This window comes from Flavobacterium sp. 38, assembly GCF_057799715.1.
Map to the genome: position 1 here is coordinate 57672 of NZ_JBYNWZ010000001.1, position 115343 is coordinate 173014.

Consider the following 115343-nt stretch of genomic DNA (forward strand, 5'->3'; position numbering starts at 1 on the left):
GGAGGAGTATCAGGAATGTCTTGTGCTCTTGTCTTAGGATCCGCAAAAAACAAAACTTTTGTTACTGACAAAAAAATCGGAATTTTTACGCATCAGAAAAATTCTTCTTTACAAGAGGCTATATTTTATAACGCTTACGGAATTACTCCAGGAAAATTGGGTTCTGAACTTTTAACTGAAAGCACAGAAGACTTAGCGGCAACTTATCCGCACATTACTCAGATTCCTAATGAAAAAGTGATGAAAATTGAGGGCAGTTACCCTGAATTTACCGTAGTGACCAACAAAAATTCATACAAAACAAGAAATATTGTAGTGGGAATTGGTTCTGCCAATACTTTCGACATCGAAGGTTTGATGCAATTTGTTGAACCTCACAAAAAAGCGCTTCCAGAAAAACAGCGCATTCAGCTTAAAAACGAAGATCATAAAATTGCTGATGGTATTTATGTAATCGGAACTTTAGCAGGCTGGAGAAGCCAATTGGCAATTGCTGCCGGAAGTGGCGCTGCTGTTGCAACAGATATTCTTACATTATGGAATAATGGCACGCAAACTCATGCTCACGATAGTATTCGATAAAATCTCATAAAATTTATTAAACCATATAAGTCATATAAGTTCATATTATACTTTGCGTATAAATTAAATGAACTTATATGACTTACATGGTTTATTTTTTTAGTTTTTTACTTAACCGAAACGATTTGGGTTACTTTTATATGGTTTTCATCTTCTGTTTTCCATTTTTCTCCTTTTACAGAGATTACATCGCCGATTTTTACTTGTTTGTAGTTTTGAGGTCCTCCAACGTTTACAATACTGATAGTTGCAAAATAGACTTCTTTACTGTCTGTTGTAATTTTTGCTGTATAACCGTCTTTTCCTCCTTCAATTGATTCTACTTTTCCTGTAACTGGATTATTTGCATCATTTTTCATAGAAGTACAAGAGATTACAAAAGCCATCAAAATTGCTAACAGACTTATTCTTTTTAAATTTTTCATATCATTTAGTTTAGACCGCAAATTAAACACTGATTTATGTTTAGATTTCGGAATTACGCTTTAAGTTAATATTATTTTTCCTGCTTCAAACTTTATGCCAGCTGAACGCAACTTCCTGCAATAACTTTTAAATTTTTACCCGATTTTTTCCAAACTCTAATGTATTTGAAAACGCCATTTATTGCAGTAGTATCGTAAGTTCCTTTTAATGAAACAGTAACAGCGACTACAGCGGTATTCTCAATTATATTTACAATTTGATCTGAGGCTTCTAGCGAATCGATTTTCATTTTTCCAGAACGATAGGCTTGCAAATCAAATTCTTTGGTTATCGTTTGTCCGTCGGGCATGTTGAACAATAAATCATCATGAAGGATGGTATCCAAAGCCATAACATCCGATTTTTTAATTGCAGTTAAAAGTTCGATTTCTGCATCAACAACGGTTTCTATTTTCATGATATAAAGATTGAAGTTACTATTAGATCAAATCTCAAAGGCTTACTAAATCATTTAAAATCTGCTAAATCTGCAAGCTTAAAATACTTCTCGCAGATTTAGCAGATTTGCTGATTATTATTTATTGATTTTTTAAACCTTTATCTTATTTCTTCGGAGTCAGAATTGTTTTAATCATGGCATCATCTTTCAGAATCACATCATAAAAATACAATTCTCCATACAGCTGACGCGCAAATTCGGCCGTGATATGACGATTTACAAGCGCTTTGGTTTTATCCAATTTTAAATCTAAACCTGTCATCAGAATGTAATTCTTGAATTTTTTGAAATATACATCTGAGTTTTTCATTTTAGCTAAAAATTCAGCGAAGCTATCACCTGCAAAAGCATTTCTATTTTTATCCAATTCTTCAAAAACAAAATGTCCCACAATTCCAGTTTGCAACAAGTAAGCTACATTTTCATTTCCGTGCTCTGCTTCCATTGGCACAAAAACATCAGGAACAATTCCGCCACCGCCGTAAACGATTTTTCCTTTCGGAGTTTTGAATTTTAAAGAATCAGCTACTTTTATACTGTCTTTTGCGTACAATTCTCCTGTTGCAATTCTAGATTCAGATTCTTTAAAATAGGCTTCGTTTCCTTTTTTATACGGTTTTTGAATCGATCTTCCTGTCGGAGTATAATAACGCGCAACAGTTAATCGAACTGCCGATCCGTCATTAAAATCCATTTCTCTTTGAACCAAACCTTTTCCGAAGGAACGTCTTCCAACAATAGTTCCTCGATCATTATCCTGAATAGCTCCCGCTAAAATTTCACTGGCAGAAGCACTATTTTCATTAATCAAGACATATACTTTTCCGCTTTCAAAACTTCCTGCTTTTGTTGCGTATGTTTTTTCAGTCGAACCGTTTTTACTTTTCGTGAAAACTATTAATTGCTTGTCTTTTAAAAATTCGTCAGCAATAGCAATCGCTTCTTCCATATAACCGCCACCATTATCGCGAAGGTCAATTACAAGAGACTCAATTCCTTTTTGTTTTAATCGTGCTAAACCCGTTTTGAATTCGTTAAAAGTGGTTTCAGCAAAACGGTTAATTTTAATATAACCCGTTTTATTTCCAATCATAATCGATGCATCGACACTTTTGATCGGAATAATATCTCTTTTGACTTTAAATTTAAGTTTCTTTTGTTCTGATTTTCTAAAAACCGTCAATTCGATTTCAGAACCTTGAAGGCCTTTTAATTTTGAGAACAAACTGTCTGAAGGCAGTTTTCGTCCGTATAATTTGCTTTTTCCAGCGAATAAAATACGGTCGCCAGATTTTAATCCTGCTTTTGCTGAAGGACCATTTTCAATCGGTTTTATAATCGCAACCGAATCTTTATACATGTAGAAATTGATTCCGATTCCGACAAAATCACCTTTCATGCTCTCGGCAACCTCAGCTTGTTCGCTTGGCGGAATATAAACAGAATGCGGATCTAATTTGGAAAGAATATTATCGACCGTAAGGTTTACGATCGAATCGGTATTGACACTATCTACATATTCTGTATTGATAAAATCAATGAGTTTATTAAGTTTGGTTTTAGAGTAATTTTTAGCCAAAAGCTGGTCACTAGCTGGAGCGTTCATTAAGCTTCCCACTATTGTTCCGAGAGCAAAAGTAGCTCCGATAACTATTGGCAGATATTTTGAATTAAATTTCATTACTCTTCTAAAACGGGAATATGTTCAACCTCTACGCCTGCTTTTATTAAAAATTGAATTCCGGAATCGTCTCGATATCCATCTTTATACACCACTCTTTTTATTCCAGACTGATGTATTAATTTGCTGCATTCTTTGCAAGGCGAAAGCGTGATATACAAAGTCGCTCCTTCGCAAGACTGTGTTGATCTTGCTACTTTCAGGATTGCATTTGCTTCGGCGTGTAAAACGTCCCAGCGTGTTAATCCTTCTTCGTCTTCGCAGCAATTGTCAAATCCAGACGGTGTTCCGTTGTAACCGTCAGAAATGATCATTCTGTCTTTTACGATAATCGCGCCAACTTGTTTACGTTTACAGTAAGAAAGCAGGCTCCACTCTTTTGCAATTCGCAGATAAGCCCTATCGTATTTATTCCGTTTTTTTACTTCCATTTAATTTTATCTGTTCCAAATTGGACTTTCAATAATCATCGGAATTACAACTCCAATAATGAAAGCCGACATTACAAGTGCCCAGTCGCGTTTTGAAAAACGGAAAACCGTCTGCACTATATATGAAATTACCAGAACAACAAAAACCACTACTAACTGTGCAGCTTCGATTCCTAAGGCAAACTCTCCCAAAGGTAACAATTTTGAGGTTGCAGAACCTCCTAAAATTGTTTTGAAATAATTTGAAAAACCTAGTCCGTGAATAATTCCAAAGAATAAAGTTATGAAAAATACCAGATTTACGCCATCATTTTTTGAGGTCTTTCCAGCCGTAAACAAATGATAAAGAGCGGTTACTAAAATTGTTATCGGAATCAGGAATTCTACAAGATCTACTTTTATAGTTATAATTCCATAAACAGAAAGAATTAAAGCCAAAGTATGACCAATTGTAAAAAGAGAAACCAATAAGAAAATTCTTTTCCAGTCTTTAAATAAATACGGAACGGTTAAGGCGATTAAAAAAAGAACGTGATCGTAAGCATTGATATCTAAAACGTGTTTTAATCCTATTTGAAAATAAATCCAAAATTGTGACATAGGTATTTGTAATTAAATAATTAGGGGCTGTAAACTTACGATTAATTTTCAAAATTAAAGATTTAGGCCAGCAAATCCTTCAATAAAAATAAGTTAAATTTTATGAGAATTTTAAAATCAATAATTTAAAATTTGGGCTATATTTGTTTGATATAAAATTAACTAATTATGCCATTTTCAGAATTATTTGATAACGAATTTAAACAAAGAAACAGAGGTCATTTCTCTGCAATTGTGCGCGTTGCTTTTGCTGACGGAAAAATAAGTACAGAAGAACAAGAGTTCTTGGATAAAATTGCTTCGACTTTACAAATCTCTGAAGAAGAATACAAAGAGATTCTTGCAGATCCTTGGAAACACCCAATAAATCCTCCTTATTTATACACGCAGCGTTTAGAGCGTCTGTATGACTTAGCAAGAATGGTTCACGTTGACCACCATTTAGGAGATTTGCAGGAAGTAATGTTAACCCGTATGGGACTTGCATTAGGTTTTACTCCAGGAAACGTAAACTATATTGTTTCTAAAGCACTTTCTCTTGTAGACAAAAAAGTAGATTTGGATACTTTCCTTTTCGAAATGGAGAATATGAATAAGTAGTCTTCAGTCCCGAAGTTTCGGGATAGTTTTCAGTTTACCTTGACACCTGAAAATTGAAATACATTTAAATTTAGAACCCCGACAGATTTTTAAAATTTTGTCGGGGTTTCATTTTATAGTCAAATTGGACAATTATAATATTAAAAAAAGACAGTTTTTTTAATACAAATATTTATTATTCCATTAGGAATATTTGGTTGGTAATTAGCAGCATTATGATTTCACATGTGTCCTGTAGGGACACCTGATTTTTTTGGAAAAATGTATTGATCAAACGTTCCTACGGAACGTATAACTCCAATTTAATTTGTTTTTCTACCAATGAAACATTCCTAACGGAATGACAAAATGAAAGAAACCCGACAGGTTTTAAAACCTGTCGGGTTTGCTATCTATTGTCCAAAGTAAACTTGAAACCTGAAACTTGAAACAAAAAAATTAATTCGCTTCAGCCATAAACTCCTCAGCTTTTTCGACCATATTATAACTTCCACAGAAAAAAGGTACTCTTTGGTGCAGTTCTGTCGGTTGGATTTCCATAATTCTTCCAAAACCGTCAGTTGCTTTTCCGCCCGCTTGTTCTGCTAAAAATGCCATCGGATTACATTCGTAAAGCAAACGTAATTTCCCTTTTGGCGCTTTTGAACTTGTCGGATAAATGTAGATACCGCCTTTGATCATATTTCGATGAAAATCGGCTACCAAACTTCCAATATATCTAGAAGTATACGGTCTGTCTCCTTCTTCGCGCTGGCAATATTTAATGTAATTTTTTACTCCTTGCGGAAAATGAACATAATTACCCTCGTTTACCGAGTAGATATTTCCATTTTTTGGAAATTTCATGTTTGGATGCGAAAGGTAAAATGTACCTATCGCCGGATTTAGTGTAAAACCATTCACCCCATGTCCAGTAGTATACACAAGCATAGTTGAAGTTCCATAAATTACATAGCCTGCTGCAACTTGATTGATTCCCGGCTGTAAAAAATCCTCGCTAGTTACCGGGGTTCCTATTGGGGTCACTCTTCTGAAAACAGAAAAGATAGTTCCCACAGAAACATTTACATCAATGTTTGAAGATCCGTCTAGCGGATCCATTAAGATCACGTACTTATTATTATGACAGTTGTCGCTCCCCTGAACTGTTATAAAATCGTCGTTTTCTTCTGAAGCAATACCACAGACAATCTCACGGTTTATTAACGTCTGGATAAATACTTCGTTTGCATAGACATCTAATTTTTGCTGGTCTTCTCCTTGGATATTCTGTTCGCCAGCGGCGCCAACAATATCTACTAAACCTGCTTGATTAACTTTATGATTAACAACCTTGGCAGCCAATCGAATAGAGTTAATAATTCGCGAGAGTTCTCCCGACGAATACTGAAATGCTTTTTGGTTCTCAATAATAAACTCTCCCAGTGTTTTATTGCGTTCTTCCATTTCTAAATCGTTATAGTTTTATTTTTAAGTCACAAATATCGTCTATTTTGTGAGAATGATTTAAAAATTATTTTGTTAGTTTGCTACTATTGTATATTTGCTAATTATCTGCAAAAAGCAATGGATAAAACGGCGCTTTTTTAGATAATAAATAATTAAAAATACGAATACATGAATATTAGAAAAGGAAATCCTGAAGACATGAAATCGGTGTTAGGGCTTATTCAGGAGCTGGCAATATTCGAAAAAGAACCTGATGCAGTCGTTATTACTGAAGAAGATTTAATACGTGACGGTTTTGGAGAAAAACCATTGTTTCACGTTTTTGTGGCAGAGATTGAAAACGAAGAAAAACAGAAGGAAATTGTTGGAATAGCTTTGTATTATTATCGCTATTCTACTTGGAAAGGAAAAACAATTCACCTTGAAGATTTGATTGTAAAAGAGAAAATGCGCGGTACTGGATTAGGTTCTGCTCTTTACGCTGAAATCATGAAGCAAGGAAAAAGAGATAACGTAAGAAGAGTTGAATGGAATGTGCTGGCTTGGAATACACCAGCAGTGAATTTCTACAAAAATTCTGGCGCCAAAATCTTAGACGACTGGCAAGTTGTTCAAATGGATGAAGCAGGAGTTAATGCGTTCTTAGAAAAATTATAAAAAAAATGTTCGCCACGAATTCACGAATTTTTATTCGCAAAGATTTAAAAAGATAATTCGTGAATTCGTGGCGAAAAAAATCATATGATTTCGCCCCAATCTGAAATCTAAAATCTAAAAATCTATAATTAAAAAATGAGAGTATTTAAATTTGGAGGAGCATCGGTAAAAGATGCAGATGGAATTAAAAACGTATACGACGTTTTACAAAAAGTAGGTTACGAAGACGTAATTCTTGTAGTTTCGGCTATGGGAAAAACAACAAATGCTCTTGAAGTTGTAATCAAGAATTATTTTGAAAAATCGACAGAACTAAATTCTTCTGTTCAAGAAATCAAAAAATACCACAATCAAATCTTATTGGATTTGTTTGAAGATGAAAAGCACGAAGTTTTCGCAGCTGTAAATGCACAGTTTGCTGAATTAGAATATTTTTTAGCGCATAATAAATCTCCAAATTACAACTTTGTTTACGATCAGGTGGTAAGTTTTGGTGAATTGATTTCGACTAATATCTTAAGTTATTTTATGAATTTCATGGGAATTCAGACGCAATGGCTTGACGTTCGCAACTTCATTAAAACTGATGCAAACTATAGAGACGCTGGAGTGGACTGGGAAGTTACGCAGCAAAACATCAGTAAAAATGTACCAAGAAAAGTTTTGAATATTACACAAGGTTTCTTGGGAGCAGACGAAAACAACTTTACAACAACTTTGGGCCGTGAAGGTTCAGATTATACTGCTGGTATATTTGCATATTGTTTAAATGCCGAAAGTGTAACAATTTGGAAAGACGTTCCTGGAGTTATGAATGCAGACCCGCGTTATTTTGAAAATGCAAGTCTTTTGAATCAGATTTCTTATCGTGAAGCAATCGAATTAGCTTTTTATGGAGCAACGGTTATTCACCCAAAAACATTGCAGCCTTTACAGAAAAAAGAAATTCCATTATACGTAAAATCGTTTATTAATCCGCTTTTAAAAGGAACTTGCGTTTCTAAAGGTGTCGATTTGGAGCCACAGTATCCATGTTTTATTGTAAAAAGAGAACAGCTTTTAATTTCGCTTTCTTCAATTGATTTCTCTTTCATTATGGAAGAAAACATCAGCGAGATCTTTGGATTATTTCACGAATTTAAAATCAAAGTAAATTTAATTCAGAACTCTGCAATTAGTTTCTCTGTTTGTGTGGAAGATAAATTTGGAAATTTCCCAGAATTGAATGCCATTCTTTCTAAAAAATTCAAAGTAGAATACAGCGAAAATGTGACCTTATATACAATCCGTCACTTTACAGAAGAAGCGGCAGAAACGGTTGAGAAAAACAAAGCAGTTTTATTGAAACAAGTTAGCCGTGAAACAATGCAGATTGTGACTAAAGAATTAAACTAATATTGCTTTATAAAAGGTAATTATTTAATTCACAAATTATTGGAAGGGCTTCGCTTAATAAAGTGGAGCCTTTTTTATTACGAAAGAATTTTCCTTACTTGTTTCTTTTTTAATTATATTTACTTTTCAATTTATGAAAAATCCTTTCCAAAAATCATTAATTATGAAACGATTACGATTTTTCATTCTACAATTATAATTCAAAATGACAAAAAAGGCTTTTTTACTCGTTTTTATTATTCTTGGTTTCTTATACATTGGTATATCCTTAAGTCCATTGCTTACAAGAGATAGACAAGACATTTCTTATTCAGATTTTAAATTGGTAATTGGTCCCTTTTTATCTACAGTTGGAATTCTTATAACTTATACACAATTAAAAAGAAGAAAAAATTAGTTTTTTCCTTTATTTAAGTGTTTTATAATTGTTTTCAGATCTTCAATTTCCAACTCATACTTTTTTATAATTTTCATATAAACACCCTGCAATGCGATTTGTGTTTGGCGCTCTGTATTTATTAAACTTTCACAGGCAGAATTTCCCAATCCTTTTCTAACCAATTCTTCTGGACTAATTTCGAAAATTTGGCAGATTTTCTTAAAATGAATAGTCCAAGAAGTACTTTCTCCTCGCTCCATTCTGGCATAAGTAGATTGTGAGATTTGTAAGTGATCAGCTGCCTCTTCTTGTGACATATTCTTTGATTTTCTTAAAACTTTTAGATTATCTCCTACAATTTTATTCATAATTAACATTTTTAAAAGCAAATGTAAATATAAGAATTGTTTTACAATTATTCGAATTTAGGTTTTTAATAACCGATATTCGACTTAGGGTTTTTCTTACATTTCATAAATTTGAAAAACAATAGGCCATAACTCCAAAATTTTAAATAATTATAAAAATACACAATTTAAAGATAATTGTCCACTGAATCCATTTAGTGGTAGATTGGATGATGCAAAGATTTTATCAAAATTCAATCACTTAATTCTCACCTTATTCAAGATATAATTCAAGAAAATCGTCTCTAAAATTGTTATTATGAAAAAAAACGAATAATCATAAATCATCATATAAGTTAAATAATTTGAATTTGTAGTCTAACAATTAGCAATGTCTTTTTTTAATGGGGCTATCGCGAATTTAAATTTTTAAAAATAAATACAGAATAAAAAAAAATGAATCAAAAGTTGAAAGGAAAAAGTATTACAATAAAACTCTTTATAATAATAGTAATGTTACCGATGACATCATTTTCGCAAATAAAAATCACAGGCAAAGTTATTGATTCAAATTCCACACCAATAGAATTTGCTGAAGCTATTGTTCTGACAAAAGATAGTACTGTTGAAAAAAGCTCGTTTTCCAATGAAAAGGGATATTTCCACATTGAAGTTAAGTCGGGCGATTATATTTTACAAATCAGGCAAATTGGGAAATTAGCTAATATCAGAAATTTAACAGTTGTTAAGAATATCGACTTAGGAAATATTCAGTTAATAGAAGAGGCAAAACAATTACAACAAGTCGTAGTAACTTCAAAGAAGAAACTTATAGAGAGAAAAGTTGACAGACTTGTTTTTAATGTTGAGAACAGTATTGCTGCATCAGGAGGAGATGCTTTAGATGCTTTAAAGGTTGCTCCAGGAATTCGTGTACAAAATGAGACCGTTTCTATGATCGGAAAAAGTGGTGTCGGATTAATGGTCGACGATAGGTTAGTTCAGCTTTCTGGAGAGGGTCTTATTAATTACCTAAAATCTATTTCATCAGATAATATAAAATCTATTGAAATCATAACAACACCTCCAGCAAAATATGATGCAGAAGGAAACAGCGGTTTGATTAATATTAAATTAAAAAAGCCTAAAAATGATAGCTGGAATGCGACTTTTAGAAATACAATGAAGCAAGCGACATATTTTTCAGATAATATAGGTGCAAATTTTTCATTTCAAAAGAAACAAATAAGCTTCTTAGCAGATTTAGGTTTTAATAAATCTAAAACAATTTATGAAAATGACATTAAATATGATTATCCTTTATCTTTCTGGAAAGTGTATTCGCACAATGTGAATAATACCGCATTAGTTATACCTACCCTTTCAGTAAACTATAAAGTTACTGACAAGACCACTCTTGGAGTACAGTATATTGCTACAATAAATAACCCAACAAACTACGATTATAGTAAATCTATTGTAACTAATAAGCAAACAGATACTCTTGAAAATAGTTATTTTTCAAATGGCAATTCTAAAGTAAACATTTACAGGTCTTCTTTAAATGTAAATGGAGTTACGAAATTAAATGAAAAAGAAAAGTTAATGTCATTTGACTTAGATTTTTTGAGTTATAAAAATAATAAAACAAATCCATTCAATTCAGCAGTCTTCGATCAGGATAATAATATCATTCTTGACAATAATGTTATTAATGAAAGTAATTTCAAAATAAAAAATTATACTGGCAAAATTGACTTTACTAATCCTAGTCTTTTTGCAAATTATGAATATGGAGGGAAGGTTAGTTTTATTAATACTGATAGTGATGTAAATGTTCTTTTTTATGATAATATCTTAAATGAGGATATTATGAATCAAAAAACTCAATTTAACTATCAGGAAAATACTCAGTCTGTTTATTTTTCAGCAAACAAAAAAATAAAAAAATGGGAATTTAAAATTGGTTTGCGTTTTGAAAACACTCAAACCAAAGGAACATTCATTACTGATAATCAAACTAATAAAACACATTATTCTAAATTTTTCCCAACTCTGTTTTCAACATACACCGTAAATGACAATAATTCATTCTCATTTTCTTTGAACAGAAGGATTAATCGTCCAGGATATGATTATGTAAATCCAGCCAGAAGATATAATTCTATAAATAATTATGTATTTGGTAATCCTTTTTTGCAACCATCCTTCGTATATAATACCGAAGTAAAACATAGTTATAAGGATATTTTTATAAGCTCTGCCAGCTATACAATTGGCAAAAATAACATTAGTCAAATTAACATTCCAGAACTAGATAATACACAAGTTTCCACATGGGAAAATTATGCCGATTATAATAGAATAAACCTAGATGAGTCTATAAATTTCGATTTTAATAAACGATGGTCTACAGTCTCTAGCATTTATTTTTATTATGTTGAATATAAAAGCCATATACCCATAATAGAGAGCGAAGGCTCAGGAATGGGTGGTGGCTTTGAAACTCGCCATACGTTTACTGTAAACAAAACGAAAACATTTTTTATAGAAGGATTTTATTGGTATGATATAAAATCAAAATCCCTTCAAGTTAAAAAAATCCCCTGCTTCAAGTCTAGATATATCATTAAAACATTTCTACTTAGATAAGAGATTGCAATTAGCATTATCATTCAATAATATTTTAAAATCTGATAGAGTAACTATGAGTTACACTGCAAATGGGGTTGATCAGAGTTTTAAGCAATATTATGACACCCAAAGCATAAGGTTTTCTGTGCTATATAAACTTGGATCTACTAAACTTGGTATAAAGCAAAGAAAACCTGGAAACCAAGATGAAATACAAAGAGCAAATTAATTTTTTAACTATTAGAATAAATAATCATGATTAACAATTTAAAAAAACAAATGTAAAAACAAGAATTGTTTTATAATTATTCGAATTTAGGTTTTTAATAACCGACTTTCGACTAAGACATTTTTCTGACGCTATATAAATTTGTAATCAATAATAAATCAAATATTAACCAATAAATTTTATGACTATGAAAAAATTAGAATTAACTCAGATGGAAAATTTACAAGGTGGTACAAAAGTAGCATATCATCCACCTCCACAAGAAGGTGATGGTGGTGGAGGTTTTTTAACAAGTTGTGCAGGAGCATCCGTTGGTCTGGCACTAGGATTTGCAGGTTTAGTAGCTGGTGGTGCTTCTGTTGTTGGAGCAGGAATCGGAGCAGCTGCCTTCATATATGCTTCTGCTCAGTGGGGGGCAAGTTGTCGTTAAAAATCAAACTAACCGCTAAAACACTAAAAGACAGTAATTTCAATTAGACTTCAAAAATCATGAAAATTAACAAAAACATACTGTTCATTTTACTTGTGATTTCCTTATTTTATTTAGGCTTAACCTTAAGTTGGCTATTTGAAAGAAAAAATTTTGATGATTTAAAATTTTCAGATTTCAGATATTCAATAGGACCATTTTTATCCTCAATAGCAATTTTTATAGGATACATAAATGCTCTAAAAAAGAATCACAAAGAAAAGTTATAACAGTTAGAAATAAAAACAATTTTAATGATACAAATAGAATAGCATTGTCCTTTAAAGGATAATGCTATCTACAAAAAATATATACTTAACTTTTCTTTTTATGTCAGTAAAAAGTACTTACAACTCCAAAACCTCTAATACAAAAAAAATATACAGTTCACTTTTTAAGTTTATAATTCTAGCTATAGCATTTGTGCTTATTAATAAAATAACAAACAGTCTACTAAACATAAAAGGATTACTTCAACATTTTCTGTCTGACTTTTTAACACAAAGAGAAATAAATAACATTTTAGAATATCAAGATAAATGGCATTGGCTAACTTATCTATATATCCCTTTGTTAATTCTAATCAAAACTATAATAATATCCACGATCTTATATACTGGTTTGTTCTTATCTGATAAGGAAACAAAATATACTCAATTATGGGACATAACTATAAAAGTTGAGTTCATTTTTGTATTAGTGCCTATTCTAAAAATTTTGTGGTTTTACTTTTTTCAAACCAATTACAATTTAAATGATATCCAAAATTTCTATCCGTTATCTGCACTTAACATTGTTGGCTATAAAGGATTAGAAACATGGTTTATTTACCCATTTCAGGTTTTAAACCTATTTGAGGTTTTCTACATAATTTATTTAGGATTTGAAATTGGAAAATTAACCCACACAAATACTGATTATGGTCTAAAAATCGTCGGAATAAGTTATATCCCTGCCTTGGTTTTATGGGTAGCAACAGTCATGTTTTTCACACTGAATTATAGTTAGTATGTCAACTTTAAAAAAATTTATTTTCGTATCAGCCTGCATCATGATTATATTATACATTTTCAATTACTTCTATTATGACACTGAATTACTTCAGACCTTTTTAGGAATTGTTCCTATGATCTTACTAATTATAATAGCACTTTTAAAAGAGAAGCAAGAAAAATGAGAAAATTGCTCAAAATTATATTTGCCTTATTATTCGCCAGCATTTTTATCTTTTTAGGTTATGAGATAATTTCTAAGATTACTCATAAAAAAGAAATTCAGCAGAAAATCAAAACTATTCCCAAATTCTCCTATCTAAATATTAATGGAGGGAATTTCTACAATAACAATTTAAAAAAGAATACTCCTGTAATTTTCATTTACTTCAATACCGACTGCGATTACTGCAATGAAGAAGCAAAGATGTTTAGTCAAAATATTAAAAAGTTTAGAGACATTCAAATCATCTTTGTATCATTTGAAAATCCAAATCGAATAAAAAAATTTGCACAACAATATAAATTGAATAATTATGATAACATTCATTTTCTACATGACGGCAAAGTTACTTTTGCTTCTACATTTGATGTAAACTCACTGCCTTGCTTTGTTCTTTATGATAAAAATCAAAAACTAATAGAAAAAATTAAAGGTCAGACAAAACCTGAATTTTTGATTAAAAAATTAAACGGAGAATAAAGCCCCATGTTAGACTTAAAACAAATTTCAAAAACGCACACCTTACAATTAGATCAATCTGATTGCGGTCCATCTTGCTTATTGTCTATTATAAAATTATATAATGGCAATAGTTCTTTAGAAAAAATAAGAGAATTAAGTGGCACGACAAAACAAGGCACAACAATGCTGGGTTTATTTCAAGCTGCTAATAAATTAGGTTTTACTGCAGAAGGTTGTGAAGCTGATATAAACTCCTTGATTGAACATAATAAACCTGTCATTCTCCATCTATTAATCGAAAATCAGTTAGAACATTATGTACTTTGCTATCAATACTCTAAGAAAGATGGCTTTTTAATTGGCGACTCCGCAGTAGGAATTTACAATTTATCAATAGAGCAATTAGAAAATTTTTGGATTTCTAAAACTTGTCTGACACTTGAACCAAACGAAAATTTTATTACTAAAAAAGAAGAACGAAATAAGCAACGAAAATGGTTTATAGATTTACTAAAAGAAGATTATAAACTAATTTGGATTTCTATTATACTGGGTGTTTTTGTTGCAGGTTTAGGATTGGCAATGGCACTCTTTTCTCAAAAATTAATTGATGATATTTTACCTTCAAACAATATCAACAAATTAGTTTCTGGTATTATTCTGTTAACTATCTTACTCACCGCTCGTGTTGGAATAGCTATTCTAAGACAGTATTTTTTACTTAGACAATCTAAAGATTTTAATACCAGGATAAATCTTTTTTTCTTTTCTTCATTGTTACACTTACCAAAACCTTTTTTTGACAATAGAAAAACAGGAGAACTCGTTTCAAGGTTAAATGATACGCAACGCATACAGAATGTGATCAAAATACTAACAAGTTCTTTAATAATCGATATATTAGTTACAATCATCTCGACGGTTTTCTTATTTTCTTACTCTTGGCAACTCGGAATAATTTGCCTCTTAAGCATTCCTGTATATTTTTTTATAATCTATAGAAACAATAAAAAAATCTTGCTGTCCCAAAAAGAGATTATGCAAAGTTCTGCAATAAACGAAAGTAATTTCATCAATACAATTCAAGGAATTGCTGCTGTTAAAATTGACAATAAAGAATCAGTTTTTGAAAAATTAAATCAGACCATTTTTTCTGTTTACCAAGAGAAAATTTTTAATCTTGGAAAAATCAATATTAGCTTATCTTGGCAATCTGGTTTAGCAAACGTTGCATTTATTATTGGCATTTTAATTTATACTTCTATTCAGGTTTTTAGCAAAGAAATTAAAATTGGTGAATTAATGGCTATTCTAGGAATTGTTGGCTCATTGCTTCCATCAATTGCAAACCTAGCTTTAATTTCAATTCCTATAAATGAAGCTAAAATTGCATTCAATAGGATGTATGAATTTGCCTCAATCGAAAAGGAAAGTGAACAAGGACAAGAAATTTTTGAGATTAACACCATTTGTATTCAAAATCTTTCATTCAGATTTGCTGGAAGAATCGAACTTTTTCGGAACATAAATATCGAAATTGAAAAAGGGAAATTTGTTGCCATTGTTGGTGAAAGCGGAAACGGAAAAAGTACGTTAGGGCAAATTTTACAGCGTTTTTACAATTTCGAAAATGGAAATATTATAGTTAACAATACATATAGGCTTCAAGATATCAGCCTTAAAAACTATAGAGATTTGTTAGCCGTAATTCCTCAAGAAATTACCATATTTAACGGGACTGTAATTGACAATATTCTTCTTGGAACTATAGATACATCTGAAAGCATTTTAGCTTTTATTCAAGAGTTTGGATTTGATTTTTACTTTAATCAACTGCCTCAAGGTCTACTAACAATTGTTGGAGAAGAAGGAATTAATTTAAGTGGCGGGCAAAAGCAAATTATTGCCTTAGCAAGGGTTTTATACAAAAAGCCACAGTTTATAATTCTTGACGAAGCAACTTCTGCAATGGACAGAAATACGGAAAACTTTACCATGCAATTGTTGAAAAAAATAAAAACAGATTGCGCCATATTATTTATTTCTCATCGTTTGAACAAACTCAAAAACATAGCCGATACTATTTATATAATAGAAAATAAAACTATATCTGAATTTGGCAATCATGAAAAGCTCATGAAATCCAATAATTTTTATAGTGAATATTGGAATGAACAACTATTAAATTAAATCTTATGATTACTCCTATAGTAAAATTAATTACAATCTATTTCTTTTTACTATTTACAATTCTTTTATGCATATTGTATTTCATAAAAAAAATTGATTTTAACCCATGGTTACCAACAACAATAGCTTTAATCAGTGCTATTTACCAAACAAACATATGTATTAAGTTGAAAAACACGAAAAACAATGATAGAAATTTTTAGAGGTTCTTATATTGAAACGATGAATATTAAAAATCTATTGGAAAACAATGGCATTTCAGCTTTTATTACTAATGAATACATGTCAAATATTCAACCTTGGTCTGTTTCTGCAGGAGGAAATAGTCCTGCAATTTTAAAAGTTTTAGAAAAAGATATGGCTAATAGCAAAAAAATAATTGAAAGCTACAACAATGGTGAATATAACTTAAGCGTATAACTTACCTCGCCCTATTATTCTCCGATTGCTCAATTTCAGATTTTTTATAAGTAGTCTTTTTCGAATCTCCAAAATTGTAGGTTGCTATCAGTTTAAAGTAATTACTCGTATACGTTCGGTGATAATAAATCTGGGTTTGTCCGACATTGTAATCTCCAGAAACCATAAACTTGTGAAAAATATCATTGGCAGAAAAATTAAGTCTTAAAGCATCTTTAAAAAAGTTTCTTTCTATTCCCAAAGTTACGGTCGAACGGCTGTTTTCGCTTCCCAATCCGTAGCTGCGATCTCCTAAGTACCAAGCCAAAAGCTGGAGTTTAAAAAATTTCGGAATCGTAAAGGTGTTATTCGAATACAAATAAAACTGAGGTTTTACGGGACTGAATTCAAATTCATAAAAATTGTCAACCGATTTGGTTAAGTTCATGCTTATGGTATTGGTAGAATTCCACCATTTGAGATTGAAGGATCTCGAAAGCGATGTAAAAAACACATGTCCTTTTTCTAGATTTAAAGCTCTCAGAATATAACTATTTGGCGTGTCGCCACGTAAAGCTGCCGCAGAAATCGGGTCAATTTTATAAGTATAGCCAATTTTAAAATCGAATTTTTTGTACATCGTGCCTATTTCAAAAGCATGCGTTTTTTCTGGAAGCAGATTCGGATTCCCTTCAATGGTCGTAAACGGATCTTGATAAATCACATACGGATTTAAAGCCTGATATCTCGGTCTGGTTATTCTGGACGCATAAGAGAAATGCCCTTTCCATTCTTCTGAAAAATTAAAATTTAAAAGCACGTTGGGAAAAAAGTTGCCGTACGCTTTTTCAAATTTCTGAATTCCGTTGGCGTTTGTAAACAGATTATAATTGGTTCGTTCTGCCCTTGCTCCAACTGAAAAATTGACTTTTTCTCCCCAAGATCCAACATAATTGAAATAAGCCGCTGTAATTTTTTCATTGTATTCAAAATCACTCGAAAGTTCGTCGTCCAATTCATAATCCATATCATCCGCATCGGCAATCAGGAAATCTGTTCCCGATTTTATTGTGGCATGACTGAACTTTGCTCCTATTTCTAGCTTTGTTTTTTCATTTATTTTCTTCGAATAATCCGTTTGAATCGCGATAATATTAATTCGACTTCCTACATTATTCTTCAAATATCTTTTATCTGCTGTTTCGTCTGCCCAACTATTTTCTTCAATAAAATCACCAATCGTTTGGTTGTAATTGGAATATTGCGAACCAATAAATAGTGTTGACCCTTTGGGATCGGTTTTCATATTATAATTTAAATTGACAAATTGGTTCAGTAAAACATCATTTCGGTCTACATCTGTTGCGTAAAAACTGCTTCCAGAATTATTCGTTATCGAATTTCGACTTTCTGTAATTCCGCCCAAATCATTTACGTTTCCGCTGTAGGCCAGCGAAATATAATTGTCTGGAGAAAAACTATACTGAAGTCCGAATCCGAAATTTGAGTAATTATTAAACCTTCTTTTCCAGTCGGTCGTCAATTCCGATTTCATATAATCTTCTGGATCTGGGCGCGTTCTCGTGGTGTACAATAATTCGCGGTTTCTTCCCAACTGCAAACCATAATTGGTTATAAAAGAGAATTTTCCTTTAGAATAACTAAAATCAATAAGCGTATTGTAGCTCGTTCCGCCAAATTTAGAAACCGATGTGTGCTGATTGGCAGTTCCCATCATGCCACTTTCTTTGTTTTGTTTGGTGATAATATTGATAACCGCTTTCCCTTCGGCATCGTACCTGGCAGAAGGATTCGAAATCACTTCGATTTTCTGAATCTGTGAAACGGGAATTGCAGCAAATCTTTCGTAATTAATCAAAATTCCGTTAAGATAAATAATCGCCTCGCCCTTTCCGAGTACGCTGATTTCTCCGTCGGCAACCACAACGTTTGGAACTCTAGACAATAATTCGTTTACCGAACTGCTCGTTGCCAGAACCGTTCCGTTTACATTGACATCAATATTTCCATTGGCTCCGTATTTTAATAATGAAGGCTGACTTTTTATAACAACTTCATTTAATTTATTGTGTTCTTGATCGTTGGGAATTATCGTATCGCGAACAGCTATTGGAACTGTTTTTATGATTAGATCCTTTTCTTTAACATAGGATTTGTCTGTAACTTTTTTTACAGCTTGTGCTTTTATTTCCATTGATGAAAAAATCAGGAAATAAATAAAAACGAAAATTAAAATTAAAAACCTCATAAAATTCTAGCGATTAAGTTTGACTTTGATGAAGCAAAAGTCAGTTCTAAATCGCGTTATAAGGTCATCGAAAGCGAAATCAGGAGTACGGATTTATAAATTAGGACTTTTTTTTTGAGATACAAAGATTCAAAGTGACAGAGTTACAAAGGTTTCTTTATAAAATACGAAATAATCGCGCAAAGGCGCTAAGACGCAAAGTTTTATTCTTGTTGTCTTTGTCTTTCTTTGAGTCAATAATATAATTCTTGTAAACTAAATTTATCTAAGTGATAATTCTTGTAGCTGATAATTTAAAGGAGTTGTTCCTGTATGTTTTTTGAACGCTGCGAAGAAAGTTGATTTCGAATTAAATCCAACATCATAGCCAACAGACTCTAAAGTCAGTTTATTGTTTGACGAAATAATTCTGCAAGCGGTTTCAATTCTAAATTCATTAACATAACTCGTAAAGTTCTTGCCTAAATTGTTGTTTAAAAACTGAGACAATTGATGGCTCGGCATATTAATTTCTTCCGATAAATCTTTTAAACTCAAATTCGGATTTCTGTACAATGCTTTTTCATTCATAATTTTCTCTAGTTTTTGAGAAATAACGACAGCATCTGCATCGCTTATTTTTTTGCTTTTCTGATTATTGATCAAGAACAAATCATCGGTTTTTTTTCGATGCAACAGAACCAAAATAATCAGATATAAAATAAAGGTGAAAGCTATTGCCCCTGTAATGCAGGAAACAAAAGGAACTCGTGAAAATCCTAAAAAGTAAGCAATGAATACGGCTGCATTACCAAAGAAAATAGCCGTAAACCATCTTTCTGCGGGAGAAGAACTTTCATAATTCCAGATTATTTTTTGAAGTAGTAAACGGCTTTCATAACCAGAAACAAAGAGGTACGAAAACCATTGGAAGAAAATAAAAGCCACAAAACAATAATTCCATAAAACAGGATAATTTTCATACGGAAGAAAAAATCCGATAGTCGAAACTGTCAAAAACCAAATTCCTAAATGCCATTTCCATTGTTTTGAAACTGTTTTATGAATCGCCGATTTTAAAACGTAATACAAAAACGGCCCAATTAGCAAACAAGCCGAAAGCCCAATCTGCAAATATGTTTTGGGAAGATCGTTATTAAAATATACGAAAACCGTAACCGCAATTCTGATGCTTAAAACCAATAAAAGTGCCCCAAGAAATAAATTAGAAACATATTTTTTCTTGGTAAAGAACAAAAAATACAGACTTAGAATAAATCCGTTAAAAGCGCCTAATGCTCCCAAAAAAAATATTATTTCTTTACCAATACTCATATCCAAATTTTATAAAGCTTGAAGCTGATAGTTTAGCGGTGTTGTTCCGGTATGTTTTTTAAAAGCGGCAAAAAAAGTGGATTTGGAATTAAATCCAACATCATAACCAACCGATTCTAAAGTCAGTTTGTTGTTTGAAGCTATGATTTTGCAAGCTTCGGCTACTCTAAATTCGTTTACAAAACTGGTAAAATTCTTCCCCAGATTATTGTTTAAAAACTGCGATAACTGATGGCTCGAAATATTAATTTCTTGAGACAAATCTTGAAGAGTTAGGTTTGGATTTTTATACAAACTCTTTTCGTGCATGGCATTTTCGAGTTTTTCAGACCACATTACAGCTTCTGCTGAGTCGATTTTTTTATTCGAAATCTTTCCATTCAACAAAAAGAGATCGTCTGTTTTTTTTCTGTACAAAAGAATCGAAATTCCCAAATACAAAATGAATGAAAAAACCACTGCTCCACTTATGTAAGTTGCTCCTGGCGCTCCAATAATGGATAAAAAATAAAATAGAAATAAAAGAAAATTTCCCAAAAAAAGCATCCCAAACCACATTTCGGCAGGGGATGTTTTTTCTTTTCTACTCAGGATTTTTTTCAAAACAGTACGAAGTTCAAAACCAGCAAATAGAATATAAACAAACCATTGCAAATAAATAATCCTTATAAAATAACCGCTCCAAAGTTTTGGATACAATTCATACGGATAAAAAACGCCGACTGTGACAATTAAAGTGCCCCAAAATGCTAATATCAATTTCCATGATTTGGGCATTATCTGAAATTCATCCACCGCCGATTTGATGAAATAATACAAACAAGGTCCGATGAAGAAACAAGCTGTCAAGCCAAACTGGAGATACATTTTTGGCAATTCTGGATGAAAATATACAAATACAGATTTCCCGATTCGGATACTCAGAGCAAACAAAAGCGCACCCAGAAAATAATTCGTCAGGTATTTTTTCTTAGTAAAAAAGAAGAAATAAACTCCGAGAATAATTCCGTTAAAAGCTCCCAAAGCACTAAAAAAGAATAAAAGTTCTTTGCTAGTATCCATAATTTAAGTTAGTTATATCGTAAACAAAGCTAAAAAAAAGATTGGCTTATCAGGAGAATTTTTCTGCAATTATTTTTTGTTTTACATTATAAAAGAGAGAAAATCATCACAAAATGGCTTCGTTTTTCAATAAATAAAAGCGTCGTAATTTCTTGATTATAAATACTACTTTTGGCTTTTTAGAGTTAAAGTATTTATGTTGAAAAAATTACTGTTTTTGACGGTTTTGTTCTGGTTTTCTGCGCTTCAGGCTCAGGAAACTGAATCGCTGTACAAAACCAAAAAAGTAATCGTTTCAAAAGATACCATCCGCCTTGAAAAAATGTCTATCAACTCTGGTTTTTTTCAAATTCTGAATACTAAAAACGAGCCAATCGATTCGACTTTTTACAATGTTAATTTCCAGAAAGGATATTTGCTTTTAAATGAAAAATTTCAATCGGTTTCAGATACTTTAATTGTCAATTATCTTAATTATCCCGAACTTTTAACCAAAGAATACAGCCTTTACAAATCCGATCAGATTGTAAGCGGTGACGTTGGAACTGATAAATTGTATCGAATAGATAATAATTCAAATGCCAAAAAAGTAACTCCTTTTGACGGATTGGAAACTTCTGGAAGCATTACAAGGGGAATAACTGTTGGTAATAATCAGAGTACGGTTTTAAACTCTAATCTAGATCTGCAGATTACAGGAAAACTTTCAGACAAAGTAAGCTTGCGAGCTTCACTTCAAGACAGCAATATTCCGCTGCAAGATGGCGGTTATTCTCAAAAACTTGATCAGTTTGACAATATTTTCATAGAACTTTTCAGCGAAGATTGGAACATTCGCGCAGGCGATGTCTTTTTAGAAAATAGGAAAACCCAATTTTTGAGTTTCAATAAAAAAGTTCAAGGACTTTCGGCAAGTTTTGATTTTGATACTGAAAAAAGCAAAACCAATGTTTTTGCTTCGGTCGCTTTTGTTAGAGGTCAATATGCCAAAAGTACTTTCATTGGTCAGGAAGGAAATCAAGGCCCTTACAAATTAAAAGGCCAAAATGGCGAATTGTACGTCCTTGTAATTTCGGGTTCTGAACGTGTTTATGTAAATGGCGTTCTGCTGAAACGCGGCGAAAACAATGATTATGTTATTGATTACAATGCAGGAGAAATTGTTTTTACATCTCTTTTTACGATTACTTCTGAAATGCGTATTAATGTAGAATACCAATATTCTGAACGAAATTACAACCGATTGGTTACGTACGCGGGTGCAACGCACGAGAACAAAAACTGGAGTTTTGGCGGTTATTTGTATTCTGAAAATGATATGAAAAATCAGCCATTGCAACAAAATCTTTCTCCGGAACAAGTTCAAATTTTAAGTGAAGCTGGAGATGATGTCAATTTGATGAAAGCGCCTTCTGCTTATGAAGATTCTTATGCCGAGAATAAAATTTTGTATCGAAAAATATTGGTCAACTCGGTTGAAGTTTACGAATATTCGAACAATCCTGCTGATGTTTTGTATAACGTCAGATTCAGTCAGGTTGGTGCAAACGCTGGAAATTATATCATTCAAAATAATAATTCTGTTGAACGTATTTATCAATATGTTGAGCCGGTAAACGGAATTCTGCAAGGAAATTACGAACCTATTGTACAGCTTGTGGCGCCAATGAAACTTCAGGTAGCGACATTTTTAGGAAAATACAATCCGAATGAGAAAACATTGGTCGATTTTGAGGTGGCGGTCAGCAATAACGATCAGAATTTATTTTCTGGAATTGACGATTCTAATAATCAAGGAGTTGCTTTTAAAACCAATCTTAAAAAACGGCTGTTTTCTAGAGAATGGAGTTTAGACGCTTTCGCGAATTATCAATTCGTACAGCAGGATTTTAAATCTATCGAACGTTTGTACAATATCGAATTTAATCGCGACTGGAATTTAACTGGAACTCTTCTGGGCAATCAAAGTCTTTTGGTTACGGGTTTGAATTTTGATTTATTTTCGAAAAATAAAACTTCAAATATTGGTTTGCTGACGTATCAATTTGAGAAACTAGATTTTAGCGAAAGTTACTCTGGAGCCAGACATACCACAAATGCACTGTTCAAATTAAAAAGATGGACAATCGAAAATAATGGAAGCTTTCTGAATTCTGATGCAACCGCTTCGACTTCAAAATTTATTAGAAATCAGACTAGAGCAAAATATCATTTTGGCAAAAACTGGATTGGTGGCAGCATGCAGCTCGAAGACAATCAGGAAAAAGATAAAGTTACCAATCAGTTTTCGGCTTTAAGCCAAAGATTTTCAGAATATGGAGTGTTTACTGGACGAGGCGACAGCACCAAAGTTTTTGTCGAAGTTGGTTTTCTGCAAAGGCGCAACGACAGTTTGCAAAACGGATTATTACAGCACGTAAATAATTCGCAGACGTATTATTTAAAGTCGAAATTAATTCAAACCAAAAAGACCGATTTAGCGGTTTATGCGAGTTATCGAAATCTGGATTTTACAGACAAATCGAGACAAAATGAGCCTTCTTTAAATTCGAGAGTTTTATACAACGACCGTTTTTTTAACCAGTTAATGCAGATTGGAACGGCGTACGAAACCAGTTCTGGAACTATTGCCCAACAAGAATTTACGTATGTAGAAGTGCCAACAGGACAGGGAGTTTACACTTGGAACGATTACAATGGAAACGGCATTCAGGAATTGGAGGAATTTGAAGTTGCAGTTTACCAAGATCAGGCGCGATATGTGAGGATCTTTTTGCCGAATCAAGTTTACATTAAAACCAACCAAAATAAATTTTCACAATCTTTAACTCTGAATCCGCTGCAATGGCAGAATGAAAAAGGGTTTAAAAAACTGCTGTCTTATTTTTACAATCAGACTTCTTTTATAATGGATCGAAAGGTGAAAAGCGATGGCGAAAAATTAGAACTTAATCCGTTTGCTTCGTCAGAAGAGAATATTTTAGGACTTAATTCGAGTTTCAGAAACAGTTTATTCTACAACCGAGGTAAGCAAAAACATTCTGTTACCTATTCTTATTTGGTCAACAAAGGTAAAAGTCTGCTTTCTGTTGGGTCGCAGCAGGTGAAGAATTATTCGCATCAAATTCAATACACGCATTTATATCAAAAAAGCTGGCTGTTTAATTTGTTTACCAAAACCATAAAAACCGATTTGGTTTCTGAAGATTTTGTCGAAAAAAATTATGATATCAACGGCTGGCAGATCGCGCCAAAAATCAGTTATTTATTTTCAAAAAACACCAAATTGGATTTCTTTTATGAACTTCAAAACAAAAAAAATCAGATTGGAAATCTCGAAACTTTAGACCAAAACAGAATCGGAACTTCTTTTTCTTATGCAGGCGAAAAGAAAGTAACCGTAAATGGAGAATTTTCTTTTTATCAAAATAAATTTAACGGAAATGAATTCTCATCTGTAGGTTTTCAGATGCTGGAAGGGCTTCAAGCTGGATCGAATTTGGTTTGGAAACTGCTTCTGCAAAAGAACCTTACGTCTTTTTTGGATGTCAATTTAAACTATCAAGGACGTAAAAGCGAGACGGGATCTACCATTCATACAGGAAACGTTCAGCTGCGCGCATATTTTTAAGGCACTGCGAAAAAGATGACAATAAATTGTTTAATTTTAATTGAAATTTAAACGTATAACCTTATGAAAAAATTAGTATTAATCTGTTTATTAGTTGTTTTCTCTTCTAATTTTTACGCACAAGAAACAACTGCAAAAACTACGAAAAGCAAAACAGAAACTTCGGCAAAAAAAGCTAAAGCTAGTGCCGACAAAGCTTCGGCTGATGCCAAAAAAGAGGCCACAAAATCTAAAAAAGCAGCAGATGACGCAAAAGCAGCTTCATCTAAAGCAAAGAAAGAATCTGCTGACGCTGCAAAAAAGACGGCCGACAAAGAAGCTGCAAAAGCTAAAGCTGATGCCAAAAAAGCTACTGAAGCGTCTGATAAAGCTAAAAGTTCTGCTGATAAAGCTAAAAGCACTGCAGACAAAACCAAAGCCGAAGCTAAAAAATCAACCGCAAAAGCTGACGCTGCTAAGAAAGATGCTACAGCTGCCAAAAAATCGGCAACTAAAACTTTAAAAGAAACTAACGAAAAAGCGCCATCTGTTCCAGATAAAGTTACTGGCGAATACAATGGCAAAAAAGTATACACAGGCCCAAGAGGCGGAAAATACTATATTAACAAAAATGGTAATAAGACGTATATCCAGGATTAAGGTGCTAAGCTTCTGAGGTGCTAAGTCTCTAAGGTACTAAGGTACTAAGGTACTAAGGTACTAAGCTTCTGAGCTACTAAGATTTTTAAAGACCGAACTTGCAGTTCGGTTTTTTTATGGTTTAAGCAAAAGGTTTTAGAGTTAAAAATTAAGCACAGAAAACTAGAGCCTCAGCTGCTTAGAGTCTTAGCAACTCAGAAGCTTAGTAGCTTAGAACCTCAGAAGCTTAGAACCTTAAATTAATAATTTAGTAATAAACTCGAAATAACATAGAAAACATATTTTTCTATCTTCGTTTTTAAAACGTGCTAAAAATGAGTATTGATTATTCTGCGAATAAAACTATTTTAATTGCTCCATTAAATTGGGGACTTGGACATGCAACGAGATGCATTCCTATTATTAAGGCGCTTCAAGAGAATAATTATATTCCGATCATTGCTTCTGATGGAGTGGCGCTGTCGTTATTACGAAAAGAATTTCCTTACATACAGACTTTAGAACTTCCTTCTTATCATATTGAATATGCAAAAAATGGGAAAAACTTTAAATGGAAGCTGATCAAAAATCTTCCGAAGATGATTACTGCCATTTTGGATGAGAAGAAAATGATCAATCATTGGATAAAAAAACATGGTATTGATGGTATTATCTCAGATAACAGACTGGGGGTTTTCAGCAAAAAGGTGCCTTCTGTTTTCATTACGCATCAATTGAATGTAATGACAGGAAATACAACTTGGTTTACGAGTAAATGTCATCAGCATTTTATTAAAAAATACGATGAATGCTGGGTTCCTGATACGAACGAAGAAATAAATCTAACTGGAGATTTGGGGCATTTAAAAAATGATGAACTAAACCTAAAATATATTGGCCCGCTGAGCCGCATGAAGAAAAAGGAAACTCCAAAAATATATGATCTTATGATTATATTGTCTGGACCTGAACCGCAACGCACTTTCTTGGATGAAAAACTGCAGAAAGAAGCGGCAAACTTTCCTGGAAAAGTAGTTTTTGTGCAAGGAATTGTAGAAAAATCGCAAGAAAAATGGCAGGCAGGAAATGTTACTTATTATAACTTCATGAACTCCAAACAGCTGGAACAGACTTTTAACGAAAGTGAATTTGTGTTGTGCCGTTCTGGCTACACAACTGTAATGGATTTGGCAAAATTGGGCAAAAAAGCTTTTTTTATTCCGACTCCCGGCCAATACGAACAGGAATATTTGGCAATAAAACTTCAGGAAGAAAATCTTGTTCCGTATGCCATGCAAGATGATTTTACAATTGAAGATTTATCAAAAGTACAGTCTTATAAAGGATTATCTCAATTTGAAAATAATATTGACTGGGATTCTTTATTTAAAGTTTTCGAGGAAAAAACAGCTTAATATTGGAACGCGGATGAAACGGGTTGCTAAAGCAAAACGCGGATAAAAACTGATTTTTTTTTATTTATCTTCTTCTATTTTTAAAATTTCTATTTTGGCTAAAGCCTTATAGATTATCATAAAAAAACCTCCAGCTAAAGCTGGAGGTAATTCATATTTTTTTATAAAGAAATCCGTTTTTATCCGCGTCTTCGCGAAAGCGAATTCGTTTCATCCGCGTACTATTTTTTTAGAAGTTAAACTGCACCTGCATTCTAAGCACGTTACCTTTCTGTCTGTTTATTGGCAATACGCTATCTTCAAAAGTTCTATCTGCAATTACGTACTCGGCTGTAAACTCCAATGCTTTGAAAATTTGCCATTCCACACCAAATTCGAAATCTCTTACGACGTAGCTTCTAGCGTCTCTTTCGTATTTTTTTCCTCCGTCATAATATTGGAATTTAGCGAAAGGATAAATATGCTGTTTTTTAATATCCCATTTGTAGTTTAATAAAACGTAACCTCCGTTCAAATCAGTTTGTTCTATTGTATTGGTAAGGGTATTGTAACGAGGTCCAGTTCCGATGTTATATTCGGTCTGGATTCCGAATGGTCTTGGATACAAAACGAAAGTCGCACCCACTCGCTGATCTTTTACATATTGAGGATCATTGACTGTAACACCTGGAGAAACTTCTCCTGTAAATGCCCATTTACCGGTGTAAGCCTGAATTCCAGGTTCTATAATTTGGCTTCCAATTACAAAAGGATAAGTTACTCTAGTTACCACATTTAAGTCTCTGTTTCCGTCTAACTTGTTTGCAATCTGCCCGTTATAAACTCCAAAAGCAAAAACTCCATAATCTCCTGAACCTTTGTAACCGTCATCAACCAACATCGCAAAACGCTTTCTAATTTCGGCTGGAGCCCAATAAAAGAAGATTCCTAAATCACGCTCATTTAAAATCGAAGAGTTGATAGCATCGGCACGGTCTAATGTTAAACGCTGAGAACTTGACTGCATATTTTCAAATCCGTATGGAATTTTACTTTGTCCCACACGCACGCGATATTCTTTTTTCTTATCGAAAGAAACATCAAAATACAAATCACGAATTTGTACAAAGTTCTGAACTCCTGTACTTGGAGAACTAGCAAAATCGGGCTGAAAATAGAAAAATAAATTAGGGTGTACTTGTCCAGAAAATACTAAACGTGCACGGCGAATAAAAAGTCCGTTGTTTGCTTTTGCATCTGGAGCTGTAGAAGTTGTTCCCCAAGATCTATCACATTGATCGCAGGATACTTTATCGTTTGTAGAAAGCAAACCATTGTATCTGATTTGAGCGTAACCTCTTAGCGAAATTCTATCGTACCAATGTTCTTCAACACCTGATCCCGATTTAGTTTCTGGAAGTTTGGCTTTATTTATAGAATCTAAAATACGTATTACCTCGTTTTTTACATCCTGTTTATTCAATTCCTGCTTGTTTGGTTCCTGTGCATTTGCAACAGAAACAGCTATTAATGCAACGGCTAATATTATTTTTTTTATCATTTTTTCTAATGCCCTTAATTTCAGGATGCAAAGATGACCCACCTATGTTAAGAAATCATTAACCAGATGTTACTATAATAAAAATTTAATGTTACGGCCGAAATCCGTATGTTGATTTATTGTTAAACACCCCTGTTTCAGGGCTTTTAACTCCTATTGCCTTGAGCTTATTTAACCTCAGCTTTTGCCGATTTATTTGCTTTTTCGAGTGTAAAAGAGAACTCAGAGCCAATTCCGAACTCACTTTCTACGTAAACTTTCTCTTTGTGTGCTTCAATAATATGCTTTACAATCGCCAATCCTAAACCAGAACCCCCTTCAGATCGCGTTCCGCTTTTGTCAACACGGTAGAAACGTTCAAAAAGTCTCGGAATGTTTTGCTTTTCAACCCCTTCTCCATTGTCGCTAATACGGATTAAGACTTTTTTCTTCGTTAAGTTTACCACGCCAACTTCCGTCAGACCACCTTCTTTTCCATATTTAATAGAGTTTACAATCAGGTTTTCCAGCACTTGCTGAATTCTGTCCTGATCGCCTCTAATCATAACCGACTTCACATTTTTACTTTCAAAAGATAGTTTGATTTTCTTTTTGTCTGCCTTCATTTCCAGCAATTCAAAAACATTCTCAATCAATTCGACAATATCAAAATCAGTCATATTCAAATCTAAATCTCCCGATTCTAATTTGGTAATCATGTCCAAATCTTCTACTATATATATAAGTCGCTCCACTCCTTTTTCGGCGCGTTTCAAATATTTCTTTCTAATGTTTTTATCGTCCATTGCACCATCCAGCAAAGTAGAAACGTAACCTTGAACGGTAAACAAAGGCGTTTTTAATTCGTGTGAAACGTTTCCTAAAAACTCTCTTCTATATTGCTCACGAATTTCAAGCATTTCAATTTCGAGTTTTTTATCCGTCGCAAACTTTTTCACTTCGCGCGAAAGCGTTTCCATATCGGTATTAATAGGCTGATTGATAAGTGTTGTCGATTCTAATAAGGAAACCTCATCGTAAATTTTCTTTACTCTTCTGTAAATAAATCGCTCTACACGATATTGCAAAACCAGAAAAGAGAAAATATAAATGGCAATAATAAAGATTATTCCAAATGCTACTTGATGTTTTAATTGGTTTTTGTAAAACAAAGACATCAGTATGAGCACAAATCCTGTGGTAAACAGACTGATATACAATGCCGATTTAATAGCAAATTTGTATGTTTTTTTAAAATTAATCTTCATTGAAATATTTAAAATTATGTTTTGAACCATATAAGTCATATAAGTTCATTTAAAGTAGAAAACTAAAATTACTTTATGACTAAAAAAAGGAAATCTTTGTCAAAGTTAAAAACTTTGACAAAGATGATCTTAAATTATTAATTATCGATACTATAATTAAATGAACTTATATGACTTATATGGTTCAAATATTTATAGAAGATTTTAAAATAATTGGAATGTATTTAATCTTTCTTAAAATCAGGCTACAAAACCTCAGCAGCTTAGTAACTCAGAACTTAGAAGCTTTAAAAAAACTACACTTCAAATTTATATCCTACTCCTTTGATTGTTTTGAAAAGGTCTTCACCGATTTTCTCGCGCAGTTTTCTGATATGAACATCGATTGTTCTTCCTCCAACCACAACTTCGTTACCCCAAACTTTATCTAAGATTTCGTCTCTTTTAAAAACTTTTCCTGGTTTTGAAGCCAATAGATAAAATAATTCGAACTCTTTTCTTGGCAAAGCAATTTCTACATTGCCTTTTATGATTTTGTATTCCTCACGATTGATCTCGATTCCGCCTACATTTAGAGTATCTGTAACAACTTCTTGTTCTTTTAATCTTCTTAACAAAGCCTTTACTTTAGATACCAATAATTTTGGCTTAATTGGCTTGGTAATGTAGTCATCTGCACCGGCGTCAAAACCAGCTACTTGAGAGTAATCTTCACTTCTTGCTGTAAGGAATGTTATGATAACATTATTTAATTCTGGAATTTTTCTAATATGCTCGCAAGCCTCCATTCCGTCCATTTCTGCCATCATCACGTCCATAATGATTAATTCTGGCAGCTCTTTCTGCGCCTTTGCTATTGCATCTTTTCCATTAGAAGCAGTAACAATCTGGTAGCCTTCCTGAGCAAGGTTATAGCCAACGATTTCTAAGATATCTGGTTCGTCGTCAACTAATAAAATCTTAGTTTGTGTTTTTTTCATAAATAGCAAAAATTGAGATTTTTATATCGAAACTTCTTCATTAAACATTCGATATTTCTTATTTCACAGGGTAAATATACTAACAAAAGAACCTTTAAAAAATGGTGTTAACCGTAATTTAATCTCGTAACAATTTGATAATCTTAACAACACAAAAACATAACAAGTCCGTAACATGGACTTCACAGAGTGGTTCTTTCTTTGCACCAAAATATTTAAGACACAAACACAACACTGAAAAAAATGAAATTCAATTTAAGATTTCTATTAATTGCATTATTTATCTGTACGATTTCGATCGCGCAAAACAAAGGTACGATTTCTGGCGTTTTATCTGATAAAGATTCAAACAACGCAGCTCTGCCATTTGCTAATGTTTTAGTTAAAGGTACAAATATTAGCGTAAATACCGACGTAGATGGAAAATATTCCTTAAGCGTTAATCCTGGAAATTATACTTTAATTTTTAGTTTTTTAGGATATGAATCTGTAGAAGCTCCTGTTGCTGTAAAAGCAAACGAAACTGTAACGGTTAATCAAGGGCTTTCATCAGGAAGTTATACACTTAAAGATGTGGTGGTTCAAGCTTCAAGTGGAAGCAAACAAAAAGAAACTGCTTTGCTTTTGGAACAAAAAAATGCTGTCGAAATTAAACAATCAATCGGAGCTCAAGAACTTTCTAAAAAAGGAGTTAGTGATGCTGCCGCTGCTGTTGTTAAAACTACAGGAGTTACAAAACAAGAAGGATCAGGAAACATTTTCGTAAGAGGATTAGGTGACCGTTACAACTCTACAACAATGAACGGATTACCAATTCCATCAAACGATGCTGAGAAGAAAAACATCAATCTGGATATTTTCTCAACTGACATTATCGAGTATGTCTCTATCGACAAAGTTTACAATGGAAGATTCTTCGGAGATTTTGCTGGAGGAAATGTAGATATTGTTTCTAAAGACTACAAAGGAAACGGTTTCTTTAGAATTGATGCTGAATCAAAAATTAACACAAATGCTGTTAGCGAAAAAAACTTCACATTACAAAAAGGTCCAAATGCATTCGGATTCAGTAAAGCTGAGATTCCTAGCAATCCGTTAACACAATACAACTACAACACACTTCAATTTGACAAAAAAGCACCAATCGCTGGTTCTTTTGGAATCTCTGGTGGTGACTCTTATAAAATTGGTGAAGAAGGAAAATTAAGTGTTTTCGGTACAGCTTCTTTCTCAAATGAATATGCTTCAAGAACTAACGGTTCTGCTAAAGGGAGTGTAAATGCTGAAGGTGTTGCTGGTAAAGATTTAGATTACAAATATCTTGCTTACAATACTAATACAACTGCAATGTTTAATGCAGGGTATAAAATTAATTCAAACAATAAAATTAATTTCAATACTTTATTCATCAATACTTCTTCTCAGAAAAAAGAAGAATCTACAGGATACATCGTAGATTTAGCAAATGATGGAAATGGTTACATCCGTAGAAATGATTATGAAAAAACTTCTCTATGGGTAAACCAATTATTAGGAGAACACAAACTTAGCGAAAGAAGCACTTTTAATTGGGGAGGTTCATACAACATTGTAAAACAAGACACTCCAGACAGAACTTACAATACATTAAACTTAGGCCCAGATGGATATGTTATCAACTCTCAATCTGCACCAAATAACAATCGCTATTTCCAAAGTATTGATGAAAACGAGTTGGCAGCAAATCTTTCTGTTAATTACAAATTCAAAAAAAATGCTGACGGAGATTACTTAGGGAAATTCACTGTTGGTTACAACGGAAGATTTAAAGACAGAAGTTTTGAAGCGACTCAATTCAACTTCAAAACTACAACATCTCCAATTAACTATTCAGGAACAATTGTAGATCCAAACAACTTAGATTTATTTTACAATCAGCAAAATTTCTCTAATAACTACTTTACAATTTCAACTTTCCGTGGAGGTCCAGAATTGTCTAACGCTTTAGATCCACAGACTTACAATGGTGATTTGACTATTCACGGTGGATTCTTAAACACAGAATACAAATTCAATAAACTTACAGCTGTTTTAGGTTTAAGAGCAGAAGTTATTACACAAAATGTAGACTGGAGTACACAATTAGATCCAGACGGAGACAGTGACAAATTAGAAAAAACGGCTTTCTTACCGAGTTTGATTTTAAAATATGAATTGAATGAAAAACAAAATTTACGTTTAGGAGCAAGTAAAACTTATACTTTACCTCAGTTCAAAGAAAGATCTCCTTTCATTTATGAAGAATTTCTTCAAGCTAAATTTGGTAACCCGTTCTTATATGCTTCTGATGATTATAACTTAGATATTAGATGGGAAATGTTCGCTAAAAGCGACGAGGTTATTTCGGTTACTGCTTATGGAAAATATATCTTAAACCCAATTAATGAGGTTATTGTTAACTCTTCTACAAATGACATCTCTTATGTGAACTCTGGAGATTACGGTTATGTAGTTGGGGCTGAATTAGATTACAAAAAGACACTTTTTACTTTTGATAGTGATAACGTTAAAAAATTAACTGGAGGACTTAATGCTTCTTACTTATACAGTAAACAAGAATTAAACGGAGAAAAAGTTTTGGAAGAAACAAACGGAAGAATTCCAACTGCTTTTACAGAAACTACAGGTAAATTTACAGGAGCTTCTCCTCTTTTATTGAATGCTGACTTATCTTTCTACAATGAATGGAATGACAAAAACAGCAACTTAACAACAACTATTGCTTACACTTATTTCTCAGACAGAGTAAATGCAATTGGTACACTTCAAAAAGGGGACTTAGTTGATAAAGCGGTAGGTTCATTAGATTTCATTGCAAAATCTAAATTAAATAAAAACATCGGACTTGGATTGGTTGTAAAAAACATTCTAGATCCTACTGTAAACAGAGTTCAAGAAAACAAATCTGGAGATGTAAATGTTTTAAGCTATAAAAAAGGAATTAATGCTAGTTTAGGTTTAAGCTACGAATTCTAAGAGCAAACACTCAATATAAATTTCAGACAAAGACAGCTATCAGCTGTCTTTTGTTTTTTTGGCACTTCAACAAATCCAGATCCCAGAAGGCATCACAGATTATCGTAAATAATAGGTTAACAAATTAACACTGCCTTAATATTAAATAGATGTTAATTTAAAATAACATTCACAGTCAGTTAACATCCAAAAGGGATTTGTGATCCATCTTTGCAACAAAGAAATTAACACAACATTATTAAAGAAAACAAATGAAAAAATCAATTGTAAATTTATTTGGAATTCTTGCAATCTCTGCAAGTTTATTCACAAGCTGTTCTAGCGATGATGACAAAAAGCCATCTTCAAGTTTCGTAGCAGATGCTGCTAACTTCAAAGGAACTATCACTGATGGTGAAGTAGTACTTGATGCATCTAAAACTTACAAATTGACTGGAGCTATAAAAGTAGAAAACGGAGCAACTTTAACAATTCCTGCTGGAACTACAATCGAAGGTACAGGTGGAACTGCTTCTTACATCGCTGTAGCTCAAGGAGGAAAAATCAATGTAAATGGTACAGCTGCAAAACCAGTTATCATGACTGCTTCTGTTAAAGAAGCTGGAAAATGGGGTGGTTTAGTAATCTGTGGAAAAGCTCCTATCAACCGTGTTACTGGTGGTGCTAGTACAGCTACATCTGAAGTTGCTGAATTAACTTACGGTGGAACTAACTCTGCTGATAACTCAGGATCTATCAAATATCTAAGAATTGAGTACGCTGGTGCTGCTTTTAACTCTGAAAAAGAATTTAATGGACTTTCATTCTTCGGAGTAGGTTCTGGAACTATTGTTGAAAACGTTGAAGCTTACCACGGTGCTGATGACGGATTCGAATTCTTCGGAGGATCTGTAAACACTACAAACTTAATCGCTATCGGAAACGAGGATGATCAATTTGACTGGACTGAAGGATGGAACGGTACAAACACAAACTGGTACGGAAAATTAGATTTTGGAAAAGGAAACAGAGGAATTGAAGCTGATAACTTCGAATTCGGATACGCTAACACTCCAATCGCTAACCCAACAATCAACAACATGACTCTTATTGGAGCTGGAAGTACTGCTGATGCTACAGTATACGCTGAAAACCAAGCTATCAAATTAAGAAGAGGAACTAAAGGAATGATCACTAACGTAGTTTTAAGCAAATGGAAAGTTGGTATCGATGTTGAAAACGATGAAACTATCGCTTTTATACCATCAGCTTTAAAAGTTTCAAATGTTAACTACATTTCTGACGTTGCTACAAAAACTAAAGGAAAGAAAACAGATGCTTCTGCTGCTGACGTAGCTGCTGTTTCTGTAGAATTAGCGACTGCAACTGGTGCTGGTGCTGGTATTGCTCAACCAACTTGGGCTACTGGATGGTCAGTAGGTTTCTAATCACTTCGAACACATAATGTTAAAAACATCCTAAATATTTAGGATGTTTTTTTTTGGCGTACTTTTTGTAATTTTTTTTGTATATTTACAGTAATCAAATATACGCGATGGCAAAAAACTACTTTTATATTACTTTCTTATTGGCATTTTTCTTTACTCTAAGCGTTTCGGCGCAAGATATCAAGCAACTACCAAAAACTCAAGAATCTACTTCTATCGAGGGTCTTAGCTTGTATCCTAATCCAGTAACAAACGGAAAAGTCTATATATCATCTAAGAACGATTTAGAGAAGGAAGTTATTGTATTTGACATCTTAGGCAAAAAAGTACTGCAAGCGCATTTAGCCTCTAAAGAATTAAGTGTTTCAGAACTACCTCCAGGTGTTTACATCATTAAAATAAGCGAACAGAATGCATCGGCAACCCGAAAGCTCATTATTCGGTAAAATATAGAAAAAAGCTCCTTTTATTGGGAGCTTTTTTTTGGTGTTCAGTGTTCAGGCTTTAGTGTTCAGTTAATTTAAATTTCTATAAATTTTGCTCTTACTGAACACTGAACCTCAAAGCAAAAAACTGAACACTGAACACTAAAAAACAATATCTTTGCAAAAAAAAGTTTTGATTACAGCCAACGATATCTTTACCATTTCAAGTCAGAAACAATTTGAAAAAATAGCACTAAAAGTGTTTCGTTTTCAGCACGAGAACAATAAAGTCTATCGCGATTTCTGTGATTTTTTGAAAGTCAATCCGCAGCAGGTAAAATCACTGCAGCAAATTCCTTTTTTACCCATTCAGTTTTTCAAAAGTCATGATGTAGTTTCTACTATCGATCCAGCACAGGTAACTTTTACCAGCAGCGGCACAACCGGAATGATTACCAGCAGACATTTAGTGACCGATGTTTCCCTATATGAGGAAAGTTACCGCAAAGGATTTTCGCAATTTTATGGTAACATCGAAGATTACGTTGTTTTAGCCCTTTTGCCGTCTTATTTAGAACGCGAAGGCTCTTCGTTAATTTATATGGTAGAAGATTTAATAAAACTCTCCAATCAGCCTGAAAGTGGGTTTTATTTGCACAATCATGATGACCTAATCAAAAAACTTCTTGAATTGGACGAAGCAGGCCAAAATGTAATCTTAATTGGAGTTACGTATGCTTTATTAGATTTGATCGAAAAGCATCAATTCAACCTTCAAAACACCATTATTATGGAAACTGGAGGAATGAAGGGAAAGCGTAAAGAAATGATTCGTGAAGAACTTCATGAAATACTTTGCAAAGGTTTTGGCGTTTCATCAATTCATTCCGAATATGGTATGACCGAACTTTTAGCGCAAGCGTATTCTTTGGGCGAAGGTGTTTTCGAATGCCCTTCTTGGATGAACATTTTAGTTCGCGATCCAGAAGATGCTTTGACTTACGTAAAAGATGGAAAAACAGGCGGAATCAATGTGATCGATTTAGCCAATATCAATTCGTGTTCTTTTATCGCTACGCAGGATTTAGGCAAAAAAAATCCCAACAACTCTTTTGAGGTATTGGGACGTTTTGATAATTCTGATATTCGTGGGTGTAATTTGATGGTTCTTTAAAGTTAATTTAAAAACTTAATTCTCTTCAATCACGCCAATACTATCAATACCTTCTTTTTTCTGAAGCTCTTTTTCTTTTTCGCATTTATTTTCCAATAGCCTGTAAACTCCGTAGCAAGCCAAAGCTCCGAAGAGTACAAAAAGTATATTCCATCCTGGATTTGTAAAACTGTCATCGTTTACACTGTCGACACCGCTAATAAGAACGGCTAAAAGTCCAACAATAAATCCTGAGACAAGAGTACCTCCGTAATAAGATGCAATTCCAATTCCAAAATAGCCCCATTTGTTCTTATCATATTCAAGAGCCAAATTGGTAAATCCTTTCCAAATCCAGTAAATAAGTAAAATTCCAATCATATCGGTTAAGTTAGTTTTAGGGAATAAACTTAATAAAAAAACTATTACATTTTCAATATCAGTATTTTAAAAAATAAAAAAACCCAATATTCTTTCGAACATTGGGATTAGTTTATTTAGCTTAATTATTTAATCGATACAATTAAACAACGCGAATCACAAAGTAATTTTTCTTTCCGCTCTGCAACAACACAAACTGATTATTAATTAAATCATTTGCTGTTAAAACAAAATCTTCTTTTATCTTTTCTCTGTTTACAGAAATTGAGTTTGCTGTTAAAGCGCGTCTCGCTTCTCCGTTTGATTTAAAGAAACCTGTTTTTTCGTTTAAAACAGTAACAATATCCAATCCGTTTTCTAGATCAGCTTTTGCGATTTCAGCTTGCGGAACTCCGTCAAAAACTTCTAAGAAAGTTACTTCATCCAGTTTTTTCAAATCTTCAGCAGTAGAATTTCCAAACAAAATATTCGAAGCCTGAATCGCTTTTTCTAATTCCTCACGATTGTGAACAAAAACAGTAATTTCTTCTGCCAATTTCTTTTGTAAAACTCTCAAATGCGGAGCCGTTTGGTGCTCAGCAATTAAGGCGTCAATAGTTTCTTTATCTAAGAAAGTAAAGATTTTAATATATTTCTCAGCGTCAGCATCTGTAGTGTTTACCCAAAATTGGTAGAATTTGTAAACCGAAGTTTTATCAGCATCTAACCAAACATTTCCACCTTCAGATTTTCCGAATTTAGATCCGTCTGCTTTTGTGATTAAAGGCGTTGTTAAAGCGTAAGCTTTAGCATTTTCACCTCCCATTCTACGAACTAATTCTGTACCTGTGGTAATATTACCCCATTGGTCAGAACCTCCCATTTGCAGAATACAATTGTTGTTTTTATATAAATGATAAAAATCGTAACCTTGAATTAATTGATATGTAAACTCTGTAAAAGACATTCCCTCACCTTCTCCGCTAAATCTCTTTTTTACAGAATCTTTAGCCATCATATAATTTACGGTGATTCTTTTTCCAACTTCACGTGCAAAATCGATAAAAGAAAACTCTTTCATCCAATCGTAGTTATTTACCATTACTGGTGCATTTGCTTCGGTTGAATTAAAATCTAAGAAACGAGACAAAACGCTCTTGATTCCAGCTACGTTTTTAGCCAAAGCCTCTTCGTCAAGCAAGTTTCTTTCATCAGATTTACCAGAAGGATCTCCAATCATTCCTGTTGCCCCACCTACTAAAGCTACCGGTCTATGCCCGAAATTCTTTAAGTGAACCAATAAAATGATCTGAACCATGCTTCCGATGTGCAGTGAATCTGCCGTTGGATCAAAACCGATATACGCAGTGGTAGCTTCTTTTAGTAATTGCTCTTCCGTTCCAGGCATACTATCATGATATAACCCGCGCCATTTTAATTCTTCAACTAGATTCTTCATTTTTTTAAATATTTTGCGCAAATATAAGGATTGTCAATTGCAATAAAAAAATGTTATGCCACAAAGACGCAAAGACACAAATATTCGCCACGAATTACACAAATTTCTCGAATTGTAATTTCATTTTATTAAAAAGAAAATTGGAGCAATTTGTGTAATTTGTGACAAAAAAAACTTGAAGCTTTGCAAGCTCAAAAACTTTGCGTCTTCGCACCTTTGTGGCAAAAAAACAAAAAACCTTTGCAACTTTGTCCCTCTGCACTTTTACACCTTTCAACCAAAAAACTTCGCGTCTTTGTGCCTTCGTGGCAAAAAATAAAACACCTTGAAAAAAAAAATTACGGGAAGCCGTAAAAATCTTGACAACTGATTATTTACTTTTGGCCAAGAAAAAACCAAAAACCTACCGATGACAAAATTCTTACTAACCACTTTATTATTCTATTGTACATTTATTAATGCCCAAATTTCATTTGAAAAAGGGCATTTCATTTCAAACGACGGAAAAAGGACAGAATGTTTTATAAAAAATTTAGACTGGAAAAATAACCCAACAGATTTCAGATATAAAATTCAGATTACTGATAAGGATTCCAAAACAGAAACCATTGCAAATGTTCAGGAATTTGGAATAGACAACAACACATTATTTAAAAGAGCCAAAGTAAAAATGGATCGTTCTAGCGATAATTTTGAAACAATATCCCAAACAGGAAAACCAGTGTGGGAAGAAAATATACTTTTTCTAAAAATATTGGTTCAGGGCGAAGCCAAATTATATTCCTTCAGAGAAGATAATCTGATCCGTTATTTTTATGAAACACCAAAAATTCCAATAGAACAGCTTGTTCATTTAAAATATATTGAATCAAAAGATGGAATGTCAACAGGAAACTTACAGGAAAACAATTATTACAAACAACAATTAAATAATAATGTACGAGCATCTAATACATCAGACAGAGACATTGAAAGCCTGCAATATAAAAAACCTCAACTTGTAAAGTATTTCATAAAATACAATAATATAGACGCCGATAACGAAAACAATGACGAATTAAAGACACGAAACGGTAAATTACACTTAAAAATAACACCGCAAGTTAGCTTAATTTCCATGACTATGAATGACGGAGATGTGCCTTCAAAAGATGTTGATCTGGATAATAAAACCAATTTTAAAATAGGTGCAGAATTAGAATACGTAATGCCATTCAACAAAAACAAATGGAGTCTGTTTATAAATCCGGCTTATCAGAAATATGAAAATAATATAACCTATAGCAGACCAGGTACTTTTGCGGGTTCTCCAGAAAAAGTTCGTTATGTCGAGATAAAGTACTCAAGTGTTCAACTTCCTATTGGTTTACGTCATTATTTTTTCTTAAATAATAATTCAAAAATCTTTATCAACGCCGCTTATTCCTTAGAAATAAACGGAAAAGCCAGCATTTCATTTGACAACAATTTAGAGCAGGAAAGCAACACAGATTCTAATTTTGCTTTTGGAGTCGGTTACAACTTCAAAGATAAATTTAGTATAGAAATCAGAGCAAATAGCAAAAAAGAATTATTATCTGACTACGACAGTTTTTCTGCTAAATACGGAGCAATTGATTTTGTTTTCGGATATACTTTCTTTTAAGGGACTTAAAAATTGCCACAAAGACACAAATATTCGCCACGAATTACATAAATTTCTCAAATTGTAATTTCATTTTATTAAAAGGAAAATTTGTGTAATTTGTGCAATTCGTGGCTAAAAAAACAAAACTTCGAGTCTTTACGCCTTCGTGGCAAAAAAAACAAAAAAACCTTTGCAACTTTGTCCATCTGCACCTTTGCACCTTCCAACCAAAAACTTATCTTTACAACATGGTATTAGTAACTGGAGGAACTGGTTTAGTAGGCGCGCATTTATTACTTCATTTAATTGAAAATGGAGAAAATGTTCGGGCAATTTACAGAACCCAAAACAATGTTCAGAAAACAAAATCGGTTTTTGATTTTTATAAAAAGGGAGACTTATTTGAAAAAATCAATTGGCTTGAAGCCGATATTCTAGATGTACCTTCACTTGAAACCGCTTTTATCGATATCAAACAGGTATACCATTGCGCTGCTTTTATTTCGTTTGAACCAAAAGACGAAGAAAACCTTAGAAAAACCAATATCGAAGGAACTGCCAATATGGTCAATTTTGCTATTGCCAAAGAAATAGAAAAGTTCTGCTACATCAGTTCTATTGCTGCTTTGGGCGATATTGCTCCTCACGAAACACACATTACCGAAGAAACAGATTGGAACCCAGAGAAACCGCACAGCGATTATGCCATTTCTAAATATGGCGCCGAAATGGAAGTCTGGCGTGCACATCAGGAAGGATTAAATGTCATTATTGTAAATCCGGGAGTAATTTTGGGTCCGCCTAAAATGATGGATATTTTTGACGAAGGAAGCAGCGAAATCTATCGAAAAGTTTCTAAAGGACTTTCGTTTTATACGCTAGGAAGTACTGGCTTTATTTCTATTGATGATGTAGTAAAAACAAGTTATGAACTGATGAAAAGCGAAATTAAAAACGAACGTTTTACACTTATCGCAGATAATATTGTTTTTAAAGATCTTTTGGACACGGTTTCTGACGCTTTAAAAGTAAAACGACCGCACATTCACGCCAAGCCTTTCCTGATGAATTTATTATGGATTACGGACGGATTATTTTCTACTTTATTTTTCAGAAAAAGAAGTATTACAAAAGCAACCGCAAAAGCTTCTTATTCAAAGAATCTGTATAGTAACGAAAAAATAAAAACCGCTCTAGGAACGGTTTTTACTGATATTCATCATTATATTAAAGAAAGCTCTAAACTATAGTTTCTTCTTTCTGTTTTCCATCTGAGCTCTTTTTATAGAATCGATATTCACCTTAGGAATTGTCTTTTTCACAGAATCTTTGGAGACTGCTACGGCTTTCTTTTTATTTTCCTTAGCTGCTTTTTTCTCATCAATTTTAGCTAAAGAATCTGCCGCTCTCTGGTTTACAGAAATTCTTTTATTTACCTCATCAAACATGTCTTTATAATTATCATAATCAGAGGCATAATACATATTGTTTTGAGCAAATTGAAGACTGTCTACTTTGTATTTTTTCAAAATAAACTTAGTCGGATCATTTTCTATCGAATCCAAAGACAATGGTTTCTGATATCTCATTGCTTCCAAAAGAGACAAATCATACATAATATCGATCATCTTCTCTTTCTCAATAAGCTTTGCAGGCTGTTTTACAACCTCTTTTTTACAGCTGATAGAAAGAAATAAAACCAATAGTATTACTATAAGATTCTTCATAATCGTTTTTTATCTGTCAAACAATAATCTTTTTCCAGCTCTAGAATCTTTTACTTTGAAGTTATTATAAAGCAATTCTCCATTTACGAAAGTATGCGTAATTCTCGACCTAAATGTATAACCTTCAAAAGGAGACCAACCGCATTTTGCTAAAATATTGTCTTGATTTACACTCCAAGGCAAACTTGGATTTACAATAACTAAATCGGCATAATAACCTTCTTTAATAAAACCTCTTTTTTCGATCTTGAAAAGTTTAGCCGGATTATGGCACATTTTCTCTACAATTTTCTCCACGCTGATTTTTCCTTGGTGATATGCTTCAAACATTGCCACAACGGCATGCTGCACTAGCGGACCGCCAGAAGGTGCGTTTAAGTAAGACTGCTGTTTTTCTTCTTTGGTATGAGGAGCGTGATCAGTCGCAATTACGTCGATTCTTCCATCATTTAATGCTTTCCAAAGTTCTGCACGATCTTCTGCTGTTTTTACAGCTGGATTCCATTTAATGAAATTTCCTTTTGTTTTATAATCTTCATCAGTAAACCAAAGGTGGTGCACACAAACCTCAGCAGTGATTTTCTTTTCTTCTAACGGAATTTTATTCGTAAACAATTCCATTTCTTTCGCAGTTGAAAGATGGAAAATATGCAATCTAGCTCCAGTTCGTTTTGCCAGCGCCACAGCTTTTGAAGACGAAATATAGCAAGCTTCTTCACTTCTTATTAAGTTGTGCGCCGTAACTGGAACATCGTCTCCGTATTGCTCTTTAAAAGCGGCAAGATTATTTTTAATTGTAGTTTCGTCTTCGCAGTGAACCGCAATTAACATTGGCGTGCTAGAAAAAATCTTCTCCAAAACTGCTTCATTATCAACCAGCATATTTCCTGTTGATGAACCTAAGAAAATTTTAATTCCGGCAACATTTTTTGGATTCGTTTTTAAAACTTCTTCCAAATTATCATTGGTTGCTCCCATCATAAACGAATAATTCGCAAATGATTTTTCTGAAGCAATTACATATTTATCTTCTAAGATTTCCTGCGTAACCGCATTAGGAACTGTATTCGGTTGTTCGATAAAAGAAGTGATTCCCCCCGCAACCGCCGCGCGAGATTCTGATTCAATATCTCCTTTATGAGTCAATCCTGGCTCCCTAAAATGCACTTGGTCGTCTATGGCGCCCGGCATTAGATAATTCCTTTCAGCATCGATTACGATACAATCTGAAGTTTTTAATGAAATGCTGTCTGCAATTTCAACAATCAAATCGTTTTCAATTAAAACATCACCTTCAAAAATTGTCCCTTCGTTTACAATTTTGGCATTTTTTATTAAAATCCTGTTCATCTTAGTGGTTTATAATGAATTGACTAATTTTCTTAATCGAAGTGAAATCACTCCAAGTATAGCTTCTTTAATAATAGCATTGCTCATTTTAGAAACTCCTTTTGTTCTATCTGTAAAAATAATTGGGACTTCGGTAATTTGAAATTTAGCACAATAAGTTCTGTACTTCATCTCAATTTGAAACGCATACCCGACAAATTTTATTTTGTTCAGATTGATTTTTTCTAAAACCTCTCTTTTATAGCAAACAAAACCCGCAGTAGCGTCGTGAATTTTCATTCCGGTGATAAACTTCACGTAAACAGATGCAAAGTAAGACATCAAAACTCGGCTTAAAGGCCAGTTTACCACATTTACTCCAGTTACATAACGAGATCCAATAGCAAGATCTGCTCCACCAAAATGGCAAGCATCATACAATTTCTCTAAATCATTTGGATTATGCGAAAAATCGGCATCCATCTCAAAAATAAATTGATAATCGCGTTCCAAAGCCCATTTAAAGCCGTGAACATACGCGGTTCCTAATCCTGATTTTTTGGTTCTTTGTTCTAAAAAAAGTTTCCCTGGAAATTCTTCCTGTAAAGCGATCACTTTTTTAGCAGTATGATCAGGAGAATTATCATCAATAATCAGCAGATGAAAAGATTTATGCTGCGAAAGTACAGCTCTTACTATACTTTCTATATTTTCAATTTCGTTATATGTGGGAATTATGACAATACTATCATTCATTTTTTCTCGGTAATTTCACCGCAAAAGTAAACTTTTTATAGCATTTGATTCATAATAAATATATAATAAAAGTATTGCATCAAAAAATTACTAATTTTGTAACGCTATGATTGAACAACTTCACCCTCGAATTATTGAAAACAAAGACTGGGCAACACTTTTATTTGTGGTGACCTTTGCCGTTGTTGCCATGACAAAATCTGCTTACGAAACAAGATTTAGTGAATTTAGTAAACTTATTTTTTCTGACAAATACGCTAAAATTTACCGAGACAACAGCCACATGAAAAATAGCTTTACTGTGGGGTTATTTTTTGTGCAGATCATATCGTTTGCTTTTTTTATTCTTCTTGCAATGAATATTTTTGACAGCAGCATTAAAAAGACCGATTGGATTCTATTTATACAGATTGCTACTTTTCTGCTTTATTTCATTTTAGGAAAATATTTGATCGAAAAAATTGTAGCAACTTCATTCAACATTGACGAATTTGTAGAACTATTTAACCTACAAAAAGTAACTTACAGGACGTATATTGGCGTTTTAATCCTTCCAATCAATGCTGTTTTGTTTTATTACAACAATATTCCGCAAATAATTCCGCTAGCAATCATAGGTATTTCGCTGTGTATTAGCGTATACTCTTACTTTATTTCGATCAAAACGTATCAAAACGTAATAATCGGCAAATTATTTTATTTTATTTTATATCTTTGCGCTCTTGAAATAGCCCCTTATTATTTTCTTTATTATTGGATAACAAAAGGGAGTGCTTAGAAAATATTTATAATATGAAAGTGAAAACAATTTTGGTGTCACAGCCTGAACCTAAAGTGGAGAATTCTCCTTACTTTGAGCTCCAACAAAAACACAAAATAAAAATTGATTTCAGACCATTTATTCATGTAGAAGGGGTTAGCGCAAAAGAGATTCGATTACAAAAAATCGATCTTAATCATTACACTGCGATCATTTTAACAAGTCGAAATGCTGTAGATCATTTTTTTAGAGTGGCTGATGAAATGCGTTACAAAGTTCCTGAAGGATTGAAGTATTTTTGTCAATCTGAGGCTGTTGCGTTTTACCTTCAAAAGTATGTTGTATACAGAAAACGTAAAATTTACGTTGGAGCAAAAGATTTTGCAGATTTATCTCCGTTAATCAAAAAGTACAAAGACGAAAAGTTTTTGCTTCCTGCATCTGACCAATTAAATGCAGATGCTCCTGTTACCCTAAACGGTTTAAAAGTAGATTGGGCACAAGCTATTTTTTACAGAACTGTAATGAGTGATTTATCTGATTTAGCTGATGTTTATTACGACGTTTTAGCTTTTTTCAGTCCAACAGGAATTAAATCATTGTTTAAAAATTTCCCAGATTTTAAACAAAACGATACCAGAATTGCCGTATTCGGAAGCACAACGCAGAAAGAGGCTTTAGATCATGGTTTAAGAATTGATATTCTTGCTCCAACTCCTGAAACTCCATCTATGACAATGGCTTTAGAAAAATACGTTGCAGAAGCCAACAAAGGAAAATAAACCGTAGAAATTACAATATTTAAAATTCCAAATTCCAAACTAATCACTTGGAATTTGGAATTTTTGTTTTAAAGCAGTTTTTTTAACCGCAAAGTGCGCAAGGTTTTTTTCTCATTTTTTGTCAGTCTGAGCGGAGTCGAAGACCACGTAAGGAGCTCCGCAATCTAAATAGCCAATCTTTGTAGAGTTACTAGCGTGGTCTTCGACTCCGCTCAGACTGACAAACTAGAATTAATCACAACTAATTCGGGTAATTTTCCGCCACGACTCGAGCGATAGCGAACAGGCGAAGCAATTCACGAATTAATTGCAAAAAAATTCGAGAATTCTTTGCGGTTAAATTCACACCATCCATAAAATTGGAATTTGGATTTTTTTATATTGGAATTTTATTTCCAACGTCTTTTAATTACATTTGATTGCTATTCAAAACCCAAATCTCAAAAAATAGTTTCAAATTATAAGTTATGAAAATCAACTCCCTTTTAATTGAAATTGACGGAATCGACAAAGAAATCCTTCGATATCTAATGGACGATGCCCGAAAACCAATCTTGCAAATCGCTAATAAAATCGGAATTTCTGGCGCTGCAATTCACCAGCGATTAAAAAAACTGGAACAATCTGGAGTTATCTCTGGGTCTAAGTTTACAGTAAATCCGAAAGTTTTGGGTTACAACACCATGGCTTTTGTTGGTGTTTATTTGGATAAAGCTTCCAGAAACTCTGAAGCGGTAAAAGAACTTAGAAAAATACCCGAAGTTTTAGAATGCCATTATACCACAGGAAACTGGTCTGTTTTAATTAAAATCATTTGTCGCGATAACGAACATTTAATGCAACTTTTGAATACAAAAATCCAAGCAATTGAAGGGGTTTCGAGAACTGAAACTTTTATTTCGCTGGATCAGCAGATTGATAGGCAGATTCAGCTTTAGAATTAGATAATGAGTCAATTTGAGAATTAGATAATTGAGGAATTTGATAATGCGCCAATTTGGAAATTAGATAATTAGATAATTTTAAAAATCCGCTAAAAAGGTTTCGACTTCGCTCAGCTTGAAATACTATTTAAAAACAAAACCCTACAGCTTTCAAAAAACTGTAGGGTTACTATAAATTATCTAATTGACTAATTATCTAATTACCAAATTAATTTCTCCTACTTCCAGAATAAATCGAGATATAGTACAATAACGTTGCGATCGAACCAATTGCAGCTACTACATACGTTCTTGCAGCCCATTTTAAAGCATCTTTTGCTCCTGCTTGCTCTTCTTGCGTCAGCATGTGTTTGTTTTCTAACCAAGCCAACGCTCTGTTGCTCGCATCGTACTCAACTGGAAGCGTAATAACCGAAAACAAAGTCGTTGCTGCAAAAATGATAATTCCGATTAATAATAATCCAGGAAAAACTTTAATCATTAAGATTCCTGCAATTAAAATCCATTGTACATAATTGGACGCAACGCTTACAATTGGCACCAATTTAGAACGCATGGTAAGCCATTCGTAACCAATTGCGTGCTGTACGGCGTGACCGCATTCGTGTGCTGCAACTGCTGCCGCGGCGGCATTTCTATGATTGTAAACTGCTTCGCTTAAGTTTACTGTTTTATCTGATGGATTATAATGATCTGTTAACTGACCCGGTGTTGATATAACACGAACATCTGTAATTCCGTTATCAGCCAGCATTTTCTCTGCAATTTCACGTCCGCTCATTCCGTTTCTTAGCTGTAATTTCGAATACAATTCAAATTTACTCTTCAGCTGTGAGCTTACCAGCCAGCTGAACAACATGATAGCTCCAGCAATAATTAAATATCCTGATCCCATTTTTTTGTGTTTTTAGATTGATTTTTAAATTTACAAAACAAACTGCAAATTGCGAACCATTTTAACAAAATGTCATTTTGACATTTTTCTACCACTTTTGACTTAATTCAGCATGTTGTTTTTGATTAAAAAAGCAATTAATTCTGCCACATTTTTCATTTTATACTTTTGAAGAATATTACGACGATGCGTTTGGACGGTTAAGAAACTTAAAAACAAATCATCTGCAATTTCCTGAGTCGATTTTCCTTGCGAAAGCAATAAAGCAATATCACGCTCTCTCCTACTTAAACCCGGAATTCGCTCTAAATCTTCAGACAAGGGCTGACTGATTATGGTTTTTACTTCTTCGCTAAAAACAATTTCGCCATCAATTGCTTTATAAATGCATTCTTTAAACTCATCAAAAGAAGCATTTTTAAGAATATATCCGTTTCCACCATTTTGAATAAACTGCATTACCAAACTTCTTTCAGACTGGCTGCTCATACCGAGAATTACGATTTTAGGATGTTTTTGCTTGATTGTTTTACACAAATCAACCCCATTTATAACGGGCAGAAAAATATCCATTAAAATCAAATCTACTTTATTGTCTTCTATATAATTTAAAAGTGCAATTCCCGATTCGAATTTTTCTACTATTTCTATATCATTTAAATCCGACAATAGGCCCGCTATTCCAGAAATTACAATCGGATGATCGTCTACTATTACCGTTTTATATTTCATACTCATGATTTGGATTATATTTTAATTCTATGTAAGTCGAAGTTCCTTTGTCAATAACAGAATCTATTTCTAATTTTCCGTTTAAAAAAGCCACACGGTTTTTGATATTCCGCAAGCCCATTCCGTCTCTTTTTTCTGCATATTCAACATTAAATCCGATTCCGTTATCTTCAACCGTTATAAAAAAAACATCTTTATTCTGCGAACACGAAACTAGAATCTGAGAAGCTTTGGCATATTTTAAAGCATTATTTAAAAGTTCCTGAATAATTCTGAAAATCATAATTTTAAAATGCTGCGGCAAAGTCGTTTTTTTAATCAGATACTGAAATTCAATTGTAGTTTCGGCTGTTGAATGCGAAGCGCATAAATCTCTCAGCGCATGTTCAAGCCCGAGTTTCATCAGACTTTCAGGCATTAAATTCTGAGAAATATTACGAAGCTCTTTTATAGAATCGTTCAGCATTGCGTTTATATTCGGAGCATTTTCATTGTTTTCGCGCTCAGCCAAATTCAAATGAATTTTCAAGCCAGAAAGCATACTTCCAAGTCCGTCGTGTAGATCTCTAGCAATTCTTTTTCGTTCGATTTCTTCTCCTTCGATCAAAGCATTTGAAACAGATAATTTCTGCTGATTTTCTAATGCCTCGAGTTCTTGTTTATGATTGACTTCTTTTTGAAAACTGATCTTTTTCTGATAGTTATTCCAGCTCCACAAAAACAAAACAATCAAAAACAAAACAAATGAAAGAACCGCAAAAAGCATCATATTCAAACGATTGTTGTTTACCTGCAACACGGCTTTTTCATTTTCAGACTGAAGCAATCCGATTTTCTTTTCGCTTTCTGCTTTTTTATATTTGGCCTCAAGCTCAACAATTTCGTTCTTTAATTTCGCATCATTTAGACTATCATTAATAACATTGTATTTATTTGAATAATAATACGCTTTCGGATATTCTTTAGTAGCATTATAAACCTTCGACAATTCTTTATAATAGTTTTTCTTGTCTACAATAAAAGGCGTGTTTTCTACTAAATATTCTAAATTGCTTTTGGCTTTATCGTAATTCTTAAGCTTAAAAAGCACTTCATATTCTGCAAATTTCAATCGGTTTACGGCAATTGCATTATGATGGCTTTGAGCCGATTTAATTCCTTTATCAAAACTGGCTAAGGCTTCGGCATGTTTGTTTTGTTTTGCATAATAAATTCCTTCCGAATAAAAATACGAATCATTTAAGTTGGATTCTGGATATTTTTCTAAGGTCGAATACGCTTTATCCAGAATTTCTTTAGCGTCATAAAAATGTTTGAGTTCTACTAAATTTTCTGCATTTATAATATAGGTTTCCATTTTAGACTCAGCTAAAGTGGCCGATTTTTTAGTGGTACTTTCAATATATTTCTGTGCCTGATCGAGATATTCGGCAGCTTTTTCGCGCTCGTCATTGTTCATGAAAATAATTGCAACAGCTTTATTAAGCGCACTAATCAATTCGTAATCGCCACTTCTTTTAGCTATCGGAATAGCTTCATTTACCAATAGTTTCATATAAGCATTTTCGTTATTCTTACGCTGCTGCATAATACCGTAATTCTGAAGTATTGTGGCACGTAGTTTATACGCTTCTTTATTACGATATTTTTTGAGTTTAGTATTGGCTTCTACCAGCGTTTTTTCAAAACCTTCCAAATCGCCTTTTTCTATAAAACTATACGCATTATAAAAAACAGCAGCATCTCTTAAAAACGGAAACTTAGTTTTTAACCGATTTGCCTGCTCGAGATATTCTTTTGATTTTTTCGCATCCTGCGTCATTAAAAAAAGTTTCGACAATTTGAAACTATTCAAACTTTTGACGCTGTCGGATTTGGTGTTTTTTGTGATTTTAACAATACTGTCAATATAAACAGTATCATCATCTAAGGAAAGAATTACTTGTGAATGAGAAATTGCAGTGAAAAACAAGAAAAATAAAAAGGCGTAGATTTTCTTCATAAATATGGCATTTACTCAAAGTTATTAAAGCTTAACGACTTTCAAAAAGAAAACAGCAGCTTTTACCTGATATCAGGTAAAAAAAAATACATTTTATCAGGTATTGATAACTCTTTTATAAGGGGCTAATTTTGTTTGACTATGAATTTTAATTAAAGAATTTTATTATGAAATCAATTTTGAAAACTTTAGCAATTGTATTGACCCTTGCTTTTACAGCAGTTTCTTGCAGCAGCGATAACGACGATAATGGAGGTTCAAACAACTCAAGAGATGTTAGATACGAAATCACTGGAAACTACACAGGAACTCTTTCTACAACTTATTTTGAAAAAGGAGGAAATGCATTAAATGAAGATATTACAAAACTTCCGTGGACGAAAGAGTTCACTGCTGAAGCAAAATCTATGGGAGCAACATTGAGTGCGAGCGGATACGGAGGTGTAGCTGGACAGACATTGACTGGAAAAATTTATATTGGAGGAAAATTAGAAAACGAACTAACTGCTACAGCAAATAGTGACGGAATAATTGTTCTATCTCTTACTCCATACGTTTTTCCACTATAAAATTTAGAATTTAGATTTTTTGTTTTTGGTAAAGAAAAAGCTTCGCAAATTGCGAAGCTTTACTTTTTTATAATTCTAATTGACGATTAACCTCTTCAAATTTCCCAATCAAACCATTTATTTTATCCTGCTGTTTTTTAATTTGTTTCGGACGAAGGTAAAACCAATTGAAGAGCATCCAAAACAAAGTGATTCCGTAAGTTAAACTCGCAGCTAAAGCGCTCATTCTGCTGGCGTATTCATACATATACAAACAAATTCCGATTGTGAGAAACAGAAAGTAAAAAGTCATCATTTTGGTTTGCAGAAACTGCTGTTTCTTTTTTATCAAAATCAATTTCTGCAAATATTCCTGATTGGTTTGTGTAGAATCAATGTTTCTGTAATCGTTTAATAATTTATTATAAACAAACACATAAACTACCATAGCCAGAATGGTAAGCACAATTCCTATTTTGGTCGAAATAAATTGTGGCTGATAATATATCCAGATAAAAGCAATAAAAGCACTTGTTGCAAAGAGCGTAATATTAGTCAACCATAAACAGCGTAGAGCCGTTTTTTTAAACTTACTTAATCGTGCCAACAAGTCTTTCATATCGGGCTGACTTAAGGTTTGTTTTTTCCATAAATTTTTGAAATCTATATTATCGTTGTCCATTTTCTTTAAATTTTTGAGTCAGTTTTTCTTTTATTCTGTGAATTTTCACTCTAACATTGGCTTCTGAAAGTCCGACGATTTTAGCAATTTCCGTTTGCTTGATATCTTCTAATTCTAACGAAATAATGATACGGTCGGTTTCTGGAAGCTCAGCAATACATTTATACAAAAATTGAATCTGAGGTTCTATTGAATTATTTCTTTCTTCTGTGAGATGAACAGGAAGTTCTGATTTTGGAAAACGCTTTTGCTTTTCGATCTGCCTTAAACAATTATTAGAAGCAATTCTAAAAATCCAAGTCCCAATAGCCGATTCGTTTCTAAACGTTTCCAGTTTCTGCCAGACAATGATAAAAGTTTCCTGAGTTAGATCCTGCGCGGCATCGTGATCGTTGACAAAACCCATGCAAAGCCTGAAAATTCGATCCCAATAGGTTTTATATATTTCTTCGAATTCCATTTTAAGCTTTTATAAAATTATTTAACTGCTCCAAATACCAAGCTGTATCGTCATACATAATAAAATGCAGGCCTTTATTAGCGTATTTAAAATCGGCTGTTTTTAAATTTTTATATTGTTCGTCGATTGCAGGTTTTAAATTTATAAAATAAGACTCTAATAAAATTAGCGAAGGGCATTTTATCTGTGCAATCTTAGCTCTCAAATCGGTATTATAAAAATCACAGTACATTTGTCCAAAAGTAGTTCTATCTGATTTTACACTCCAATCTACAACCATTTCCAATTTTGATTGATCTGCCAAAAGTCTCGGCATTGTTTGTTTCTGCATATCGTAAAACTGCTTTTCATTCAGCGCCGTCATTTGATTGACAGTTGCCGAACAGTCATTCTTTTCTTTTGATTGAAACGAAGGATCGGTCAACGCTGCCAGACACGGAAGCGCATCAACGACAACAATTTTCCCAACCAATTCTGGATAATCTGCCGCAATTGCCAGTGCCAGTCCGCCGCCCATACTGTGACCGATTACAATTGGTTTTTCAATTTTATTGTCTTTGATATAATTAGCAATTCCGTTTTTCCAATTTTCAAAAGAAGGATTCGGTTGCGGTTTTACTCCTGCGAAACCTGCCATTGTAAGTGTGTAACAAGTAAAATTTTTCTCAAATGCGGTTTTGGTTTCGTTCCAAACTTCTCCAGAAGAAGCAAATCCAGGAATGAAGATTATTGATTTTTGTCCGTTTCCCGTTTTAACCACTTCAAACGGATATGATTTTGTCTGTCCAAAAACATTTAAACATAATGCTGAAAATAAGAATGCGATAACTAATATGATATACTTTTTCATTTTAATAGTTTTTAAGTTTATAATTAATCGGATCCATGCTTTGGATACGAGAACTATTAAAATGTTACAAAACTTTTTAAAATTCCAATTATTAAATTCCAAATTCCAATGTTGGTGCGGGTTTTAACCGCAAGGTGCGCAAAAGTTTTTCGCAAAGTACGCTAGTTCTTTTTGCCACGAAGGCGCTAAGTCGCAAAGTTTTTTCTCAGCTTTTATGTCAGTCTGAGCGGAGTCGAAGACCACGCTAGTAGCTCCACAAAGGAAAGTCGAAACGATTTTTTTTCACGCAGATTCTACAGATTAGAGCAGATTTAATGTGATTTTTTATTTAAAACCTAATCTGCAAAATCTGCTTCAATCTTTTTAATCCCAATAGCTATCGAGAGCGTGAAACATAAAAAATCTGTGAAAATCATTTTAATCTGTGGCAAAAAAAGTTGCTCATTTTTGCAAGTCTGAGCGGAGTCGAAGACCACGTAAGAAGCTCGACAATCTAAATCGACAATCTTTGTAGAGTTACTAGCGTGGTCTTCGACTCCGCTCAGACTGACAAACTAGACTTAATTCCAAACTGATTCGGGTAATTTTCCGCCACGAATTCACGAATTAATTGCAAAAAAATTCGTGAATTCGTGGCGAAAAAAAAACACAAAAAAAATCCCAAACCCCAACAAAATTGGAATTTGGAATTTTTTATATTGGAATTTAAAAATAATTATCCCACAAGGTTAATTATCTTTCCAGGAACGATAATCACTTTATTTGGAGTTCTACCGTCTAATTGTTTTTGAGTTCTTTCGTCTTTCATTACGATTTCTTCGATTTGTTCTTTGGTTAAATCCAAAGGCAATTCGATTGTGAAACGCATTTTTCCGTTGAAAGAAACTGGGTATTCTTTATTGGTTTCAACCAAATGTTTCTCTTCAAAAATTGGGAAAGCAACTTCAGAAATAGAAGTTGTGTTTCCTAATTGTGCCCATAATTCTTCAGCGATATGCGGCGCGTAAGGCGAAACCAAAATTGCTAATGGCTCTAAAATTGCTCTCGAATGACAATTTTGAGAAGACAATTCATTCACACAAATCATAAACTGAGAAACTGAAGTGTTGAAAGAGAAATTCTCAATATCTTCAGCTACTTTTTTAATCGTTTTATGCAACGATTTTAAGTTGTCTTTTGTTGGTTCGTCGTTGTTTACAATTAAACCATTCTCATCAAAATACAATCTCCATATTTTTTTAAGGAAACCAAAAACTCCCGAAATACCAGCCGTATTCCAAGGTTTTGCCTGTTCCAACGGACCTAAAAACATTTCGTATAAACGTAATGTATCAGCTCCATATTCTGCGCAAATATCGTCTGGAGTTACAACATTATAATATGATTTCGACATTTTTTCAACTTCACGGCCAACGATGTATTTTCCGTTTTCGTCAAAAATAAATTCAGCTGAATTGAAATCTTCTCTCCATTTTTTGAATTTTTCAATATCCAATTCATCTGAAGAATTCACAAACTTAACATCCACACGAATTGGCTGTACATTTTGATCTCCGATTTTATTTTTAGAGACAAAAGTATTTGTTCCTTCCAATCTGTAAACATAAGCTGTCGTTCCCAAAATCATTCCCTGATTAATCAGTTTTTTGAATGGTTCTTCTGTTGGAGCATAACCTCTGTCTTTTAAGAATTTGTTCCAGAAACGAGAATACAATAAGTGGCCTGTTGCGTGCTCGCTTCCACCAATGTATAAATCTACATTTTCCCAGTATTTCAAAGCTTGTTTAGACGCAAATTCATTTCCATTGTGTGCATCCATATAACGCATCCAATACCATGAACTTCCCGCCCAGCCCGGCATCGTATTTAATTCAAGAGGAAAAATCGAAACGTTGTCAACCAAATTGGTATCAACAACTTTATTTTGTTTTGTATCCCAAGCCCAAACAGCTGCATTTCCTAAAGGCGGTAAACCGTCTTCAGTTGGCAAGTATTTCTCTACTTCTGGCAAAATAATTGGCAAATGCTGTGCGTCAATCATTTTTGGCAATCCATTTACATAATAAACTGGAAAGGGCTCACCCCAATAACGCTGACGAGAGAAAACCGCATCACGCAAACGGTAATTAGTTTTACCAGTTCCCTGACCAATTTCTTCTAATTTTTCGATGGCTTTTTTAGTTCCTTCTTTATAATTTAATCCGTTTAAGAAATCAGAATTAGCGATTTCAACGTTGTCTTTAGATCCGTAAGCTGCTTCAGAAATATCAACATTTGCGAAGATATTTTTAATTTCCTGCATTCCGTTTTGGCCTTTAAAGAAATTAGCAAAAGCGTAATCTCTTTCGTCTCCGCAAGGAACCGCCATAACTGCTCCAGTTCCGTAACCAGCTAAAACGTAATCTCCAATCCAAACCGGAATTGGTTCTTTTGTAAAAGGATGTTCAGCATAAGCTCCAGTGAAAACTCCAGAAATGGTTTTTACATCGGCCATACGCTCACGCTCAGAACGTTTAGAGGTTTTTTCGATATACGCCTCAACTTCTGCTTTTTGTTCTGGAGTTGTAATTTTAGCAACCAAATCATGTTCTGGTGCCAAAGTCATAAAAGTAACTCCAAAAATAGTATCAGGACGAGTGGTAAAAACGTCAATTACTTCATCGTAATTTTTCACTTTAAAAGTAACCATTGCCCCAACCGATTTCCCGATCCAGTTTCTTTGAGATTCTTTAATTGACTCACTCCAATCAATATCATTTAAACCTTCAAGTAAGCGCTCGGCATAAGCAGAAATTCGCATACTCCATTGTGTCATTTTTTTTCTTATAACAGGAAACCCGCCACGCTCCGAAACTCCGTTTACAATTTCGTCATTTGCCAAAACAGTTCCTAAGCCTGGACACCAGTTTACCTCAGTTTCTGCCAAGTAAGTTAATCTGTATTGCAACAAGATTTTCTCTTTTTGGTCTTCTGAATACGAGTTCCATTCGTCAGCAGTAAAAATCTGTACATTATCATCGCAAACGGCTTCAACCAAAGCATTTCCTGATTCTTCAAAAACAGTAACCAACTCTGAAATATCAAAAGCCTGTCCTTGTTTTCTGCAATACCAAGAATTGAATAATTGAATAAAAATCCACTGCGTATGTTTGTAATAATCAGGATTTGACGTACGCACTTCACGCGCCCAATCAAATGAGAATCCGATTTTATCTAATTGCTTTCTGTAACCCGCAATTTGTTTTCCTTCTTTGTCAACTCCACCGTCAATATTTACACGAGTTGTATCTTCTGGACGCTGTCCTGTCTGAATCGCATATTGCTCAGCTGGCAATCCGAAACTATCGTAACCCATTGGGTGCAAAACATTGAAACCTTGATGTCTTTTGAAACGCGAATACACATCTGATGCAATATACCCCAGCGGGTGCCCAACGTGTAATCCTGCTCCTGACGGATAAGGAAACATATCGAGAACATAATGCTTCGGTTTTTCAGAGTTGTTTTTTGCTGCAAAAGTTTGATTTTCTGCCCAATATTTCTGCCATTTGGCTTCTATTTCGTTTGGATTGTATTTCATTTTTTTAAGATACTAAGGTTCTAAGGGACAAAGATTCTGAGGTTTCTCTGCTTTGTCTCTTAATTTAATCAGCAAATTTACATTTATTGTTGTTTGTTCCAAAGCTATTTCATTGACAAACAAATAAAATAACAAATTACGTATTCATAATTAAGTAAAAATACGTATTATTGCAAGACTCTAGTACTTATTTATTCGGAAATAAATGTCAGAAAATAAGAAATATAATGTTGAAGTCCGTGTTTGGATTGAAGAAGCTGAAGGTGCGTTTCTTGGAATTGGAAAAATCTGGCTTTTGGAAAATATCCGAAAAACGGGATCGATTACCAATGCCGCAAAAGAAATGAAAATGGCGTATCGTCAGGCTTGGCAATTGGTTGAAGAAATGAATCAGCGTGCAGAATCTCCTTTGGTTGAAAAACTTTTGGGCGGAAAAGGCGGTGGTGGCGCAAAGTTGACCGAAGCAGGCGAACGTGCGATTGAAGTATTTTATGAAGTCGAAAAACGTATTAAAGATTTTGCGTTGAAAGAAACACAGAGTTTAAAGTTTTAAAAAATATATTCAGCTTTTAGAAAAATAAATCAGCTTAATCTGTAAAATCTGCGGGAGAAATTTAAACACATAGAAACATAGATTTTTTCTTTCACTGAGATTATAAAAAAATGACTCGTCATTTCACACATAGCTATGTGTTAGAAACTAGTTTCTTTTAATTGCCTTTTCGAATAAAAAAATCTATGTTTCTATGTGTTAAAAAAATCAATCAAATTCAATTTTAAAAAAAACAACCAACCAAAAACCATTTTTCAAATCCATCAGTATTCATTTTAAAACATACTGAAACAAAACAAGATTATGAACCAAAAACTATATCTATTATTTCTTTTTATAAGCCTAAAAAGCTTTTCTCAAACGGAAAACAAAAAAACGCAAGACACTATTAAGGAAGAACTGAATGAAATTGTAATTACAGCGTCGCGACGTTCAGAAAAATTGATGCATTCGCCAACCACCATTGAACAGTTAAAATCGGCGGAAGCCAAAAAAATGGGATCGCCAAGTATTTATGAAGCTTTAGAAAATGTAAAAGGCGTGCAAATTATTACGCCGAGTTTAGGTTTTAAAGTGATCAATACAAGAGGTTTTGCAAATTCAACTAATGTTCGTTTTGCACAATTGTTGACGGAATCGACAATCAGGCACCGCATTTAGGCGCGCCAATTGCCAACGCTTTGGGTGCAAATGATTTAGATATTGATAAAATAGAAATTATCCCGGGAACGGCCGCCGCTTTGTACGGAATGAACGCTATCAATGGTTTGGCCAATATTCAAACCAAAAACCCTTTTGAATATCAGGGAATCAGCATTCAGCAATTAACAGGCGTGAATCATGTTGGAAATGTGGATCGGTTTTCACCGAAAGTATATTCACAGTTTAATTTGAGATTGGCAAAAGCTTTCAACGAAAAATGGGCTTTCAAAATAAATGCTTCCACAACCGGAGGAACAGATTGGGTTGCTGATGATAGAACTGATTTGGCTCCAAACGCCAATGCTTCAACCAATTTATTTGGAGCTGATAATCCCGCTTATGACGAAGTCAACGGTTACGGAAATGAATCGGCAAACCGAAAAACCTTAAATCTGAACGGGAAAAATTATGTCGTTGCCAGAACGGGATATCGCGAAACGGATATTTCAGATTACAATATCAACAATTACAAGGCTGATTTCGGATTATTTTTTCGTCCAAAAAAAGATAACGAACTCGCTTTAACCTATAAAACCGCTTTAATTAATACTATTTATCAGCGTTCGAACCGATTTACATTAGACAATTATACTTTAAATCAATTTGCGGCTGATTATCATACTCCAGTTTTTCAGGTAAAAGCCTATGCTACAACTGAAAATACGGGAAAATCATTCAATTTACGTTCGCTTGCAGAAAACATGGATCGCGCTTTTAAGTCAGACGATCAATGGTTTAAGGATTACACAACGGCTTACAACAATGCTATCAATAATGGTTCGGCTGTTGCCGATGCACATCATATTGCCAGAACAGCTTCTGATCAAGGCCGTTTTGAACCTGGAACGGAAGCTTATGAAGCGAAGAAAAACGAATTAATCAACATCAATAATTGGGATATTGGTGCCGCTTTACGCGTGAAATCGATTTTGGTTCATGGCGAAGGTTTGTTTAATTGGGACAAAGCTTTTTCTAATTTCTTCGAAAAAATCGATGCTAAATTGCTGAGTGGTTTAGATTATAGAAATTACATTATTGTTCCCGACGGGAATTATTTCATCAACCCGAAAAATGATGGTGGAAATTTAACGTATCAGAAATTCGGAGGTTTTACGCAGTTAACTAAAGATTTATTCGAAAGTAAACTACGTTTGGGAGTCACTTTAAGAATGGACAAAGCCGATTATTTTGATGCGAAATTTACGCCGCAGTTTACAGTCGTTTATTCGCCAAAGCAAAGCCTAAGTTTTAGAGCATCTTATCAAAATGGCTATCGTTTTCCGAGTATTTTTGAAGGATTTTCTAATGTAAATTCGGGCGGTGTAAAACGTGTTGGAGGTTTGAGAATTATGTCTGATGGTATTTTTGAAAATTCCTATACTAAAGCTTCTATTGATAAATTTCAAGCACAAGTAAACAGCGACGTTAATACGCTTGGTTTGACTCAGGCGCAGGCCATCGAAAAAAACAAAAATACGATTCAAAAAAATCCGTACACTTATCTGCAACCTGAATTTGTCAAATCTTTTGAAATTGGTTTTAGAGGAATTGCTTTAAACCAAAGTCTTTTTATTGATGCCGATTTTTATTATAATTCGTATAAAAATTTCATAGCACAAGTCGAAGCGAGTATTCCAAACACGAGCGATCCAAACTTGATTCCGACTGCTTTATATTCTAAAAACACTCAAAACCGCTATCGTTTATGGACCAATTCTAAAAGTAAAATTTACAATTACGGTGGCAGTTTGGGTTTGAAATATCGTATTGATGAAACTTTTACTGCTTTAACCAATTTGACATATACAAAATTGGACAGAACCGATGACAAAGATGGACTGGAAGACGGTTTCAATACGCCTGAATTTAATGCAAACGGAACGCTGATCGCTCAAAATATCTGGAAAAATCTGGGCGCAAGTGTTACGGCGCGTTATCAGAACAACTTTGATTATGTTTCTTTTTTAGTCAGCGGAACGGTTCCTGCCTATTGGTCAATGGACGCTCAGCTAAATTACAGTTTCAAAAAAGGCATTTCAGCAAAATTAGGCGGAACCAATATCCTTAACAAGCCTTATACTTCAATTCTCGGCGGGCCATCAATTGGCGGATTATATTATTTATCATTGGTTTGGGAGACCAAAAAACTTTAAAAATCATATTTATGAAAACAAAAATCTTCGTTTTAATTCCGTTTATCATTCTAACTTTCACGATGTGCAATTCTTCTAAAAAAGAAGAAAAAGCTGTTGTAGAAAAAGTTGTTCCAAAAGAAGAACATCATCACGCACTTTCGGCAGAGGACAGTTTGAAATTGGTCAATCATCAAATTGAAGTAAAAGGCGAAGTTGAATTTCCGCTGCAATTAAGTGTCGATTCTCTTCAGAAAATGAAAGTCGTGACGATTGATAACCTTAAGATAACTGGAAAAAATGGTGTTCTTAAAAGGGAAGTCAAAGTTTGTAAAGGTGTTCTCTTAAAAGATATTTTAGAAAAAGCCAAAATAAAACAAACCGATCACAAAGACCGAAACTTTTATATCGTAGCAAGAGCTTCAGACGATTATAAGGCAACATTTTCATGGGCAGAACTTTTTAATAATCCGACCGGAGAAAATGTTTTTGTTCTTTTTGAAGAAAATGGCAAACCGGTTAAAAATGGAGACATGATTTTGATTTCTAAAAATGATATCAGCACCGGACCAAGGCATGTTTATTGGCTAAAAAGTATTGAGGTTTTTAAAGTTCGATAAAGACGAAAAGTGACAAAGAAACAAAGAGACAGAGAGACAAAGGTTTTTTACTTGTTGCTTTTTTGATTCTGAATGCTAAACATAGCCCACGGTTTCAACCGTGGGAACCGTATTGTGAATTCGTTGCGTACCCACGGTTGAAACCGTGGGCTATGTTTTGAAAAGAATATAAAATTTGCTCGCAAAGTCACAAAGACGCAAAGTTTGATTTAATCTTTGCGACTTTGCGTCTTTGCGAGATTTTTTTTTTAAGATTTACCACAAAGCTTTGCGAACTTTGCGTTTATTTATAAACTAATATCAAAAATCTTTGCGCACTTTGCGGTTAAAAAAAACTTAAGCAGAAAAAATCTCAATCTGTTATTGTATATTTATGCTAATAAAGTCAAAACTTTGAACGTTATTAACCTAAATAAAAAAATTGTTTACTATTTTTACCACATAATTTAAGCAGACTATGAGTTCTAACTTTGATAAATTTCAAAAGCGCAGGTTAATTTCCTCTTATTTTTCGGTAGTATTAAGTGTATTCTTGGTTTTATTTCTTTTGGGAGTACTGGGATTATTCATTATTAATTCTAAACAGCTAGCTGACGATTTTAAAGAAAAAATCGCCATGACAGTTTTCTTCAAAAATGAAGCAAACGATAGTATAATCAAAGCTTTTAATACCGAATTGAAAAGAGCTCCTTTTGCCAAATCTTTTGTTTATGTAACCAAAGAAAAAGCCGCAAAAGAACATACCGACATAATCGGAGAAGATTTCTTAACCTTTTTGGGAGAAAACCCATTATTGAATTCATACGACATTCACTTAAAAGCAGATTATGTAGAGAGAGACAGCATCGCCAAAATCGAAAGCCGTCTTCGTCAAAATACTATGATTTCTGATATTGTTTACGACAAACAATTGGTCAATCTTGTCAATGACAACATCAGAAAAGTAAGTATGTGGATTTTGATTATCAGCGGTTTCTTGACTGTAATCGCCGTTTTATTAATCAACAGTTCGCTTCGTTTATCTATACATTCTAACCGTTTTATTATTAAAACCATGCAGATGGTTGGAGCTACAAAAGCTTTTATCCGTAAACCGTTTGTAATGCGAAGTGTAAAACTTGGAATGCTGGGCGCAGGTCTTGCTATTATTGCTTTAATCGCACTTTTAATTTATGTAGACACTAATTTCCCAGGTTTAGGAATTCTAGAAGACAAAGCTTTAACTGGTTTGGTTCTAGTTGCGGTTTTCGGATTAGGAGTTTTAATTACTTGGGTAAGCACGCATTTTGCAACACAGCGTTTCTTGAATTTAAGAACTGACGATCTATATTAATTTTAGATTTCTGATTTTAGATTTTAGATTGCCCTTGGACTCCGCTCAGGGTTACAATTAAAAAATGCCCTTCGGCTACGCTTCAGGGTTTACAAAATATATAAAAATGAAAAACAACAATAACGCAGAACAGCAGCCAAAACAAGAATTTCTTTTTGACAGCATTAATTATAAAATCTTATTAATCGGAATTGCGGTTATAGCACTTGGATTTATTTTAATGTCTGGTGGAGGAAGTACAGATCCAAATGTTTTTAATGAGGATATTTTCAGCTTTAGACGTATTCGTTTAGCGCCAACAACTGTTTTAATCGGTTTCGGAATCACGATTTATTCTATATTCAAAAAATCAAAATAAATCAGTTTTAAGATTTTAATTGAAAACTTGAGCGTAGCGAAAGGGCAATCTAAAATCTAAAAATCCAAAATCTAAAATCTAAAATTTTAAATGAACACATTACAAGCTATTGTTCTTGCCATTATTGAAGGAATTACAGAGTTTTTGCCTGTTTCTTCAACAGGTCACATGATTATTGCGTCTTCTTTTTTCGGAATTGCGCATGACGATTTTACTAAACTTTTTACCATTGTAATTCAGCTTGGCGCGATACTTTCGGTTGTAATTTTATACTTCAAACGTTTCTTTCAAACTTTTGATTTCTATTTTAAACTTTTAGTTGCTTTTATACCAGCCGTTGTTTTAGGATTATTATTAAGCGATTTTATTGATGGCTTATTAGAAAACCCAGTAACCGTGGCAATTTCACTTTTAATTGGAGGTGTAATTTTATTAAAAGTAGACGAATGGTTTAACAAACCAAACGATCCAGAAGTTTCTACCGAAATTACATATGCTAAAGCTTTTAAAATTGGATTATTTCAATGTCTTGCTATGATTCCTGGAGTTTCTCGAAGCGGTGCAAGTATTGTTGGAGGTATGGCACAAAAGCTAACCAGAACTTCTGCTGCAGAATTTTCATTTTTCTTAGCTGTTCCAACTATGTTGGGCGCAACTGCAAAAAAATGTTACGATTATTATAAAGCTGGATTTGAACTTTCGCACGATCAAGTAAACATGTTGGTTATCGGAAATATTGTTGCTTTTGCTGTAGCGCTTTTAGCAATCAAAACTTTTATTGGCTTTTTGACTAAAAACGGATTTAAAGTTTTTGGTTATTACCGAATTATCGCTGGAATCATTTTATTATTGATTCACTTTTTCATTCATCCGCTTACCATCATATAATGACACCCGAAGAATATTTAGAAGGCCAGGTTTTATTGATTGACAAACCTTTAAAATGGAGTTCATTTCAGGCTGTCAACAAATTAAAATACCTTTTGATCAATAAAGTTGGGCTTCCAAAAAAATTCAAAATTGGCCACGCCGGAACTTTAGATCCTTTAGCTACAGGTTTATTATTAATCTGTACTGGAAAATTTACTAAAAGAATTTCTGAACTTCAAGGTCAGGCAAAAGAATATACGGGTACTTTTTACATTGGAGCCACTACTCCATCATACGATTTAGAAACCGAAATCGATCAGACTTTCCCAACAGCGCATATTGACGAAACGCTGATTCATGAAACTGTAAAACAATTTTTAGGCGAAATCGACCAGAAACCGCCTATTTTTTCGGCTATAAAAAAAGATGGCGTTCGTTTGTACGAGCATGCACGCGCAGGAGAATCCATCGAAATTGAAAGCAGAAAAACTACGATTCACGAATTTGAAATTACGAGAATCGCATTGCCAGAAGTAGATTTTAGAGTGGTTTGTTCTAAAGGAACTTACATTCGCTCTCTAGCTTACGATTTTGGAAAAGCAATGAATTCAGGTTCGCATTTGACCGTTTTGCGCCGAACAAAAATTGGCGATTACGATGTAAAAAATGCAATCGATATTACTTTATTTGAGGAAAGCTTTAAGTAATAAATAAAAAAGCACATTACATTTATTTGAAAAGTAATGTGCCAAGCTCCTAAAATAAGTATTATTACTTCATACTTATCTCATTTAATAGTGAGGCACATTCTTCCCTCCAAATAAAAATGTAGAAAAGAAATCATAAAATCTTTCGAATAACTTTTTCATAATAGTGTATTTTTTTAATAGTTAATAGATAAAAATTAAATAACACCAATAAAAAGAGTAAATCTGAAAGTTATAATAGATGTGGGATTAGTTTTACTAAGTTACAAAATTTCTTATAAATTAAAAATAGTTTAAGACAATTTTATTAACCAAATATTCTGCTTATCAACACATTAACCTCTTAAAGCCTATTATATTTGATATTCTCCATAATTTCGACCAATTCTTCTTGAACCGAAATTCCTTTATCTGCTAAGTACCATAATTGCAGATCTGTCTTTATTTTTTCGTCTATAGGGCCAACCTCTCTTTTGTGTTTTGCCATTAATTCGGCTGCACCTTTTGGTCTTGGTCCCCAATCAGCACGCACAATTCCCGCTTCTTTGCAAATAATAATTACTTTCGGAATTGCTCTTCCGCCATTCGTTAAATAATGGCTCATTAAATCCTCGTTTTCATCGCGCAAAGCAATTCTTAAATCGATTTTTTTATTAGAAGCCAAAGCCATTTTGTTTAAAATCGGAAGTATTTGCGCTGCATCTCCGCACCAGCCTTCTGAAAGTACCAGCCAGATATAATGATTATCTAAGTGTTGAAGTTTATCTGCTATAGCTTCTGAAATAGTAATTGTTTTCTCGAGCCTATTCATTCGGGCTTCATTCAATTTGGAATAATTGGTAAGACTTTCCGATTGCTCATTTCCAGTTGATTTTCCTTCAGTCAGCAAATCGGTTACTATTTTTCTGTATTCAGCATAAGAATGACTATTGAATAATGCTTTGGCTACGATGCTTTTCATATTATTTTATTTTTTAGGATACAATAAAAATACAAATTTTCGAAACACCGAGAAATGACATTTGTCACATTTAAAATGAAATGACTGCAAAGCCGTTTTAAATCTAAAATTGAGGTACTAATTAATTTTTTGCAAACATTATTTTTAAAAATCAGAATATGTCTATATTTGCACAAATTAACGCAACACACACATGAAATATAAAAGAATTCTTCTAAAACTTAGCGGCGAGGCCTTAATGGGTGATTTACAATACGGTATAGACCCAAAAAGATTAGGCGAATATGCAGATGAAATCAAGCAGATTCACGACAAAGGAGTAGAAATTGCTATTGTTATTGGAGGAGGAAATATTTTTAGAGGCGTTGCCGGAGCAAGCTCAGGAATGGACAGAGTGCAAGGAGATTACATGGGAATGCTTGCAACTGTTATTAACGGAATGGCTTTGCAAGGCGCTCTTGAAGATAAAGGAATGAAAACTCGTCTGCAAACAGCTTTGAAAATGGAATCTATTGCAGAACCATACATTAAAAGAAGAGCAGATCGCCACCTTGAAAAAGGCAGAATTGTAATTTTTGGTGCTGGAACTGGAAATCCATATTTTACAACTGATACTGCTGCTGTTTTAAGAGGTATCGAAATCAATGCTGATGTTATCCTAAAAGGAACTCGCGTTGATGGTGTGTACGATTCTGATCCAGAAAAAAATGCTTCTGCAGTGAAATTTGACTATATCACTTTTGATGATGTTCTTAAAAAAGGATTAAATGTGATGGACACTACTGCGTTTACATTAAGCCAGGAAAACAAATTGCCAATCGTTGTTTTTGATATGAATAAAATCGGAAACCTTTTGAAAATCTGCGAAGGTCAAAACATCGGAACTGTAGTAAATATCTAGGTTGCTTAGATTATTAGAATTTTAGACAAGTTAGAACTTTCTGATTTTCTATAATTATTAAAAAGCAATCTTAAAAATTAAATTATATTAGTTAGTAAATTTTAGATGCATTTATTTTAAATCTAAAATCATACATCTAAAATCTAAAATTTAAAAAAATGACTGAAGAAATAGACTTTATTTTAGAAAGTACTGAGGAATCTATGAACGGTACTATTGCACACTTAGAGAAAGAATTTCTTAATATTCGTGCAGGAAAAGCTTCTCCGGCTATGCTTGGAGGTGTTTTTGTTGATTATTACGGATCTGCAACACCGCTTTCTCAAGTATCTAAAATTAGCGTTCCAGATGCGAGAACAATTACATTACAGCCATTTGAAAAAAATATGCTGTCTGTTATTGAAAAAGCTATTTTGATTGCTAACATTGGTTTTAACCCAATGAATAACGGAGACGTTATCATCATCAGCGTACCGCCTTTGACAGAAGAGCGTCGTCGTGATTTAGCGAAACAAGCAAAATCTGAAGCTGAAGATGCTAAAATCGGTATTCGTAACTCTCGTAAAGATGCTAATACTGATATTAAAAAATTAGAAAAAGAAGGAACTTCAGAAGATATCTGCAAATCTGCAGAAGAAGAAGTTCAAAACTTGACAAACGCTTACATTAAAAAAATTGATGAATTATTGGCTTTAAAAGAAGCTGAAATCATGAAAGTGTAATTAGTTTTGCGATAAAATAGAAAATCCGTCTGGTGAATTGCATCAGACGGATTTTTTTATTGTTATTTTTGCATACGAAAATTAAATTCTTTTCGTTTTTGAAACTATATCATTCTGTATGAAGCTATTTTGTTTTTTGACTTTGTTTTTTACGCTTACCCTTCAGGCGCAAATTCAAATAAACGGAATCGTAACCGATTCAAACAACAAACCTCTTCCGTTTGCTACCATTACCACCTCAGAAAACAATAACACTATTACAGATGTTGACGGAAAATTTATTCTCAAAATTAGCAATTCAGCCACATCGCTTACGGTTTCTTATATTGGTTTTAAAACCAAAACGATTGCCCTAATTAGCAGCAAAACCTTTTATTCGATATCGCTTTTACAGCAAACCGATGACTTAAAAGAAGTAGTGGTTTCTAATGAAAATCCCGCCTTAACGATAATAAAGAAAGTTATTGCGAGTAAATCGACAAACGATCCGCAGAAAAAACTAAATAACTTTGAATACAAAACCTATAATAAACTTATTGTAACGGCAAACCCTGATTCTATTGACGGACGTATTGACACTTCGGCAGCGTATAAAGATTTCGATAAAAAAATCGTCAACATTGATTCTTCCGATTATAAATTTAAAGAAATTGTCAGCAAACAGCATTTGTTTCAAACAGAAAAAGTTTCTCAATATCAGTTTGGGAATAACAAATTGAAAGAAACTGTTTTAGGAACAAAAATAGCTGGTTTCAAACAGCCTATTTACGAAGTTTTGGCTTTCAACCTTCAATCTATCTCGATTTACGATTCTAACTACGAATTGTTCGAAACCAAATACGAAAATCCGATTTCGAGAAATGCGCCTTCCAATTACAATTATAAATTATTGGATACTGTCAGCATAAAAGGTCGTGACACCTACATGATTTATTTCAAAAACAAATCAAAACACAGAGTTTCTGGACTAGAAGGCGTTTTATATATTGACAAAGAAAATTTTGCTGTCGCGAAAGCGGTAATGCGAATTAAAGGCGTTTTGGACATCAGCGGTGTTCATGAGTTTGAATATATTCCGAAAGAAAAAATTTGGTTTCAGAGCAATACCACTTTTAAAATCGTAAAAGGAAAAAATGATGATGATATCCGAATTTTAGGCGGTACCATTCAGTTTGACGGAGATATTGAAGAGAGTTCCGAACCAAGAAAAAAAGTGGCTTCAGATTTCACCTATCTGCTTTCAGAAAGCAATAGTTTTGATATTCGTGTAAACAACAATAATCCGATAAAAAATCCTTCGCTTTATATCGAAATCAATGACGATGCGGCCAAAAAACCAGAAAGTTTCTGGGAAGCCTATAGAAAGGAAAATCTTGATCTAAAAAGCCAGAAAACGTATTTACTCTTAGACAGTCTTTCTATTCGAAATAGAATTGAAAAACGTTTAGGAATTGGCCGAAAAATCATAAATGGCTTCTACCCGATTGGCCCAATTGATTTAGATTTAAAGAAAATCATCAGCTACAACAATTACGAAGGTTTCAGACTTGGTTTGGGCGGTATTACAAACGATCGTTTTTCTAAAAACTTCCGACTTGAAAGTTACACGGCGTACGGAACAAAAGACGGTGTTTTTAAATACAGTGCCGGTGGAGGCGTTTTGCTAGACAAACATACCAATACTTGGTTAAATGCCTATTATGCAGATGATGTCCGCGAGATCGCAAGTACTGTATTTGCGGTAGATAAACGTGTATTTAAAATCTACGATCCGCGCCCAATAAATATTAGTACTTTTTATGAATATACGGGATGGCGCGCCAATGTTCAAACCAAATTTATTCCGAAAACGGAAGCTGTTTTGGAGGTTTCAAGAAATTTGATCGAACCAAAATTTGATTATCTTTTTAATCTCAACGGAAAACTGTATTCGAGTTATATCATGACTACGGCAATGCTTTCTATTGTCTGGGCGCCTTTCAGCAATTATATGCAGACTCCGACGGGAAGAAATGAAAGCGATAAAAGATTTCCGAGATTTACTTTTCAATACACGCAATCTCTACCAAGCGTTTTCGATAATGATTTTACTTTTAGCAAAATAGATTTTAAGGCCGAATACGAAAAACAGTATTTAAACCGCCAGAAAACAAGTTTGCTTTTACAGGCAGGTTATGCAATGGGCGATGTTCCGATCACGCATTTGTACAATACATCTCCGAATAATTTAACGAAAGAAACCGTTATACAGCGTATCACTTTTGCAGGAAGAAATGCTTTTGAAACCATGTATTTTAACGAATTTTTCTCGAGCCAATATCTGATGTTTCAAATCAAACATGGTTTTGACCGAATCAGAATCATGAAAAAGGTTCGTCCTTCGTTAGTCTTGGTAACGAGAATGGCTTGGGGAAGCATGGAAAATCCAGAACAGCATGTGGGTCCAACTTACAAAACACTTGACAGAGGCTTTTTTGAATCGGGAATCGAATTGAATAGAATCTTTAAAGGTTTTGGTTTAGGTGGCTTCTACAGATATGGTCCAAATCAGTTATTGCGATTTGAAGATAATATCGCGGTTAAGATTTCTTATGTACTTGATCTTGGTTTGTAAATAGTTTTAAATTCCAATCTTTTTAAATTCCAAATTCCAATTGTATTATTATAAAACTTTATCCAAATAACTTTATGGTTACTTTGCGTTAGACGCACTGCGGTGCGCCTCTACAAAAAAACTGTAAATTAACCATTGAATCATTTTTTTGCCACAGATTAAAAGGATTACAGGGATTTTTTGAGTATTTCACACACATTTTAATAGACTATAGCAGATTGAATTAAATCAATAATCAATTTAATCCTTTTAATCTGTGGCAAAACTAAATGTTAGACGCACTGCGGTGCGCCTCTACAATTCACAATACTTAAAAATCTTCGTGCATCTTTGTGGAAATTCTTTGCGAATCTCTGTGGCAGAAAACAAAATTCCAAACCCCAATAAGAAAATTGGAATTTGGAATTTTAAAATATTGGAATTTTCTAAATTTTTAAGGTTTAAAAATCAAAACCGATGGTGAATTATTCAGCCAAATGCTTTGAGATTCTATTAGCTTTTTCCAGCTTTCCAGACTGATAATCATTAAATCCTGACTTTCTAAAAATTCTTTCTTTAGCGTTCTGTCATTCATAATCATGATATGATTTGGCGCAATCTGCTCGATAGAACGAATGGTTTCTTGAATTTCTCTAGTATTCTTTACTTCTCCGCCAGCATCTAAAACCGTAATCTGAGAACCGTTATTATTGATTAGTTTTTTAGCATATTCAATTAAAAAAGCATCTTCTTTACTAAAAACAGGCATCAAAACGCGATTGACGTCTTCTAAGTTTTTATCGATAAAAATTCCGACTGGCATTCTAGATTTTGTAATAATATGGCGTGTTCTTTCATCGAAAGGAGAATTTTCAAACAAACCTTCTTTTCCTGTAAACTTGTCAATCAAACGATCTGGATTTACCATTCTGGTCGTAAAACCAAGTATTTTTCCAAGTAAAGTTCCGTCAAAAATAGACTGACCTAAACCAACCAATAACAAATCATATTCGCCATGATTGGCCGTATCAATTATATCCGAATCAATATCATTAGAAACTTTGAACAAACTCAACATATCCTGATTCAGCGCATGCGATTCTTCAATAACCGGAACCAGCATTTTGCGCTCATATTCTTTCACATCAAAAGAGTGCACTTCTGTACTTAAAGAAATATGCATCGCTGTGACGATTGAATTGTCTGCTTGTTTTTTCACCAAACTATTGGCAATCTTGAGCAGTTTTTTCCCTTTTTCTGGAGTTGCAAACGAAAGCAGGATCTTGAATTTGCTTTTACTTCCTATTTCCTGAGGAACAGCCGTGACCTTATCTTTAAAAATAAATCCGATGAAATCTAATGCTGGTCCCGTCATAAAAGTAGTGATTAATGCCATAATGACCATCATCGTGAAGATTTCTGTAGACAATACACCAAGATCATAACCGATATTTAAAACCACGAGTTCCATTAAACCTCTCGTGTTCATCAAGGCACCAATGGCCAAACTGTCTTTCCAGTTCTGCCCCATAAATTTGGCTGCAAAAGCGCTTCCAAAAAATTTACCTACAACCGCAACCAGAATGATCAAACCTGTAATTTTCCATAATTCAGGATCATTCAGCAATCCGATTTGTGTACGCAAACCAGTAAACACGAAGAATAGTGGCAATAGAACAATAATGGCAACGTCTTCAACCTTTTCAATAAATATATTTCTGAATTTATTGTTTTCAGGCATGATTACTCCCGCTAAAAAAGCTCCAAATAAAGCATGAATTCCAATTAATTCAGAAGCATAGGAAGAAATTAAAAGTGTGATAAAGAAAATCGCAACAACTGGTTTATTCAAGCTTTCACGAGTTGCATTCAAATCTCCTACCCTTTTCAAGAACGGACGAACGATTTTTAGCATAATAATTACATACAAAATCGCCATTCCGATAACATAAAGCGAACTCGAAAGCGAACCTGCTTTTACAATGGCAATAACAACCGCCAAAATACACCAAGCTGTAATATCATCTGCCGCGGCACACGTAATGGCAATAGTTCCTAGTTTTGTTTTCTGCATACCGCGTTCTTGCACAATTCGAGCTAAAACCGGGAAAGCGGTAATACTCATAGCAATACCCATAAACAATCCGAAAGAAGAAAACTCCACTCCTTCCGGCGCAAAAGTCTCGTATATAAAATAGGCCAATGACAAACCTAAAGCAAACGGAATTACGATACTGGCATGGCTAATAACAACAGCATCATGCGCTTTATTTTTTAGGACTTTCAAGTCCAATTCCATTCCGATCACAAACATGAAAAGAATTAAACCGATCTGGCTTAAAAACTGTAAGTTTCCTAAAGATGCTGCTGGGAATAAAGCTGCCGAAAACTCTGGGAAATACATTCCGACTAAAGATGGCCCTAACACAATTCCGGCAATCATTTCTCCGATTACCGACGGCTGTCCTATTTTTCTAAAAATCCATCCAAACAGACGAGCGACCAAAATGATGGTTACGATCTGCGCTAGTAAAATAGCAAGAGGATGCTGCAGATTTTCGACCATCGAATGAAGAAAGTCTTTCCAATGATTGCTTTCAACACTTTTCTTTACAATATTACGACCCACTTCTAATGAGGCGCCTTTAGAAATTACCCAATATATTAGTGCTGTAAAACCACCAATAATTGTAACATAGAATATAGAGTTCTTAATGTTATTCATAACTCGTTCTTTAGATTTATTTGCGCAAATATCAGAACTGAGTTTTACGTGAAAAAGCAAATTTCCAGCTAATTTTCAATGTATGTAACAAGTCGGAAAAACTTTGTAATAAGTTATAATTTTACCTTTTTTAAAAAATCAGAACGATAGGTTTCACTTAAAATTAAGGCTGTATTTTTATTGTTTTCGTCCAAATGATGCAAGACAATTTCGTTATGGTTAAAGAATTTTATCGCTTTTACAGCCACAATTTCTTTTTTATTGATTCGGCAGAAATCGGCATCTGGCAATTCTTTTAAAAGCGTGTCGAATTTTACATTTTTTAAATTCAAAAAACTTCCGTCAGTAAGAAGCACCGTTTTGTCTCGGCTGTCGCTTAATGCAGTTGTGATGTACTGGATTTTATTAAAATACAGCAGCGTCTTCCCTTTGTCAGTATTGAGCTGAATGAATTTTTTATCTGAATTTGATTTTTCAAAACGTTCAAGAGCCTTTGAAATCGCTTTTTCTAAACGCTCCAATTTTACAGGTTTTGTAATGTAATCTACCGCATCTATGTTAAACGCTTCGGCCGCATATTCTTTGTACGCCGTGCAGAAAATTACCAATTTATCCTGAAGTTTTTCAGCCAGATGCAATCCGTCGATTCCTGGCATTTCGATATCAGAGATCAATAGATCGAAATCCAGATCCGAAATATCAGACAAAAGTTTCTCGGGATTATTAAATGTTTTTACGATTTCCAGTTCAGGAATCTGTTCGCAAAGCATTTTTAAGTACGTTAATCCCGGAAGTTCATCGTCCAGAAGCAAGCATTTCAGTTTTGTATTCAAGTAAATCAATTTTTAGATGAGCAATATAAACGTCGTTTTCTATAAACTTATCGAGTTTGAAATTGTTTTTGTAAATAATGCGAAGACGATGTTCGAGTGTGGCATGGCCAAAACCGCTTCGTTCTTTTTTCAATACTTTTTTATCAGAGATTTTATTGGAAACCGTCATAAAAAAAGCATTGTCTTTAAACTCAAAAACTACCGTAATAAAAGCATCGGGACTTTGTAGATCGGCATGTTTAAAAGCATTTTCAATTAAATCGATCGAAATTAAAGGTGCCAGCAAAGGCTGATCGTACAGTTTATCTTCTTGATTAATATTGGTTTTGACTTTAAGCTCAAAAAGCGGACTGATTTTGATTTTATTTATTTCGATTAAATTCAGAGCAAAATCTATTTCTTCTTTGGCTGTTACAAATTTCTTTTTGCTTTCGTACAAAATATAATCCAACACATTAGCCAATTTATCAAGTGCAAAGTAGGTTTGGTAAGCATGCGACTGAATCGAATTTAAAATATTTTTAAACAAATGCGGATTTAGTTTTGATTCTAAATTCTCCAATTGCAAATCGTTCACTTTTGATTCTAAAGCATAGAAACTTTTTTCGGCATCTTCTTTGGCTTTTTTGGTTTGCATTAATTGATAAACCATAAAACAAATAATGATGATGAGAAGCAGAAGAATTGCCAGAAAAATAAAAGTTGTTGTATTGTTTTGCTGCATCGCTGTTAATCTATTTTTAAGTACAAATTACAATAACCGATTTTTTTTATTGCAAAATTAATTGCAAATATGGCAAAAGCAGACGACTAAAAAGCAAAAAGCAAGTAAATTATCCTATTTTTAAGATGTTACGGTTTGTGTTAACATAAAGTAAAATAGAGGCGATTGTTTATGATTTCGAGCACTTTTCACTACATTTGCAACCATTTTTTAAAGATGTTATGAAAAACGCTATTCAAGTTGGATTTTGGGAAAAACTAGCCCGAATCATACTTAAAAACAGAATTACGATTCTGGTTATACTTTCTGCTTTAACTATTTTCTTTGGTTATCAGTGGAAAAATCTATCTATGACTTACACTGAAGCAAACCTGCTTCCTAAAGATCATATTGCCAATAAAGATTATCAAAAATTCTTAGACAAATTTGGTGAAGAAGGAAACCTAATTGTGATTGGTTTTCAGGATAAAAACTTTTTTACGCCTAAAAATTACGCCGCTTGGAATGAATTAATGACAGGCTTGAAAAAATCTAAAGAAGTTGATTTAGTCGTTTCCTTAAATGATTTGAAAAAACTGGAGAAAGATACGGTTAATGAAAAATTTGTTTTAACGCCTTTTATCGATCAAAGTAAAGTTTTAGATCCTGCTTATTTAAAAAAGGCTCAAGATGAATTGTTCAATAATCTGCCTTTTTACGAAGGACTTTTATTCAACAAAAAAAGCGGAAGCGTGCGTTCGGCGATTTACATGAATAAAGCTTTGGTAAACACCGCTGAAAGAAAAACTTTTATTCTGAAAACGCTGGTTCCGAAGATTGATAAATTTGAAAAAACAACTGGAATCGATTTGAAAGTTTCTGGAATGCCATACATCAGAACGATCAACGCCGACAACATGAAAGGCGAAATTGGACTTTTCATTGGTGCGTCTTTACTGACCGTTTCATTGATTTTCTTTTTCTTTTTCCGTTCGTTTAGAGCTACATTTATTTCAATTTGTATTTTAATTGTCGGTGTAACTTGGTCATTTGGAATGCTTGGATTGTTGGGTTATAAAATCACCATTTTAACAGCTATTATTCCACCGCTGATTATTGTAATCGGAATTACAAACTGTATTTTCCTGATTAACAAATACCAGCAGGAAATTAAAATACACAACAATCAGGCAAAAGCGTTACAGCGTGTGATTTCAAAAATTGGATCATCAACTTTAATGACCAATTTAACCGCTGCGATTGGTTTTGCAACTTTGATGATTACAGGAAACGAATTGCTGTTTGAATTCGGTTTAGTCACTTCTATCAACGTGCTTTCTGTTTATACTTTGACACTTTTTATTGTGCCAATTATCTACAGTTTTATGCCATTGCCGAAAGCAAAACACTTATATCACTTAGACAAAACGTATATTTCGACGCTTTTAAATTCTGTTGCTACAATTGTTAAAGGCAAAAAGACAATTGTCTATATTATTTATGCGGTACTTTTTATCGTGAGTTTGAATGGTGTTAGACAAATGAAAGTTTCGGGAAGTTTGATTGGCGAAATGCCAAAAAGCGCTTCGTTCTTTAAAGATATTTTGTTTTACGAAAAAGAATTTAATGGTGTAATGCCTCTTGAAATTATGATTGACACCAAAAAGAAAAAAGGTGTTATGAAGGCTTCTACCATTCGTAAAATGGATGAACTGCAAAATACAATTGCAGAAATTCCAGAATTGGCAAAACCGGTTTCTGTAGTGAATTTGGTGAAATATTCTAAACAGGCTTTCTACAATGGAAACCCAGAATATTACCAATTGCCGACTTCGCAAGAGCAGACTTTTATTTTGAGTTATGCTAAAAATGCGACTAAAAACAGCAAAGAAAATCTAATGAAAGCTTATGTAGATTCGACTGGGCAATATGCTAGAATCACAACTTTCATGAAAGATATCGGAACGGATGAAATGGCAAAAGTAGAAGGAAAAATTCGCAAGAAAATTGATGAAATTTTCCCGAAAGATCGTTACGAAGTTACGATTACAGGAAAAGCATTGGTTTTCCAGAAAGGAACAACTTATTTGGCGCACAACTTGATCGAGTCATTGCTTTTTGCTATTGCAACTATTGCAATTTTAATGCTGTATTTGTTCAGATCTTTCAAAATGGTTGCGGCTTCTTTGATTACGAATATTTTACCACTTTGCATTACTTCTGGATTAATGGGTTATTTCGGAATTCCGTTAAAACCATCAACGATTTTGGTATTTAGTATCGCTTTCGGAATTTCGGTTGATAATGCGATTCAGTTTATGGCGAAATACAAACACGACTTGATTCAAAATAAAGGAAAGGTTAAGAAATCGGTTTTCAGTGCTTTAAGAGAAACTGGAGTAAGTACTTTCTATACTTCTGTGGTTTTAATTTTAGGTTTTGCGACTTTCACTTTATCAAGTTTCAGCGGAACTATTGCGCTTGGAGGATTGATTTCTTGCACTTTGGTTTTTGCAATGTTTGCGAATTTGGTGGTTTTACCATCGCTGGTTTTAACTTTTGAGAAGAAGAAAACTAAGAAAGAAGAATTGGAGAATTTGGATAAGTAATCTTTCATTCCCTTTTAGAAATTCGCCACGAATTCACGAATAAAAAAATAAATAATTCGTGAATTCGTGGCTTATAAATTTACACGAATTAATTGTTTGACAGAATATTGCAAAAACATTTTACATGAAAAATATTTTTTTTTATCTCCTATTGCTAAAATCTTTTACCTTTTTTGGTCAGACTAAAATTGATGAAAATATTTCAATTAATTTTCCGAGCAAACCAGAAATCTTTGAAATAAATGAGCAAAGCGTTAAAGGAAAAGTCTATTATGTAAATTCTAAAGAAGATTCTTTTTTTGCAATGAAACTAAATGTAATTCCTAGTGACACTTTAAGCGAAGAAAAACCTCAAAACTTAAGTGAATTAAAAAGAAACTATAAGATTAAGATAGCTAAGCAAATCAAAAGCATGGCGCAAAAGGGTTTATTTCTAAAGGATTCATTTGAAATAAAAATCAATAATTTTTTAGCTTATAAATTACATTTTAAAGGAAAAGAGTCTGAAGAAGAAATAGGAGAAAGTCAAATCTTATTTTTAAATGGCACAACTTATATATTTATTTATTCTAAAGTCGATAGTTATAGTAAATTTAAAAAAGAGCTATTCTTCAAGTCAATAAAAATTAATGACTTTGAAAATTTAAAACAAATTACTGAACCTTATAATTATTTTACTGCAATTTTATCGATTTTAGGATCAGTTGTTTTTCTTTATGTCATAGTTAAATTTCTTAGAGAAGAGAAGAAACATAATCGCATACAATAAAAAAAACTTTTGAAACCGACTGCCCTAGCCCTGATCGAAGCGGCATCCTTTCTATTTTTTCTTTAAAAATAGAAAGATACAGCGAAGAGCAGGAAACAGCTTCAAAAATTAATTATTATCGTTTATATTTGCAATTCGATATAAAAACACTGATTTAGTTTAAAGCCTAAGTCAGAAATCTAAAATCTTAAATAACAATGAAACACACAAAAGTTAGAGACTTATTAAACAGTACGACGACGTTACAGGAAGTGAATGCAAAAGGATGGGTGAGAACTTTTAGAAATAATCAGTTCATCGCGCTAAATGACGGTTCTACCATTAATAATATTCAATGTGTTGTTGATTTTGAAAATACGCCAGAAGAAACTTTAAAAAGAATTACGACTGGAGCTTCTGTTTCTGTAATTGGAACTTTGGTTGAAAGTAAAGGTGCGGGTCAGAAATACGAAATTCAGGTAAACAAACTTGAAATTCTTGGAGATTCTGATGCTGAAAAATTCCCAATGCAACCTAAAAAACACTCTTTAGAATTTTTACGTGAAAACGCTCACTTGCGTGTACGTACAAATGCTTTTGGTGCGATTATGCGTGTGCGTTCGGTATTGTCTTATGCGGTTCACAAATACTTTCAGGATAAAGGTTTTGTTTATGTAAACACGCCAATTATTACAGGAGCTGATGCTGAAGGTGCTGGAGAAATGTTCCAAGTTACTTCTTTACCATTGGATAATCTTCCAAAAAATGAAGAAGGAAACATTGATTTTAAACAAGATTTCTTTGGAAAACATACGAACTTAACGGTTTCTGGACAATTAGAAGGTGAAACTTTTGCAATGGCTTTGGGTCAGATTTATACTTTTGGACCAACGTTTAGAGCAGAAAATTCAAATACTTCACGTCACTTAGCAGAATTCTGGATGATTGAGCCAGAAGTTGCTTTCAACGACTTGGACGACAACATGGATTTGGCTGAAGATTTTATTCAGTACGTTATTAAATATGCTTTAGACAACTGTAAAGATGATTTGAAATTCTTAGAAGGAAGACTTTTGGAAGAAGAAAAATCGAAACCACAGGCAGACAGAAGCGAAATGAGTTTGTTGGAGAAACTAAACTTTGTTTTAGAAAACAACTTCAAACGTGTTTCGTATACTGAAGCAATTGATATTTTAAGAGATTCAACTCCAAATAAAAAGAAGAAATTCAGTTACCTAATCAACGAATGGGGAGCAGATTTACAGTCTGAACACGAGCGTTATTTAGTAGAAAAACACTTTAAATGTCCAGTAATTTTATACGATTACCCAGCAAACATTAAAGCGTTTTACATGCGTTTGAATGATAACACAGAACCAGGAAGAGAAACGGTTCGTGCAATGGATATACTTTTCCCTGGAATTGGAGAAATCGTTGGTGGTTCTGAAAGAGAAGAGCGTTACGATGTTCTGGTTCAGAAAATGGAAGCTCTTGGAATTGACAAAGAAGAATTATACTGGTATTTAGACACCAGAAGATTTGGTTCTGCAACACACGCAGGTTTCGGTTTAGGATTTGAGCGTTTGGTATTGTTTGTTACTGGTATGACAAACATTAGAGACGTAATTCCTTTCCCAAGAACTCCAGGTAGTGCAGAGTTTTAATAAAAAGCTTCTAAGCTTCTAAGATGCTAAGGTTCTAAGATTAAAAATAGACCCTTAGCATTTAAGATGCTAAGAGTTTAAGTTTCAAAAAATAATTTAATTCGAATTAATTCGTCAACATAAGAGACTAAGCATCTTAGAAGCTTAGTGCCTTAGCACCTTTATATATGCTTAAGCAATTTTTAAATTTAAAATTATCTCAAAAATTATCTCCACAGCAAATCCAACTGATGAAGTTAATTCAATTGCCTACGCAAGCTTTTGAACAGCGTTTATTGGAAGAAATGAACGAAAATCCGGCACTTGAAGCTGGAAAAGAAGACGATTACGAAGCTGATGAATATTCTAATGAAGACTACGACGATTACGATGATAACGAATCGGACAGAATCGAAGCAGACGATATTAACATTGACGAATACTTAAGCGACGACGATACGCCTGATTACAAAACTCAGGTTAACAATTACAGCGATGATGAAGAGCGCGAAACGCCTTTTGCGGCTCCGATAAGTTTTCATCAGGATTTGATTAATCAGTTGAATACTTTTATTTTGAATGATGAAGAGCGCGAAATCGCTGAGTTCTTAGTAGGAAGTATTGATGATATGGGCTACATCCGCAGAAGCATTCCAGATATTGTAGACGACATGGCTTTTACTCAGGGAATTTATACTGATGAAGCGATGGTCGAAAAAATGATGACGGTAATTCATGAGCTGGAGCCTTCTGGTGTCGGCGCACGTGATTTACAAGAATGTTTGTTGCTTCAATTAAAACATAAAACACCAACTGAATATGTTGATTTAGCGATTGACATTATCGAAAATCAGTTTGATGCTTTTACGAAGAAACATTACGATAAGTTATTACAGAAATATAGCGTTTCGAACGAACAGCTTAAAAAAGCAATTCACGAAATTGAACGTTTGAATCCGAAACCAGGCGGTTCTTTTACTGGAAATAATAAAGTAACGGAGAATATCGTTCCCGATTTTGCCATTAGAATTGTAGACGGCGAATTGGAATTGACTTTAAACGGACGTAACGCTCCTTCTCTGCACGTTTCTAAAGATTATCAGGAAATGATGCAGACGTATAAAGAATCTCGCGATAAATCGACTGCGCAGAAAGATGCGGTTCAGTTTATCAAACAAAAACTAGATTCTGCAAAATGGTTTATCGATGCGATCAGACAGCGTCAGGAAACTCTTTTTGTTACCATGAATGCGATTATGCATTATCAGGAAGAATATTTCTTAGACGGTGACGAAACCAAACTAAAACCAATGATCTTAAAAGATATTGCAGATATGGTTGGTTTGGATATTTCGACGATTTCGCGTGTAGCCAACAGCAAATATGTGGAAACGCCATACGGAACAAAACTAATTAAAGAATTCTTCTCTGAAGCGATGAAAAATGATCAGGGAGAAGATGTTTCGACTTTAGAAATCAAAAAGATTCTTCAGAATACTATTGAAGAAGAAGACAAGAGAAAACCGCTTCCAGACGATCAATTGGCCGAAATATTAAAAGAAAAAGGATATCCGATTGCGAGAAGAACGATTGCTAAGTATCGCGAACAGCTTGATATTCCTGTGGCGAGAATGAGAAAGAAGATTTAGATTTTTTTTTAAAACCATATAAGAAATATAAGTTCATTTAAAAAAAATCCGACAGATTTCAAAATCTATCGGATTTTTTTCATTCCGCTAGGAATGTTTCATCGGTAGAAAACAAATTAGATTGCGGTTATACGCTCCGTAGGAACGTTTGATAAATTGATTGTTTTCAAAAAAATCAGGTGTCCCTACATGACACAACGTAAAATCCCTAATATTTTGGCTACCGACCACATATTCCTAACGGAATAACAAAACTATTTATATAAAAACATAAAACCCGACAGATTTAAAATCTGTCGGGTTTTATAATATCAATTAATGTATATTTTTAACTATTTATACTCATCCGGCAAAATCTTCACATCAAATAAAAAAGATTTCTTTTTATCAGTGTAATGGTAAATCAGAGTATAATCATTATCTCTAAAAACTTGAAGTCCTGAATTTTCTTTTGCGGTACTTTTTAAGCTTTTCTTTAGTTCTTCTTGAATAACATTTACCTCAGCTGTTTCTTTTGCAACATTTAACAAAGTCAAATTGTACTGAACAAACCTTTCTTCTGGAAGGCTTACACTGTCTAATCTCATTCCTTCCTGAATATTGAGCGGACAGCTTTTGTTATATTTTGCAACCAATTCTGCTACTTCAGTGTTCACCTCATCTGCATTTTTGGCGAGATAAAACTGGAAATAAACCACAAAAGCCACTGCAATTCCGATCAGTACCAATAATAAAGCAGTCGACTTTCTCATATTTTGTTTTTTATTTAGGGAAATTTAAATTTATTTTTCCTGACTTTTCTTCATAGCATTAAAATACGCTGCACGGCTAAGCGGTTCGTATTCTTCTGTTTCTCCTAACATGACCAATTTATCGTTGGCTGTTTTTCTAAAACTGTAATTAGCCAAATTTCCTGTTCGCGTGCAAACGGCGTGAACTTTTGTTACATATTCGGCAGTTGCCATTAATCCAGGCATTGGTCCAAACGGATTTCCTTTAAAATCCATATCCAATCCTGCAACAATTACACGAATTCCTTGATTGGCCAAATCGTTGCAAACGGTAATAATTTCATCATCAAAAAACTGTGCTTCATCGATTCCGATTACGTCGCATCCTTGAGCTAAAATCAATATGTTAGCTGCTGCAGGAACGGGTGTAGAACGAATTTCGTTGGCATCATGAGACACCACCATTTCGTCATGATAACGGGTATCAATAGCAGGTTTAAAGATTTCGACTCTTTGTTTGGCAAATTGGGCGCGCTTTAATCTTCGGATCAGCTCTTCGGTTTTACCCGAAAACATTGATCCACAAATAACTTCAATCCAACCAAATTGTTCTTTGTGATTTACTGTATTTTCGAGAAACATTTTGTATTTTTCTACCTTTAAAAATGAATAGTTTTTATTACTTTGTACTGGCAATAAATTGATGTAAAAATGTGCTGTTTTACATTTTTTCAAAAGTAGAAAATTTTTATCAAACCGTAGATTCGCGAAAGCGTATTAACAGAAATAAAAAAATATCTTTTGAATTTCCTTGATAATAGAGACATTCAGACATTAAATACACTAAAATACCTTATTCACTATAATTTCAACAGTTATGAAAAAAAAATTGGAAGCTGATTTAATTAGCATTGCACATCGAATTTTAAAATTAAAAAACAAATCCGATATCAATCAATTGTACCTTGAAACTCAGAAATTATACGAGAAATTAGCGGTATTAAAATTTGTAGAAGAGAATTTCGATGCTGCAAAACCAACAATTGGACAAAATGATATTACTTCTGAATTGGAAACTATTTTCGATAAACAAGAAGAAATAATTCCAGCTGTAATTGAAATAGAGACTCCAGCTGCAGAAAAAGTAATTGCGCTTGAAGAATCTTACGAGCCTGAGATTTCAGAAGAAAAACCTGTTGAAACTGTTGAACCAATTGCAGAAGTTGAAGCAGTTGAAGAACCAGTAATCGAAGAAACTGTTGATCCAATCGCTGCTGAAGTTGAAAAACCAGTTGTTGAAGAGATTGTTGAGCCAGTTGCTGAAAAAACAGAAGAAATTAAAAAACCGATTGATGATCTTTCATTCACAACTGTAAATGAACTGAAACCAATTCCAGATTTCAAGCCTGCTTTTGAATTGGAAACGGAACCAATCAAAGAAGAAGTTAAAGAGGATACTAAAATAGAGCCAAAGGCAGAAACTCCTTCGCAGCCAACTATTCAGTTTGAAGATTTTGGCATTAATTATGCCGATGCACAATTTGTAAAAGTGGATAGTTTTGAAGCTGTCCCTCCAACTCCAGCTCCTTCTATAAGTGATTTTAAAGAGCCTAAAAAAGAGGAAACTGCGATTTTAGAAACTCCTGCACAACAAAAACCTGTAACCTTAAATGAAAAACTGGCAAGAGGTTTTCATATTGATTTGAATGACAGAATTGCTTTTACTAAAAATCTTTTCGGAAACAGTACAGAAGATTACAGTCGTGTTTTAAACCAATTATTGACTTTTGATTCTTTTAGCGAGGCAAAAGATTTTATCGAAAACATGGTTAAACCAGATTACAACAACTGGGAAGGAAAAGACGACTATGCAGAGCGTTTTCTAGGAATTATTGAGAAGAAATTTTCTTGAAGAATAAAACACAAATTTACTTCGTCTATTCGTTTCACTCGAGTCACGAATTACCACGAAATTTTTTTTGTGCAATTTTAAAGTTTAGAATTTGTGCTAATTAGTGCAATTCGTGTTATAATATAAAAATTTATGTCCAAATTATATATCGTTCCAACGCCGATTGGCAATCTTGAAGACATGACTTTTAGAGCCATTCGGGTTTTGAAAGAAGTCGATTTGATTTTGGCGGAAGATACCCGCACAAGCGGAAAACTCTTGAAGCATTTTGAAATTGGCACGCACATGCACAGCCATCATATGCACAACGAACACAAAACAACAGAGAATTTAATTGCACGTTTGAAAGCTGGCGAAACTATCGCTTTAATTTCAGACGCCGGAACTCCTGCGATTTCAGATCCGGGATTTTTACTGACTCGTGCTTGTGTTGAAAATAATATTCCTGTCGAATGTCTTCCTGGAGCAACGGCTTTTGTTCCTGCTCTCGTAAACAGCGGACTCCCAAATGACCGCTTTATTTTTGAAGGTTTCCTTCCGGAGAAAAAAGGACGCCAAACTCGTTTTTTGGCTTTAGCTGAAGAAACTAGAACCATGATTCTGTATGTTTCTCCACATAAATTGGTTAAAACTCTAGCGGAGTTTGTTCAGTATTTCGGAGAAGATAGACAAGTTTGTGTTTCGCGTGAATTATCAAAACTCCACGAAGAAAACGTCCGCGGAACTGCAAAAGAAGTTTTAGCTCATTTTGAAAAAACTGCACCAAGAGGAGAAATCGTTGTGGTTGTTGCCGGAAAAACAATAGAAAAAGAAGCTAAGAAAAGTAAATATTCGAAAGACGAGGAAGAATAATATAGTATTGTGAATGACTAGAAAAAAGATACTTATTACAATAATAATTATTTCAAATTTATCATTTGTTTTAGCTTTATATAATGTCTTTTATTACAAAAAACAATCCTTTGATATTACAGAAAAAACAAAGTTAAATCCAAAAACAATAAGCAAAATCTCCAATGGCGACGGAAGTTGGAATTGGAATGGAAAAGAATATGATTTCTATAAAGAATATTATTTTTCCTTAACACAAAATGAAATTATTGATTTTTGTAAAATAGCAAATTCTTCAAATGCAAAATATATTGAAAATATAAGACCTGAACAATGGTTGGACATTTATATTTTAGAAGAAAATGGAAACAAAACAACCTTTACTTTAAAACAAAGTAATGATGATGAAATATATTTTGAAATTGATAACAAAACATTTGATGGAAGAAAAGTAGAAAATTTCATCAAAAACTATATAAAGAAGAATTAAGAACAAAAAGAATACATACATGAGCATTCAAGCCTTTTTAGAAAAAGTAAAACAAACACCAACACAAATAACATTTCCTGAAACAATTGCAGTAATCGAAGAAAATTACAACTTTACTCCAACTGCTTTTCAAAACGGAACACAACATAACGCAGCAGGCGAAAATTCTGGTTCTTGCAAATTGTTTTCTTTTGCGAAATTGCAGAATTTAAACAAAGAAGAAACATTAGCTTGCTTTGGAGCTTTTTATTTTGAAGAAGTGTTAGGCGATCCAAACGGAACCAATCACCAAAACATTAGAAATTTCATCAACTTAGGCTGGGACGGAATTCAGTTTGAAGGAAATGCACTTGAAGCAAAGTAATTTTAGATTTTAGAGTGTAGATTTTAGATTCTTAAATGCTACATCTTCAACTCTTAAAACTTTGACATAGTTGAAACCTAATATTCTGTCACTCCCGATAGCTATCGGGATAAAAGGATTTGAATGATTATTTAAAAAATGAACCGCAAATTTCACAAATTCCGCTAATTCAATTTGTGAAAATTTGTGAAATTTGCGGTTAAAAAGATCCTTTCGAATCCTTCTAATCTTTGGCTAAAAAAATACACATCCAGATTAAACGTTTTTAGATTTTCTCAATCTAAAATCTAAAATCTACAATCTACAATTAAAAAATGCGCTGGACCTTAAAACCAAAACCTTCTGAAGAAAAGATCAAACATTTGGCTCAGGCCTTAAATGTAGAAGATTTTGTAGCCACACTTTTGATTCAGCGAGGAATTGAAACTTTTGATGATGCGAAGAATTTCTTTCGTCCGTCTTTAGAGCATCTTCATGATCCATATCTGATGAAAGATATGGACAAAGCCGTTGCCCGAATCGAACAAGCCATTCAAAATGAAGAAAACATTCTCGTTTTTGGCGATTATGATGTTGACGGAACAACAGCGGTTTCTTTGGTTTCTTCGTATTTAAAATCACACTATCCAAATGTTGCGACTTACATTCCCGATCGTTATGCCGAAGGTTATGGCGTTTCGTATAAAGGAATCGATTATGCAGACGACAACGGAATTTCATTAATTATTGCGCTCGACTGCGGAATAAAATCAATTGATCATATCGCCTACGCGAAAGCCAGAAACATTGATTTTATCGTTTGCGATCACCACCGTCCAGGAGACATTCTTCCTGATGCGGTTGCCGTTTTAGATCCGAAAAGAGAAGATTGCTCTTATCCTTATGACGAATTGTGCGGTTGTGGCGTTGGATTTAAGTTGATTCAAGCTTTAGGTCAGAATCGAAATGAAACGATTGAAGATTTAGTTCCGTATCTGGATTTAGTTGCTACGGCAATTGCCGCCGATATTGTTCCGATTACGGGAGAAAATCGTGTTCTGGCTTATTTCGGATTGAAAGTCATTAACAGCGAGCCAAGACCAGGAATTAAAGCGTTAACGCATCAGGTAAAAAAGAAAACTTTAGATATTACTGATGTTGTTTTTATTATTTCGCCAAGAATTAATGCAGCAGGAAGAATCAAACACGGGAATCACGCTGTAGAACTTCTTACTGAATTCAATTTTGAGCAAGCACAGCAATTTGCTTCAGAAATTGAACAATACAACGCAGACCGAAAAGATTTAGATAAAAAAATCACCAAAGAAGCTTTTCAGCAGATTATAGAAAACAACGAAGAAGAACGTTTTTCTACCGTTGTTTTTCAAGAAGACTGGCACAAAGGTGTAATCGGAATTGTGGCTTCAAGATTAATCGAAACCTATTATCGCCCGACTTTGGTTTTTACTAAAAGTGGTGACAAATATGCCGCTTCTGCCCGATCTGTAAAAGGTTTTGATGTTTATAATGCACTCGATGCGTGCGCCGAACATTTGGAACAATTTGGAGGTCACATGTATGCTGCCGGAATGACTTTGAAAGCAGAAAATTATGAAGCCTTTAAAAATGCTTTTGAAAAATGCGTCTCAGAAACTATTCAGCCCGAAATGCTTACGCCAGAAATTGAGATTGATGCTGAAATTAATTTCTCAGACATTACTCCAAAATTAATTCGAATTTTAAAACAATTCGAACCTTTTGGTCCTCAAAACATGACACCAGTTTTTATGACCCAAGAAGTAAAAGATACAGGTTACGCCAAAACTTTGGGAGCAGAAGAAGAACATTTGAGACTTTTTGCCAAACAATATAATTCCGACGGAATTGCCGCTATTGGTTTCGGATTGGGAAAAAAATTAGATATAACTAAAAATCAGAATACATTTCAGCTAGCATACTGCATTGCTGAAAACGAGTGGAATGGAACAGTTTCTACTCAGCTTATGCTAAAAGACATTAGAACAAATGGAAGAAATTAAATCAACTAAGCGCGATCCGTATCAGGCGCTTCGATATAGAGAATTCAACGTTTTTTTATTACTGCGTTTTGCCATGGTTTTTGCCTGGTCAATGCAGTTTATTGTAATTGAGTGGGAAGTTTATAGTTTAACTAAAAATCCGCTTTCTTTAGGAATTATTGGTTTAATGGAAATTATTCCCGCGGTTTCAATGTCTTTGTTTGCAGGACATATTGTAGATCAACGAGAAAAGAAAAGCCTGTTGGTAAAATGTATTCTAGGATTTTCAGTAATCAGTTTTGGGCTTTTCTTATTGACTTGGCCAAAAGTAGTTGGAGGCTGGTCTACGCATCTTATTTTGTATTCCATTTACGCTTTAGTATTTTTTGGCGGAATCGTTCGTTCTTTTATGGGGCCAACTATTTTCTCTCTTTTATCACTAATCATTCCTAAAAAAGTATATCCAAATGCTGCAACTTGGAGCAGTTCGGTTTGGCAAATTGGAGCCGTTATGGGGCCAGCACTGGCTGGGTTTTCAATAAACTGGATTGGCGTTCACTGGTCTATGTGTTTAGTTTTTGGATTCTCAATTCTTTCATTAATTGCGTTATCTCAAATCAGCCAAAAACCAATTATAAATCCGAAAATGGGAGAATCTATGAAAGACAGTCTTATGGAAGGCATAACTTTCGTATTTAAAAATAAAATTGTTTTGGGAGCTCTCTCGCTTGACATGATCGCAGTACTTTTTGGAGGTGCAGTTGCCTTATTACCGGTTTTTGCACAAGATATTTTAAAAGTAGGTTCTGAAGGTTTCGGAATTTTAAGGGCTGCTCCTGCTGTCGGTGCTTTTATCACAATGTTGGTTTCGGCTTACGTTCCTTTGTATGAAAATGCAGGAAAAAAACTTTTAATTGCCATTTTTGTTTTCGGATTATCTATTATTTTATTTGGACTTTCTACTTATTTCTGGCTTTCGGTTTTCGCCTTATTTTTAAGCGGCTTGGCAGACGGAATTTCAGTAGTTATCCGTCAGACCATTTTACAGCTAAAAACTCCAGATCACATGCGCGGACGCGTTGGTGCTGTAAACTCCATTTTTGTTGGATCTTCAAACGAATTAGGTGCTTTTGAAAGTGGCGCAACAGCTAAATTGATGGGCGCTGTAACCTCAGTTGTTTTTGGAGGAAGTGTAACGCTTTTGACTGTTATTTTCACTGCATTAAAATCACCAACTTTTAGAAATTTAGATTTGAAAAGAGATATGGATGAGCATCAAAAGTTGGAATAACCTTTTTTTAACCATATAAGTCATGTAAGTTCATTTCATTAAACTTTGAAATCAATAAATGAGAATATTAGCAACCGTTTTATTTTTGACGTTTTCCTTTTTAGCTAAAGGACAAAACCTCTACATCAAAACATACGGGAACCCAAAAAATAAAGCTATAATTTTCATTCATGGCGGGCCAAGCGGTAATGCGACTTTATTTGAAGGAACTACAGCACAAAATCTAGCCGATCAGGGTTTTTATGTTATTGCTTATGACAGAAGAGGCGAAGGAAGATCTACAGATCCTGATGCAAAATTTACTTTTGAAGAAGCTTTTCAAGATTTAAATTGGATTTATAAAAAATATCATTTAAAGAAAGCGGTTATACTAGGTCATAGTTTTGGAGGTTTAGTAGCGACACTTTATACTAATAAGTATCCGCAAAATGTGAACGCTTTGGTTTTGGCTGGCGCTTTGTTTTCTCAACAGGAAACTTACAATCATATTTTAAATACGCTTAATAAAAAATACAGTACCAATTCTGAACAGCTTAAGAAAATTAGTGTTGTAGAAAATCTAAATAAAAATTCTGCCGAATATAGAAAAGGATGTTACGAACTTGCGGGAGAAAATGGCTTTTTTAAAATGCCAAACCCAACTGCAGAATCTAAAAAATTATACGCTGATTATGAAGCTGGAGAATTTTATAAAACCAATATTCGAAATAAAAATGCTCCGTTAGTTTTTTATCAAAATGAAAAACAAAACAACATCGACACTAGACCTCTTTTAAAGAAAATTAAAACTGCGGGAGTTCCTATTTATGGAATTTACGGGAAAGATGACGGCGTTTTTTCATCGGCACAAATCAATTCACTTAAGGCAATAACTGGAGAGAAAAATTTTGCCTTTCTAGATAATTGCTCGCATTATTTATTTGTTGATCAGCAAGCAGCATTTCTATCAAACATCAATAAATGGCTGAAATAGATTTTTAGACCATATAATTCATAAGTTCATTTTAAAAGTAAAACTCAAAAAACGAAAAGCTAAACAACTTATAGTCAATTATTAATAATGTTTTTTAGCTTTTTTTTATGCTTTTTTTAGTCCATATTAATACAAACTGTATGTACCTTTGTGGCCTAAAAAAATTGCCATGAAAGACATCGAGCAAATATATCGTAACGACTTTGGAATTTCATTTTATTGGAAAGAAGGCAACGAAATTATATCAGATAAAATTCAATTGCTTTTTAAACAAATGGGATTCTATTTTTCAATTGAAGAATTAAATGAATTTCACGATTTAATTGAAGACTGCGTAACCGATCATAATGATACACGTGGCGTAAAACGTGCCTTCGATAAATTTTTATTGAAAACACCTTACGTTGCATTAGATTTAGAAATATCACCGATTGAATTAGATTGTATAAAAGACTTAGTTGATGGTTCTTTATTTCGACTTCATCTTAATGAATATATCCACGGTGCAGGAATGAATTAAAATTTTATTCGGTTTTTTTTGAACCATATAAGTCATATAAGTTCATTTAAAAACTAAATCTAAAAAAATTAAAGGCTCCATATTTTGGAGTTTTTTTTATGTCTTTTTTTTAAGAGTAGCATCAAAAAAAACTTTAATATGAACTTATATGACTTATATGGTTCCAAAAATATTTTCAAATTTTTATGATTTTTTTATTTAGAATTAATATAAATAATATTTATATTTGTTGAATTAAAAGGATTTACGATGAGAGAAATTGAACAGATATATCATAATAACTTTGGAATAGCATTTTACTGGAAAGATCATAACACTACGATTTCAGATAAAGTGCAATTGGTTTTTAAAGAAACTGGTTTTTATTTTACCGTTCAGGAATTGAATCTTTTCTGCGATTTGATTGAAGACAGTATGATTGAAAACACTTGTTGTGAAGCCTGCGAAATGAAATATTCTTGCCATAAGTTTTTATTGAAAACGCCATGCAATTCGATAGATTTAGCTGTAAATATGACTGAACTAAAATCAATTAAAGATTTGGTTGAAGGTTCTTTGTTCAAAATTGAACTAGATGAATATGTTTACGGAGTCGGCATGAATTAAGAAGCATTCTAAATATTTTAACAGCATTTTTTCATTATTGAAATATATTTTGATTCAATTCAAAAAAAAGTATATTTACAGCAATGAAAAAAGCTGTATTTCTACTAACCTTCACCCTTCTGGCCATTCTCTTTGTCGGATGCAATAACAAATCAGAGGAATATATTGATCCGCGCGGAACTGATTATGCGGGTTCTGAAAGCTGCGTACAATGCCATAAAGTACAATCTGAAATGGCATTTAGAAGTTCGCATTTTAAAGCAACAGCTCCAGCTATTTTAGGAAATGTTTCTGGTGATTTTGATTCTAAAAATCATACTTTCATTTATGATAAAAACACCAAACTGGTCATGGAAAAACGTGGCGACAGTTTGTATCAGGTTTTGTATAAAAACGGTAAAGAAACAGCCAAATATAAGTTTGAAATCGTTTTTGGAACCAAACACGCACAGACTTCTGTTTACTGGAAAGACAATAATACGTATGAATTGCCAGTTTCTTTTTATCATTCGATAAATAATTGGGCAACAAGTCCGGGTTTTCCTGCCGATAAACCTTATTTTGACCGAATGGTGGTAAAAGACTGTTATTCTTGCCACAGTTCGAATATTAGTTCGAGAACCGTTAACCAAAGTTCTGCAGATAGAAATTTCATGTCTATGGATGTCGAAGATGTAATCAATAAAAAAACGATTGTTTATGGAATTGACTGCGAACGCTGCCACGGTCCAGCCAAAAAACATGTTGATTTTCATTTAAAAAACCCAAACGTAAAAGTTGCCAACAGCATTACCAGTTTAAAAACATTAAGCAGACAGCAAAAGCTAGATGCTTGCGCTTTATGTCACGCAGGAAACGACGGCATGAAATTAAAATCTCGTTTTGAATTTAAACCTGGAGATAATTTATCGGAATACTTTCGTGAAACTAAAAGCATCACCGATACAGCAAAATTTGATGTTCACGGTAATCAATATCGCTTAATGGCACAAAGTAAATGTTTTAACAGCCAAAAAATGGATTGTATTACGTGCCATAACCCGCATGAAAATGCTTCTAAAAATATGGCTTCCTACTCTAAAATCTGCATGAGCTGCCATCAGGGTTTAAAACACAAACAAACTACTTTAAAAACGATGCCTGAGAAATTATTGGCTAACAATTGTGTTGAATGCCACATGCCGAAGCAAGCCTCAAATGCTATTAATTTTCAGCTTTCAAACAGCAAGCAATTGTCAAATTATATTTTGAGAACGCACAAAATCGGAATTTATCCGAATGCAAAAAAGTAAATTATTTTTCGAATTTCTTTAATTCAAATTTTTCGCCGTCAAAAACACCGTAGGTAAAATAACCAATCCAATCGCCCAGATTTACATAATTAGAATCTTCGCCAACGGGAATAATCATTGGTAAATGGCGGTGTCCGAAGATGAAGTAATTGTAATGTTTGGTTTCCAATTTTCGTTTGGCATATAAAACTAGCCATTCGTTTTCTTCACCCAAAAACTTTACATCTTCATCGCCAGAAATCAGTTTGTTTTTAACCGATAAATATTGTGCTAAACTAACGCCAACATCTGGATGAAGCCAACGGAAAAGCCATTTTGAAAACGGATTTGTAAATACCTTTTTCATTCGTTTATACCCTTTATCGCCAGGCCCTTTTCCGTCGCCGTGACCAATTAAAAAGGTCTTTCCGTTAAAAGTAAATTCCTTATTATCGTGATAAACCGGAATATTTAATTCGGTTTCAAAATAATCATTCATCCAAAGATCATGATTTCCAACAAAAAAATATATCGGAATTCCGCTGTCGCGAATTTCAGCCAGTTTGCCTAAAATACGAACAAAACCTTTCGGAACAACCGTTTTATATTCGAACCAAAAATCAAATAAATCTCCCAAAAGAAAAATAGCTTCAGCATCTTCTTTAACCTCATCCAACCAGGCAACAAATTTCTTTTCGCGCGGTAAACTCAATTCGGGAGTCGGCGCACCAAAATGCTGATCTGAAGCGAAATATATTTTTTTCATCGAGGAATTTTAGATTTTTGAATTTAGATTTTTAGATCTTTTTGTCTCTCTTAGCGAAGTCGAAAAGTTTGGAATTTGGAATTTAAAAATTGGAATTTTACAGATTATCAGAAGCGTACCATTCTGCAAAAGAAGATTCTGTTTCTTGAAGTTTTAGAGAGAAAAGAGAAATTCCATCTGGCAATCTTGCTCCAATTCTTTCAGCAAAATCTACCACCATATTTTCGCTTGTTGGCTGATAATCTACTAAAATAACGTGATGTCCGCGATTTTTCAATTCATTTGCCAATTCGATATGCGGTGTCGTCTGATTGAAAACAGTTGCATGATCAAACTGATCGACGATTTCTTCTTTTACAATTTTCTTTAGATCAGAAAAATCAATTACCATTCCGTACTTTACATTCGATCGGTCTGTAATTGGCGAGCCAATAACCGTTACCGATAATTTATAACTGTGTCCGTGAACGTTCTTGCATTTTCCGTCGTAACCGTACAAAGCGTGGCCAGTTTCGAAGCTAAATTGTTTTGTAATTCTGATATTACTCATCGATTTTTAATTTTAAGCTTGCAAATTTACAAATTAATAACCGTTTTTGTCTCTTTTTTTAGCTCTGTTATACATCCAAAAGGCAATTCCGACCAAAATTAGGAACGGAATAAAAGTTCCAATCACCACGCCGATTTCATAACTGCTGTCTGGAGCGTTCTTTATTTTTTCGGCAACATCTACTTTTTGGAATAAGGAAATGAGTTTCATTTGAAATATTTTTATTTAATTATGATGTGAATCAATCTTTGTCAAAGTTTAAAACTTTGACAAAGATCCATAACCGAATAGAATTATAATATGATAATTATTAGCAAACAAAAACTAAAATTTTAAACACATAGAAACATAGTTTTTTCTTTTCTAAATAGAAGAAAAAAAATGACTTGCCATTAACACATTGCTATGTGTATTAATTTTGAGTGAAACGACTTTTTTACGTTTCAATAAACTATGTTTCTATGTGTTTAATTTTTTCATTTTTTAAACTGAAGCAACGCCGATTTTGTAAAATCAGATAAAACCAATTTACCTGTAATAGCGGCACGCTCAAAAAGAAGCGATTCCCAAATTTCTGTTCCTTCCCAAATAATCTTTTTCATTTCGTGCAAAGCTTCTGGATTGTACGAACTTAATTTTAACGCAAAACTTTCGACTTCTGCATCAAGATTTTCAGCTTCACATAGAACAGAAAACAATCCTTTTTCAAATGCCCAATCTGCCGATTTCCATTCGTGAGCCGCCAAGGTCATCGCGGTCATTGCGGTTTTCCCGATTTTTCTAGAAACAGCTGGCTCAATCACAAAAGGTCCGATTCCGATCGCTAATTCTGATAATTTAATATCGCTATGATGCGTCGCAAAAACATAATCGCAAGCCGAGATGATTCCGACCCCACCTCCAACGGCTTTTCCTTGCACGCGGCCGATTATGATTTTATTGCAATTTCGCATTGCATTAAGCAAATGGGCAAAACCAGAAAAGAATTCAATTCCTTGTTCTTCATTTTCAACCTTCAAAAGTTCGTCAAAAGAAGCTCCAGAGCAAAAAGTTTTATTTCCTTCGCTTTTTAAAATAATTACCGAAACATTTTCATTTCTACTCAAAGAATTTATTTCGGCAGTAAGACGATCCAGCAATTCACGCGGAAAAGAGTTACTTGCAGGATGTCCAAATTGTACAATTGCAATGGTATTTTGAAAAGAAGTTTCTAAACTTCCGTTTGTATTTTCTAAACTCATAAAAATAGGATTTAACGTAAAGTTACGCTTTTGAAAAATAATTCTGACTAAGCGATTTGAAATTTGTTTTTTGAAAATTAATTGACTTTATTTGTTAACGCTTTGGGGGATTAGCAAATCTGGTTAAAGTAAACACGGGGGATTAGCTCATTTGGCTAGAGTACTTGCCTGGCAGGCAAGGGGTGACCGGTTCGAATCCGGTATTCTCCACTAAAAACGAAAAACCCTTGTAAATGTATTTTTACAAGGGTTTTATTTTTTATATCTTCAACCTTAGACTCGACAGGTTTTTAAAAACCTGTCGAGTCTATCGCATTAAACATTAAACTAATAATTATTTCTCATTTGCCGAATCATCAGCCTCAACATCATCTTTCTTTGCTTTTTTAAAATCGTTATTCAGCAAATTTTCCAGTTTCTTTTTTTCTCGCAAATTTTTTCTGATGGTCAATACAACCAAAATGACAATCAAAATTGCTACAATGCCTATTATATTCCAATTAATGTCCATAAAATTAAGTTTTGATTAAAAATAAACTTTTTGACAGTAGTACACATTATCAAAAGGTTAAAAAGTCTTCTTAAGCTAATCCCTAAAACGGAAATCAGCCTTATTAGTTTCAAAATCAGTACTTTATTATAAAATATTTCCTTACATTTAATAATTATATTTTTACTTAATGCTATTTACTGTCAGAAACTTAAAGACATTTAAAAACTATAACTTAAAAATCATTATGAAAACAAATCAAATCATACTGCTGATTTCGTTTCTTTTTTTAGTCTCTTGTAATAAAAAGTACGAAGTTAAAAACGATGACGTCGCTCCTTCTGAAAATGCTCCTGCGGATACACTTGCGATTAAAGAAAAATCTCCAAAAAAAGAAAGCATTAATTTATTTACGCTCACTCCAAAACAAGGCGGTGACATTGCCTTTCTTTCACTTTCTGACCTTTACCCAGCTGCAACTAATGATACGCTTTCTTTACCGCAGATAGAAAAAATGGATAAAAAAACTGCCCTATATTTTACTTTCGACAAAAATTATAGAACGCGATTCTTATCCAAAATAGAAATTTCTGAAACCGATTCTTTGTTTGTTTACGATTATGCGAAAGACAAACTGGCTTCTTTTTTAATTAAAAACTTAAAAACCTCCGCAATGCTGAATGGTGATGCTTCGGCTAAAAACTGGCCTTACCAATCTACGGATTATAGAATTGGCTTCGAAGTCAATACTAAAAACTTAAAAGACTTTAGCCAAGATTATAAAAACGCTTTAGTGTATGTTGGCAAAGAAAATCCGTTTGTGGAGAAACAAATGATGCCTATTGTCTGGAAAAAAATCACTGCGAAAGAGTATCCAGACGAAAAATTAAAGAAAGAATACAAAAAAGTAATAACTAACGCACTTACAGGAAGTTCTTATTTTTTTGAAACCAAAACCTATCAGTATTTTTTACAAGAATATACGAACAGTAATAAAATAATTTATGCCAGACGTCTTATTGTCACCGATGTCAAAACCCAGCAAAACGAAACCAACGAAATTATCATAGATAAGCTTTTTTACCAAAAAGAAGGCATTTCTCTTTCTCCTTTAAATTATTCTGAAGGCAAGATTGTAAATCAATGGACGGGTAAACTTTTTAAAAACAAACCTGCCGTTGTTTTTGGTTTTGAAAATGCTTCTTTTGGTTGTCCAGTAATTTCAATTATCGACAAATCAAATGAAGAAATTTATCTGCAGTGCGACAATCGTCGAAAATAAGTTTTATTAGAAAAATAAGTGGCAGGAAGTTTCGTTTTCAAAAGACGATCCGTTCCGATATTCATTGTATCTTTTATGATCTCATTTTTTTACAAGACCATAAAAGGGTGTCGTTTCTATCGGCGCTATTCTAAATCTCTATAAAACACTATACGATAAAACATCAAATTATGTCTGAATTAAGCTCCTTATATTGTAAAGTTAAAATCTCAAAATCTCAATTAGAATTTTTTTTAAGCAATCCCGTTGAAACACCAGAACTAAATAGAAACTGGATCGAATGGTGGGACAGCCTTAAAATGTATTCAAAAATGGATTTGACTTCAGAATTGCTTCGTCCCTATAATGACGAAAACAATCGGGAAGTCATTAATAGCTGGCTCAAATACGATCAGGCAATGGCTTTTTCAGATTACGACGAAGTGACCGAAGAATGGCATTGGGGCATGCTATTTTTTAGTGAAAACTTCGTGGAAATGTTACCCATGTTTTCCTTTATAATCAGTATGGAAAAATATATAACTGAAAGCGCAGAAAATAGGGCAATTGTATTTCCTTTCTTTTGGGGAGATCAAGATGTTAGTGCTTATATCTATTTTGAAAATGGTAAAGCGATACTAAGTTCAACCGTACAAAATACCTCAGATGTAAATTCGAAAATAATGCAACAAACAACCGATTATCTTAATAAAAAATGGGATCAGTATTCCAAAGAAATGGATTTAGATTAAGCTTAAAAAAATTCATTTATAAAAGAAATCCTAAAAAAATAAAATAATTATTTAGAGCAGTATTTTACCTCAACAAAAATCCCATTCGAATAGACCCATAGAAATATCCTGAATTCGTATCAATTCCTGGATCCTTTAATTCTCTTCCTCTATAAAGGAAAGAATACGAAATATTGAAGTTATTGTATCGGTATTTTAAACCTGCTTCGGCATTGAAACGAAGCGGTTCTAAATCGAAAGTAATCGGACTTGTATCATTAAACATGCTTCCTTCTATAGTGGCATCATAAAACTGATAATTGACGCTTGGCGCCGCATAGAAGTAAAACTCTCGAATATTCGGTTGCGCTTCTGCACTTATCGACGCATCGTGTATATTAGAATCGTAAATCGGAATTAGTTTTTTAAATCCGAATCGCGCCATAAATCCTGTTGAGACTCCAGAAAAAATCGTTCCCAAATTTGCTTCCGACTGCCAATGAAAATCTACAAAATCATTATGTTTTGAAGGAAACATTTTTTTAGAATAAATAGCATGAGCCTGTACTCCTAAAGCATTATGAATCTGATTTTCCCAGCCGTATACTTTTTTGTAACCAATGATCTTATGAAATCCTTCTTGCAATTCTTCGCCAAACGCATTCGGACCAAGAAAACCAATTTGGAAATCGGTCTTTAAAACCGATTCGCTTTGGTAAAAAAAGTTTTTCCCAACTTCGGCAAAAATATAACCGGCAAAAGGACGATCGTTTACAGTAACCGCTTCCTTATTTAAAAACCTCGGATTATAAAGATATTGCCCAATTCTAAATTCGGTAATTTCTTTATTTATTTTCGGGTTATCGTTTTTAGATAAAAATCGAAAAAAAAGCTCCAAACCATTGGTGTAATACATATCGTATTTAGACGAAGTGTACAAATCATTATCTGTTATAAAACCTATTTCTTTAGTTTTTCCTTGTCCAAAAGTTAACGTTACAGTCAAAATCAGAAAAGCAAAAAGTGCTTTTTTACTTCTTTTCCTCTTTTCCATTGTAATTGATTTTTCCAACGTAACGCATCTCACGCACGATTCTCTCTTTTCTTCTATTAATATAACTTGATGAACCTGTCGCTTTAAATTTTCTTGGGTTTGGCAATATTGCAGCGATTCCTGCCGCCTGCATTGGCGTTAAACTCGACGCATCTCTTCTGTACCAATGTTCTGTTGCGGCATAAGCACCGTAAACCCCATCGCCCATTTCGATACTGTTTAGATAAACTTCCATGATGCGTTCTTTGCCCCAGATAATTTCAATTAAAATGGTAAAATAAGCTTCAAGGCCTTTACGGAAATAACTTTTTCCTTGCCATAGAAAAACATTTTTGGCCGTTTGCTGCGAAATGGTGCTTCCGCCTCGAATTCGTCGTCCGCGTTCGTTGCTTTTATATGCTTTTTGAAGTGCTTTGAAATCGAAACCATTGTGAGTTAAAAAAGTTCCATCTTCACTGGCTATAACCGCTTTTTGCAAATTCATTGAGATTTTTTCAATCGGTTCCCAATCGTGATCAAAATAAACTTCTTTTCCAGCCATTTTATTTTCGATGGCGCGAATGAGCATTAAAGGCGTAAATGGCACCGGAACATATTTGAAAAAAATCACCGATCCGATTGATATTCCAAAAAACCATAAAGCCGCTTTAATAAAAAACCATTTTACTTTTTCGCCAAAACTGCGATTCGTTTTTTTCTTTGCCGCCGGTTTGGGCTTATTTGTAGTTGTTGTTTTTTTGGGTGCTGGTTTCTTGGGTGCTGCCATGCTATTCTATTAAATCTGCTAATTCTGTTCCTATTAAACTTCCTATCGCCACTCCCATTCCACCTAAACGCACTCCGCAGAATACGTTTTCAGAAAGCTGGGTTACGACAGGATTCTTACTATTTCCGACTCCCATAATGCCGCTCCATCGATGCGCAATCTGAAAATCCTGATTTGGTAAAATTACATTTTTCAGTAATTCTTCCAATTTATTTTGAATAATTTTCGTCTGTCCAAATTCGGTTGTCGTTTCTCCTTCAAAATCAAGATTTCGACCTCCGCCTAATAAAATTCGGTCATTAATATTTCTAAAATAATAATAACCACGATCTAAATGAAACGTTCCTTTGATGTCTAAATTGTGAATTGGCTCTGTAATAAGCACTTGCGCTCTTGCTGGTTTGACAGCACCTTTTGTCAATTCGCCTGCAAAACCATTCGTAGCAAAAAGCAATTTTTGGGTTTTAAAGCTAAAATCGTTTACCACAACCTCAACATGATTTCCTGCATCGGCATACGATTTTACAGTCTGCTGATTTAAAATAAAAATATCTGCTACAATTGCTTGTTTCAGCAATTCCTGCATCATATTTCCGGTATCGATCTGTCCTTCAAACGGATTAAAAATTAAATATTCGTGGATATTACCGAAACCAAATCGGTCTACTTCTTTCGAAAAAACATCAGTCTTAAAAAGCGGTTTTAAAACTTCATTGACAAACGGAATTTTAGAAACGCATTCGTTAAATCCAGATTCGTCTTCTCTCAAAAATAATTCATATCCGCCGAAAGGCTTAAAATCAATTGCTTGATCTCCTAATCTTTTTCGAAGCATTTGCAAACCTTTCCAGCGCTTTTCGATTAAAGCCACAACATCTTCTTCTGAATGTGTTTTTAAATCATCCATAATTTCAGACAGACTTCCGAAACAAGCAAAACCAGCGTTTTTTGTACTGGCGCCTTGAGGCAACATGCCGCGTTCTAAAACCAGAATTTTAGCCGCTGGAAATCTTTCGCGTAAGCGTAATGCAGTATGCAGTCCGACAATTCCGCTTCCGACGATAGTATAATCTATGTTTGAAAACCAGTTTTTTAGTTCCCAGTAGCTTAGTTCCATGATTTTTTATTCTAAAAAATAAATTCCAAATCTTTTAAATTCCAAATTCCAATCTTGGGTTAAATTACAATTTTTTTAAATTCTAAACTTTAGATAAACTCCAAATTGCAAAACTTTACTTTTGAGTCTCTCTCTCATTTGTCTTGCTGAGCGGAGTCGAAGCATGCGTTCCAATTGGTGCGCCCTTCGACTCCGCTCAGGGTGACAAGAGAGAAAAAATCAAATTTTAAATTCCAAATTCCAAAACTTTACTTTTGAACCTGTCCTCCATTTGTCTTGCTGAGCGGAGTCGAAGCATGCGTTCCAATTGGTGCGCCCTTCGACTCCGCTCAGGGTGACAGTTGGAATTTGGAATTTAGAAAATTGGAATTTCACTCTATAAACTTTAACAATATTTGGGATTTGGAATTTAACTAATTGGGATTTAAATGTTGTATTTTAGGCACCACAAAAAATAGAATTTTTATTATGAAAAAAGTAGTAGTAACAACTTTAATAATGATGAGTTTAAACGCTATCGGACAGAATGTAATGTCGCCAGAATTGTTATGGAAATTAGGACGAGTAACTCCACTTGGACTTTCAAAAGATGAAAAAAATATTGTTTATAAGGTTTCAACGCCTTCTGTAGCCGATAACAAATCGACTTCTAAACTTTATATTATTCCGGTAAACGGAGGTAATGCCACTGAAATTAAGGACACCAAAGATGTTTTAAAAGACAAAAATATTTCGCCAGACGGAAAATTTGTTGTTTATAATGATGAAGTAAAAATCGAGAGCGTTTTAGGAAAAGATTTCTACCCAGAGCTTACTAAATCGGACGCTCAAATTTACAACGGATTAGATTATCGCCATTGGGATACTTGGAACGAAGGAAAATTTAATCACGTTTTTTATAAAGAAAACAAAGACGGAGCAAAAGGAGTTGATATTTTGAAAGGTGAAACTTTTGATTCTCCGCAAAAACCTTTTGGCGGTGACGAAGATTATATCTGGTCGCCAGACAGCAAAAGCATTTTTTACGTTTGCAAGAAAAAAGCAGGAACTGCTTATGCGATTTCGACAAATACAGATATTTATGAGTACAATTTAGAGACTCAAAAAACGACCAATAAAACGGAAGGCAATTTAGGTTACGACACAGCACCGCAATTTTCTCCAACAGGAAATCTTTCTTGGCTGCAAATGAAACGCGACGGTTACGAGTCTGATAAAAATGATATTATTGTTGAGTTTAAAGGAATTAAACAAAACTTAACTGCAAACTGGGACGGAACTGTGGACAATTTTATCTGGAGTAAAGACGGAAAAACAGTATTTTTTGTGGCGCCTGTTGATGGAACAAAACAGCTTTTCTCTGTTAATTTTCCTGGTTTAACGAGAATTGCGATCAACGTTCGCCAGTTAACAAACGGAGATTTTGACGTAAATGATTTAGTTGGTTTTGCTGGAGACGATATTATCGTGACAAGAACAGACATGAATCATGCAGCTGAGATTTATTCTTTTAACTTGAAGAAAAATACTTGGAAACAAATCTCAAACGTAAATACAGATACGTATAAAACTTTAGCGTTAAGCAAAACAGAAAAACGTTACGTTACAACAACCGACGGCAAAAAAATGCTGGTTTGGGTAATTTTACCTCCAAATTTTGATGCTTCAAAAAAATACCCAACTTTATTATTCTGTCAAGGAGGACCGCAAAGTCCGTTGACACAATCGTATTCTTTCCGTTGGAATTTTTCTTTAATGGCTGCTAAAGGTTATGTGGTTGTAGCGCCAAACCGTCGCGGAATGCCAGGTCATGGAGTTGAATGGAACGAGCAGATTAGTAAAGATTGGGGCGGACAAGTTATGGATGATTATCTTTCTGCAATTGATGATGTTGCTAAAGAATCGTATGTTGACAAAAGCCGTTTAGGTTGTGTTGGTGCAAGTTACGGTGGATATTCTGTATTTTATTTAGCTGGAATTCACAAAAACCGTTTCAAAACTTTTATTGCTCACGATGGTGTTTTCAATACCGTTTCGATGTTAGGAACAACAGAAGAAGTTTTCTTTAACAACTGGGATTTTGGCGGACCATATTGGGAAAAAGATAATGCTGTTGCACAAAAAGCGTATACTACTTTTAATCCGGCAACTTTAGTTCAGAATTGGAATAAACCGATTTTGATTTTCCAAGGAGGAAAAGATTTCCGTGTGCCAATCGGACAAGGGCAAGAAGCTTTCCAAGCGGCTCAGTTAAGAGGAATCAAAAGTAGATTTGTTTATTTCCCAGACGAAAATCACTGGGTTTTAAAACCTCAAAATGCACAGGTTTGGCAGGGCGAATTCTTCAAATGGTTAGATGAAACTTTATAATCCATAAAAAACAATATTAAAACAGCCGTAGATTTACATAATCTACGGCTGTTTTTCTTTGGAGACCTTACAATTATGTAACATAATGATTATTTTGCCACTTTCTAAAACAGATTTTTTTAGATAAATTGCAATGTTTTAATAATTCCGAAATTCCCAAATCTTTCAGCAAAATATGGAGACCAAAAAAAGTTACACCGCGATCAAGGTTTTGTTCAGCTACGTTGCATTATTGGCTTTGGTTGTCACCGTTGGATGGTTTCTTTATTCTGAAAATGTAGTTTACAACAAGCTGGAAGACAAAATTGCTTTAGAAAAAATAAAAATTCTTAGAGTCAGCAGATTGTATTCTAATGTTTATAAAACTGAAAGTTTAGCTCGACAAACCATTCAAAATAATTCTGAAAAAGATTTTAAAAATTATCTGATCGAAACCGATTCTCTTCGCAAACGCATCGATACTTTAAAGCAAGTTGTTACGACAGAATATCAAAAAACACTTTTGGATAGCGTTACTTATTTTTTGTCTGAAAAGACAGAAAACATCCAGCAATTAAGAGAAATTAAAAATAAAGCTGATGATGAAACTTCTGTAAATAATGCGATCGATGAAATCACAAAAATGGAATTTAACCTGAGAAAATTGGAGCTTCAGGATTTCACTAAAAACCCAAACCAGTTAGGAAGTTATCAGCGCGGCGTTTTACAGCGATATGTCGATTATTTAAATTCAAATATTCCAGACGATAGCACCAATACGCTGAGCAAAAAAGCCTCTGATTCTATTTTGGCCAATTCTAAAAAACTTTTAAGTTCTGTAAAATTAAAAGCCGAAAAGAAGAAAGAATCTCTAAATTTTGAAGAAAACAAATTGCTTCAAAACGAAATAGCGATTTCGGATCAGCTTAGAAAAATACTTCGAATTATTGAGCGAGAAATTATCATCAATTCGATCAAAAGCAATTCATTAAAAGAAAAATCATTAAAAAGAGTCAACGAAATTGTGACAGCTTCTGCGGTTATCGGTTTGTTGCTGACGGTCTTTTTTTCGATTCTAATTGTGAGCGATTATTCCAAATCTCAATTGTATAAAAAACAGCTGGAAATTGCCAATTTCAAAACAAAAAACCTGCTTAAGAGCCGTGAACAGTTAATTTCGACTGTAAGCCACGATTTAAAAACGCCTTTGAGTACAATTGTTGGCTATTCTGAACTTTTAGGAAATTCAGACATCAACACCAAGCAGTCTTATTTCGTTAAAAACATTAAAAACTCATCTGAATATATTTCACAGCTTGTTCAGGATTTATTGGATTTTTCGCAGATTGAAGCTGGAAAAATTTCGATAGAAAAAGTTCCGTTTTCATTACCAGAAATTATTGAAGATGTTGCACGAAATATACAAACGGTTTACAAACAGAAAGATATTGATCTTATTATCAATATAGACGAGCAGTTTCAAAAACGCATTGTTGGTGATCCGTTTCGTTTAAAACAAATCTTGACCAACATTATCGGAAATGCTTATAAGTTTACCGAAGAAGGCCATATTCGAATTGCCGCTTACGCGAATGAAGATCAGTTTTTTACCATTTCGATTCAAGATACCGGAATCGGAATTGAAAAAGCCAATCAGAAATTGGTTTTTGAAGAATTTGCCCAAGCGAATGAAAGCATTGAAAAGAAATACGGAGGAACAGGTTTAGGTTTATCGATCTGCCAAAAGATTATTTCTATTTTGGGCGGTAATTTAACCTTAGAAAGCATCTTCGGAAAAGGAAGTACTTTCCTTATTCGACTGCCTTTATTATTTGATAATAGCCAAAATATTCCTGCAAACGAAATTAAACCAAAGACTGCAAAAAACAGTAAAAAACAGACTTTTATTGTTGTAGACGACGATATTAATCTTCTGAATTTAACTAGTGGTGTTTTAAAGCAAGAACAACATCAGGTGTTTTCGTTTACTAATCCTGCCAAAGCTTTAGAAACAATTAAAACTACTCCTTTTGATTTTGTAATTACCGATATTCAAATGCCAGAAATAGACGGATTTTTATTTTTAGAAAAACTTCGAGAACTTCCCGAAACCATTTTCAAAAATCAGCCTGTAATTGCACTGACAGGTCGTACCGATCTTGATCTTGCTGTATATAAAAAGGCTGGTTTTACAACTGTTGTTAAAAAACCATATTCGCCAAAAATTTTACTAGAAACGATTCAGCATATTTTGGATCATGAAGAAGTGCCCATAACGGAATATACCGAGAATACAACACAAAATACTTCTCAAATATATTCTCTAGAAACCTTAAAGGATTTTCTTGGTCAGGACGAATCGGCTTTGAAAGAGGTTTTAAAGTCTTTTTTAGAAACCACTATAGAAAATTTAGGCTTTTTGAAAGTCGCAATTGAGGAACAAAATCATGACGAAATAAAATCTATCGCGCATCGTATTGCTCCAATGTTCAAACAAATTCAAGCCAATGAAATTGGAGATATTTTAAAAGATTTAGAAAAAGAAGATTTAAATACGATTGACATAAAGGCTACGTACGCCGATTTAAACGAAAAAATAAAAGTCCTTTTTGAGGAATTGAAACAAGAAATATAATCCTTAATGAAATTCATAAAAAAAGCAGTCTAAACAGACTGCTTTTTTTATTCAATATTATATTGTTTCAATTTATTGTAAAGTGTTTTTCTGGTAATTTTCAGCAATTTTGCTGCTTCAGATTTATTATTCTGCGTTTTAGACAACGCATGTATGATCGTTTCTTTTTCATTTTCAGATAAAGAGAAAACTTCATTTGCGGGTGATTGCTGTGTTTGAATCTGAAAAAATTCTGCTGGGAGAACATCGCTTTCAATAAAATCTCCTCGAGTTAAAAGCGTAGCACGTTTTACGCAGTTTTGCAATTCTCGCAAGTTTCCAGGCCAGTTGTAATTCTGAAAAATAGAAACCACTTCTGGCGAAAATCCGATGACTTCTTTATGCAATTGCTGATTGGCTTTTTCTAAGAAATAATCGGCAAAAACCATTAAATCTTCACCACGATCTTTTAAAGATGGTGATTGAATCGAAAACTCGTTGATTCTATGGTATAAATCTTCTCTAAAATCGCCGTTTTTTACTGCCTCGCGCAAATCTTCGTTTGTAGCTGTAATAATGCGTATATCGACATTTATTTCTTTATTGCTTCCAACAGGTTTAATTTTTCGTTCTTGAAGCGCTCTTAAAAGCTGAATTTGATTTTCGTAAGAAAGATTTCCAATTTCGTCCAAAAATAAAGTTCCGCCATTTGCAGCTTCAAAATATCCTTTTTTATCGTTGATAGCTCCTGTGAAAGATCCTTTTAAATGTCCGAAAAATTCGCTAGCAGCCAATTCTTTCGGAATCGCACCGCAATCGACTGCAATAAAATTACTGTCTTTTCTTCTGCTTTGCTGATGAATGCTTTTTGCAATGATTTCTTTTCCTGTTCCGCTTTCTCCAATTATTAAAACCGACATATCGGTCGGACTTACCAGCTGAATGTGATCTAAAAGTTTTTTGGATGCAACAGAAATTCCTTTAACAAATTCATTTTCTCCTGATGGAGACTGCTTTTTTGCAGTCTTTTTTTCTTTTACAGGAGTTTCTTCTTCTTCCACTTTTGGCGCTTGAAGCGCATTGGTAATAACAAGAAGAACCTCATCTGGATTAAATGGTTTTGAAATATAATCTGCAGCACCGTTTTTAATGGCTTTTACCGCAGTGTTTACATCAGAATAGCCCGTCATTAAAATAACAGGAATATGAGGATAAGAATTTTTAAATTCAGACATAAGTCCGATACCGTCAGAATCAGGCAAGCGAAGATCTGTCAAAATCAAATCGAAAGATTCGTTTTTAACCGCTTCACGTGCTTCTGCTGCAGAGAAAGCTATCGTTACGTCATACGCTTTTTTGATTAGAAATTTCTCTAATAATTTGCAAAACGCAATATCATCTTCTATCAGTAATATCTTCGGCATTTGGTTTGAGGGACTTTTTTGCTAAAATAATATTATTAAACTTGTTATTTCATAAATTTATGTAAAATATGTAAAAAAAAAGAGATTGCACGACGCAATCTCTTTTTCACCAAAAACATAAATCTAAATTCACCTAATTATATCTTCAACCAGTTACCATTGACATCTGAATAAACAGTAGCCTTCTGGTCTCCAACTGATATTTCGAGTTTATACTCTTTTTTTTCGTTTACAAATGCTTTCTCCAGTTTTGCTCCTGGATAAGCAGTCTGCAGAGCAGTTTTTACTGCTGCAGGCACAGCATCTGCCGTAACTTCAGTGTATTCTGACTGAACAGTTACAGTCGCTTTAGTGTTTTGAGAAACAGGCAATACATTGGCATGAATTGACATTGTTCCTAAAACTACCATAGCTGATAAGATTAGTTTTTTCATGATGCTGATTTTAAATTATTTTTTAATGATGTTCCCAGAAGCATCTGTGAAAATAGTATACTTCTTGTCTCCACTTGAAATTTCAAGCTTAAACTCGTTTTTATCATTTTTATAAGCTTTCTCAAGCTTAGTATTTGGAAAAGATTTTTCAACTGTAGACTTCACTGCTGCCGGAACAGCATCTAAAGCAACTTCAGTATATCCATCCTGAACAAGTACTGATTGAGAAATCGAAATCGCTGGAAGAACTGTAGCGTTCACTGAAAGACTTCCTAAAACAATCGCTGCTGATAAGATTAACTTTTTCATAATATTTAGTGGTTTAAATTATTTTTTAAGGATTTTACCAGAAGCATCTGTATAAACGATCGATTTTTCGCCTCGAACGGTTATCTCAATTTTGTACTCCTTTTTATCATTAACCCATGCTTTTTCAAGTACTACACCAGGATAAGCGTCATCTAAACCTTTTTTTACGGCTGCCGGAACTCCGTCCACTTCTTTATATCCATCCTGATCATTTACTGTATGCACTATTGGAGTAGTTGCAACAGGGGTCTCTGCGTACATCGACAAACTGCCTAAAACAATTGCTGCCGATAAGATTAACTTTTTCATAGTAATAGTTTTTAAGGGTTAGACTTAATTATTTTTTAATCCAAGTACCATCTGCGTTAGCAAAAAGATTTCCTGTTTTGTCACCAACAGTAACTTCTAGTTTATATTCTGACTTTTCATTTTTGAATGCTTTAGTCAAAACTGCATCTGGATATGCTTTTTTAAGAGCGTCAGTTACCGCTGTTGGAACTTCTACTACTTTAATTTCTGTATATTCGTCTTGAATAGAAATTGTTTTAACGATTGTATTTGAAATTGGCGAAGTTGAAGCAAATGATGTTAAACCTCCCAAAACGATTGCGGCTGATAGAAATAAATTTTTCATGATAGTTATATTTTAATGTAGTTAATTTGATTTTAGTATTCTTTATTTGAATTTTCATAATACGAATACTTTAGAATTTTGAATTATTTTTGAATCCAGGTTCCGTCTGCATTAGCAAAAAGATTTCCAACTTTGTCACCAACAGTAACATCAAGTTTGTACTCTGACTTTTCGTTTTTGTAAGCTTTAGTGATTACTGCAGTTGGATAAGCTTTTTTCAAAGATTCTGTAATTGCTGCTGGTAATTCTTCTAATTTAATTTCAGTGTATTCTTCTTCAATAGAAATCGTTTTTACGATTGTATTATTTACTTGTGTAGTTGAAGCGAATGAAGTTAAACCTCCTAAGACAATTGCGGCTGATAAAAATAAATTTTTCATAACGTATATATTTAAATTAATAGTTGTTTACGCTTTAGATAATGAAATTATTGTGCCGTAAAAGAAAAGAGCCATGCCAAAGACCATAAAAACCTGTTTTTAAAGGCTTTACATCAAATATAGCAAAAAAAGATAAAACTTAAAAGGTGTGTAAAAGAGAAAAGAAGTGTGTAATAAGTAAACACTTTTAGTGTAACCTTGGCTGAAATTCCAAATTTTGAAATTCCAAATTCCATTGCAAGCTTAGGAAATTCTAATTTTTGAAATTCCAAATCCCAATATAATCATCTCTAGTTTGGAATTTGGACTCGAGCGATAGCGAACAGGCGAAGCAATTTAAATTGGAATTTAATTTAAGAGGAAGTATATAAAAAAGAAAGGCTGTCAAAATTGACAGCCTTTATATTATTCCTCTATAGATTTCATTTTAAATGTATCCATAAATGCAGTTGTATAATCTCCTGCAATATATTTTGGATCATCCATTAATTGTCTGTGAAAAGGTATTGTAGTTTTCACACCTTCGATTACGAACTCATCCAAAGCTCTACGCATTTTGCTGATAGCTTCTTCACGAGACTGCGCTGTTGTAATTAACTTAGCAATCATAGAATCGTAATTTGGCGGAATACTATATCCTGAGTATACGTGAGTATCTAAACGTACTCCGTGTCCTCCTGGCATATGAAGCGTAGTAATTTTTCCTGGTGAAGGACGAAAATCGTTATATGGATCTTCAGCATTAATACGGCATTCGATAGCGTGTAATTGTGGAAGGTAGTTTTTACCTGAAATCGGAATTCCAGCAGCAACCATAATTTGCTCACGGATCAAATCATAATCAATAACTTGTTCTGTGATCGGGTGCTCTACTTGAATACGAGTATTCATTTCCATGAAGTAGAAGTTTCTGTGTTTGTCTACTAAAAACTCTACTGTTCCAGCTCCTTCGTATTTAATGAATTCAGCAGCTTTTACAGCAGCTTCTCCCATTCTTGCACGAAGTTCATCTGTCATGAAAGGTGAAGGTGTTTCTTCAGTAAGTTTTTGGTGACGACGCTGTACAGAACAATCTCTTTCAGAAAGGTGACAAGCTTTTCCGTATGCATCTCCAACAACTTGAATTTCGATATGACGTGGCTCTTCGATAAGTTTTTCCATGTACATTCCGTCATTTCCAAACGCAGCAGCAGCTTCCTGACGTGCACTTTCCCAAGCTTTTAAAAGCTCTTCTTCTTTCCAGATGGCACGCATTCCTTTACCACCACCACCAGCAGTAGCTTTCATCATAACTGGATATCCAATTTCTGCTGCTGTTTTTTGTGCATGTTCGTAAGATTCTAATAATCCATCTGAACCTGGTACACAAGGAACTCCTGCTGCTTTCATTGTAGCTTTTGCAGAAGCTTTATCTCCCATACGGTCGATCATTTCTGGAGCAGCACCGATAAATTTAATTCCGTGCTCTTGACAGATTTTTGAGAATTTAGCATTCTCAGAAAGAAATCCATAACCTGGGTGAATTGCATCTGCATTTGTAATTTCAGCAGCTGCAATAATATTTGACATTTTCAAATACGATAAGTTACTCGGAGGAGGGCCAATACAAACCGCTTCGTCAGCAAATTTAACATGTAAACTTTCTGCGTCGGCTGTAGAGTAAACTGCAACAGTTTTGATTCCCATTTCCTTACATGTACGAATTACACGTAGTGCAATTTCTCCTCTATTCGCAATTAATATTTTTTTAAACATCTTATTTTAATTAATTAGACAATTTGATAATTAGATAATTTTAGATGGTTAACAAAATTGCTTCGAACCATTCTAAAATCTAAAATCTAAAATCTAAATTTATTTATGATGGATCTACTAAGAATAAAGGTTGGTCAAATTCTACTGGAGACATATCGTCTACAAGAATTTTTACAATTTTACCAGAAACTTCAGATTCGATTTCGTTGAATAATTTCATTGCTTCAATTACACAAAGAACATCACCTTTAGAAACTGTGCTTCCAACCTCTGTGAAAACTGGTTTGTCTGGAGATGGTTTTCTATAGAATGTTCCAATGATTGGAGATTTTATAGTAATATATTTAGAATCGTTAGCTGCTACTGGAGCTTCTGGAGTTACACTTACAACTGTTGGAGCTGTAACTTGTGGAACTGCCGCTTGAGGTAAAGCTGCCTGAGCTGGTAATTGCTGTACGTAAGTTGCCTCTGTTACATTTGTTTCTAAAGTTGTTCTGATCGTGATTTTTACATCATCCATTTCTAACTTCACTTCTGCAACGCCCGAATTTGCAACAAATTTGATTAGGTTTTGAATTTCTTTTAAATCCATAATGATTCGTTTTTAGTTTTAATTTATTTTGTATCGTAAGCCCATTTTAAATAGATAGATCCCCAAGTGAATCCTCCACCAAAAGCGGCAAAGATAACATTATCTCCTTTTTTAAGCTTATTTTCAAAATCAGCTAATACTAATGGTAAAGTTCCAGAAGTAGTATTACCATATCTTTCGATGTTTACCAAAACTTTAGAATCGTCCAATTCTAATCTTCCGGCAGTAGCATCAATAATACGTTTATTAGCTTGGTGTGGCACTAACCAGTCAACATCTTGATTTGTCAAATTATTTCTTTGCAAAATCAATTCGCTAGCATCTGCCATATTAGTTACAGCATATTTGAAAACAGTTTTACCGTCTTGCATAATATTGTGCTGTCTGTTTTTTACAGTATCTTCACTAGGCGGGATCAAAGAACCTCCCGCAGGAATTTTAAGAAAATCGCGTCCAACGCCATCACTTCTTAAATATTCATCCTGTAAACCAAGACCTTCATAATTTGGTTCGAAAAGAACTGCACCAGCCCCATCTCCAAAAATAATACAAGTTGCTCTATCTGTATAATCTACAATTGATGACATTTTATCTGCACCAATTAAAAGTACTTTTTTGTAACGTCCTGACTGAACATAAGCCGCAGCAGTAGACATTCCGTATAAGAAACTTGAACATGCAGCTTGCAAATCGTATGCAAATGCATTTGTCGCTCCAATTTCTGTTGCAACAAATACTCCTGTAGAAGCCACCATCATATCTGGTGTTGCAGTTGCCATTATAATCATATCAATCTCAAGCGGATCAATATTTGCTTTTGCAATTAAATCCTGTGCTGCTTTTATCGCAAGGTACGACGTACCTTTATCAGCATCTTTAAGAATTCTTCTTTCTTTAATTCCTGTTCGAGTGGTAATCCACTCATCATTGGTATCAACCATTGTTTCTAGTACTTTGTTCGAAAGAACGAAGTCAGGAACATAAGCTCCAACAGCGGTAATTGCGGCTGTGATTGTATTCATTATATTCTATTATTTTCTTTTCAAATTATGATTAATTTGAAAAATTTTTAAAAGACTTGAAAATTACAAAAAAAAACGTAACGAATTTGTCTATATTTTCCTAAAAAACGAAAATTATAACCAACAAAAAAAACTCTCACTATGTGAGAGTTCTAGTATAATTTACAAAAACGTATTAAGCAACCGCTTCAGATTTATCGATAACAACTTGCCCTCTGTAGTACATTTTACCTTCATGCCAGTAAGCTCTGTGGTATAAATGCGCCTCACCTGTGATAGGACATGTAGCGATTTGAGCTACAGTAGCTTTATAATGTGTTCTTCTCTTATCTCTTCTTGTTTTCGAGGTTTTTCTCTTAGGATGTGCCATTTTACTATATTATTTATCCGTTAATAGTTTCTTTAATTTTTCCCAACGCGGGTCAATATCTTCTTCTTTATTACTCTCTTCCTTTTGTTCTTTTACACTTAATTCATTCAATTTTGTTAAAGTTTCTGTCTGTAGACTTCCATCTTTAACCCCTGGATGAATTCTTTTTTGAGGTACTGAAAGCGCGATCATTTCATAAATATACTGCGCAACATCTATCTCGTGTTCACCATGTGGTAAAATCAATAATTCTTCGTTATCATCATTAAATTCATCTCCAAAACGAACTATCAACTTCATTTTCCCTTTTATAGGTAAATCAAAATCTTCGCCTGTTAGATCACACGGCACGTTTACGGTTCCTTTGTGTTTGAATTCTAACTCTAACATTGTACTTTTTTTATCAAAAAGCAAATTGACTTTAATGTCTGAACTTTGAAACTCATCGTATTCAAAATTCTTAAAGAACTCGTTATTTATCTGATACTCAAAATGGTGTTTTCCTAGTTTTAATCCTACGAAAGGAATTAAAAATTCTTTTGTTTTGCTCATTTCAACATCAATTTGATCAATTCAGTTCTAAAACTAGATATCTGAATTGGGGTGCAAAGATATAAAATTATTATAAATCTAATAATCTTATTCACCTTTTTTTGTTTATAACTGTTTTTCTTTTATTTTAAGAGGTTTTTGGCTAATCTCCTCATACTGATTACGCGAGCGAAAAATATCGATTGCAAGATAGACTGCTTCTTTAAAAGAATTGTAATCTGCCATATCTTTCCCAGCAATATCGTAAGCTGTGCCATGATCTGGAGAAGTTCTAATTCTATTTAAACCTGCTGTATAATTAACTCCTTTACCAAAAGATAAAGTTTTAAATGGAATTAATCCTTGATCGTGATACATGGCTACAATAGCATCATATTTTTCATATTGACCGCTTCCAAAAAAGCCATCTGCCGGAAAAGGACCAAAAACCATTGTTCCTGCTTCAAATATTTTTTTCAAAACAGGTTTCAAAATCAAATCATCTTCTTTACCAATTACACCGCCATCACCTGCATGCGGATTCAATCCTAAAACTGCAATTTTTGGTTTTACGATGCTAAAATCCTGAACCAAAGATTTTCTGACTGTTTCTATTTTTTTTGCAATTAATTCTTCTGTCAAATGTGAAGCAACTTCGTTAAGAGGCACATGATCGGTAATTAAACCTACTCTTAAATTATCCTGCACCATCATCATTAGCGCATCGCCGTCTAATTGCTGATCTAAATAATCTGTATGTCCCGGAAATTTAAAATCTTCAGACTGTATATTGTATTTATTAATAGGAGCTGTAACCAAAACATCAATTTCGCCATCTTTTAAAGCTTTTGTTGCTGCTGTAAAAGATTTAATCGCATACTCTCCTATTTTAGGATCATTAACTCCAAAATTTAGATCAACACCTTCTCTCCAAAGATTTAAGACATTTACTTTTCCGGGTATAACCTGCTCCAATTTGTCAACTCCATGAAATTGAACTGTCGATGTAAAGCTTTTTCTAACGAATGAAAGAATTTTAGCATTTGCAAAAATAACCGGCGTACACAATTCCAACATCCGAGAATCTTCGAATGTTTTGAGTATAACTTCGCTTCCAATACCGTTTAAATCTCCAACTGAAATTCCAACAATTATATTTTCTGCTTTTTTATTCATGAGCTCAGTTTATTTATTACTAATTTTGATGTGCAAATTTAGTAAAATAAAACCACAATGTTCACAGGAATTATAGAAACACTCGGCAGGATTCACGAAATTCAAAAAGACCAAAACAATCTTCATATAACAGTTGACTCTTCAATTACACACGAATTAAAAATAGACCAGAGCGTTTCGCACAACGGAATATGCCTTACAGTTGTTGCCATAAAAGACTCTTTTTATACGGTAACCGCAATTGACGAAACGATTATAAAAACCAATATAGGCGATTGGAAAGTTGATGATATTGTAAATCTAGAAAGAGGAATGAAGCTTGGCGACCGCTTAGACGGACATATTGTACAAGGTCACGTAGATCAAACTGGAACTTGCATCAAAATCGAAGAAGCCAACGGAAGCTGGAACTACACTTTTGAATACGATAAAAACTTAAACAATATTACAATCGAAAAAGGTTCGATTACAGTAAACGGAGTAAGTCTGACGGTTGTAAATTCGAAAACAAATGAGTTTAGCGTCTCAATTATTCCGTACACTTACGAACACACTAATTTTAAAGATATCAAAGTTGGCACAAAAATCAACCTTGAGTTTGATGTAGTTGGAAAATACATTTCTCGCCTTTATTCAATCAACAAATAAAGTTTTTCAATTTTCTACAAAAAAAGCTTCAATTTAAATTGAAGCTTTTTTCATTTTATTTTTATATATAGAAATAGCTCCTAAAACCAAACCAGCTGCGAAGAGAAAAACTACATTATTATCTATTGGAAAGTTTGGAGGAGTTCCACCTCTACTCGCCATAGCATCTGCCGTACTAACCGCTTCTCCTGGAGGTGGCATATCTTTCGGTCCAGCCAATGACACATTCAACAATAATAAGGCAATTACTAAAAATGGGGCTTTTAGATTTTTCATAAATTCAAGCGATTGCAAATCAGCAACTCTAGATAATTATTGATAAATATTCTTCTGTGGAAATTTCGCACAAACGCATTTCTACTTCCAAAATCTTGGACAAAAGTATAAGTTTTTTGCACAAAATCAACTTTTAAACCAAAAAACACAAAACAAATTTTAACATTTTTTTTCAAAATTCTGCTAATCCTTTTCAGAAAACGCTCTAGAGAACAATCACTCTTTTTTGCTATTATTTATAAGTCTTATAAGCTTATAAGAATTTCCTGATTTTAGCCGAATTTGGATTTTTTTTACAATGAGAAAAAGACCTGTTACTAAAATTTACGTCAAAAAAAGAAGTTTGGATTCAACTCTAATTACTTTTAAGAGAATGTTTTCAAATTAATATATTTGTACAGTTAAATTTGGGCTTTCAAATTCAAACCTATTTCCAAAACCTCTAATCAAGCAAATGAAAAACCAATATACAGTCGGAAGTTTATACGCAGGCGTCGGCGGTATTTGTTTAGGTTTTGAAAATGCGGGGTTCAAATTAGAATGGGCGAACGAATTTGACAAAAAAGCTTGCGTTACTTATAGAAACAATTTTGACCACTCTCTTATTGAAGGTGATGTTATGGAATTGGACGTAAAAAAACTCAATAAAACTGACATTCTTACTGCCGGATTTCCGTGCCAGCCCTTTTCTCTCGCTGGCCATCGGAAAGGTTTTAAAGACAGTAGAGGAAATCATTTCTTCAAAATATTAGATTTTATTGACGAAATGAGGCCAAAAGTGGTATTTCTTGAAAATGTAAAAAACCTAAAAGGGCACGATAAAGGAAATACCATGAAAGTAATTCAGCGCGAAATCAAAAAACGCAATTACACCTTTGATAGTGCGGTCTTAAATACCAAAAATTTCGGTAACATTCCGCATAATCGAGAACGAATTTTCATGATTGCTTTTGACAAGGATTTTGTTAAAAAAGGTTTCAAATTTAATTTTCCAGAAAAAGAAGAATTAACGAAAAAGGTTACCGATTTAATCACAAAAGAAAAAGTAGACAAAAAATTTTACTACACCGAAGATAAATACATGTACAACATGCTCAAAGAAACTGTTGTGCGCGAAGACCGAATTTATCAGTTTAGAAGACAATATGTACGAGAAAACAAAAAAGAAGTCTGCCCTACTTTAACCGCAAATATGGGAACTGGAGGCCACAATGTTCCAATTATTACAACCGAATTTGGCTTTAGAAAACTAACTCCAAGAGAATGTTTTCGTTTTCAAGGTTTTTCCAGACCATTATAAACTACCTAAAATTTCGAATTCTAGTCTTTACAAACAAGCTGGAAATTCGGTAAGTATGCCCGTGATACAGAGACTCGCTTCCGAAATTTTCAAATGCCTAGAAAAAGCCGAAGCTAGAAAATTAAAAACTGAAAAAGTTTAAATACTTAAAAGCATTATTGTTCCTTCAATTTTTGCCAAACAAACTTCGAGATTCTTTTCTATCTCTTTGCTCCAAAACCTTAAAACTGTCCAATTTTCAGAAACCAGAAAATTGTTGACTTCATCATCTCTTTGAATATTTCTTTCAATTTTCGGAATCCAATATTCCCGATTTGTTTTAATCCTCATTTGCTCCGTTTCCCAATCTTTTCCGTGAAAGAATTCACTATCGACAAAAATGGCCAATTTATATTTGGCAAAAGTAAGATCTGGTCTTCCAAATATCTTTTTGTTATTCTTTCGATATCTGTGACCCAATTTCCACAAAGCTTTAGCAAGCCTTACTTCACCTTTTGTAGCAGTGCTTTTTATTGCCTGCATAGTTTTCCTCCTCTGTTCGGGAGTTAATCTATCCATCTTAAGATTAAATTTGTTTCGGATGGATAAAGTTAAGAGATTTTATAGAAAAGAAAGTTTAATTTTTGATATCAAAAGATTTCAATTTTCACATTTCAAAAAGACCTAAAAAACAAAAAAGCCTCTACATTTCTGTAAAGGCTTTCTATTCTAAAGAAGTGGTCCCACCTGGGCTCGAACCAGGGACCACCTGATTATGAGTCAGGTGCTCTAACCAGCTGAGCTATAGGACCGGTTTAGAGGATGCAATATTACTACTATTTTTCATTCACTCCAAATATTTTAAGACATCATTTTAATTTAATTTTAAAAGTTTCTTCGAATCTCAAAAACGAAATTGATTTTCAACCTCTTATTCAAAAAATTAAAATGACATTTTTTTATTTAATTTCTTGACAAAGCTCTACCAAAACA

General features: G+C 33.7%; 111 protein-coding genes and 2 tRNA genes (2 of these 113 cut by a window edge). 58 read left to right on the forward strand and 55 right to left on the reverse strand.

Annotated features, from left to right (window positions below; translation table 11 throughout):
* A protein-coding gene (locus tag AC3E9W_RS00245; protein ID WP_488767283.1) for an FAD-dependent oxidoreductase crosses the window boundary here: on the forward strand, positions 1 to 582 show its 3' portion. Its footprint begins 24 nt before the window's first position; only the last 582 of its 606 coding nucleotides appear in the window; its start codon lies off the left edge, out of view; the stop codon is at positions 580 to 582.
* 107 nt (positions 583 to 689) lie between these two features.
* Here AC3E9W_RS00245 and AC3E9W_RS00250 read toward each other — a convergent pair whose 3' ends face one another.
* The 5 genes from AC3E9W_RS00250 to AC3E9W_RS00270 form a co-directional block, all read right to left on the reverse strand.
* Complete coding sequence (locus AC3E9W_RS00250; RefSeq protein WP_488766165.1) at positions 690 to 1007, reverse strand: hypothetical protein; 318 nt, start codon at positions 1005 to 1007, stop codon at positions 690 to 692.
* A 92-nt stretch (positions 1008 to 1099) separates the two neighbouring features.
* Positions 1100 to 1465 carry a nuclear transport factor 2 family protein gene (locus AC3E9W_RS00255; protein ID WP_306153226.1) on the reverse strand — a complete coding sequence of 122 codons (366 nt, stop codon included), beginning with the start codon at positions 1463 to 1465 and terminating at the stop codon, positions 1100 to 1102.
* Between the two features lie 145 nt (positions 1466 to 1610).
* A complete protein-coding gene (locus tag AC3E9W_RS00260; RefSeq protein ID WP_488766167.1) occupies positions 1611 to 3188 on the reverse strand; it encodes a S41 family peptidase in 1578 nt (525 codons plus the stop codon).
* Positions 3188 to 3619, reverse strand: coding sequence for a deoxycytidylate deaminase (locus AC3E9W_RS00265; protein ID WP_306153230.1), 432 nt, complete (start codon positions 3617 to 3619; stop codon positions 3188 to 3190). The genes AC3E9W_RS00260 and AC3E9W_RS00265 overlap by 1 nt, the downstream gene beginning before the upstream one ends.
* Before the next feature lie 6 nt (positions 3620 to 3625).
* The gene (locus tag AC3E9W_RS00270; protein ID WP_306153232.1) at positions 3626 to 4219 is read right to left on the reverse strand and encodes a HupE/UreJ family protein; all 594 of its coding nucleotides are present in this window, start codon (positions 4217 to 4219) and stop codon (positions 3626 to 3628) included.
* 168 nt (positions 4220 to 4387) lie between these two features.
* On the opposite strand from AC3E9W_RS00270, the gene AC3E9W_RS00275 reads away from it, so the two are divergent.
* A complete protein-coding gene (locus AC3E9W_RS00275) occupies positions 4388 to 4819 on the forward strand; it encodes a tellurite resistance TerB family protein (RefSeq protein WP_306153233.1) in 432 nt (143 codons plus the stop codon).
* A 438-nt stretch (positions 4820 to 5257) separates the two neighbouring features.
* Here the strand turns inward: AC3E9W_RS00275 and fbp are convergent, their stop codons facing one another.
* Positions 5258 to 6265 carry a class 1 fructose-bisphosphatase gene (gene fbp / locus AC3E9W_RS00280; protein ID WP_488766170.1) on the reverse strand — a complete coding sequence of 336 codons (1008 nt, stop codon included), beginning with the start codon at positions 6263 to 6265 and terminating at the stop codon, positions 5258 to 5260.
* Positions 6266 to 6436: 171 nt separating this feature from the next.
* Here fbp and AC3E9W_RS00285 point away from each other — a divergent pair, with 171 nt between their 5' ends.
* Complete coding sequence (locus AC3E9W_RS00285; RefSeq protein ID WP_306153237.1) at positions 6437 to 6925, forward strand: GNAT family N-acetyltransferase; 489 nt, start codon at positions 6437 to 6439, stop codon at positions 6923 to 6925.
* Between the two features lie 135 nt (positions 6926 to 7060).
* Positions 7061 to 8320, forward strand: coding sequence for an aspartate kinase (locus tag AC3E9W_RS00290; protein ID WP_306153239.1), 1260 nt, complete (start codon positions 7061 to 7063; stop codon positions 8318 to 8320).
* A gap of 393 nt (positions 8321 to 8713) precedes the next feature.
* On the opposite strand, the gene AC3E9W_RS00295 is transcribed toward AC3E9W_RS00290, so the two are convergent.
* Positions 8714 to 9067, reverse strand: a complete 354-nt coding sequence (locus tag AC3E9W_RS00295; RefSeq protein ID WP_306153240.1) for a helix-turn-helix transcriptional regulator — start codon at positions 9065 to 9067, stop codon at positions 8714 to 8716.
* 435 nt (positions 9068 to 9502) lie between these two features.
* Between AC3E9W_RS00295 and AC3E9W_RS00300 the strand changes: the two genes are divergently transcribed.
* The 8 genes from AC3E9W_RS00300 (at position 9503) to AC3E9W_RS00335 (ending at position 16665) form a co-directional block, all read left to right on the forward strand.
* Positions 9503 to 11698 carry an outer membrane beta-barrel protein gene (locus tag AC3E9W_RS00300; protein ID WP_488766173.1) on the forward strand — a complete coding sequence of 732 codons (2196 nt, stop codon included), beginning with the start codon at positions 9503 to 9505 and terminating at the stop codon, positions 11696 to 11698.
* Complete coding sequence (locus tag AC3E9W_RS00305; protein WP_488767284.1) at positions 11670 to 11909, forward strand: hypothetical protein; 240 nt, start codon at positions 11670 to 11672, stop codon at positions 11907 to 11909. Before AC3E9W_RS00300 ends, AC3E9W_RS00305 begins: the two co-directional genes overlap by 29 nt.
* A 211-nt stretch (positions 11910 to 12120) precedes the next feature.
* Positions 12121 to 12339: a hypothetical protein gene (locus AC3E9W_RS00310; RefSeq protein WP_488766175.1), complete on the forward strand. Its 219-nt coding sequence runs from the start codon at positions 12121 to 12123 to the stop codon at positions 12337 to 12339.
* A 59-nt stretch (positions 12340 to 12398) separates the two neighbouring features.
* On the forward strand, positions 12399 to 12608 hold the full coding sequence (locus AC3E9W_RS00315; RefSeq protein WP_488766177.1) for a hypothetical protein: 210 nt from the start codon (positions 12399 to 12401) through the stop codon (positions 12606 to 12608).
* Positions 12609 to 12708: 100 nt separating this feature from the next.
* Positions 12709 to 13386: a hypothetical protein gene (locus AC3E9W_RS00320; protein WP_488766179.1), complete on the forward strand. Its 678-nt coding sequence runs from the start codon at positions 12709 to 12711 to the stop codon at positions 13384 to 13386.
* A 165-nt stretch (positions 13387 to 13551) separates the two neighbouring features.
* Positions 13552 to 14073, forward strand: coding sequence for a TlpA family protein disulfide reductase (locus AC3E9W_RS00325; protein ID WP_488766181.1), 522 nt, complete (start codon positions 13552 to 13554; stop codon positions 14071 to 14073).
* A 6-nt stretch (positions 14074 to 14079) separates the two neighbouring features.
* A complete protein-coding gene (locus AC3E9W_RS00330; protein WP_488766183.1) occupies positions 14080 to 16245 on the forward strand; it encodes a peptidase domain-containing ABC transporter in 2166 nt (721 codons plus the stop codon).
* A gap of 186 nt (positions 16246 to 16431) precedes the next feature.
* Positions 16432 to 16665, forward strand: a complete 234-nt coding sequence (locus AC3E9W_RS00335; RefSeq protein WP_456894875.1) for a putative signal transducing protein — start codon at positions 16432 to 16434, stop codon at positions 16663 to 16665.
* 1 nt (position 16666) lies between these two features.
* On the opposite strand, the gene AC3E9W_RS00340 is transcribed toward AC3E9W_RS00335, so the two are convergent.
* The 3 genes from AC3E9W_RS00340 to AC3E9W_RS00350 all read right to left on the reverse strand — a co-directional run bounded on the left by AC3E9W_RS00340 (position 16667) and on the right by AC3E9W_RS00350 (position 21289).
* A complete protein-coding gene (locus AC3E9W_RS00340) occupies positions 16667 to 18859 on the reverse strand; it encodes a TonB-dependent receptor domain-containing protein (RefSeq protein ID WP_488766185.1) in 2193 nt (730 codons plus the stop codon).
* 315 nt (positions 18860 to 19174) lie between these two features.
* Positions 19175 to 20227: a helix-turn-helix domain-containing protein gene (locus AC3E9W_RS00345; protein WP_488766187.1), complete on the reverse strand. Its 1053-nt coding sequence runs from the start codon at positions 20225 to 20227 to the stop codon at positions 19175 to 19177.
* Positions 20228 to 20236: 9 nt separating this feature from the next.
* Positions 20237 to 21289 carry a helix-turn-helix domain-containing protein gene (locus AC3E9W_RS00350; protein WP_488766189.1) on the reverse strand — a complete coding sequence of 351 codons (1053 nt, stop codon included), beginning with the start codon at positions 21287 to 21289 and terminating at the stop codon, positions 20237 to 20239.
* A 196-nt stretch (positions 21290 to 21485) separates the two neighbouring features.
* Here AC3E9W_RS00350 and AC3E9W_RS00355 point away from each other — a divergent pair, with 196 nt between their 5' ends.
* The 3 genes from AC3E9W_RS00355 (at position 21486) to AC3E9W_RS00365 (ending at position 26953) form a co-directional block, all read left to right on the forward strand.
* A complete protein-coding gene (locus tag AC3E9W_RS00355; protein WP_488766190.1) occupies positions 21486 to 24920 on the forward strand; it encodes a DUF8818 domain-containing protein in 3435 nt (1144 codons plus the stop codon).
* Positions 24921 to 24983: 63 nt separating this feature from the next.
* Entirely contained in the window at positions 24984 to 25559 is a 576-nt protein-coding gene (locus tag AC3E9W_RS00360; RefSeq protein WP_488766191.1) for a hypothetical protein, read from the forward strand.
* A gap of 314 nt (positions 25560 to 25873) precedes the next feature.
* The gene (locus AC3E9W_RS00365; protein ID WP_488766193.1) at positions 25874 to 26953 is read left to right on the forward strand and encodes a glycosyltransferase; all 1080 of its coding nucleotides are present in this window, start codon (positions 25874 to 25876) and stop codon (positions 26951 to 26953) included.
* 229 nt (positions 26954 to 27182) lie between these two features.
* Here AC3E9W_RS00365 and AC3E9W_RS00370 read toward each other — a convergent pair whose 3' ends face one another.
* The 3 genes from AC3E9W_RS00370 to AC3E9W_RS00380 all read right to left on the reverse strand — a co-directional run bounded on the left by AC3E9W_RS00370 (position 27183) and on the right by AC3E9W_RS00380 (position 30720).
* Positions 27183 to 28493, reverse strand: coding sequence for a porin (locus AC3E9W_RS00370; protein WP_488766195.1), 1311 nt, complete (start codon positions 28491 to 28493; stop codon positions 27183 to 27185).
* Positions 28494 to 28660: 167 nt separating this feature from the next.
* Positions 28661 to 29740: a sensor histidine kinase gene (locus AC3E9W_RS00375; protein ID WP_456894855.1), complete on the reverse strand. Its 1080-nt coding sequence runs from the start codon at positions 29738 to 29740 to the stop codon at positions 28661 to 28663.
* A gap of 296 nt (positions 29741 to 30036) precedes the next feature.
* The gene (locus tag AC3E9W_RS00380; protein WP_008465097.1) at positions 30037 to 30720 is read right to left on the reverse strand and encodes a response regulator transcription factor; all 684 of its coding nucleotides are present in this window, start codon (positions 30718 to 30720) and stop codon (positions 30037 to 30039) included.
* A 243-nt stretch (positions 30721 to 30963) separates the two neighbouring features.
* Here AC3E9W_RS00380 and AC3E9W_RS00385 point away from each other — a divergent pair, with 243 nt between their 5' ends.
* From AC3E9W_RS00385 to AC3E9W_RS00400, 4 genes are all read left to right on the forward strand, one after another.
* Entirely contained in the window at positions 30964 to 33735 is a 2772-nt protein-coding gene (locus tag AC3E9W_RS00385) for a TonB-dependent receptor (protein ID WP_488766197.1), read from the forward strand.
* A 251-nt stretch (positions 33736 to 33986) separates the two neighbouring features.
* Positions 33987 to 35162 carry a hypothetical protein gene (locus AC3E9W_RS00390; protein WP_488766198.1) on the forward strand — a complete coding sequence of 392 codons (1176 nt, stop codon included), beginning with the start codon at positions 33987 to 33989 and terminating at the stop codon, positions 35160 to 35162.
* 107 nt (positions 35163 to 35269) lie between these two features.
* A complete protein-coding gene (locus tag AC3E9W_RS00395; protein ID WP_488766200.1) occupies positions 35270 to 35608 on the forward strand; it encodes a T9SS type A sorting domain-containing protein in 339 nt (112 codons plus the stop codon).
* A 172-nt stretch (positions 35609 to 35780) separates the two neighbouring features.
* Positions 35781 to 36761 carry a LuxE/PaaK family acyltransferase gene (locus AC3E9W_RS00400; protein WP_488767286.1) on the forward strand — a complete coding sequence of 327 codons (981 nt, stop codon included), beginning with the start codon at positions 35781 to 35783 and terminating at the stop codon, positions 36759 to 36761.
* A 15-nt stretch (positions 36762 to 36776) separates the two neighbouring features.
* On the opposite strand, the gene AC3E9W_RS00405 is transcribed toward AC3E9W_RS00400, so the two are convergent.
* Both AC3E9W_RS00405 and tyrS read right to left on the reverse strand, forming a co-directional pair.
* Complete coding sequence (locus AC3E9W_RS00405; RefSeq protein WP_488766202.1) at positions 36777 to 37121, reverse strand: hypothetical protein; 345 nt, start codon at positions 37119 to 37121, stop codon at positions 36777 to 36779.
* Between the two features lie 142 nt (positions 37122 to 37263).
* Positions 37264 to 38559, reverse strand: coding sequence for a tyrosine--tRNA ligase (tyrS, locus tag AC3E9W_RS00410; protein WP_306153272.1), 1296 nt, complete (start codon positions 38557 to 38559; stop codon positions 37264 to 37266).
* 409 nt (positions 38560 to 38968) lie between these two features.
* Here tyrS and AC3E9W_RS00415 point away from each other — a divergent pair, with 409 nt between their 5' ends.
* Positions 38969 to 40204 (forward strand): outer membrane beta-barrel protein, encoded by a 1236-nt coding sequence (locus tag AC3E9W_RS00415; RefSeq protein WP_488766204.1) that lies wholly within the window; start codon positions 38969 to 38971, stop codon positions 40202 to 40204.
* Between the two features lie 230 nt (positions 40205 to 40434).
* A complete protein-coding gene (locus AC3E9W_RS00420) occupies positions 40435 to 41436 on the forward strand; it encodes an NAD-dependent epimerase/dehydratase family protein (RefSeq protein ID WP_488766206.1) in 1002 nt (333 codons plus the stop codon).
* On the opposite strand, the gene AC3E9W_RS00425 is transcribed toward AC3E9W_RS00420, so the two are convergent.
* From AC3E9W_RS00425 to AC3E9W_RS00435, 3 genes are read right to left on the reverse strand one after another with little or no spacing between them, the layout of a single operon-like run.
* Positions 41431 to 41913, reverse strand: a complete 483-nt coding sequence (locus AC3E9W_RS00425; RefSeq protein ID WP_488766207.1) for a DUF4296 domain-containing protein — start codon at positions 41911 to 41913, stop codon at positions 41431 to 41433. The two genes, AC3E9W_RS00420 and AC3E9W_RS00425, sit on opposite strands and share 6 nt — an antisense overlap.
* A gap of 9 nt (positions 41914 to 41922) precedes the next feature.
* Complete coding sequence (locus AC3E9W_RS00430; RefSeq protein ID WP_488766209.1) at positions 41923 to 43263, reverse strand: dihydroorotase; 1341 nt, start codon at positions 43261 to 43263, stop codon at positions 41923 to 41925.
* 9 nt (positions 43264 to 43272) lie between these two features.
* Entirely contained in the window at positions 43273 to 43998 is a 726-nt protein-coding gene (locus AC3E9W_RS00435) for a polyprenol monophosphomannose synthase (RefSeq protein ID WP_144217259.1), read from the reverse strand.
* Positions 43999 to 44104: 106 nt separating this feature from the next.
* On the opposite strand from AC3E9W_RS00435, the gene AC3E9W_RS00440 reads away from it, so the two are divergent.
* The 3 genes from AC3E9W_RS00440 (at position 44105) to AC3E9W_RS00450 (ending at position 46478) form a co-directional block, all read left to right on the forward strand.
* Complete coding sequence (locus tag AC3E9W_RS00440; RefSeq protein ID WP_306153284.1) at positions 44105 to 44776, forward strand: DUF4271 domain-containing protein; 672 nt, start codon at positions 44105 to 44107, stop codon at positions 44774 to 44776.
* Positions 44777 to 44790: 14 nt separating this feature from the next.
* Positions 44791 to 45540, forward strand: a complete 750-nt coding sequence (locus AC3E9W_RS00445) for a uroporphyrinogen-III synthase (RefSeq protein WP_111365823.1) — start codon at positions 44791 to 44793, stop codon at positions 45538 to 45540.
* Positions 45541 to 46007: 467 nt separating this feature from the next.
* The gene (locus tag AC3E9W_RS00450; protein WP_008465121.1) at positions 46008 to 46478 is read left to right on the forward strand and encodes an Lrp/AsnC family transcriptional regulator; all 471 of its coding nucleotides are present in this window, start codon (positions 46008 to 46010) and stop codon (positions 46476 to 46478) included.
* Between the two features lie 214 nt (positions 46479 to 46692).
* Here the strand turns inward: AC3E9W_RS00450 and AC3E9W_RS00455 are convergent, their stop codons facing one another.
* The 3 genes from AC3E9W_RS00455 to AC3E9W_RS00465 all read right to left on the reverse strand — a co-directional run bounded on the left by AC3E9W_RS00455 (position 46693) and on the right by AC3E9W_RS00465 (position 50113).
* Positions 46693 to 47379 carry a zinc metallopeptidase gene (locus tag AC3E9W_RS00455; protein ID WP_095928287.1) on the reverse strand — a complete coding sequence of 229 codons (687 nt, stop codon included), beginning with the start codon at positions 47377 to 47379 and terminating at the stop codon, positions 46693 to 46695.
* A 102-nt stretch (positions 47380 to 47481) separates the two neighbouring features.
* On the reverse strand, positions 47482 to 48111 hold the full coding sequence (locus AC3E9W_RS00460; RefSeq protein ID WP_306153287.1) for a response regulator: 630 nt from the start codon (positions 48109 to 48111) through the stop codon (positions 47482 to 47484).
* The gene (locus tag AC3E9W_RS00465) at positions 48101 to 50113 is read right to left on the reverse strand and encodes an ATP-binding protein (RefSeq protein WP_488766212.1); all 2013 of its coding nucleotides are present in this window, start codon (positions 50111 to 50113) and stop codon (positions 48101 to 48103) included. Before AC3E9W_RS00465 ends, AC3E9W_RS00460 begins: the two co-directional genes overlap by 11 nt.
* A 167-nt stretch (positions 50114 to 50280) precedes the next feature.
* Between AC3E9W_RS00465 and AC3E9W_RS00470 the strand changes: the two genes are divergently transcribed.
* Entirely contained in the window at positions 50281 to 50682 is a 402-nt protein-coding gene (locus tag AC3E9W_RS00470; protein ID WP_306153291.1) for an MmpS family transport accessory protein, read from the forward strand.
* A gap of 67 nt (positions 50683 to 50749) precedes the next feature.
* On the opposite strand, the gene AC3E9W_RS00475 is transcribed toward AC3E9W_RS00470, so the two are convergent.
* The 4 genes from AC3E9W_RS00475 to leuS form a co-directional block, all read right to left on the reverse strand.
* Positions 50750 to 51343 (reverse strand): hypothetical protein, encoded by a 594-nt coding sequence (locus tag AC3E9W_RS00475; RefSeq protein ID WP_488766213.1) that lies wholly within the window; start codon positions 51341 to 51343, stop codon positions 50750 to 50752.
* A complete protein-coding gene (locus AC3E9W_RS00480) occupies positions 51330 to 51803 on the reverse strand; it encodes an RNA polymerase sigma factor (RefSeq protein ID WP_488766215.1) in 474 nt (157 codons plus the stop codon). The genes AC3E9W_RS00475 and AC3E9W_RS00480 overlap by 14 nt, the downstream gene beginning before the upstream one ends.
* Position 51804: 1 nt before the next feature.
* Positions 51805 to 52653: an alpha/beta fold hydrolase gene (locus tag AC3E9W_RS00485; RefSeq protein ID WP_488766216.1), complete on the reverse strand. Its 849-nt coding sequence runs from the start codon at positions 52651 to 52653 to the stop codon at positions 51805 to 51807.
* 715 nt (positions 52654 to 53368) lie between these two features.
* Entirely contained in the window at positions 53369 to 56233 is a 2865-nt protein-coding gene (gene leuS / locus AC3E9W_RS00490) for a leucine--tRNA ligase (protein ID WP_488766218.1), read from the reverse strand.
* 205 nt (positions 56234 to 56438) lie between these two features.
* Here leuS and AC3E9W_RS00495 point away from each other — a divergent pair, with 205 nt between their 5' ends.
* From AC3E9W_RS00495 to truB, 8 genes are all read left to right on the forward strand, one after another.
* A complete protein-coding gene (locus tag AC3E9W_RS00495) occupies positions 56439 to 56786 on the forward strand; it encodes a winged helix-turn-helix domain-containing protein (RefSeq protein WP_306153302.1) in 348 nt (115 codons plus the stop codon).
* Positions 56787 to 57089: 303 nt separating this feature from the next.
* Positions 57090 to 57446 carry a hypothetical protein gene (locus AC3E9W_RS00500; protein WP_488766221.1) on the forward strand — a complete coding sequence of 119 codons (357 nt, stop codon included), beginning with the start codon at positions 57090 to 57092 and terminating at the stop codon, positions 57444 to 57446.
* Between the two features lie 20 nt (positions 57447 to 57466).
* Entirely contained in the window at positions 57467 to 59641 is a 2175-nt protein-coding gene (locus AC3E9W_RS00505; protein WP_488766223.1) for a TonB-dependent receptor domain-containing protein, read from the forward strand.
* A gap of 11 nt (positions 59642 to 59652) precedes the next feature.
* Positions 59653 to 60240 (forward strand): molybdopterin-dependent oxidoreductase, encoded by a 588-nt coding sequence (locus AC3E9W_RS00510; protein WP_488766225.1) that lies wholly within the window; start codon positions 59653 to 59655, stop codon positions 60238 to 60240.
* A 457-nt stretch (positions 60241 to 60697) separates the two neighbouring features.
* Positions 60698 to 61573 carry a cell division protein FtsX gene (locus tag AC3E9W_RS00515; protein WP_306153307.1) on the forward strand — a complete coding sequence of 292 codons (876 nt, stop codon included), beginning with the start codon at positions 60698 to 60700 and terminating at the stop codon, positions 61571 to 61573.
* 106 nt (positions 61574 to 61679) lie between these two features.
* Positions 61680 to 61931: a DUF3098 domain-containing protein gene (locus AC3E9W_RS00520; RefSeq protein WP_306153309.1), complete on the forward strand. Its 252-nt coding sequence runs from the start codon at positions 61680 to 61682 to the stop codon at positions 61929 to 61931.
* Positions 61932 to 62021: 90 nt separating this feature from the next.
* The gene (locus AC3E9W_RS00525; protein ID WP_306153311.1) at positions 62022 to 62819 is read left to right on the forward strand and encodes an undecaprenyl-diphosphate phosphatase; all 798 of its coding nucleotides are present in this window, start codon (positions 62022 to 62024) and stop codon (positions 62817 to 62819) included.
* The gene (truB, locus tag AC3E9W_RS00530; protein WP_488766228.1) at positions 62819 to 63508 is read left to right on the forward strand and encodes a tRNA pseudouridine(55) synthase TruB; all 690 of its coding nucleotides are present in this window, start codon (positions 62819 to 62821) and stop codon (positions 63506 to 63508) included. Before AC3E9W_RS00525 ends, truB begins: the two co-directional genes overlap by 1 nt.
* A gap of 343 nt (positions 63509 to 63851) precedes the next feature.
* Here truB and AC3E9W_RS00535 read toward each other — a convergent pair whose 3' ends face one another.
* The gene (locus AC3E9W_RS00535) at positions 63852 to 64469 is read right to left on the reverse strand and encodes a thioredoxin family protein (RefSeq protein WP_306153315.1); all 618 of its coding nucleotides are present in this window, start codon (positions 64467 to 64469) and stop codon (positions 63852 to 63854) included.
* Positions 64470 to 64662: 193 nt separating this feature from the next.
* Between AC3E9W_RS00535 and pyrH the strand changes: the two genes are divergently transcribed.
* From pyrH to AC3E9W_RS00550, 3 genes are all read left to right on the forward strand, one after another.
* Positions 64663 to 65370, forward strand: a complete 708-nt coding sequence (pyrH, locus tag AC3E9W_RS00540; protein ID WP_306153317.1) for a UMP kinase — start codon at positions 64663 to 64665, stop codon at positions 65368 to 65370.
* 158 nt (positions 65371 to 65528) lie between these two features.
* Entirely contained in the window at positions 65529 to 66092 is a 564-nt protein-coding gene (frr, locus tag AC3E9W_RS00545) for a ribosome recycling factor (RefSeq protein WP_125717836.1), read from the forward strand.
* A gap of 118 nt (positions 66093 to 66210) precedes the next feature.
* The gene (locus AC3E9W_RS00550; protein WP_488766231.1) at positions 66211 to 68706 is read left to right on the forward strand and encodes a DUF5686 family protein; all 2496 of its coding nucleotides are present in this window, start codon (positions 66211 to 66213) and stop codon (positions 68704 to 68706) included.
* A gap of 433 nt (positions 68707 to 69139) precedes the next feature.
* On the opposite strand, the gene AC3E9W_RS00555 is transcribed toward AC3E9W_RS00550, so the two are convergent.
* The 3 genes from AC3E9W_RS00555 to AC3E9W_RS00565 all read right to left on the reverse strand — a co-directional run bounded on the left by AC3E9W_RS00555 (position 69140) and on the right by AC3E9W_RS00565 (position 72967).
* Entirely contained in the window at positions 69140 to 71410 is a 2271-nt protein-coding gene (locus tag AC3E9W_RS00555; protein WP_306153322.1) for a cation:proton antiporter, read from the reverse strand.
* Between the two features lie 113 nt (positions 71411 to 71523).
* Positions 71524 to 72243 (reverse strand): LytR/AlgR family response regulator transcription factor, encoded by a 720-nt coding sequence (locus tag AC3E9W_RS00560; protein ID WP_306153324.1) that lies wholly within the window; start codon positions 72241 to 72243, stop codon positions 71524 to 71526.
* Positions 72206 to 72967: a sensor histidine kinase gene (locus AC3E9W_RS00565; protein WP_306153326.1), complete on the reverse strand. Its 762-nt coding sequence runs from the start codon at positions 72965 to 72967 to the stop codon at positions 72206 to 72208. The genes AC3E9W_RS00560 and AC3E9W_RS00565 overlap by 38 nt, the downstream gene beginning before the upstream one ends.
* Before the next feature lie 221 nt (positions 72968 to 73188).
* On the opposite strand from AC3E9W_RS00565, the gene AC3E9W_RS00570 reads away from it, so the two are divergent.
* From AC3E9W_RS00570 to rpoN, 4 genes are all read left to right on the forward strand, one after another.
* Positions 73189 to 75555, forward strand: coding sequence for an efflux RND transporter permease subunit (locus AC3E9W_RS00570; protein ID WP_488766234.1), 2367 nt, complete (start codon positions 73189 to 73191; stop codon positions 75553 to 75555).
* 124 nt (positions 75556 to 75679) lie between these two features.
* Positions 75680 to 76324, forward strand: a complete 645-nt coding sequence (locus AC3E9W_RS00575) for a hypothetical protein (RefSeq protein WP_488766236.1) — start codon at positions 75680 to 75682, stop codon at positions 76322 to 76324.
* A 197-nt stretch (positions 76325 to 76521) separates the two neighbouring features.
* Positions 76522 to 77967, forward strand: coding sequence for an asparagine--tRNA ligase (gene asnS / locus AC3E9W_RS00580; protein ID WP_306153330.1), 1446 nt, complete (start codon positions 76522 to 76524; stop codon positions 77965 to 77967).
* 167 nt (positions 77968 to 78134) lie between these two features.
* On the forward strand, positions 78135 to 79595 hold the full coding sequence (gene rpoN / locus AC3E9W_RS00585) for an RNA polymerase factor sigma-54 (protein WP_488766238.1): 1461 nt from the start codon (positions 78135 to 78137) through the stop codon (positions 79593 to 79595).
* Positions 79596 to 79927: 332 nt separating this feature from the next.
* On the opposite strand, the gene AC3E9W_RS00590 is transcribed toward rpoN, so the two are convergent.
* The gene (locus AC3E9W_RS00590) at positions 79928 to 80347 is read right to left on the reverse strand and encodes a hypothetical protein (protein WP_488766240.1); all 420 of its coding nucleotides are present in this window, start codon (positions 80345 to 80347) and stop codon (positions 79928 to 79930) included.
* A gap of 30 nt (positions 80348 to 80377) precedes the next feature.
* Complete coding sequence (locus AC3E9W_RS00595) at positions 80378 to 80968, reverse strand: thymidine kinase (protein WP_144219804.1); 591 nt, start codon at positions 80966 to 80968, stop codon at positions 80378 to 80380.
* A 235-nt stretch (positions 80969 to 81203) separates the two neighbouring features.
* Between AC3E9W_RS00595 and AC3E9W_RS00600 the strand changes: the two genes are divergently transcribed.
* From AC3E9W_RS00600 to AC3E9W_RS00645, 10 genes are all read left to right on the forward strand, one after another.
* Positions 81204 to 82238 carry a DUF8457 domain-containing protein gene (locus AC3E9W_RS00600; RefSeq protein WP_488766242.1) on the forward strand — a complete coding sequence of 345 codons (1035 nt, stop codon included), beginning with the start codon at positions 81204 to 81206 and terminating at the stop codon, positions 82236 to 82238.
* Positions 82239 to 82370: 132 nt separating this feature from the next.
* The gene (gene rsmI, locus AC3E9W_RS00605) at positions 82371 to 83090 is read left to right on the forward strand and encodes a 16S rRNA (cytidine(1402)-2'-O)-methyltransferase (protein WP_306153344.1); all 720 of its coding nucleotides are present in this window, start codon (positions 82371 to 82373) and stop codon (positions 83088 to 83090) included.
* Positions 83091 to 83103: 13 nt separating this feature from the next.
* Positions 83104 to 83559 (forward strand): hypothetical protein, encoded by a 456-nt coding sequence (locus AC3E9W_RS00610; RefSeq protein ID WP_488766245.1) that lies wholly within the window; start codon positions 83104 to 83106, stop codon positions 83557 to 83559.
* Positions 83560 to 83578: 19 nt separating this feature from the next.
* Positions 83579 to 83923 (forward strand): HopJ type III effector protein, encoded by a 345-nt coding sequence (locus tag AC3E9W_RS00615; protein WP_113676677.1) that lies wholly within the window; start codon positions 83579 to 83581, stop codon positions 83921 to 83923.
* A 314-nt stretch (positions 83924 to 84237) separates the two neighbouring features.
* Positions 84238 to 85941, forward strand: coding sequence for a single-stranded-DNA-specific exonuclease RecJ (gene recJ / locus AC3E9W_RS00620; RefSeq protein WP_488766247.1), 1704 nt, complete (start codon positions 84238 to 84240; stop codon positions 85939 to 85941).
* A complete protein-coding gene (locus AC3E9W_RS00625; protein ID WP_488766249.1) occupies positions 85928 to 87211 on the forward strand; it encodes an MFS transporter in 1284 nt (427 codons plus the stop codon). Before recJ ends, AC3E9W_RS00625 begins: the two co-directional genes overlap by 14 nt.
* A gap of 58 nt (positions 87212 to 87269) precedes the next feature.
* Complete coding sequence (locus AC3E9W_RS00630) at positions 87270 to 88184, forward strand: alpha/beta fold hydrolase (RefSeq protein WP_488766251.1); 915 nt, start codon at positions 87270 to 87272, stop codon at positions 88182 to 88184.
* A 169-nt stretch (positions 88185 to 88353) separates the two neighbouring features.
* Positions 88354 to 88704, forward strand: coding sequence for a hypothetical protein (locus tag AC3E9W_RS00635; protein WP_306153352.1), 351 nt, complete (start codon positions 88354 to 88356; stop codon positions 88702 to 88704).
* A 249-nt stretch (positions 88705 to 88953) separates the two neighbouring features.
* Positions 88954 to 89310, forward strand: coding sequence for a hypothetical protein (locus AC3E9W_RS00640; RefSeq protein WP_306153354.1), 357 nt, complete (start codon positions 88954 to 88956; stop codon positions 89308 to 89310).
* 83 nt (positions 89311 to 89393) lie between these two features.
* A complete protein-coding gene (locus AC3E9W_RS00645) occupies positions 89394 to 90602 on the forward strand; it encodes a cytochrome c3 family protein (protein ID WP_488766254.1) in 1209 nt (402 codons plus the stop codon).
* Between the two features lies 1 nt (position 90603).
* Here AC3E9W_RS00645 and AC3E9W_RS00650 read toward each other — a convergent pair whose 3' ends face one another.
* From AC3E9W_RS00650 to AC3E9W_RS00665, 4 genes are all read right to left on the reverse strand, one after another.
* Complete coding sequence (locus AC3E9W_RS00650; RefSeq protein ID WP_264553208.1) at positions 90604 to 91347, reverse strand: UDP-2,3-diacylglucosamine diphosphatase; 744 nt, start codon at positions 91345 to 91347, stop codon at positions 90604 to 90606.
* Between the two features lie 97 nt (positions 91348 to 91444).
* A complete protein-coding gene (locus AC3E9W_RS00655; RefSeq protein ID WP_488766255.1) occupies positions 91445 to 91897 on the reverse strand; it encodes a 6-pyruvoyl trahydropterin synthase family protein in 453 nt (150 codons plus the stop codon).
* A gap of 33 nt (positions 91898 to 91930) precedes the next feature.
* A complete protein-coding gene (locus tag AC3E9W_RS00660) occupies positions 91931 to 92107 on the reverse strand; it encodes a hypothetical protein (RefSeq protein WP_488766257.1) in 177 nt (58 codons plus the stop codon).
* Between the two features lie 266 nt (positions 92108 to 92373).
* A complete protein-coding gene (locus AC3E9W_RS00665) occupies positions 92374 to 93138 on the reverse strand; it encodes an enoyl-CoA hydratase/isomerase family protein (protein ID WP_488766259.1) in 765 nt (254 codons plus the stop codon).
* A gap of 136 nt (positions 93139 to 93274) precedes the next feature.
* On the opposite strand from AC3E9W_RS00665, the gene AC3E9W_RS00670 reads away from it, so the two are divergent.
* A tRNA-Ala gene (locus tag AC3E9W_RS00670) sits at positions 93275 to 93348 on the forward strand.
* Positions 93349 to 93472: 124 nt separating this feature from the next.
* On the opposite strand, the gene AC3E9W_RS00675 is transcribed toward AC3E9W_RS00670, so the two are convergent.
* A complete protein-coding gene (locus AC3E9W_RS00675; RefSeq protein WP_488766261.1) occupies positions 93473 to 93649 on the reverse strand; it encodes a FeoB-associated Cys-rich membrane protein in 177 nt (58 codons plus the stop codon).
* 226 nt (positions 93650 to 93875) lie between these two features.
* Here AC3E9W_RS00675 and AC3E9W_RS00680 point away from each other — a divergent pair, with 226 nt between their 5' ends.
* On the forward strand, positions 93876 to 94910 hold the full coding sequence (locus tag AC3E9W_RS00680; RefSeq protein WP_488766262.1) for an oxidoreductase: 1035 nt from the start codon (positions 93876 to 93878) through the stop codon (positions 94908 to 94910).
* Between the two features lie 170 nt (positions 94911 to 95080).
* Entirely contained in the window at positions 95081 to 95641 is a 561-nt protein-coding gene (locus AC3E9W_RS00685; protein WP_488766264.1) for a hypothetical protein, read from the forward strand.
* Between the two features lie 64 nt (positions 95642 to 95705).
* Here AC3E9W_RS00685 and AC3E9W_RS00690 read toward each other — a convergent pair whose 3' ends face one another.
* Genes AC3E9W_RS00690 through AC3E9W_RS00700 form a run of 3 tightly spaced genes read right to left on the reverse strand, consistent with a single transcriptional unit; the run spans position 95706 to position 98557 of the window.
* Complete coding sequence (locus tag AC3E9W_RS00690) at positions 95706 to 96674, reverse strand: lipid A deacylase LpxR family protein (RefSeq protein ID WP_306153371.1); 969 nt, start codon at positions 96672 to 96674, stop codon at positions 95706 to 95708.
* Positions 96652 to 97440 (reverse strand): monofunctional biosynthetic peptidoglycan transglycosylase, encoded by a 789-nt coding sequence (gene mtgA / locus AC3E9W_RS00695; RefSeq protein ID WP_306153373.1) that lies wholly within the window; start codon positions 97438 to 97440, stop codon positions 96652 to 96654. Before mtgA ends, AC3E9W_RS00690 begins: the two co-directional genes overlap by 23 nt.
* Position 97441: 1 nt before the next feature.
* A complete protein-coding gene (locus AC3E9W_RS00700; protein ID WP_488766266.1) occupies positions 97442 to 98557 on the reverse strand; it encodes an NAD(P)/FAD-dependent oxidoreductase in 1116 nt (371 codons plus the stop codon).
* Positions 98558 to 99025: 468 nt separating this feature from the next.
* Here AC3E9W_RS00700 and AC3E9W_RS00705 point away from each other — a divergent pair, with 468 nt between their 5' ends.
* Positions 99026 to 100927: a S9 family peptidase gene (locus tag AC3E9W_RS00705; protein ID WP_488766268.1), complete on the forward strand. Its 1902-nt coding sequence runs from the start codon at positions 99026 to 99028 to the stop codon at positions 100925 to 100927.
* Positions 100928 to 101102: 175 nt separating this feature from the next.
* Entirely contained in the window at positions 101103 to 103541 is a 2439-nt protein-coding gene (locus tag AC3E9W_RS00710) for a hybrid sensor histidine kinase/response regulator (RefSeq protein ID WP_456894759.1), read from the forward strand.
* A gap of 47 nt (positions 103542 to 103588) precedes the next feature.
* On the opposite strand, the gene AC3E9W_RS00715 is transcribed toward AC3E9W_RS00710, so the two are convergent.
* The 12 genes from AC3E9W_RS00715 to pdxA all read right to left on the reverse strand — a co-directional run bounded on the left by AC3E9W_RS00715 (position 103589) and on the right by pdxA (position 112147).
* On the reverse strand, positions 103589 to 104944 hold the full coding sequence (locus AC3E9W_RS00715; protein ID WP_488766270.1) for a sigma-54-dependent transcriptional regulator: 1356 nt from the start codon (positions 104942 to 104944) through the stop codon (positions 103589 to 103591).
* Between the two features lie 137 nt (positions 104945 to 105081).
* Positions 105082 to 105378: a PepSY-like domain-containing protein gene (locus AC3E9W_RS00720; RefSeq protein WP_488766272.1), complete on the reverse strand. Its 297-nt coding sequence runs from the start codon at positions 105376 to 105378 to the stop codon at positions 105082 to 105084.
* Between the two features lie 15 nt (positions 105379 to 105393).
* Complete coding sequence (locus tag AC3E9W_RS00725) at positions 105394 to 105687, reverse strand: PepSY-like domain-containing protein (RefSeq protein ID WP_306153383.1); 294 nt, start codon at positions 105685 to 105687, stop codon at positions 105394 to 105396.
* Between the two features lie 18 nt (positions 105688 to 105705).
* Complete coding sequence (locus AC3E9W_RS00730) at positions 105706 to 105996, reverse strand: hypothetical protein (protein ID WP_306153385.1); 291 nt, start codon at positions 105994 to 105996, stop codon at positions 105706 to 105708.
* Between the two features lie 28 nt (positions 105997 to 106024).
* Positions 106025 to 106321, reverse strand: a complete 297-nt coding sequence (locus AC3E9W_RS00735; protein ID WP_306153388.1) for a hypothetical protein — start codon at positions 106319 to 106321, stop codon at positions 106025 to 106027.
* Positions 106322 to 106404: 83 nt separating this feature from the next.
* Positions 106405 to 106701, reverse strand: a complete 297-nt coding sequence (locus tag AC3E9W_RS00740; RefSeq protein WP_456894751.1) for a hypothetical protein — start codon at positions 106699 to 106701, stop codon at positions 106405 to 106407.
* Between the two features lie 405 nt (positions 106702 to 107106).
* Positions 107107 to 108456, reverse strand: a complete 1350-nt coding sequence (gene accC, locus AC3E9W_RS00745) for an acetyl-CoA carboxylase biotin carboxylase subunit (protein WP_456894749.1) — start codon at positions 108454 to 108456, stop codon at positions 107107 to 107109.
* A 103-nt stretch (positions 108457 to 108559) separates the two neighbouring features.
* On the reverse strand, positions 108560 to 109048 hold the full coding sequence (gene accB, locus AC3E9W_RS00750; protein WP_488766274.1) for an acetyl-CoA carboxylase biotin carboxyl carrier protein: 489 nt from the start codon (positions 109046 to 109048) through the stop codon (positions 108560 to 108562).
* A 23-nt stretch (positions 109049 to 109071) separates the two neighbouring features.
* Entirely contained in the window at positions 109072 to 110070 is a 999-nt protein-coding gene (locus AC3E9W_RS00755; RefSeq protein ID WP_306153397.1) for a beta-ketoacyl-ACP synthase III, read from the reverse strand.
* A gap of 175 nt (positions 110071 to 110245) precedes the next feature.
* A complete protein-coding gene (gene rpmF, locus AC3E9W_RS00760) occupies positions 110246 to 110440 on the reverse strand; it encodes a 50S ribosomal protein L32 (RefSeq protein WP_008465217.1) in 195 nt (64 codons plus the stop codon).
* A gap of 9 nt (positions 110441 to 110449) precedes the next feature.
* The gene (locus AC3E9W_RS00765) at positions 110450 to 110992 is read right to left on the reverse strand and encodes a YceD family protein (protein WP_456894745.1); all 543 of its coding nucleotides are present in this window, start codon (positions 110990 to 110992) and stop codon (positions 110450 to 110452) included.
* A gap of 105 nt (positions 110993 to 111097) precedes the next feature.
* Positions 111098 to 112147: a 4-hydroxythreonine-4-phosphate dehydrogenase PdxA gene (pdxA, locus tag AC3E9W_RS00770; protein WP_488766277.1), complete on the reverse strand. Its 1050-nt coding sequence runs from the start codon at positions 112145 to 112147 to the stop codon at positions 111098 to 111100.
* 57 nt (positions 112148 to 112204) lie between these two features.
* Between pdxA and AC3E9W_RS00775 the strand changes: the two genes are divergently transcribed.
* Positions 112205 to 112795 carry a riboflavin synthase gene (locus AC3E9W_RS00775; RefSeq protein WP_488766278.1) on the forward strand — a complete coding sequence of 197 codons (591 nt, stop codon included), beginning with the start codon at positions 112205 to 112207 and terminating at the stop codon, positions 112793 to 112795.
* 33 nt (positions 112796 to 112828) lie between these two features.
* On the opposite strand, the gene AC3E9W_RS00780 is transcribed toward AC3E9W_RS00775, so the two are convergent.
* The gene (locus AC3E9W_RS00780; protein ID WP_488766280.1) at positions 112829 to 113071 is read right to left on the reverse strand and encodes a hypothetical protein; all 243 of its coding nucleotides are present in this window, start codon (positions 113069 to 113071) and stop codon (positions 112829 to 112831) included.
* 454 nt (positions 113072 to 113525) lie between these two features.
* Between AC3E9W_RS00780 and dcm the strand changes: the two genes are divergently transcribed.
* Positions 113526 to 114371: a DNA (cytosine-5-)-methyltransferase gene (dcm, locus tag AC3E9W_RS00785; RefSeq protein WP_488766282.1), complete on the forward strand. Its 846-nt coding sequence runs from the start codon at positions 113526 to 113528 to the stop codon at positions 114369 to 114371.
* Between the two features lie 10 nt (positions 114372 to 114381).
* The gene (locus AC3E9W_RS00790) at positions 114382 to 114513 is read left to right on the forward strand and encodes a hypothetical protein (RefSeq protein ID WP_488767287.1); all 132 of its coding nucleotides are present in this window, start codon (positions 114382 to 114384) and stop codon (positions 114511 to 114513) included.
* Here the strand turns inward: AC3E9W_RS00790 and AC3E9W_RS00795 are convergent.
* The 3 genes from AC3E9W_RS00795 to mce form a co-directional block, all read right to left on the reverse strand.
* Positions 114510 to 114929 (reverse strand): very short patch repair endonuclease, encoded by a 420-nt coding sequence (locus tag AC3E9W_RS00795; RefSeq protein ID WP_306153426.1) that lies wholly within the window; start codon positions 114927 to 114929, stop codon positions 114510 to 114512. The two genes, AC3E9W_RS00790 and AC3E9W_RS00795, sit on opposite strands and share 4 nt — an antisense overlap.
* A gap of 159 nt (positions 114930 to 115088) precedes the next feature.
* A tRNA-Ile gene (locus AC3E9W_RS00800) sits at positions 115089 to 115162 on the reverse strand.
* A 147-nt stretch (positions 115163 to 115309) separates the two neighbouring features.
* Positions 115310 to 115343 carry the 3' end of a methylmalonyl-CoA epimerase gene (gene mce / locus AC3E9W_RS00805; RefSeq protein WP_456894733.1) on the reverse strand. It continues 371 nt past the right edge of the window, so only the last 34 of its 405 coding nucleotides appear in the window; the start codon falls outside the window, past its right edge; its stop codon occupies positions 115310 to 115312.

What these genes read in the sequence shown, in the direction of transcription:
- AC3E9W_RS00250 (WP_488766165.1), bottom strand. Translation starts at nt 1,007, where the DNA reads ATGAAAAATTTAAAAAGAATAAGTCTGTTAGCAATTTTGATGGCTTTT.
- AC3E9W_RS00255 (WP_306153226.1), bottom strand. Translation starts at nt 1,465, where the DNA reads ATGAAAATAGAAACCGTTGTTGATGCAGAAATCGAACTTTTAACTGCA.
- AC3E9W_RS00260 (WP_488766167.1), bottom strand. Translation starts at nt 3,188, where the DNA reads ATGAAATTTAATTCAAAATATCTGCCAATAGTTATCGGAGCTACTTTT.
- AC3E9W_RS00265 (WP_306153230.1), bottom strand. Translation starts at nt 3,619, where the DNA reads ATGGAAGTAAAAAAACGGAATAAATACGATAGGGCTTATCTGCGAATT.
- AC3E9W_RS00270 (WP_306153232.1), bottom strand. Translation starts at nt 4,219, where the DNA reads ATGTCACAATTTTGGATTTATTTTCAAATAGGATTAAAACACGTTTTA.
- AC3E9W_RS00275 (WP_306153233.1), top strand. Translation starts at nt 4,388, where the DNA reads ATGCCATTTTCAGAATTATTTGATAACGAATTTAAACAAAGAAACAGA.
- fbp (WP_488766170.1), bottom strand. Translation starts at nt 6,265, where the DNA reads ATGGAAGAACGCAATAAAACACTGGGAGAGTTTATTATTGAGAACCAA.
- AC3E9W_RS00285 (WP_306153237.1), top strand. Translation starts at nt 6,437, where the DNA reads ATGAATATTAGAAAAGGAAATCCTGAAGACATGAAATCGGTGTTAGGG.
- AC3E9W_RS00290 (WP_306153239.1), top strand. Translation starts at nt 7,061, where the DNA reads ATGAGAGTATTTAAATTTGGAGGAGCATCGGTAAAAGATGCAGATGGA.
- AC3E9W_RS00295 (WP_306153240.1), bottom strand. Translation starts at nt 9,067, where the DNA reads ATGAATAAAATTGTAGGAGATAATCTAAAAGTTTTAAGAAAATCAAAG.
- AC3E9W_RS00300 (WP_488766173.1), top strand. Translation starts at nt 9,503, where the DNA reads ATGAATCAAAAGTTGAAAGGAAAAAGTATTACAATAAAACTCTTTATA.
- AC3E9W_RS00310 (WP_488766175.1), top strand. Translation starts at nt 12,121, where the DNA reads ATGGAAAATTTACAAGGTGGTACAAAAGTAGCATATCATCCACCTCCA.
- AC3E9W_RS00315 (WP_488766177.1), top strand. Translation starts at nt 12,399, where the DNA reads ATGAAAATTAACAAAAACATACTGTTCATTTTACTTGTGATTTCCTTA.
- AC3E9W_RS00320 (WP_488766179.1), top strand. Translation starts at nt 12,709, where the DNA reads ATGTCAGTAAAAAGTACTTACAACTCCAAAACCTCTAATACAAAAAAA.
- AC3E9W_RS00325 (WP_488766181.1), top strand. Translation starts at nt 13,552, where the DNA reads ATGAGAAAATTGCTCAAAATTATATTTGCCTTATTATTCGCCAGCATT.
- AC3E9W_RS00330 (WP_488766183.1), top strand. Translation starts at nt 14,080, where the DNA reads ATGTTAGACTTAAAACAAATTTCAAAAACGCACACCTTACAATTAGAT.
- AC3E9W_RS00335 (WP_456894875.1), top strand. Translation starts at nt 16,432, where the DNA reads ATGATAGAAATTTTTAGAGGTTCTTATATTGAAACGATGAATATTAAA.
- AC3E9W_RS00340 (WP_488766185.1), bottom strand. Translation starts at nt 18,859, where the DNA reads ATGGAAATAAAAGCACAAGCTGTAAAAAAAGTTACAGACAAATCCTAT.
- AC3E9W_RS00345 (WP_488766187.1), bottom strand. Translation starts at nt 20,227, where the DNA reads ATGAGTATTGGTAAAGAAATAATATTTTTTTTGGGAGCATTAGGCGCT.
- AC3E9W_RS00350 (WP_488766189.1), bottom strand. Translation starts at nt 21,289, where the DNA reads ATGGATACTAGCAAAGAACTTTTATTCTTTTTTAGTGCTTTGGGAGCT.
- AC3E9W_RS00355 (WP_488766190.1), top strand. Translation starts at nt 21,486, where the DNA reads ATGTTGAAAAAATTACTGTTTTTGACGGTTTTGTTCTGGTTTTCTGCG.
- AC3E9W_RS00360 (WP_488766191.1), top strand. Translation starts at nt 24,984, where the DNA reads ATGAAAAAATTAGTATTAATCTGTTTATTAGTTGTTTTCTCTTCTAAT.
- AC3E9W_RS00365 (WP_488766193.1), top strand. Translation starts at nt 25,874, where the DNA reads ATGAGTATTGATTATTCTGCGAATAAAACTATTTTAATTGCTCCATTA.
- AC3E9W_RS00370 (WP_488766195.1), bottom strand. Translation starts at nt 28,493, where the DNA reads ATGATAAAAAAAATAATATTAGCCGTTGCATTAATAGCTGTTTCTGTT.
- AC3E9W_RS00375 (WP_456894855.1), bottom strand. Translation starts at nt 29,740, where the DNA reads ATGAAGATTAATTTTAAAAAAACATACAAATTTGCTATTAAATCGGCA.
- AC3E9W_RS00380 (WP_008465097.1), bottom strand. Translation starts at nt 30,720, where the DNA reads ATGAAAAAAACACAAACTAAGATTTTATTAGTTGACGACGAACCAGAT.
- AC3E9W_RS00385 (WP_488766197.1), top strand. Translation starts at nt 30,964, where the DNA reads ATGAAATTCAATTTAAGATTTCTATTAATTGCATTATTTATCTGTACG.
- AC3E9W_RS00390 (WP_488766198.1), top strand. Translation starts at nt 33,987, where the DNA reads ATGAAAAAATCAATTGTAAATTTATTTGGAATTCTTGCAATCTCTGCA.
- AC3E9W_RS00395 (WP_488766200.1), top strand. Translation starts at nt 35,270, where the DNA reads ATGGCAAAAAACTACTTTTATATTACTTTCTTATTGGCATTTTTCTTT.
- AC3E9W_RS00405 (WP_488766202.1), bottom strand. Translation starts at nt 37,121, where the DNA reads ATGATTGGAATTTTACTTATTTACTGGATTTGGAAAGGATTTACCAAT.
- tyrS (WP_306153272.1), bottom strand. Translation starts at nt 38,559, where the DNA reads ATGAAGAATCTAGTTGAAGAATTAAAATGGCGCGGGTTATATCATGAT.
- AC3E9W_RS00415 (WP_488766204.1), top strand. Translation starts at nt 38,969, where the DNA reads ATGACAAAATTCTTACTAACCACTTTATTATTCTATTGTACATTTATT.
- AC3E9W_RS00420 (WP_488766206.1), top strand. Translation starts at nt 40,435, where the DNA reads ATGGTATTAGTAACTGGAGGAACTGGTTTAGTAGGCGCGCATTTATTA.
- AC3E9W_RS00425 (WP_488766207.1), bottom strand. Translation starts at nt 41,913, where the DNA reads ATGAAGAATCTTATAGTAATACTATTGGTTTTATTTCTTTCTATCAGC.
- AC3E9W_RS00430 (WP_488766209.1), bottom strand. Translation starts at nt 43,263, where the DNA reads ATGAACAGGATTTTAATAAAAAATGCCAAAATTGTAAACGAAGGGACA.
- AC3E9W_RS00435 (WP_144217259.1), bottom strand. Translation starts at nt 43,998, where the DNA reads ATGAATGATAGTATTGTCATAATTCCCACATATAACGAAATTGAAAAT.
- AC3E9W_RS00440 (WP_306153284.1), top strand. Translation starts at nt 44,105, where the DNA reads ATGATTGAACAACTTCACCCTCGAATTATTGAAAACAAAGACTGGGCA.
- AC3E9W_RS00445 (WP_111365823.1), top strand. Translation starts at nt 44,791, where the DNA reads ATGAAAGTGAAAACAATTTTGGTGTCACAGCCTGAACCTAAAGTGGAG.
- AC3E9W_RS00450 (WP_008465121.1), top strand. Translation starts at nt 46,008, where the DNA reads ATGAAAATCAACTCCCTTTTAATTGAAATTGACGGAATCGACAAAGAA.
- AC3E9W_RS00455 (WP_095928287.1), bottom strand. Translation starts at nt 47,379, where the DNA reads ATGGGATCAGGATATTTAATTATTGCTGGAGCTATCATGTTGTTCAGC.
- AC3E9W_RS00460 (WP_306153287.1), bottom strand. Translation starts at nt 48,111, where the DNA reads ATGAAATATAAAACGGTAATAGTAGACGATCATCCGATTGTAATTTCT.
- AC3E9W_RS00465 (WP_488766212.1), bottom strand. Translation starts at nt 50,113, where the DNA reads ATGAAGAAAATCTACGCCTTTTTATTTTTCTTGTTTTTCACTGCAATT.
- AC3E9W_RS00470 (WP_306153291.1), top strand. Translation starts at nt 50,281, where the DNA reads ATGAAATCAATTTTGAAAACTTTAGCAATTGTATTGACCCTTGCTTTT.
- AC3E9W_RS00475 (WP_488766213.1), bottom strand. Translation starts at nt 51,343, where the DNA reads ATGGACAACGATAATATAGATTTCAAAAATTTATGGAAAAAACAAACC.
- AC3E9W_RS00480 (WP_488766215.1), bottom strand. Translation starts at nt 51,803, where the DNA reads ATGGAATTCGAAGAAATATATAAAACCTATTGGGATCGAATTTTCAGG.
- AC3E9W_RS00485 (WP_488766216.1), bottom strand. Translation starts at nt 52,653, where the DNA reads ATGAAAAAGTATATCATATTAGTTATCGCATTCTTATTTTCAGCATTA.
- leuS (WP_488766218.1), bottom strand. Translation starts at nt 56,233, where the DNA reads ATGAAATACAATCCAAACGAAATAGAAGCCAAATGGCAGAAATATTGG.
- AC3E9W_RS00495 (WP_306153302.1), top strand. Translation starts at nt 56,439, where the DNA reads ATGTCAGAAAATAAGAAATATAATGTTGAAGTCCGTGTTTGGATTGAA.
- AC3E9W_RS00500 (WP_488766221.1), top strand. Translation starts at nt 57,090, where the DNA reads ATGAACCAAAAACTATATCTATTATTTCTTTTTATAAGCCTAAAAAGC.
- AC3E9W_RS00510 (WP_488766225.1), top strand. Translation starts at nt 59,653, where the DNA reads ATGAAAACAAAAATCTTCGTTTTAATTCCGTTTATCATTCTAACTTTC.
- AC3E9W_RS00515 (WP_306153307.1), top strand. Translation starts at nt 60,698, where the DNA reads ATGAGTTCTAACTTTGATAAATTTCAAAAGCGCAGGTTAATTTCCTCT.
- AC3E9W_RS00520 (WP_306153309.1), top strand. Translation starts at nt 61,680, where the DNA reads ATGAAAAACAACAATAACGCAGAACAGCAGCCAAAACAAGAATTTCTT.
- AC3E9W_RS00525 (WP_306153311.1), top strand. Translation starts at nt 62,022, where the DNA reads ATGAACACATTACAAGCTATTGTTCTTGCCATTATTGAAGGAATTACA.
- truB (WP_488766228.1), top strand. Translation starts at nt 62,819, where the DNA reads ATGACACCCGAAGAATATTTAGAAGGCCAGGTTTTATTGATTGACAAA.
- AC3E9W_RS00535 (WP_306153315.1), bottom strand. Translation starts at nt 64,469, where the DNA reads ATGAAAAGCATCGTAGCCAAAGCATTATTCAATAGTCATTCTTATGCT.
- pyrH (WP_306153317.1), top strand. Translation starts at nt 64,663, where the DNA reads ATGAAATATAAAAGAATTCTTCTAAAACTTAGCGGCGAGGCCTTAATG.
- frr (WP_125717836.1), top strand. Translation starts at nt 65,529, where the DNA reads ATGACTGAAGAAATAGACTTTATTTTAGAAAGTACTGAGGAATCTATG.
- AC3E9W_RS00550 (WP_488766231.1), top strand. Translation starts at nt 66,211, where the DNA reads ATGAAGCTATTTTGTTTTTTGACTTTGTTTTTTACGCTTACCCTTCAG.
- AC3E9W_RS00555 (WP_306153322.1), bottom strand. Translation starts at nt 71,410, where the DNA reads ATGAATAACATTAAGAACTCTATATTCTATGTTACAATTATTGGTGGT.
- AC3E9W_RS00565 (WP_306153326.1), bottom strand. Translation starts at nt 72,967, where the DNA reads ATGCAGCAAAACAATACAACAACTTTTATTTTTCTGGCAATTCTTCTG.
- AC3E9W_RS00570 (WP_488766234.1), top strand. Translation starts at nt 73,189, where the DNA reads ATGAAAAACGCTATTCAAGTTGGATTTTGGGAAAAACTAGCCCGAATC.
- AC3E9W_RS00575 (WP_488766236.1), top strand. Translation starts at nt 75,680, where the DNA reads ATGAAAAATATTTTTTTTTATCTCCTATTGCTAAAATCTTTTACCTTT.
- asnS (WP_306153330.1), top strand. Translation starts at nt 76,522, where the DNA reads ATGAAACACACAAAAGTTAGAGACTTATTAAACAGTACGACGACGTTA.
- rpoN (WP_488766238.1), top strand. Translation starts at nt 78,135, where the DNA reads ATGCTTAAGCAATTTTTAAATTTAAAATTATCTCAAAAATTATCTCCA.
- AC3E9W_RS00590 (WP_488766240.1), bottom strand. Translation starts at nt 80,347, where the DNA reads ATGAGAAAGTCGACTGCTTTATTATTGGTACTGATCGGAATTGCAGTG.
- AC3E9W_RS00595 (WP_144219804.1), bottom strand. Translation starts at nt 80,968, where the DNA reads ATGTTTCTCGAAAATACAGTAAATCACAAAGAACAATTTGGTTGGATT.
- AC3E9W_RS00600 (WP_488766242.1), top strand. Translation starts at nt 81,204, where the DNA reads ATGAAAAAAAAATTGGAAGCTGATTTAATTAGCATTGCACATCGAATT.
- rsmI (WP_306153344.1), top strand. Translation starts at nt 82,371, where the DNA reads ATGTCCAAATTATATATCGTTCCAACGCCGATTGGCAATCTTGAAGAC.
- AC3E9W_RS00610 (WP_488766245.1), top strand. Translation starts at nt 83,104, where the DNA reads ATGACTAGAAAAAAGATACTTATTACAATAATAATTATTTCAAATTTA.
- AC3E9W_RS00615 (WP_113676677.1), top strand. Translation starts at nt 83,579, where the DNA reads ATGAGCATTCAAGCCTTTTTAGAAAAAGTAAAACAAACACCAACACAA.
- recJ (WP_488766247.1), top strand. Translation starts at nt 84,238, where the DNA reads ATGCGCTGGACCTTAAAACCAAAACCTTCTGAAGAAAAGATCAAACAT.
- AC3E9W_RS00625 (WP_488766249.1), top strand. Translation starts at nt 85,928, where the DNA reads ATGGAAGAAATTAAATCAACTAAGCGCGATCCGTATCAGGCGCTTCGA.
- AC3E9W_RS00630 (WP_488766251.1), top strand. Translation starts at nt 87,270, where the DNA reads ATGAGAATATTAGCAACCGTTTTATTTTTGACGTTTTCCTTTTTAGCT.
- AC3E9W_RS00635 (WP_306153352.1), top strand. Translation starts at nt 88,354, where the DNA reads ATGAAAGACATCGAGCAAATATATCGTAACGACTTTGGAATTTCATTT.
- AC3E9W_RS00640 (WP_306153354.1), top strand. Translation starts at nt 88,954, where the DNA reads ATGAGAGAAATTGAACAGATATATCATAATAACTTTGGAATAGCATTT.
- AC3E9W_RS00645 (WP_488766254.1), top strand. Translation starts at nt 89,394, where the DNA reads ATGAAAAAAGCTGTATTTCTACTAACCTTCACCCTTCTGGCCATTCTC.
- AC3E9W_RS00650 (WP_264553208.1), bottom strand. Translation starts at nt 91,347, where the DNA reads ATGAAAAAAATATATTTCGCTTCAGATCAGCATTTTGGTGCGCCGACT.
- AC3E9W_RS00655 (WP_488766255.1), bottom strand. Translation starts at nt 91,897, where the DNA reads ATGAGTAATATCAGAATTACAAAACAATTTAGCTTCGAAACTGGCCAC.
- AC3E9W_RS00660 (WP_488766257.1), bottom strand. Translation starts at nt 92,107, where the DNA reads ATGAAACTCATTTCCTTATTCCAAAAAGTAGATGTTGCCGAAAAAATA.
- AC3E9W_RS00665 (WP_488766259.1), bottom strand. Translation starts at nt 93,138, where the DNA reads ATGAGTTTAGAAAATACAAACGGAAGTTTAGAAACTTCTTTTCAAAAT.
- AC3E9W_RS00675 (WP_488766261.1), bottom strand. Translation starts at nt 93,649, where the DNA reads ATGGACATTAATTGGAATATAATAGGCATTGTAGCAATTTTGATTGTC.
- AC3E9W_RS00680 (WP_488766262.1), top strand. Translation starts at nt 93,876, where the DNA reads ATGAAAACAAATCAAATCATACTGCTGATTTCGTTTCTTTTTTTAGTC.
- AC3E9W_RS00685 (WP_488766264.1), top strand. Translation starts at nt 95,081, where the DNA reads ATGTCTGAATTAAGCTCCTTATATTGTAAAGTTAAAATCTCAAAATCT.
- AC3E9W_RS00690 (WP_306153371.1), bottom strand. Translation starts at nt 96,674, where the DNA reads ATGGAAAAGAGGAAAAGAAGTAAAAAAGCACTTTTTGCTTTTCTGATT.
- mtgA (WP_306153373.1), bottom strand. Translation starts at nt 97,440, where the DNA reads ATGGCAGCACCCAAGAAACCAGCACCCAAAAAAACAACAACTACAAAT.
- AC3E9W_RS00700 (WP_488766266.1), bottom strand. Translation starts at nt 98,557, where the DNA reads ATGGAACTAAGCTACTGGGAACTAAAAAACTGGTTTTCAAACATAGAT.
- AC3E9W_RS00705 (WP_488766268.1), top strand. Translation starts at nt 99,026, where the DNA reads ATGAAAAAAGTAGTAGTAACAACTTTAATAATGATGAGTTTAAACGCT.
- AC3E9W_RS00710 (WP_456894759.1), top strand. Translation starts at nt 101,103, where the DNA reads ATGGAGACCAAAAAAAGTTACACCGCGATCAAGGTTTTGTTCAGCTAC.
- AC3E9W_RS00715 (WP_488766270.1), bottom strand. Translation starts at nt 104,944, where the DNA reads ATGCCGAAGATATTACTGATAGAAGATGATATTGCGTTTTGCAAATTA.
- AC3E9W_RS00720 (WP_488766272.1), bottom strand. Translation starts at nt 105,378, where the DNA reads ATGAAAAAACTAATCTTATCAGCTATGGTAGTTTTAGGAACAATGTCA.
- AC3E9W_RS00725 (WP_306153383.1), bottom strand. Translation starts at nt 105,687, where the DNA reads ATGAAAAAGTTAATCTTATCAGCAGCGATTGTTTTAGGAAGTCTTTCA.
- AC3E9W_RS00730 (WP_306153385.1), bottom strand. Translation starts at nt 105,996, where the DNA reads ATGAAAAAGTTAATCTTATCGGCAGCAATTGTTTTAGGCAGTTTGTCG.
- AC3E9W_RS00735 (WP_306153388.1), bottom strand. Translation starts at nt 106,321, where the DNA reads ATGAAAAATTTATTTCTATCAGCCGCAATCGTTTTGGGAGGTTTAACA.
- AC3E9W_RS00740 (WP_456894751.1), bottom strand. Translation starts at nt 106,701, where the DNA reads ATGAAAAATTTATTTTTATCAGCCGCAATTGTCTTAGGAGGTTTAACT.
- accC (WP_456894749.1), bottom strand. Translation starts at nt 108,456, where the DNA reads ATGTTTAAAAAAATATTAATTGCGAATAGAGGAGAAATTGCACTACGT.
- accB (WP_488766274.1), bottom strand. Translation starts at nt 109,048, where the DNA reads ATGGATTTAAAAGAAATTCAAAACCTAATCAAATTTGTTGCAAATTCG.
- AC3E9W_RS00755 (WP_306153397.1), bottom strand. Translation starts at nt 110,070, where the DNA reads ATGAATACAATCACAGCCGCAATTACCGCTGTTGGAGCTTATGTTCCT.
- rpmF (WP_008465217.1), bottom strand. Translation starts at nt 110,440, where the DNA reads ATGGCACATCCTAAGAGAAAAACCTCGAAAACAAGAAGAGATAAGAGA.
- AC3E9W_RS00765 (WP_456894745.1), bottom strand. Translation starts at nt 110,992, where the DNA reads ATGAGCAAAACAAAAGAATTTTTAATTCCTTTCGTAGGATTAAAACTA.
- pdxA (WP_488766277.1), bottom strand. Translation starts at nt 112,147, where the DNA reads ATGAATAAAAAAGCAGAAAATATAATTGTTGGAATTTCAGTTGGAGAT.
- AC3E9W_RS00775 (WP_488766278.1), top strand. Translation starts at nt 112,205, where the DNA reads ATGTTCACAGGAATTATAGAAACACTCGGCAGGATTCACGAAATTCAA.
- AC3E9W_RS00780 (WP_488766280.1), bottom strand. Translation starts at nt 113,071, where the DNA reads ATGAAAAATCTAAAAGCCCCATTTTTAGTAATTGCCTTATTATTGTTG.
- dcm (WP_488766282.1), top strand. Translation starts at nt 113,526, where the DNA reads ATGAAAAACCAATATACAGTCGGAAGTTTATACGCAGGCGTCGGCGGT.
- AC3E9W_RS00795 (WP_306153426.1), bottom strand. Translation starts at nt 114,929, where the DNA reads ATGGATAGATTAACTCCCGAACAGAGGAGGAAAACTATGCAGGCAATA.